This window comes from Variovorax boronicumulans NBRC 103145 (assembly GCF_001591345.1).
Classification (GTDB): domain Bacteria; phylum Pseudomonadota; class Gammaproteobacteria; order Burkholderiales; family Burkholderiaceae_C; genus Variovorax; species Variovorax boronicumulans.
In genome coordinates this window covers 1-90,250 of sequence record NZ_BCUS01000010.1, presented here as the reverse complement: position 1 = coordinate 90,250, position 90,250 = coordinate 1, and the positions used below count along the sequence as shown (strand labels likewise).

At 68.0% G+C, this 90,250-nt stretch carries 80 protein-coding genes and 1 pseudogene; 32 read left to right on the top strand and 49 right to left on the bottom strand.

Annotated elements, in window-relative coordinates:
• The coding region (locus VBO01S_RS05105) for an MFS transporter (protein WP_157627292.1) at positions 1-757 on the top strand (757 nt) is incomplete at its 5' end.
• A gap of 10 nt (positions 758-767) precedes the next feature.
• On the opposite strand, the gene VBO01S_RS05100 is transcribed toward VBO01S_RS05105, so the two are convergent.
• The gene (locus VBO01S_RS05100; protein WP_062471436.1) at positions 768-1,325 is read right to left on the bottom strand and encodes a methylated-DNA--[protein]-cysteine S-methyltransferase; all 558 of its coding nucleotides are present in this window, start codon (positions 1,323-1,325) and stop codon (positions 768-770) included.
• Positions 1,326-1,577: 252 nt separating this feature from the next.
• On the opposite strand from VBO01S_RS05100, the gene VBO01S_RS05095 reads away from it, so the two are divergent.
• The 7 genes from VBO01S_RS05095 to VBO01S_RS33150 all read left to right on the top strand — a co-directional run bounded on the left by VBO01S_RS05095 (position 1,578) and on the right by VBO01S_RS33150 (position 8,769).
• On the top strand, positions 1,578-2,180 hold the full coding sequence (locus tag VBO01S_RS05095) for a GspH/FimT family pseudopilin (protein ID WP_082817992.1): 603 nt from the start codon (positions 1,578-1,580) through the stop codon (positions 2,178-2,180).
• Positions 2,177-2,773, top strand: a complete 597-nt coding sequence (gene pilV, locus VBO01S_RS05090) for a type IV pilus modification protein PilV (protein ID WP_062471413.1) — start codon at positions 2,177-2,179, stop codon at positions 2,771-2,773. The genes VBO01S_RS05095 and pilV overlap by 4 nt, the downstream gene beginning before the upstream one ends.
• Positions 2,770-3,774 (top strand): PilW family protein, encoded by a 1,005-nt coding sequence (locus VBO01S_RS05085; RefSeq protein WP_062471411.1) that lies wholly within the window; start codon positions 2,770-2,772, stop codon positions 3,772-3,774. The genes pilV and VBO01S_RS05085 overlap by 4 nt, the downstream gene beginning before the upstream one ends.
• Positions 3,771-4,379, top strand: a complete 609-nt coding sequence (locus VBO01S_RS05080; protein WP_082817987.1) for a pilus assembly PilX family protein — start codon at positions 3,771-3,773, stop codon at positions 4,377-4,379. Before VBO01S_RS05085 ends, VBO01S_RS05080 begins: the two co-directional genes overlap by 4 nt.
• Before the next feature lie 4 nt (positions 4,380-4,383).
• Positions 4,384-4,887, top strand: coding sequence for a type IV pilin protein (locus tag VBO01S_RS05075; protein WP_082817986.1), 504 nt, complete (start codon positions 4,384-4,386; stop codon positions 4,885-4,887).
• Positions 4,888-4,936: 49 nt separating this feature from the next.
• Positions 4,937-6,415 (top strand): hypothetical protein, encoded by a 1,479-nt coding sequence (locus VBO01S_RS33155; RefSeq protein ID WP_062471407.1) that lies wholly within the window; start codon positions 4,937-4,939, stop codon positions 6,413-6,415.
• A 116-nt stretch (positions 6,416-6,531) separates the two neighbouring features.
• Complete coding sequence (locus tag VBO01S_RS33150; protein WP_062471405.1) at positions 6,532-8,769, top strand: pilus assembly protein; 2,238 nt, start codon at positions 6,532-6,534, stop codon at positions 8,767-8,769.
• Positions 8,770-8,796: 27 nt separating this feature from the next.
• Here the strand turns inward: VBO01S_RS33150 and VBO01S_RS05060 are convergent, their stop codons facing one another.
• Both VBO01S_RS05060 and VBO01S_RS05055 read right to left on the bottom strand, forming a co-directional pair.
• Positions 8,797-11,853, bottom strand: a complete 3,057-nt coding sequence (locus tag VBO01S_RS05060; RefSeq protein ID WP_062471402.1) for an FAD-binding and (Fe-S)-binding domain-containing protein — start codon at positions 11,851-11,853, stop codon at positions 8,797-8,799.
• Positions 11,854-11,861: 8 nt separating this feature from the next.
• A complete protein-coding gene (locus VBO01S_RS05055; RefSeq protein ID WP_062471399.1) occupies positions 11,862-12,575 on the bottom strand; it encodes a GntR family transcriptional regulator in 714 nt (237 codons plus the stop codon).
• Positions 12,576-12,696: 121 nt separating this feature from the next.
• Here VBO01S_RS05055 and VBO01S_RS05050 point away from each other — a divergent pair, with 121 nt between their 5' ends.
• The 3 genes from VBO01S_RS05050 (at position 12,697) to VBO01S_RS05040 (ending at position 16,120) form a co-directional block, all read left to right on the top strand.
• Positions 12,697-13,941, top strand: a complete 1,245-nt coding sequence (locus tag VBO01S_RS05050) for a pyridoxal-phosphate-dependent aminotransferase family protein (protein ID WP_062471396.1) — start codon at positions 12,697-12,699, stop codon at positions 13,939-13,941.
• Between the two features lie 133 nt (positions 13,942-14,074).
• The gene (locus tag VBO01S_RS05045; protein ID WP_062471393.1) at positions 14,075-15,052 is read left to right on the top strand and encodes a tripartite tricarboxylate transporter substrate binding protein; all 978 of its coding nucleotides are present in this window, start codon (positions 14,075-14,077) and stop codon (positions 15,050-15,052) included.
• Between the two features lie 303 nt (positions 15,053-15,355).
• Positions 15,356-16,120, top strand: coding sequence for a fumarylacetoacetate hydrolase family protein (locus VBO01S_RS05040; protein WP_062471390.1), 765 nt, complete (start codon positions 15,356-15,358; stop codon positions 16,118-16,120).
• Here the strand turns inward: VBO01S_RS05040 and VBO01S_RS05035 are convergent.
• Complete coding sequence (locus tag VBO01S_RS05035; protein WP_062471378.1) at positions 16,069-17,031, bottom strand: LysR family transcriptional regulator; 963 nt, start codon at positions 17,029-17,031, stop codon at positions 16,069-16,071. The genes VBO01S_RS05040 and VBO01S_RS05035 overlap by 52 nt on opposite strands.
• A 90-nt stretch (positions 17,032-17,121) precedes the next feature.
• Between VBO01S_RS05035 and VBO01S_RS05030 the strand changes: the two genes are divergently transcribed.
• Complete coding sequence (locus VBO01S_RS05030) at positions 17,122-18,324, top strand: MFS transporter (RefSeq protein WP_062471375.1); 1,203 nt, start codon at positions 17,122-17,124, stop codon at positions 18,322-18,324.
• Here the strand turns inward: VBO01S_RS05030 and VBO01S_RS05025 are convergent.
• Complete coding sequence (locus VBO01S_RS05025) at positions 18,282-19,127, bottom strand: dienelactone hydrolase family protein (protein WP_062471372.1); 846 nt, start codon at positions 19,125-19,127, stop codon at positions 18,282-18,284. The genes VBO01S_RS05030 and VBO01S_RS05025 overlap by 43 nt on opposite strands.
• 156 nt (positions 19,128-19,283) lie before the next feature.
• On the opposite strand from VBO01S_RS05025, the gene VBO01S_RS05020 reads away from it, so the two are divergent.
• Positions 19,284-20,264: a GlxA family transcriptional regulator gene (locus VBO01S_RS05020; protein ID WP_062471369.1), complete on the top strand. Its 981-nt coding sequence runs from the start codon at positions 19,284-19,286 to the stop codon at positions 20,262-20,264.
• 15 nt (positions 20,265-20,279) lie between these two features.
• A pseudogene (locus tag VBO01S_RS33145) lies at positions 20,280-20,750 on the top strand (GNAT family N-acetyltransferase); the annotation flags it as partial.
• A 69-nt stretch (positions 20,751-20,819) separates the two neighbouring features.
• On the opposite strand, the gene VBO01S_RS33140 reads toward VBO01S_RS33145, so the two are convergent.
• Together VBO01S_RS33140 and gcvA are read right to left on the bottom strand one after the other, a co-directional pair.
• Positions 20,820-21,461: an ABC transporter ATP-binding protein gene (locus VBO01S_RS33140; protein ID WP_062471366.1), complete on the bottom strand. Its 642-nt coding sequence runs from the start codon at positions 21,459-21,461 to the stop codon at positions 20,820-20,822.
• A 50-nt stretch (positions 21,462-21,511) separates the two neighbouring features.
• A complete protein-coding gene (gcvA, locus tag VBO01S_RS05010; protein WP_062471424.1) occupies positions 21,512-22,417 on the bottom strand; it encodes a transcriptional regulator GcvA in 906 nt (301 codons plus the stop codon).
• Between the two features lie 134 nt (positions 22,418-22,551).
• Here gcvA and VBO01S_RS05005 point away from each other — a divergent pair, with 134 nt between their 5' ends.
• Entirely contained in the window at positions 22,552-23,238 is a 687-nt protein-coding gene (locus VBO01S_RS05005) for an FMN-dependent NADH-azoreductase (RefSeq protein ID WP_062471363.1), read from the top strand.
• A 33-nt stretch (positions 23,239-23,271) separates the two neighbouring features.
• Here the strand turns inward: VBO01S_RS05005 and VBO01S_RS05000 are convergent, their stop codons facing one another.
• The 23 genes from VBO01S_RS05000 to VBO01S_RS04890 form a co-directional block, all read right to left on the bottom strand.
• Complete coding sequence (locus VBO01S_RS05000; protein ID WP_062471360.1) at positions 23,272-24,177, bottom strand: SDR family oxidoreductase; 906 nt, start codon at positions 24,175-24,177, stop codon at positions 23,272-23,274.
• Positions 24,178-24,296: 119 nt separating this feature from the next.
• Positions 24,297-25,235, bottom strand: a complete 939-nt coding sequence (locus tag VBO01S_RS04995) for a glutathione S-transferase family protein (RefSeq protein ID WP_062471357.1) — start codon at positions 25,233-25,235, stop codon at positions 24,297-24,299.
• Between the two features lie 32 nt (positions 25,236-25,267).
• A complete protein-coding gene (locus VBO01S_RS04990) occupies positions 25,268-26,908 on the bottom strand; it encodes an isovaleryl-CoA dehydrogenase (RefSeq protein WP_062471354.1) in 1,641 nt (546 codons plus the stop codon).
• Positions 26,909-26,939: 31 nt separating this feature from the next.
• Positions 26,940-27,956 carry an NADP-dependent oxidoreductase gene (locus VBO01S_RS04985; protein ID WP_062471352.1) on the bottom strand — a complete coding sequence of 339 codons (1,017 nt, stop codon included), beginning with the start codon at positions 27,954-27,956 and terminating at the stop codon, positions 26,940-26,942.
• A gap of 24 nt (positions 27,957-27,980) precedes the next feature.
• Positions 27,981-28,451, bottom strand: a complete 471-nt coding sequence (locus tag VBO01S_RS04980; protein ID WP_082817985.1) for a PaaI family thioesterase — start codon at positions 28,449-28,451, stop codon at positions 27,981-27,983.
• Between the two features lies 1 nt (position 28,452).
• Positions 28,453-29,253, bottom strand: coding sequence for an SDR family oxidoreductase (locus tag VBO01S_RS04975; protein WP_062471348.1), 801 nt, complete (start codon positions 29,251-29,253; stop codon positions 28,453-28,455).
• A 70-nt stretch (positions 29,254-29,323) separates the two neighbouring features.
• Complete coding sequence (locus tag VBO01S_RS04970; protein ID WP_062471345.1) at positions 29,324-30,721, bottom strand: DUF2252 domain-containing protein; 1,398 nt, start codon at positions 30,719-30,721, stop codon at positions 29,324-29,326.
• Positions 30,711-31,013 (bottom strand): Dabb family protein, encoded by a 303-nt coding sequence (locus VBO01S_RS04965; protein ID WP_062471343.1) that lies wholly within the window; start codon positions 31,011-31,013, stop codon positions 30,711-30,713. Before VBO01S_RS04965 ends, VBO01S_RS04970 begins: the two co-directional genes overlap by 11 nt.
• 20 nt (positions 31,014-31,033) lie before the next feature.
• Positions 31,034-31,273 carry a hypothetical protein gene (locus tag VBO01S_RS04960; RefSeq protein ID WP_062471340.1) on the bottom strand — a complete coding sequence of 80 codons (240 nt, stop codon included), beginning with the start codon at positions 31,271-31,273 and terminating at the stop codon, positions 31,034-31,036.
• 2 nt (positions 31,274-31,275) lie between these two features.
• Positions 31,276-33,129, bottom strand: a complete 1,854-nt coding sequence (locus tag VBO01S_RS04955; RefSeq protein WP_062471338.1) for an acyl-CoA dehydrogenase — start codon at positions 33,127-33,129, stop codon at positions 31,276-31,278.
• A gap of 18 nt (positions 33,130-33,147) precedes the next feature.
• Positions 33,148-33,627 carry a PaaI family thioesterase gene (locus VBO01S_RS04950; protein WP_062471329.1) on the bottom strand — a complete coding sequence of 160 codons (480 nt, stop codon included), beginning with the start codon at positions 33,625-33,627 and terminating at the stop codon, positions 33,148-33,150.
• A 2-nt stretch (positions 33,628-33,629) separates the two neighbouring features.
• The gene (locus tag VBO01S_RS04945) at positions 33,630-34,805 is read right to left on the bottom strand and encodes an acetyl-CoA C-acyltransferase (RefSeq protein WP_062471327.1); all 1,176 of its coding nucleotides are present in this window, start codon (positions 34,803-34,805) and stop codon (positions 33,630-33,632) included.
• A 49-nt stretch (positions 34,806-34,854) separates the two neighbouring features.
• Positions 34,855-36,333 carry a M20 family peptidase gene (locus tag VBO01S_RS04940; protein WP_062471325.1) on the bottom strand — a complete coding sequence of 493 codons (1,479 nt, stop codon included), beginning with the start codon at positions 36,331-36,333 and terminating at the stop codon, positions 34,855-34,857.
• Between the two features lie 25 nt (positions 36,334-36,358).
• Positions 36,359-38,461, bottom strand: coding sequence for a 3-hydroxyacyl-CoA dehydrogenase NAD-binding domain-containing protein (locus VBO01S_RS04935; RefSeq protein WP_062471322.1), 2,103 nt, complete (start codon positions 38,459-38,461; stop codon positions 36,359-36,361).
• Between the two features lie 237 nt (positions 38,462-38,698).
• The gene (locus VBO01S_RS04930; protein WP_062471318.1) at positions 38,699-39,394 is read right to left on the bottom strand and encodes an ABC transporter ATP-binding protein; all 696 of its coding nucleotides are present in this window, start codon (positions 39,392-39,394) and stop codon (positions 38,699-38,701) included.
• Between the two features lies 1 nt (position 39,395).
• The gene (locus VBO01S_RS04925; RefSeq protein WP_062471315.1) at positions 39,396-40,172 is read right to left on the bottom strand and encodes an ABC transporter ATP-binding protein; all 777 of its coding nucleotides are present in this window, start codon (positions 40,170-40,172) and stop codon (positions 39,396-39,398) included.
• A complete protein-coding gene (locus tag VBO01S_RS04920) occupies positions 40,173-41,498 on the bottom strand; it encodes a branched-chain amino acid ABC transporter permease (RefSeq protein WP_062471312.1) in 1,326 nt (441 codons plus the stop codon).
• A 4-nt stretch (positions 41,499-41,502) separates the two neighbouring features.
• Positions 41,503-42,456 carry a branched-chain amino acid ABC transporter permease gene (locus VBO01S_RS04915; RefSeq protein ID WP_062471309.1) on the bottom strand — a complete coding sequence of 318 codons (954 nt, stop codon included), beginning with the start codon at positions 42,454-42,456 and terminating at the stop codon, positions 41,503-41,505.
• A 94-nt stretch (positions 42,457-42,550) separates the two neighbouring features.
• Positions 42,551-43,792 carry a branched-chain amino acid ABC transporter substrate-binding protein gene (locus tag VBO01S_RS04910; RefSeq protein WP_062471306.1) on the bottom strand — a complete coding sequence of 414 codons (1,242 nt, stop codon included), beginning with the start codon at positions 43,790-43,792 and terminating at the stop codon, positions 42,551-42,553.
• A gap of 201 nt (positions 43,793-43,993) precedes the next feature.
• Complete coding sequence (locus tag VBO01S_RS04905) at positions 43,994-45,223, bottom strand: branched-chain amino acid ABC transporter substrate-binding protein (protein ID WP_062471303.1); 1,230 nt, start codon at positions 45,221-45,223, stop codon at positions 43,994-43,996.
• Positions 45,224-45,363: 140 nt separating this feature from the next.
• The gene (locus VBO01S_RS04900) at positions 45,364-47,007 is read right to left on the bottom strand and encodes a 3-(methylthio)propionyl-CoA ligase (protein ID WP_062471300.1); all 1,644 of its coding nucleotides are present in this window, start codon (positions 47,005-47,007) and stop codon (positions 45,364-45,366) included.
• Between the two features lie 114 nt (positions 47,008-47,121).
• Complete coding sequence (locus VBO01S_RS04895; RefSeq protein WP_062471298.1) at positions 47,122-49,008, bottom strand: CocE/NonD family hydrolase; 1,887 nt, start codon at positions 49,006-49,008, stop codon at positions 47,122-47,124.
• Between the two features lie 79 nt (positions 49,009-49,087).
• Positions 49,088-50,920 (bottom strand): carboxylesterase/lipase family protein, encoded by a 1,833-nt coding sequence (locus VBO01S_RS04890; protein ID WP_062471294.1) that lies wholly within the window; start codon positions 50,918-50,920, stop codon positions 49,088-49,090.
• A gap of 149 nt (positions 50,921-51,069) precedes the next feature.
• Here VBO01S_RS04890 and VBO01S_RS04885 point away from each other — a divergent pair, with 149 nt between their 5' ends.
• The 6 genes from VBO01S_RS04885 (at position 51,070) to VBO01S_RS04860 (ending at position 55,849) form a co-directional block, all read left to right on the top strand.
• Positions 51,070-52,161: an AraC family transcriptional regulator gene (locus tag VBO01S_RS04885; RefSeq protein WP_082817990.1), complete on the top strand. Its 1,092-nt coding sequence runs from the start codon at positions 51,070-51,072 to the stop codon at positions 52,159-52,161.
• A gap of 73 nt (positions 52,162-52,234) precedes the next feature.
• Positions 52,235-53,716 carry a protein adenylyltransferase SelO gene (locus VBO01S_RS04880; RefSeq protein WP_062471291.1) on the top strand — a complete coding sequence of 494 codons (1,482 nt, stop codon included), beginning with the start codon at positions 52,235-52,237 and terminating at the stop codon, positions 53,714-53,716.
• A complete protein-coding gene (gene msrB, locus VBO01S_RS04875) occupies positions 53,713-54,123 on the top strand; it encodes a peptide-methionine (R)-S-oxide reductase MsrB (protein ID WP_062471289.1) in 411 nt (136 codons plus the stop codon). The genes VBO01S_RS04880 and msrB overlap by 4 nt, the downstream gene beginning before the upstream one ends.
• Positions 54,120-54,659 (top strand): septation protein A, encoded by a 540-nt coding sequence (locus tag VBO01S_RS04870; RefSeq protein ID WP_062471286.1) that lies wholly within the window; start codon positions 54,120-54,122, stop codon positions 54,657-54,659. Before msrB ends, VBO01S_RS04870 begins: the two co-directional genes overlap by 4 nt.
• The gene (locus VBO01S_RS04865; protein WP_056580792.1) at positions 54,656-54,934 is read left to right on the top strand and encodes a BolA family protein; all 279 of its coding nucleotides are present in this window, start codon (positions 54,656-54,658) and stop codon (positions 54,932-54,934) included. Before VBO01S_RS04870 ends, VBO01S_RS04865 begins: the two co-directional genes overlap by 4 nt.
• 129 nt (positions 54,935-55,063) lie before the next feature.
• The gene (locus VBO01S_RS04860; RefSeq protein WP_062471282.1) at positions 55,064-55,849 is read left to right on the top strand and encodes a peptidylprolyl isomerase; all 786 of its coding nucleotides are present in this window, start codon (positions 55,064-55,066) and stop codon (positions 55,847-55,849) included.
• Positions 55,850-55,898: 49 nt separating this feature from the next.
• On the opposite strand, the gene VBO01S_RS04855 is transcribed toward VBO01S_RS04860, so the two are convergent.
• Genes VBO01S_RS04855 through VBO01S_RS04845 form a run of 3 tightly spaced genes read right to left on the bottom strand, consistent with a single transcriptional unit; the run spans position 55,899 to position 58,984 of the window.
• Positions 55,899-56,885, bottom strand: coding sequence for a Bug family tripartite tricarboxylate transporter substrate binding protein (locus VBO01S_RS04855; protein ID WP_062471279.1), 987 nt, complete (start codon positions 56,883-56,885; stop codon positions 55,899-55,901).
• Positions 56,886-56,922: 37 nt separating this feature from the next.
• Positions 56,923-58,281, bottom strand: a complete 1,359-nt coding sequence (locus tag VBO01S_RS04850; protein WP_062471277.1) for an amidase — start codon at positions 58,279-58,281, stop codon at positions 56,923-56,925.
• 16 nt (positions 58,282-58,297) lie between these two features.
• Complete coding sequence (locus VBO01S_RS04845) at positions 58,298-58,984, bottom strand: DUF2848 domain-containing protein (protein ID WP_062471274.1); 687 nt, start codon at positions 58,982-58,984, stop codon at positions 58,298-58,300.
• Between the two features lie 123 nt (positions 58,985-59,107).
• On the opposite strand from VBO01S_RS04845, the gene VBO01S_RS04840 reads away from it, so the two are divergent.
• A complete protein-coding gene (locus tag VBO01S_RS04840) occupies positions 59,108-59,791 on the top strand; it encodes a GntR family transcriptional regulator (RefSeq protein ID WP_062471272.1) in 684 nt (227 codons plus the stop codon).
• 114 nt (positions 59,792-59,905) lie between these two features.
• Here VBO01S_RS04840 and purL read toward each other — a convergent pair whose 3' ends face one another.
• Entirely contained in the window at positions 59,906-63,874 is a 3,969-nt protein-coding gene (purL, locus tag VBO01S_RS04835) for a phosphoribosylformylglycinamidine synthase (protein ID WP_062471270.1), read from the bottom strand.
• Positions 63,875-64,030: 156 nt separating this feature from the next.
• On the opposite strand from purL, the gene map reads away from it, so the two are divergent.
• Both map and VBO01S_RS04825 read left to right on the top strand, forming a co-directional pair.
• Complete coding sequence (gene map / locus VBO01S_RS04830) at positions 64,031-64,855, top strand: type I methionyl aminopeptidase (RefSeq protein ID WP_062471267.1); 825 nt, start codon at positions 64,031-64,033, stop codon at positions 64,853-64,855.
• Positions 64,856-64,877: 22 nt separating this feature from the next.
• Positions 64,878-67,487, top strand: coding sequence for a [protein-PII] uridylyltransferase (locus tag VBO01S_RS04825; RefSeq protein WP_062471264.1), 2,610 nt, complete (start codon positions 64,878-64,880; stop codon positions 67,485-67,487).
• A 24-nt stretch (positions 67,488-67,511) separates the two neighbouring features.
• On the opposite strand, the gene VBO01S_RS04820 is transcribed toward VBO01S_RS04825, so the two are convergent.
• Positions 67,512-67,856 (bottom strand): hypothetical protein, encoded by a 345-nt coding sequence (locus tag VBO01S_RS04820; RefSeq protein WP_056580768.1) that lies wholly within the window; start codon positions 67,854-67,856, stop codon positions 67,512-67,514.
• A 53-nt stretch (positions 67,857-67,909) separates the two neighbouring features.
• A complete protein-coding gene (locus tag VBO01S_RS04815) occupies positions 67,910-68,542 on the bottom strand; it encodes a LuxR C-terminal-related transcriptional regulator (RefSeq protein ID WP_062471262.1) in 633 nt (210 codons plus the stop codon).
• A gap of 198 nt (positions 68,543-68,740) precedes the next feature.
• Between VBO01S_RS04815 and VBO01S_RS04810 the strand changes: the two genes are divergently transcribed.
• The 3 genes from VBO01S_RS04810 (at position 68,741) to VBO01S_RS04800 (ending at position 71,192) form a co-directional block, all read left to right on the top strand.
• Positions 68,741-68,983, top strand: a complete 243-nt coding sequence (locus VBO01S_RS04810; protein ID WP_062471259.1) for a helix-turn-helix domain-containing protein — start codon at positions 68,741-68,743, stop codon at positions 68,981-68,983.
• Positions 68,984-69,106: 123 nt separating this feature from the next.
• Entirely contained in the window at positions 69,107-70,762 is a 1,656-nt protein-coding gene (gene pgm, locus VBO01S_RS04805) for a phosphoglucomutase (alpha-D-glucose-1,6-bisphosphate-dependent) (RefSeq protein ID WP_062471256.1), read from the top strand.
• Positions 70,763-70,778: 16 nt separating this feature from the next.
• A complete protein-coding gene (locus VBO01S_RS04800; RefSeq protein WP_062471253.1) occupies positions 70,779-71,192 on the top strand; it encodes a PPC domain-containing DNA-binding protein in 414 nt (137 codons plus the stop codon).
• Here VBO01S_RS04800 and VBO01S_RS04795 read toward each other — a convergent pair.
• The 3 genes from VBO01S_RS04795 to VBO01S_RS04785 are packed head-to-tail and all read right to left on the bottom strand — an operon-like array spanning position 71,147 to position 74,243.
• The gene (locus tag VBO01S_RS04795) at positions 71,147-72,205 is read right to left on the bottom strand and encodes an amino acid ABC transporter permease (protein ID WP_062471250.1); all 1,059 of its coding nucleotides are present in this window, start codon (positions 72,203-72,205) and stop codon (positions 71,147-71,149) included. The genes VBO01S_RS04800 and VBO01S_RS04795 overlap by 46 nt on opposite strands.
• Positions 72,202-73,203, bottom strand: a complete 1,002-nt coding sequence (locus VBO01S_RS04790; RefSeq protein WP_062471247.1) for an amino acid ABC transporter permease — start codon at positions 73,201-73,203, stop codon at positions 72,202-72,204. The genes VBO01S_RS04795 and VBO01S_RS04790 overlap by 4 nt, the downstream gene beginning before the upstream one ends.
• Entirely contained in the window at positions 73,200-74,243 is a 1,044-nt protein-coding gene (locus tag VBO01S_RS04785; protein ID WP_062471416.1) for an amino acid ABC transporter substrate-binding protein, read from the bottom strand. Before VBO01S_RS04785 ends, VBO01S_RS04790 begins: the two co-directional genes overlap by 4 nt.
• 179 nt (positions 74,244-74,422) lie before the next feature.
• Here VBO01S_RS04785 and VBO01S_RS04780 point away from each other — a divergent pair, with 179 nt between their 5' ends.
• Complete coding sequence (locus VBO01S_RS04780) at positions 74,423-74,812, top strand: DoxX family protein (protein ID WP_062471245.1); 390 nt, start codon at positions 74,423-74,425, stop codon at positions 74,810-74,812.
• Positions 74,813-74,832: 20 nt separating this feature from the next.
• Here the strand turns inward: VBO01S_RS04780 and def are convergent, their stop codons facing one another.
• The 5 genes from def to smc all read right to left on the bottom strand — a co-directional run bounded on the left by def (position 74,833) and on the right by smc (position 82,726).
• A complete protein-coding gene (gene def, locus VBO01S_RS04775) occupies positions 74,833-75,372 on the bottom strand; it encodes a peptide deformylase (protein WP_062471243.1) in 540 nt (179 codons plus the stop codon).
• 32 nt (positions 75,373-75,404) lie between these two features.
• Entirely contained in the window at positions 75,405-75,848 is a 444-nt protein-coding gene (locus VBO01S_RS04770; protein WP_062471240.1) for a hypothetical protein, read from the bottom strand.
• 119 nt (positions 75,849-75,967) lie between these two features.
• The gene (ligA, locus tag VBO01S_RS04765) at positions 75,968-78,064 is read right to left on the bottom strand and encodes an NAD-dependent DNA ligase LigA (protein WP_062471239.1); all 2,097 of its coding nucleotides are present in this window, start codon (positions 78,062-78,064) and stop codon (positions 75,968-75,970) included.
• Between the two features lie 26 nt (positions 78,065-78,090).
• A complete protein-coding gene (locus tag VBO01S_RS04760) occupies positions 78,091-79,197 on the bottom strand; it encodes a cell division protein ZipA C-terminal FtsZ-binding domain-containing protein (RefSeq protein ID WP_062471237.1) in 1,107 nt (368 codons plus the stop codon).
• 13 nt (positions 79,198-79,210) lie between these two features.
• Positions 79,211-82,726: a chromosome segregation protein SMC gene (gene smc, locus VBO01S_RS04755; RefSeq protein WP_062471234.1), complete on the bottom strand. Its 3,516-nt coding sequence runs from the start codon at positions 82,724-82,726 to the stop codon at positions 79,211-79,213.
• Positions 82,727-82,839: 113 nt separating this feature from the next.
• Between smc and VBO01S_RS04750 the strand changes: the two genes are divergently transcribed.
• The 4 genes from VBO01S_RS04750 to VBO01S_RS04735 all read left to right on the top strand — a co-directional run bounded on the left by VBO01S_RS04750 (position 82,840) and on the right by VBO01S_RS04735 (position 86,053).
• The gene (locus VBO01S_RS04750; protein WP_062471233.1) at positions 82,840-83,610 is read left to right on the top strand and encodes a hypothetical protein; all 771 of its coding nucleotides are present in this window, start codon (positions 82,840-82,842) and stop codon (positions 83,608-83,610) included.
• 55 nt (positions 83,611-83,665) lie between these two features.
• Positions 83,666-83,986, top strand: coding sequence for a helix-turn-helix domain-containing protein (locus VBO01S_RS04745; protein WP_062471231.1), 321 nt, complete (start codon positions 83,666-83,668; stop codon positions 83,984-83,986).
• Positions 83,983-85,281: a type II toxin-antitoxin system HipA family toxin gene (locus VBO01S_RS04740; protein ID WP_062471228.1), complete on the top strand. Its 1,299-nt coding sequence runs from the start codon at positions 83,983-83,985 to the stop codon at positions 85,279-85,281. The genes VBO01S_RS04745 and VBO01S_RS04740 overlap by 4 nt, the downstream gene beginning before the upstream one ends.
• A gap of 79 nt (positions 85,282-85,360) precedes the next feature.
• A complete protein-coding gene (locus tag VBO01S_RS04735; RefSeq protein ID WP_062471226.1) occupies positions 85,361-86,053 on the top strand; it encodes a P-loop NTPase family protein in 693 nt (230 codons plus the stop codon).
• A 256-nt stretch (positions 86,054-86,309) separates the two neighbouring features.
• Here VBO01S_RS04735 and fabG read toward each other — a convergent pair whose 3' ends face one another.
• From fabG to VBO01S_RS04710, 5 genes are all read right to left on the bottom strand, one after another.
• Positions 86,310-87,041: a 3-oxoacyl-ACP reductase FabG gene (gene fabG, locus VBO01S_RS04730; RefSeq protein WP_062471225.1), complete on the bottom strand. Its 732-nt coding sequence runs from the start codon at positions 87,039-87,041 to the stop codon at positions 86,310-86,312.
• Positions 87,038-87,511, bottom strand: coding sequence for a hotdog family protein (locus tag VBO01S_RS04725; RefSeq protein ID WP_062471223.1), 474 nt, complete (start codon positions 87,509-87,511; stop codon positions 87,038-87,040). Before VBO01S_RS04725 ends, fabG begins: the two co-directional genes overlap by 4 nt.
• Positions 87,508-88,278 carry a class I SAM-dependent methyltransferase gene (locus VBO01S_RS04720; protein WP_062471221.1) on the bottom strand — a complete coding sequence of 257 codons (771 nt, stop codon included), beginning with the start codon at positions 88,276-88,278 and terminating at the stop codon, positions 87,508-87,510. The genes VBO01S_RS04725 and VBO01S_RS04720 overlap by 4 nt, the downstream gene beginning before the upstream one ends.
• Positions 88,275-89,117 (bottom strand): polysaccharide deacetylase family protein, encoded by an 843-nt coding sequence (locus tag VBO01S_RS04715; protein ID WP_157627289.1) that lies wholly within the window; start codon positions 89,115-89,117, stop codon positions 88,275-88,277. The genes VBO01S_RS04720 and VBO01S_RS04715 overlap by 4 nt, the downstream gene beginning before the upstream one ends.
• Positions 89,118-89,137: 20 nt before the next feature.
• A partial coding sequence (locus VBO01S_RS04710; RefSeq protein WP_502688666.1) for an MMPL family transporter occupies positions 89,138-90,250 on the bottom strand: 1,113 nt, incomplete at its 5' end.

Below are 90,250 nucleotides of genomic sequence, written 5' to 3'. Positions count from 1 at the left end.
GCTTGCGGGCGCGCTGGTCGCGTGGGCTGGTGCGTCGTCGGCCTTCGTGCTGGCGGCGGTGCTGTCGGTGGCGGCCGTGGGCCTCTTGCTGCGCCTGAACGAAGCACCCCGCCCTGCGGCCCCGTCGCGCCATCCGCTGCGCGACGTGCACGACGGGGCGCGCTTCGTCTGGCAGCACGCGTTCCTGCGGCCCATGCTGATGACCGGCGCGGTCTTCAACATCTCGTGGTTCGTGCTGCAGGCGGGCTATGTGCCTTATGCCGTGCGCGTGCTGGGCCTCGGCGCGCAGGCCGTGGGCTTCACGCTCGCGATGTACGGTGCGGGCATGGTGGTCGGTGCGCTGCTGACCTCGCGCGTGACGGCGCGGCTGCCGTTCGGCCGCGCGATCCAGGTCGGGCCGGCGGTGGCGGTGGCCGCCGCCGCGACGATGGCGGCCACGCTCGTCGTGCCGACCGCCTCGCTGGCCGCGCTCTCGTTCTTCCTGTTCGGCGCGGGACCGATGGTCTGGGTCATCACCTCGACCACGCTGCACCAGAGCGTGACGGCCTCGGCGATGCTGGGCCGCGTGTCGGCGGTGTTCCTCACGGTGAACGCAGGGGCACGCCCCGTGGGCGCGGCGCTCGGCGGCCTGGTGGGCGCCTTGTGGGGCGAGCCGGCCTGCCTGCTGCTGGCGCTCGCGGGCTTCGTGCTGCAGGCCGCGATCATCTTCGGCTCGCGCATCGCAGGACTGCAGCGGCTGCCCGTGCCGGCGGCCTGAACGTTCAAGCTCAGAACAGCGAGCGCGTCCCGCTGGGCGTGGCGCCTTCGATGTCGAGCATGCGCAGCTTGGTCAGTGCACCGCCGCCCGCCGAGAAGCCGCCGGGCTTGTTGCCCGCGGCCAGCACGCGGTGGCACGGCACGACCGGCGCGAAGGGGTTGTGGCCCATGGCCTGGCCGACCGCGCGCGACAGGCCCTTGTCGCCCAGTTCTTCGGCCACCTCGCCGTAGGTGCGCGTCTGCCCCGGCGGAATGCGCCGCGCGATCGCATAGACGCGCTGATAGAACTCGGACACGCCGCGCATGTCGAGTTCGATGTCGCACAGGTCGTCGGTCGCACCTTCGAGCAGCGCCTGCACACCCGCGATGGCGTGCTGCGCGCGCGGCGACGGCGGGGCTTCTTCCAGATCAGGAAAGCGTCGGTGCATGCGTGCACGCGTCGCGGCCTCGCCCCGCTCTTCGGGCAGCTGCACACCGACCAGCCCCTGTGGCCCCCAGGCCAGCGCGCAGACGCCGATGGCGGTCGGGAACAAGGCAAAGCCGGAATCGGAAGGGGATGCGGCAGTCATCGAAGCATTGTGATTCAAGGTTGAAAAACGACGCGCGGACAGGGGCGCGAAGACCTCTTCCGCAGAAGAGAAAAAGTACCAGCCGAAGACCTCGAAATACCAGACCTTCATTCGGCGCTTCGAGGCATTTCCGCTCATCCTTTCGAACGCACCGAACGTCGGCAAGCCGTTGTCGGACATGTGCATCGCCCCCTAGTCTCGCGCCTAGAAGTTGTCGGCTGAAATTCCAAAACAACAGGGAGAGACATGCACATGAGGCCACGCGATTCCTCGCGGCCGGCGCGGCTGCGCGACCAGCGCGGACTGACCGCCATCGAGCTGATGGTCACGCTGGCGATCCTCGCGATCCTGATCGGCATCGCGGCGCCTTCGATGACGCGCTTCATCGTGCAATGGCGGCTGTCCAACGCCGTCAATGCCGTGACCGGTTCGCTGCGCATCGCGCGCACTGAAGCCATCGCCCGCGCAAGAGCCGTCGTCGTCTGCCAGTTGCGCGCTGGCACCGCGGTCGACTGCGAAACCGGCTCGGGCGGCAACGATCTAGCGGCCGGCTGGATCGTCTTCGTCAACAACGACCGCGACGGCGACTTCTCCTATTCCGAGTCGACAGACGAAGTGCTGCTGCGGCAGGACGCACTGCCCGGCATCGCGAAGATCGCCCTCGGCAAAGCAGGCCGCTTCGTCTTCCTGCCCAACGGGCTGGTGAGTTCGGGAAGCAACAGCATCACGGTCGATGCCCCCGGCTTCGAAAAGTCCAGCACCACCCCATGGGCACGCAAGACGCTGTGCATCAGCAAGCCCGGGCGTATCCGCTACGCCGCGGATGGCGAAGACTGTTCGGGCAACGACGAATGAAGCGCCCTACACAACGCGGTGCCACCCTCCTCGAGGTGCTGGTCGCCATCGTCATCCTGGCCATCGGCCTGTTCGGCATGGCGGGGCTCACCTCGGCAGCCCTCAAGTACAACCAGTTCTCGCGCATGCGCGCCACCGGCCTGAGCCTGGTGAACGACTACGCGGAACGTGCCCGCGCGAACCTCGCGGGCTTTGCCGGCTACACCCACGCCAAGGCCTACAACGCCAGCACGCGCGAGGCTGCCTCCACGGACCCCACGCCGCCGCCCGCCGCGTGCGAGGTCGACACCTCCGTTCCCGACAGGCCGGTCAACACCTGCGGCGCGGCCATTGCCGCCTACGACCTCGCGCAATGGCTCACGAATGTCGGGAACCGGCTGCCCGGCGGCACGGCCTACGTCACGACGGAACTGGCCGACGCGGCCTCCGGCGTGAACGGCCTGCCGGCCACGCGCGTGCTGAACATCTGGCTGATCTGGCGTGCCATCGCGGAGGACACGGGCTTCGCGCTGCGCCAGGCCTGCCCCATCGCCGGCGCCAACATCGCGGCCCCGGCAGAGGTGAACTGCATGTACTTCCGGATCACGCTGTGAGCACCGTCTTCACTGCACTCCCACGCACGCGCAACGCGGCCCGCGGCTTCACGCTGATCGAGCTGATGATCTCGCTGACGATCGGGCTGGTGATCCTGGCCGCCGCCCTGTCCACCTTCTCGACCTCCAGCCGCAGCAGCCAGTTGTCGCAGGCCGAGACGCAGTTGAACGAGGACGGCATCCTCGCGCTCAACCTGATCCAGCAGCAGCTCAAGCAGGCCGGCTATTCGCAGCAGCTCATCCCGAGCAACGGCGCCACAGTGATGGGCAACTACGCCGGCCCCGCCGTGCGCGGATGCACCGGTGGATTCACCGACGCCGCAGCCGCCTTCGACAAGCTGTCGTGCACAGGCAAGGGCAGCGACGCCATCGCCATCCGCTACGAAGCCACCACCGACAACACCATGCCCACGGGCACCGACGCCAAGCTGGCGACGAACTGCCTGGGCAACGGCATCAACGCGCTCACGCCTACACAGGTGAACCCGCTGCCCACGCCGGCACCCGGCGCGCCCCCACCCGCCAACTACACACTGGCCGACAACCGCTATCTGGTGACCGACGCGAGCACGGCGCCGATGCTGTCCTGCCGCGGCATGGAAAAGCGCGATGCCGTCAACGCCATCGGCCCCTCGCAGCCGTTGCTGGCCAACGTCGAGAGCATGCGCATTCTCTATGGCGTGGCCAGCCGTCCCAGCATCGAGCTGGCGGCCACCTACGACCCGCTGCGACACCAGATCGTCAAGTACCTGGATGCCGCGGGTGTCGATGCCCTGGCCAGCAGCGGCGTTCTTGCCGATCTCGCCGAAGACCGTTGGAGCCGCGTGCTGAGCGTGCGCGTGTGCCTGCAGATGCGCAGCGACCGGCCGGTGCGCGACGTGCCCGACGGTGGCCTTGCCTACAAGCGATGCGACAACACCGACCGCACCGGCACCGACGGCTACCTGCGCAGGACCTTCACCACCACGGTGCTGCTGCGCAACCGCTTGATCACCCCATGAACACGAAGCCATCCCCTCTTCCGCGCCGCATCGCCGGCCGTGCGTACGAATGCGGCGCCGTGCTGATCGTCACGCTGGTCCTGGTCGTGATCCTGTCGCTGGTCGGCACCTTCGCAATCCGCAATGCCACGCAGAGCGAGCGCAGCGTGAACGGCATCCGATCAGCCGAAGTGGCCCGCGAGGCCGCGGAGACCGCGCTGCGCTTTTGCGAACAGGTGGCCATCTTCGACGGCGACGACAAGGACTACACCGAGTACGCCTCCGTCGGCATGCGCGCCCGGATCATCACGACCCCCATCGGCTCGGAGTTCGACGAAACCGCGGCATGGCGCAAGAAGGCCAGCTGGGTGGGCAACAGCGCGATCGTCGTTCCGAAGGCCTACGTCAACAAGAAGCCCACCGGCACCACGGTCGACGCGACGCCCCTGGAGATCGAACCGCGCTGCCTCATCCAGAAGATCGCCACCACTTCGACGCCCAGTCTGACCGGCTACCTGATCACCGCCCGGGGCTTTGCCAACAACGCCAGGTTCGAGAAGTCGACCGGCATCGCCACCCAAGGCGCCGAAGCGTGGCTGCAGTCCGTGCTGACGCGCGACAAATGACTCCATGACCTTCATCGCCATGACACACCTGCCTTCTGCTTCTTCGCGCTCCCGCCGCGGCTTCACGCTGATCGAAGTCATGGTCGTCGTCGCGATCGTCGCCATCCTGGCCGCCATCGCGCTGCCGAACTACCAGGAGCACGTGCGCCGCTCCAAGCGCGCCGAAGCCCAGGGCATCCTGATGGAGGCCGCGCAGTTCATGCAGCGCTACTACTCGGCGAACGACCGCTACACCGCTGTTGCGGGCGATGCCGGCGAGGAGACCGAGCAGAAGAAAGGCGCGGAGAGCCTGTTGCCCAAGGCTTTGCAGCAGTCGCCGAAATCCGGCACCGCCAACTACACCATCGCCGTCTTCGCCCGCGACACCCCACCCAGCTACATCCTCAAGGCCACCCGCACCGGCAGCATGACCGGCGACCGGTGCGGCACGCTGACCTTGAGCGGCCTGGGTGTGAAGGACATGGATGACGAGGTCACAGGGCTGCTGACGAAGGAGTGCTGGAGATGAATCTCGCACGTCCCATCAGGCCCCCACTTTCAACCGCAGGAACAACCGCATGACCACCGCGCGCTCGCTTTCTTGTTCCGCCCCCACCCATGCCACGCGCGTGCGGCGGGCATTCGCCGCCTTGGCCGCCACGCTGCTGCTGCCCATGGACGGCACACTCGCTGTCACGACACCAAGCCAGGCCCCCCTCTACAACGCCGTGCCGGGCGCCAAGCCCAACCTGATGTTCGTGCTGGACAACTCCGGGTCGATGGACGAGGAATCGCAGGAAGGCTATCCGGTCAGGGACAACTGCAAGGATGGCAGCAGCGAAGGCGGAAGGGACGGCGGCAGGGATGGTGGCCGAGATGGCGGCAACAACTGCGAAGACAAGTTCGGCTGGTATGCCATGCGATCGAGCAACATCAATACGCAGTACTACAACCCGTCCATCACCTATGCAGCCAGGGTGGACTCGAAGGGCACGCCGAAGACGAACCCCACCTTCTTCGTGGACAACCAGTCGTCGAACGACACGAGTCCGAATCACCAATCCGGAACCACGGCGGGTTCCAGGAAGTTCACCTACGTGCAATGCAAGGACGCCAATTGCGCCATGGCCACCAACAGGTCCGTGACCACCATCAGCGCGCCATCCACCACGGACACCGTCGAACTGCCCGGCGGACACAGGCGAACCGACTGCGGGCCGAACGCCACCCGGTGCACCACGGAGCAGGAACGCAAGAACATCGCGAACTGGTATGAGTGGTACCGCTCCCGCACGCTGGCGGTCAGCACGGCCCTGGGCCTGGCGATGCAAAGCTATGACAACAAGTTCCGGGTGGGCTACGTCCAGTACAACAACAACGGAGACGATGCGCTAGGCATCGTGAGTGGCGTCAACTACTTCAGGGACGAAGCGGCCGCGAACGGAAAGAAGTGGAAGACCAGCTTCTACGACTGGATCTACGGCATCAACCCCAAGGGTGGAACACCCAGCCACAACGCCCTGGTGCTCGCAGCCAGCTACTACGCCGGCACCGCAACGAAGTCCATCACCTCCTCCCCCCTGAACAGCCCCTGGAAGAACGACCCCAATGACCCGAAGAGCGGCGAGCTGAGTTGCCGGCGCGCCTACAGCATCGTGCTGTCCGACGGCGCCTGGAACGCGAAGACCGCGCAAGGCATCGACACACGCTACACCGCCAGCAGCGCAAGCATCAACTTCGACGGCAAACCGTCTGCAAGTGCCACTGCATTCAGCTATGACCCAAAGGGTGCGCCCGGCTACGACAGCACGGATGCGATCAAGAAGCTGAACGCCAGAAACACGTACATCCCCTACGGCGACGGCGGCACCAGCAGCAACGGGTTTGCCGACCTCACGGCCCGCTACTTCTGGCATACGGATTTCTCCAAGATGCTCCCCAACGACGTTCCCCCCATGGGCGGCCAGCACAACCCCACGTTCTGGCAGAACATGACCACCTTCACCATCGGCTGGGGCCTTACGCCCTCGGGTGACGCGGGCAGGACGGGGGGCTGACCTGGGCGCAGATCGAGAGCTACAACAACGATTGGCTCGCCGGCAACGCGGCGAAGAAACCCAACTGGCCCACCGGCGACCTGAACGACGGCAACAAGACGAGCGATGCACAACGCGTGGACGATTTCATCCACGCCGGCTTCACCGGCGGCGGCCGTTCCTACAGCGTCTACTCGGGCGACGACGTGCGCCGGGCACTCGACAACGCCCTGAGCAGCATGGTCGGGTCCGGCAACGACGCGGGCGTGGCCGTGTCGGGCAACAGCAACGAGTTCCAGACGCTGCAAGGTCAGTACAAGTACACGACCGAGTACCAGACCGCGGACAACAGCGGCGACATCAAGGCTTTCGAACTGAATGCCGACGGCGACTACAACGCGGTCGACAAGGCCGGCAAGCCGATCCCGGCCTGGTCCGCCAATGTCAGGATGCCCTCCGCGAACAAGCGGTCGATCTTCGCCTTGTCGAACTACGACCCCAACGCCCCCGCATCGGCCCTGCGCACGGTGCTGACCAACGACACGCGACTGGACAAACTGCCGGCCGATTTCCAAGCCCTGCTCAATGCGGACAAGCAACAGGCCGCAGACGAGAGCTTTGTCCGCTACCTGCTGGGCAGCGACCCGCAGAAGGACGCCGACGGCACGGTCTACCGGTTGCGCAAGCAGCCCATCGGCGCCTCGGTCAACTCGCCGCCGGTGTTCGTGGGCGGGCGTTTCGACATGGGCTATGGTCCCTTGAGCGCGGTGGACGGCAGGGGCACCCCCTATGCCGACTACAAGGCGCTCAAGAGCTTAGCCCCTCCCACTATCTTTGCCGCCACCAACAACGGCAAGGTCCACGTGCTGAACGCCGCCAGGAACGACGCAGGGGGCATCGAGCTGGCCGCCTTCATGCCCAAGGGCGCCATGGCGTCGCAGGTCGTCCTGGCCAATCCGAACTTCCGCTTCCGCTACACGCTCGACGGCCCGCTGGTCGAGCAGGACGTGTACGACAAGAACGGCGTGGCGCCGGCAGGTGGAAAGAACACATGGCGCCAGGTGGTGCTGGGCACCGGCGGGCGCGCGGGCCCGTTCATGTACGGCCTGGAATCGCCTTTGGGTGCCACCGGCCGCACGCCGACCCAGAACCACTTTCTCTGGGAGGTGAACAACAAGCACAAGGACTACGCCGACCTGGCCCACGTGACCAACAACCCGGTCGCAGGCCAGCTGGACGACGGCACCTGGGTCATGCTCACAGGCAGCGGTCACTACCCCGAAGCCGGCAAACAGGTCGGGCTGTACATGGTGGAGGCGCTCACCGGCAAGCTCAAGAAATTCATCGGGCTCCCCACGGAATATGGCAACGCCACCACCGGCGGCAACCGCGGCCTGGGCGGCGTGGTCGCCGTGCGGGACACCACCCGCCGCATCGTCGCCGCCTACGCCGGCGACGCGAACGGCAACCTGTGGCGTTTCGACCTGCGCAGCGCAAAGCTCGGGCCTTCCGCCAAGGGCCAGCTGCTGTTCACCACGCCGGGCGGCAAGACGCAGCCGATCTACGCCGCACCGGCGTGGCAGGTCCACCCCGGCGACGGAAGCACCTGCACGTACAGTGCCTCCACGCAGTGCGGCGCCATCGTGGTCGTCGGCACAGGCATCCTGCTTGACGAGGAAGACCTCGCAACGCCCGCCCGGAAACAGGCCATCTACGGCATCTGGGACCCGACGCCCATCGGCGGCGACGCCAAGGCCGACGCACGCAAGGTCGAACTCGCCGACCTCGTGGAGCAAACCATCGACAAGGCCTCGGCAAAGGTCGGCCTGCTCAACGAGCGCGACAAGAGCTTCTACCAGGTCAGCAGCAACGCCGTGGACTGGAAAGCCAAGAAGGGATGGCTGCTGAACCTCGGCGTGATCCCCTACCCCGGCGCCATGGAGAACGGCGAGCGCGTGGTCGGCGACCTGAGCAACCTGGGCAGCAGCGTGATCGTCACGTCCTTCCTGCCCGAGGACAAGAACCTGGGCATCGAGTCCTGCACGGCCACCGGCAGCCTGCCGAACAACACCTACGTGCTGGACGCGCTGACGGGCAAGAACAAATATTCGTTCGACGTCGATGGCAACGGCAGCTTCGATTTCTATTCGATCGTCTCGAACCCTGCCGGCGGCTTCACGCGCGGCAACGTGACCTCGCGCAACATGGTCGGCCAGCCCAACGAAGGCCGCCCCGACGGCAAGCCCGAAGTCAATTGCACCAATGAAACGGGCTTCCTGACCGGAACCGGCGAAACCGAGAAGATCGGCGACGGCTGCGGGGTGTCCCGCACCTGGCGCCGCAGCTGGCGCCAAGTGGTCTCTCCGCCCTTCTGATTTCCGAAAGAGAAAACCGCAGCCGCCTCAGAGCATCATGTGCCGCGCCAACAGCACCGCCACATGCACCGCCTCGCGCTGCGCGCCGTCGCCGATCTGGTGCCTGCAGCTCGTGCCGTCCGCCACCACGACCGCATCGGGCCTGGCGCGAATCGCGGGCAGCAGGCTCGCCTCGGCCATCTGCATCGACACCTCGAAGTGGCTGGCCTCGTAGCCAAAGCTGCCGGCCATGCCGCAGCATGAACTCTCGATGAGTTCGGGCTCGGCGCCGGGAATGAGCTTCAGCACGTCCATGATCGGGCTCACCGCGCCGAAGGCCTTCTGGTGGCAGTGGCCGTGCAGCAGGATCGGCGCGGTGGCCGGCTTCAGTGCGAGTTCGAAGCGGCCGGCCTTGCGTTCGCGGGCGATGAACTCCTCGAACAGCAGCGCCTGCTTCGCGACGGCCTGCGCCTTGTCGCCGAAGCCCATCACCAGCGTCTCGTCGCGCAGCGTGAGCAGGCACGAGGGCTCGAGCCCGACGATGGGAACACCGGCCTGCGCCAGCGGCAGCAGCGCGTCGATCAGTGCCCCCGCGCGCACCTTGGCCTCGTCCACCATGCCGCTGGCCAGGAAGGTCCGGCCGCAGCAGTGGTGCCCGCCGCCCTTCTCCACCGTGTGCAGCGCATAGCCTGCAGCGTGCAGCACGCGCGCGGCCGCAAAGACGTTCTCGCTTTCGAAGGTGCCGTTGAAGGTGTCGACAAACAGCACGGCGACCTTCTCGCCACGCGCTGCCGCAGCCAGCACCGAGGGCTGATCGGAAAACAGGCCTGCCGCCGCCGTGGCCTTGCCGCGCCAGAAGGTGTCGGTGCGCCATTCAGGCAATGAGCGCTTCGCCGAAAAGCCCAGCATCTTCTCGCCCAGCCATGCCGCCCCCGGCACGCGGTTGCGCAGGTTCAGCAGCCAGGGCATGCGGCTGGCGCGGTGCGCGTAGTCGGGCATGTAGGCGACCAGCTTGTCTTTCAGCGTGTGGCCATGGCGCTTCTTGTAGTGATCGAGAAACTCGACCTTCATCTTCGCCATGTCGACGCCGGTCGGGCAGTCGCGCTTGCAGCCCTTGCAGCCCACGCACAGGTCCATGGTCTCGTGCATGGCCTCGCTGGTGAAGGCGTCGGCGCCGAGCTGGCCCGACAGCGCCAGGCGCAGCGTGTTGGCGCGCCCGCGCGTCAGGTGCTGCTCGTCGCGCGTCACGCGGTAGCTGGGGCACATGGTGCCGGCGTCGAACTTGCGGCAGTGGCCGTTGTTGTTGCACATCTCCACGGCCTTGGCGAGGCCGCCGGTGCTGTCGCCGCCCGTGCCGGGCGCGGTGGTCACCTCGGTCACAGGGTCGGCGTTGACGTTCCAACCCGACCAGTCGAGCACGGGCTTCAGTTCGATGCGGCGGTACGGCCTGGGCGCCGTGGGCGGCGCGAAGCGGAACAGCGCGCCGTCGTCCATGCGCGGCGGGTCGATGATCTTGCCGGGGTTGAACAGGCCGATCGGATCGAGCTGCTGCTTGATCGCGCGAAAAGCCTCGTTGATCGCCGGACCGAACTGCCATTCGATCCATTCGCCGCGGCACAGGCCGTCGCCGTGCTCGCCGCTGAAGGCGCCCTTGTACTTGCGCACCAGCGCGCTGGCCTCTTCCGCGATGGCGCGCATCTTGGCCGCACCGTCGGCGCGCATGTCGAGAATGGGCCGCACATGCAGCGTGCCGACCGAGGCATGCGCGTACCAGGTGCCGCGGCTGCCGTATTTGGCGAACACCTCGGTCAGCGCGTCGGTGTATTCGGCCAGGTGCTCAAGCGGCACGGCGCAGTCTTCGATGAAGCTCACGGGCTTGCCGTCGCCCTTGAGGCTCATCATGATGTTGAGGCCGGCCTTGCGCACTTCCCACAGGTTCTTCTGGCGCGCGTCGTCGGCCATCTCGACCACGCTGCCGGGCAGGCCGAGGTCGCCCATCAGCTCGACCAGCCGCTTCAGTTGAGGCAGCAACGCAGCCTTGTCGGCGCCCGAGAACTCGACCAGCAGGATCGCAGCGGGCTTGCCGATCAGCGCTGTTTCCACGGTCGGCTTGAACGCGGGGTTGGCCAGGCTCAGCTCGATCATCGTGCGGTCGACCAACTCCACCGCCGTCGGCCCGAGCTTCACGATGTGCTGCGCCGCGTCCATGGCCGCATGGAAGGTCGGGAAGTTCACGATGCCCAGCACCTTGGCGCGCGGCAGCGGCGCCAGCTTGAGCTTCAGGCTGCGCGTGTAGGCCAGCGTGCCTTCGGCGCCGATCAGCAGGTGCGCGAGGTTCACGCTGCCGTCGGCCGTGTACGGTTTCTCGCTCTGGTTGTCGAAGATGTCGAGGTTGTAGCCCGCCACGCGGCGCATCACCTTGGGCCAGTGCTGCGCCATGGCGTCGCGGTGCTCTTGCGCCAGCCCATGCACGAACTGCGCAATGCCCGCCGCGCGCGCACCTAGCGCGCCCACGGGACCGAACTCGACCAGCTCGCCGCTCGACAGCCACGCGCTCGCGCCCAGCACGTTGTGCACCATGTTCCCGTAGGCGATGGAGCGCGAACCGCAGGAGTTGTTGCCCGCCATGCCGCCCAGCGTGGCCTGCGCGCTGGTCGACACGTCGACCGGGTACCAGAGCCCGTGCGGCTTCAGCTGCGCGTTCAGGTGATCGAGCACCAGGCCGGGCTCGACCGTCGCGGTGCCCTCTTCCACGTTCACATCGAGCACCTTGCGAAAGTGCTTGCTGTTGTCGATGACCAGCGCCGCGCCCGTGGTCTGGCCGCACTGGCTGGTGCCGCCGCCGCGCGCCAACACCGGCACCTTCAGGTCGCGCGCGATGTCGATGGCGGTGGCGATGTCGCGCTCGTTCGTGGGCACGAAGGCGCCGACCGGCGTGATCTGGTAGATCGACGCGTCGGTGGCATAGCGCCCGCGCGAACCGTCGTCGAACAGCACCTCGCCCTGCGTGTCGGTGCGCAGCCGGCGCGCCAGCAGTTCACAGGTGTCGTTGGGCGGAAGAACGGTTCCGGCTGGCTGCATGTGGCTGGCGGGGTCGATGCGCATGTGGGTGCTTAGCTCGCGTTGTTGCTCGTGGTCTTGCTCTTGGCAGTGGGGTAGATCTGCCCGGCGCGCAGCAGCTCCAGCACGGTGTCGCGCTTGCGCAGCACGTGCGCCGTGAGCACCTTGCGCATGGCCTGCGCGTCGCGCGCGGCCAGCGCCTGCACCATCTGCTCGTGCTCCTCGACCGCGTGCTTCCACTTGGTCTCGTCCTGGTTGGTGCGAAAGCGCAGCGACTGCACGCGGGCGTTGATCGAGCGGTAGGTGTTCGACAGCACCGGGTTCGCCGCCGCGTCGTTGATGGCGGTGTGGATGCGCGCGTTCAGGCGGTAGTAGCCCGACAGGTCGCGCCGCGCGAAGCAGGCCATCATTTCGTAGTGCTGCGCGCGCACCTCGGCCAGTTCTTCGTCGGTGATGCGCTTGGCAGCCAGCTCGCCCGACATGCCCTCGAGCATCGCCAGCACCTCGAAGGTGTTGAGCACGTCGGCCTCGGTGAGCTTCACCGCCACCGCGCCGCGGTTGGGCAGCAGATCGACCAGCCCCTCGGCCGCCAGCAACTTGATGGCCTCGCGCAGCGGCGTGCGCGACACGTTCAGCTGCAGGCACAGCTCGCGTTCGTTGAGCTTGGCGCCGGGCGCGATGCGCCCCTCCACCAGCATGGTGCGCAGGCGCGCCACCACCTGGTCATGCAAGGCCAGCCTGGAGATTTCGATGATTTCAGCGGTCATATGGGGTTCCCTTGTCTGAATTTTGAATGCAAAAAATAGCCGATACAACCTAGGTTGATAGGTGTAAACCAGCATACATAAATGCATTTTGAATGCAAAACTGAGCGCACAAGGAGAGCCCATGCTGCAACTCGACATCCACCCCACCGGCCGTCACTTCCTCCAGATTCCCGGCCCCAGCCCGGTCCCCGACCGCATCCTGCGGGCCATGAGCCTGCCCACCATCGACCACCGCGGGCCTGAGTTCGGCACGCTGGGACTGAAGGTGCTCGGCGGCATCAAGGAGATCTTCAAGACGAAGCACCCGGTCGCGATCTACCCCGCCTCCGGCACCGGCGCCTGGGAGGCCGCACTCGCCAACACGCTCAGCCCCGGCGACCACGTGCTCATGTACGAGACCGGCCACTTCGCGTCGCTGTGGCAGAAGATGGCCACGCGCCTGGGCCTGTCGACCGAGTTCCTGGCCTACACCGGCACCGACGCCCACCTGCCGAATGCGCCCAGCTGGCGCCGCGGCGTGCAGGCCGAGCTCATCGAGGCGCGCCTGCGCAAGGACACCGAGAAGAAGATCAAGGCTGTGTGCGTGGTGCACAACGAGACCTCCACCGGCGTCACCTCCGACATCGCCTCGGTGCGCAAGGCCATCGACGCGGCGGGCCACCCCGCCCTGCTCATGGTCGACAGCATCTCGGGTCTGGCCAGCGCCGACTACCGCCATGACGAATGGGGTGTCGACGTCTGCGTGAGCGGCTCGCAGAAGGGCCTGATGCTGCCGCCCGGCATCAGCTTCAACGCGCTGTCGCCCCGTGCACTCGAAGTCTCGAAGCACGCGAAGCTGCCCAAGGCCTTCTGGGCCTGGGACGAGATCGTCGAGATGAACAAGGACGGCTACTGGCCCTACACGCCCAACACCAACCTGCTGTACGGCCTCTCGGAATCGCTCGACATGATCCTCGGCGAAGGCCTGGACAACGTGTTCGCGCGCCACCAGCGCTGGGCCGCCGGCGTGCGCGCCGCGGTCAACACCTGGGGCCTGCCGATCCAGTGCGCCGACCCGTCCGTGTACTCGCCCGTGCTCACCGGCGTGATCACACCCGAGGGCGTCGATGCCGACGCGGTGCGCCGCCTGATCCACCAGCGCTTCGACCTGTCGTTGGGCACCGGCCTGGGCAAGCTCAAGGGCCGCATGTTCCGCATGGGCCACCTGGGCGACAGCAACGACCTGACGCTCGTGGCCATGGTCGCGGGTGTCGAGATGGGCATGAAGCTCAGCGGCATCAAGCTCGCGGGCAGCGGCGTGCAGGCGGCGATGGACTATTTCGCGAGCCACCAGGCTGCACCGGTCGGCCTGCAAAAAGCAGCCTGAACCCGGCGCACGCCAACCCACACCGGCCGCAGCGCATCGCTCGAACGATGCGGCGGCCCACCACCACCCTGCCGGGCCCGCGCAAGCGGCTCCCGGCACGCATCGGATTCCCCAACCGACGGAGACAAAGAAGATGCAAAGACGTTCCCTGATCCAGGCCGCCGCCGGCGCGGCCGCCACGCTGGGCGTGCCCCGGCTGTTCGCGCAGGAGTGGCCCACGGGCCCCGTGCGCATCGTGGTGGGCTTTCCACCCGGCGGCGGCACCGACGCGCTCGCGCGCGTGGTCGCGCAGAAACTCACGACGATGTGGGGCCAGCAGGTCATCGTCGAGAACAAGGCCGGCGTCGCCGGCGTGCTCGCGGCCGACTACGTGGCGCAGCAGCCCAGCGACGGCACCACCCTGCTCATGGCCCACATCAACAGCCACGCGCTCGCGCCCAGCCTGCAGCCCAAGCTGCGCTACCACGTGGAGCGCGACTTCGTGCCGATCGTGCTCGTGGGCGTCACGCCCAACCTGCTCATCGCCAACCCGGGCCAGAAGGCCCTCAGCGTGAAAGACATCGTCGCCGCCTGCAAGGCCGCGCCCGGCACCGTGAGCTTCGGCTCCGCCGGCGCGGGCTCGGCCCAGCACCTGGCGCTGGAGATGTTCAAGCTGCAGGGCGGCGTCGATGCGCTGCACGTGCCCTATAAGGGCAGCGGCCCGCTGCTGGCCGACCTGATGGGCGGGCAGATCCAGTACAGCTTCGAGACCATGACCGCCGCCACCCCGCACGTGAAGAACGGCCGCGTGCTCGCCGTGGCGCAGACGCGCACCAAGCGCGCCAAGGGCCATCCGAACGTGCCGACGATGCAGGAGCAAGGCTTCGCGGGCTTCGAGGCCACCACCTGGTACGGCCTGGCCGGCCCCGGCAAGCTGCCCCCGGCCATCGCGCAGAAAGTGAACCGCGACGTCAACACCGTGCTCGCGATGCCCGATGTGCAGGAGCGGCTCGACACCTACGGCGCGGAAGACGGCGGCGGTTCGCAGGACAAGTTCAAGCAGTTCATTAGCACCGAGATCGCCAAGTGGGCGAAAGTCGTCAAAGACGGCAAGGTGCAGGTCGAGACTTGAGGCTTTTGTTCAGGGCGACGCTCACGCCGACGGGGCACCTTGCTCCGCGAATGTCCCCCGGGGCTGCGCCCCTCCTCCTTGATTTCGCTGCGCAAGGCACCCCATCGGCGTGAGCGAGTTCAGAGCAGTTGTTGATCGGCCGCGCACCAGCAGCGCGTCCATGTGCCCAGGACACTGGGTGCTTCCCGCAGCGAAATCAAGGAGGAGGCCGCAGGCCGGGGGACATTCGCGGAGGGAAGTACCCGGTGGCCTGGGCACGCGCCCTGAACAAACGAACCCCAAAGAAACTGAGAAGATCCAAAAATGACGCCCGACCAAAAAGCCCTCACCGAAGCCCTCATCGCCGCACGCCAAGCCAACCGCACGCTCGACGCCACCCCGTGGACCGACGCCCTGCCAGACGCACCACAAGCGTATGAAGTGCAAGACGCCGTAGCCGCAGCCCTCGGCTGGTTCAACGGTGTTCCGAAGACTTGGAAGTCCGGCGGCGGCTCCCGCAGCGCCACGCTCACGCACGCCCCGCTGCCCCCGCTCGGCGTGCGCCAAAGCCCCGCCAACTTCAGCGACCTCACATTCCACACCCCCGGCATCGAGGCAGAAATTGCATTGAGACTCGGCCAGGACGTCACCCCCGCCCAAGCCGCCGCGCTCGACCACGACAACTCGGCAGCCCTCATCGACGCCATGGCCGTCTCCGTCGAAATCGTCGATGCGCGTTGGCAAGACCTGGCCGCCACACCCGCCCTGCTGCGCCTGGCCGATTCGCAGGTACACGGCGCACTCGTGCTCGGCGACTGGCAACCGTACGCCGCCGTCGACTGGGCCTCGCAGCGCTGCGAAACGAAGATCGGCGACGCCGAAACAGTGGTGCGCGAAGGTACGCATCCGCTGGCCGACCCGGCCTGGCTGCTGCCGATCTGGCTGCGCCACCTCACGCGCCACGGCCAGACCGTGCCCGCCGGCACGGTCGTCACCACCGGCTCGTGGGTCGGCGTGCTGCCCTGCCGCCGCGGCGATCAGGTGACGGCCGAATTCCCCGGCATCGGCGCCGTGCGCTTGAGCGTGTAACGCCCGCCGCCCACGCCCGAGCACGCCACCAGGAAGTCGAGCACCGCCCGCACCCGCGCGGGCAGCGTGCCGGCCTTGCCGATGTACACCGCGTGGATCGGCTCGATCTCGCCCGGGTTGAACTCCTCGAGCAGCGGCACCAGCCGGCCGGCCTCGATGTCGTGCTGGATGTGATACAGCGACAAGCGCGCCACACCCGCCCCCGCGATCGCCAGCTGCCGCAGCGTCTCGCCGTCGCCCGCGCGCACCGGCCCCGCCACTGGCAACATCACCATGCGCCCATCGACACGCAACGGCCAGTCGGGCGTGTTGCGCCGGTAACTCCAGCCCAGCCGGTTGTGCGCCTCCAGCTCCTGCGGCGTGCGCGGCGTGCCGTATTTCGCCAGGTAGTCCGGCGCGGCCACGATGGCCTGGCTCGTTTCGCCCAGGCGCCGCGCCACCAGGTCGGACGACGGCAACTGGCCCCAACGGATCGCGATGTCGGCGCGCTCGTCCATCAGATCGACGATGCGGTCGGTCAGCGCAATGTCGAGCGTGATCTGCGGATGCATCTCGAGCAGGCGCGGCACCAGCGGCACCAGCTTGTGGTGACCGAAGGACACGCTGGCGTTGATGCTCACCCGCCCGCGCGGCGCCGCACCGGCCGCGGCGCAACGCTCGGCCTCGTCCATGTCGGCCAGCACGCGCGTGCTGCGCTCGTAGAAATGCAGCCCCTCGGGCGTGAGCTGCAGCTTGCGCGTGGAGCGGTGCACCAGCTGGATGCCCAGGCGCAGCTCGAGCCGCGCCACCAGCTTACTGACGGCCGAGGGCGTCATGTCCAGCAGCCGCGCCGCCGCCGAGAAACCGCCCGCCTCCACCACCTGCACGAAGGCCTCCATTTCACCGGAGCGGTTGACGTCGATGCGCGGCATGGCCTTCCTTTGCTGTGACTTGAATTCACAAGTGCATGTACTGGCGGCATTCTAGTCATCGGGGCCGATCGTCCGCACAGTACAGGCATCATGCCCATCGCTCTCCTTGCCCTCACCGCCGGTGCCTTCGGAATAGGCACCACCGAATTCGTCATCATGGGCCTGCTCATGCAGGTGTCGACGGACCTTCACGTCTCCATCACGGCCGCCGGCCTGCTGATCTCGGGCTACGCGCTCGGCGTCGCGGTCGGCGCGCCCGTGCTCACCATTGCGACCCGCAAGCTGCCGCGCAAGACCGTGCTGCTCGCGCTGATGGCGATCTTCACGCTCGGCAACCTCGCCTGTGCGCTCGCGCCCAACTACGAGATGCTGATGGCCGCGCGCGTCATCACCTCGCTGGCGCACGGCACCTTCTTCGGCGTCGGCTCGGTGGTGGCCACCGGCCTCGTGGCGCCCGAGCGCCGCGCCTCGGCCATCGCGATCATGTTCACCGGCCTCACCGCCGCCACGCTGCTGGGCGTGCCGGCCGGCGCTTGGCTGGGCCTGCAGCTGGGTTGGCGCTCGACCTTCTGGGCGGTGACCCTGATCGGCGTGCTGGCCTTCGTGGTGCTCGCGGCCTTCGTGCCCCGCATGAAGGGCGAGGCCAAGCCGGCCCCGCTGCGCGAAGAGATCGCCGTGCTCGCCCGCCCGCAGGTGCTGCTGGGCCTGGCGATGACGGTGCTCGGTTTTGCCGGCGTGTTCGTGGTCTACACCTACATCCAGCCACTGCTGACGCAGATCACCGGGCTTTCGGAATCGGCCGTGTCGCCGGTCCTGCTGGTGTTCGGCGGCGGCCTGGCCGTCGGCAACATCCTGGGCGGCAAGCTGGCCGACCGCGCACCGATGGCCGCCGTGCTCGGTACGCTGGTGGCGCTGGCCGTGGTGCTCGGCGCGATGCAGTTCACCATCGGCACGCCATTCACCGCCGTGGTGTTCGTCGGCCTGCTCGGCGTGGCCTCGTTCGCCACCGTGGCGCCGATGCAGCTGCGCGTGTTGGAAAAGGCCTCGGGCGCGGGCCAGAACCTCGCCTCGAGCCTGAACATCGCGGCCTTCAACCTCGGCAACGCGCTGGGTGCCTGGGTCGGTGGCGTGACCATCGACCACGGCCCGGGGCTGCGTGCGCTGGGCTGGGTGGCCGCACTGCTCACGCTCGTGGGCCTGGCGATCGCGCTGTGGAGCCGCGCGCTCGACCGCCGGACACAGAAGACCGGTCAGCTGCCGGCCGACGGCGCCGCTTCTTCCGCACGGGCCTGATCCGCAACCCCGAGGCGGCGCGCGAAGAACGAAAGGATCTCGTCGCGCGCCGCAATGGTCGGCTGGCCGGCCTCGTCGATCAGGTGCGCCGTCACCACGCTGTGCGGGCTGGCCACCACCTGCGAGAAAAACGACGGCAGGTCGCGCGTGTTGGCCGCGCTGTCGGGCAGCACGCGGGCCACGAAGCGGTCGCCCAGTGCCTCTGCATACGCCGCGAAACGCTGGGCCCGGCAGAAGCGGTCGCCCTCGAAGCGGTAGGCCATCACGGTCAGGTCCTCGCGCTCCAGGCGCTGGCGCACCTGGGCGATCTCTTCCTGCGAGATCTCGATGCCGCCGGGGTTGTCCAGCGGCAGCGACGGCTGCGACAGCACGGGCGCCAGCACGGCGGGCTCCAGCATCATGGTGAGCGCGAAGTTGCCGGTGAAGCACATGCCGATGGCGCCCACGCCCGGCCCGCCGCACTCCGCATGCGCCAGCCGCGCCAGCGCGCGCAGCCACTGCGTCACCGGGCTCGAGGCATTGCCCGCGAAGGCACGGAACTCGGCGCTCACGCAGGCGCGCTGGAACACGGCCTTGCCCTCCTCCGCACCCGGCACCGCGCCGTCGCGCCCGAACATCGACGGCATGTAGACCGTGAAGCCGGCGTAGCGCACCCAGCGGGCGAAACGCGCCACGTGCGGGCTGATGCCGGGCATCTCGGTCATCACGATCACGGCCGGGCCGGTGCCGGCCACGTAGACCGCCTTGGTGGCGCCGTCGAGCGCGATCTCGCGGCGGGCGAAGTCGTCGAGCGGGTCGGTCATGGCAAGGCCTCCCGGGCGTGTAGGTGAGCGCCGTGAGGAGCAAGGGCAAGGATGTGGGACACGAAGGCACTTTCGGTGTTGCGACGATGCCCATTGCACCCGAGCACGCACTAGACTGCCAGTGTCCATTCAGACGCCTATCGGGCGTTTTCTGCCATGCACGATTTCACCGTTCTCGTCCTTCCGGGCAGCTTCGCCACCAGCACCGCCGTCACGCTCGACGTGCTGGCGGCCGCCGCCACGCTCGCACCGCGCCACCAGATGCCCCGCCCCACCTGGCGCGTGGTGTCGCCCGATGGCGGCAGCGTGCCGCTGAGCAATGGCCTGCAGATCGACACCCTCGCCATGCCCCGCCGCGCGCGCACCGACGGCTCGACCTGGATCGTGCCCGGCCTCGGCGTCGACAAGCCGGCCGACCTCGCACTGCGCCTGACCGACGACCACGCCCGCGCCGCCATCGATGCGGTGCGACGCCATGCCGCACGCGGCGGCGCGGTCGCGGCCTCGTGCTCGGCCGTGTTCCTGCTGCAGGCAGCCGGCCTGCTGGCGCAGCGCCGCGTCACCACCTCGTGGTGGCTGGCGCCCGAGCTGCGCCGCCTCGAACCGGCCTGCCACGTCGATGCCGACCGCATGGTCTGCGCCGACGGGCCGGTGAGCACCGCGGGCGCGGCCTTTGCGCAGTCGGACCTCATGCTGCACCTGCTGCGCACGCGCTTCGGCCCCGCGCTGGCCGAGGCGGTGAGCAAGGTGCTGCTGATCGACGGCCGCCAGGCGCAGGCCCCCTTCGTCGTGCCCTCGATGCTGTCCAACGGCAACGAGCTGGTCGCGCGCCTCACGCGGCGCATCGAGGCCGCACTGCCCACGCCGCCCAGCGTGGCCGCGTTGGCCGAAGAGTTCGCGATGTCGCAGCGCACGTTGGCCCGGCGCGTGCGCGCCGCCACCGGCCTGGGGGCGCTGGCGCTGGTGCAGAGCGTGCGGCTGAACCGCGCGCGCCTGCTCATCGAGAGCAGCCGCATGACCATCGAGCAGGTCGCGGCACAGGTCGGCTACGAAGACGCCACGGCGCTGCGGCGGCTGATGCGCAAGTCGGCCGGCGCGCCGCCGAGCCGGTTCCGGTCGGCCTTGCAGACGGCGTGACGCGGTTGCCTCAGAATGCGCCGCACCATGAACCGTCCACCCGTCACCCTTCGTCCCGCCACCGCAGCCGACGCGCACACGCTTGCCGCGCTCGCGATCCAGGTCTGGCTCGACACCTACGCCACCGACGGCGTGAACGACGTGCTCGGGCGCTACGTGCTCTCGACCTTCACGCCGGCAGCGTTCGCCGCGTGGTCGGAATCGCCCCAGGTTGCGCTGCGCGTGGCGCAGGTCGGCGACCAGCTCGTGGGCTATGCGCTGCTGCAGTTCGGCGCCGCGCAGCCGCTGGTGTCGGGCTGCGACACCGAGCTGCGCACGCTCTATGTGCAGTCACCCTTCCAGCGCAGCGGTGTCGGGTCGATGCTGCTGCGCGAAGCCCGCGACGCCGCCCACGCACGCACGGGCAGCGACGGCCTGTGGCTCGCGGTGTACGCGAAGAACCCGCGCGCCGTCGCGTTCTACGAAAAGCAAGGCTTGGTCGCGATGGGGCTCACGCAGTTCATGCTCGGCGGGAAGCCGCACGACAACCACGTGATGGCGACACCGCGCCGCTGGTCAACCCAGCGGCAGCTCGATGCAGGCGGCCAGCGGCACCTCCGTGACGCGCTCGCTGCTCGCCACAACCACCGCCCGCCCCGGCTGCGCCATGCGCCGTTCGATGGCCCGCCACAGGCCGTGGATCGAACGCGCATCGAGCGCACCGACCGGGTCGTCCAGCAGCACCACGGGCCGCCCCGACGCGAGCGCGGCGGCCAGCCCGACCTTGCGGCGCGAGCCGGTCGACAGCATGAACATCTGCTTTTCCAGGTGCGGCACCAGAGAGAAGGCCTCGACCAAGCGCTGCCATTCGGCCTTGTCGAACCCCGCATCGCCCTCGCCCAGCAAGGCCGTGCAGGCCTGCACGCTGAGTGGGTCGAAGGCTTCCGACGCCGGTTCGCAGAAGAAGACCTGGCGCCGGTAGGCGGCGGGTTCGGCGTCGAGCGCCACGCCGGCCGCACGCAGTTGCCCGGCCGATGCGGGCTGCTGCCCCGCGAGCACGCGCAGCAAGGTCGACTTGCCGCTGCCGGTGTCGCCGTACAACAGCGTGACGCCCTCGCCGATGCTGGCGGACCAGCGGTCGGCCAGCGCGGGCTGGTCGGGGTAGGCGAAGTGCAGGTTCTGGATCTGCAGGAGGGAAGAAGTCGAGGAAGTTCGCATGAGAAGGGGGAACGAAACGGCGATGAACGCGATTGTGTCGCTGCCGTGATTCAGACCCCGCCGGCGTCCAGCGGCGACAGCCCCTTCACCCACTCGAACACCGCCGCCACGTTCGGATCGTCGCGCCGCGCCTGCGGGCACACGAGGTAGAACGGCGAGCCCTGCAGCACCGGTCCGAAGGGCTGCACGAGGTTGCCCGCGCGCAGTTCGTCGGCGATGAGCGCCAGGCCCATCAGCGCCACGCCCTGCCCCTGCAGCGCGGCTGAGACGGTGTGGGTCTCGTCGGAGAACACGGGGCCGGCCGACACGTCCAGGCCGGGCACCTGCGCCGCGTGCTGCCATGCGGCCCAGGTGCCGGGTTGGGTCTTGCTGTTCGGCACCGCGAAATGCAGCAGCGTGTGCTTCACGAGGTCGGCCGGGCGGCGCAGCTTGAGTGCGGGGCTGCAGGCCGGCGCGAAGACGGTGTCGAACAGCTTCTCAGCCACCAGGCCCGGCCACTGGCCCTTGCCGTAGCGGATGGCGACGTCGGCCGTGAGGCCGTCCAGCGGCACGGCGTCGTGCGAGGCGTGGATGCGCAGGTCGAGCCGGGGATGCGCCGCGCGCAGCGCCCCCACGCGCGGCAACAGCCAGCGCGCGGCCACGGCGGGCGTGGTCGACAGCGTGATGGCGCTGCGCTCGGGCGGCGCACGCAGGCGCGCCACGGCCTGGGCCATGGCAGCGAACGAATCGCTCAGCACCGCCTGCAGCTCGCGGCCCTGCGGCGTCAGCACGAGCTGGCGCGGCTGGCGCACGAACAGCGCCACGCCCAGCGACTCCTCGAGCTGGCGCACCTGGTGGCTGATGGCGGTGGGCGTGACCGACAGCTCGTTCGCCGCGAGCTTGGCGCTGCAATGGCGTGCGGCGGCCTCGAAGGCGCGCAGCGAGGCCAGCGGAGGCAGGGAATGCAGGAGGGGCATGGCGTGCTGATAGATGAATTGAATTTTCTGCAGCAAGAAAAATTCGTCGTTTGTCCGGCCACGGATGCTTCGATAGATTGGGAACCGTGTCAAGCAGACAGCTGAATTCCCTTCATCCAACCGAGGACCACGCCATGACCACCACCACCCTGCTCCACATCGATGCCAGCCCCCGTTCCGGCCGTTCGGGCGCCGTCGTCCACGGCTCGCATTCGCGCCGCCTGAGCCACCACTTCGTCAGCACCTGGCAGGCGGCCCGCCCGCAGGACGAGGTGATCTACCGTGACTTCGGCATCGCGCCGCCGCAGGCGGTCACCGGCGACTGGATCCACAGCGCCTACACGCCCGCCGAAGCGCGCGAACCCTGGATGCACGAGGTGCTTGCCGAGAGCGACACCTTCATTGCCGAGCTGCGCCGCGCCGACGTGATCGTCATGGGCACGCCCATGTACAACTACAGCGCCCCGGCCACCGTGAAGGCGTGGATCGACAACATCGTGCGCGTCGGCGAGACCTTCGACATGGACCCGGGCCTGGACGACCCCTACGTGCCGCTGCTGGCCGAGCGCCCGCGCCGCACGGTGCTGCTCACCGCGCACGGCAGCAGCGGCTTCGGGCCCGGCGGCATGCAGGCGCATCTGAACTTTCTGGTGCCGGGCGTGAAGGCTGCGCTGGGCCTGGTCGGGCTGCGCGAGGTGCACGACATCGCGGTCGAGCATGCGGAAGACCGGGGCGACCTGCTGGAGCGTTCGATGGCCGAGGCGCTGTCGGGCATCGAGCAATTGGTGCGCGACCTGCAGGCGAAGGTGCAGGCCGGCTGAAGGCGGCCCGCGAGGGGCCGCCTCAGGAAGGGATCAGGCGGAACGCAGCTGCTCGCGCAGCTTTTGCCCGATCTCGGGGCGTTCGAGGAATGGGTCGGCCGGGTTGGTGATCGACACGATGTTCTCCATGCGGCTCTTCACGTTGCCCAGCGCCTTGGGGTGGCTGAACACGTAGAACTGGTTGTCGCTGATGGCTTCGAACACCTTGTGCGCCACCTCGGCGGCCGTGATCTTGCCGCTGCTCACCGCCTTGTTGCTCATCGCCTGGCCGATGAGCTGGCTCTTGGTGAGCTCGGTGTCCTTCGGTGCGTTCGGGCGGTTGCGCTCGCTACTCGTGATGCCGGTGGGCACGAAGTACGGGCACAGCAGGCTGGCGCCGATCTGGTCGGTGACCAGGTTCAGGTCCTGGTACATGGTTTCGGTCAGGCTCACGACGGCGGCCTTGGCCGCGTTGTAGATGCCCATGTTGGGCGGCGTGAGCAGGCCGGCCATGCTGGCGGTGTTGGTGATGTGGCCGCGGTAGCTCGGGTCCTTGGCGGCGGCCTCGAGCATCATCGGCGTGAACAGGCGCACGCCGTGGATCACGCCCCACAGGTCGACGCCCAACACCCATTCCCAGTCGGCCACGGTGTTTTCCCACACCAGGCCGCCGGCGCCCACGCCAGCGTTGTTGAACACGAAGTGCGGTGCACCGAAGCGCTCCTTGACGGCGGCGGCCAGCGCTTCCATCTGGGCCGCGTCGGACACGTCGACCTTGCGCGCCAGCACCTGGACGCCCAGGGCTTCCATTTCTGCCTTGGCCTTGTCGAGTGCGTCCTGCTGCACGTCGACCAGCACGAGGTTCATGCCGCGGGCGGCGCCGATGCGCGCGCATTCGAGGCCGAAGCCCGAGCCTGCGCCGGTGAGTACGGCGGTCTTGCCCTTGAAGTCCTGGATCATTTGCCGGTGTCCTTCTTGCTTTGAATGTGTCTGACGATGAAGCGGAAGCCGCTATTGAAATACGGAACGCGCGCCGGCGCAGTCACGAAGGTGCCCGTCGCACGCGGATCTTTCGCTCATCAGGCCTCGGCTTTCTTCAACACATAGCCGATGCGCGGAAAGTGCACATGCACCGTGCCCGTGCGCTCGCTGCTGCGCTCCAGCGTGTAGTGGGTGCGCGTGGCGGCCACCAGCGTGCCCGCCGTCTCCTCGAGGCCGAAGCTCTCGGCGCGGATGGTGACGGCACTGCCCAGTGCAATGCCGTGGTCGTCCTGGAAGGTGCTGTCGGTCAGCAGCGTGTGCGGCGTGGCGGCCTTGGCGACAACGATGGCCTCGTCGCTGGAGAACTTCGACGAGGTGCCGTGGCCGATGGCCGCCATGCGGTCCATCCAGTCGAGCACCGCGGGCGTCAGATCGAGGATGCCCTTCACCGCCTCGATGCGGCGCGTGTACCAGAGCGGGTGGTAGGCCGAGAAGTCGGCAATGCTGGGCACTTCGCCGAGCAGGAAGGGCTTGTCGTCGAGCATGTCAGACAGGCGGCGCAGGTACGACTTGTAGGCACTGGTGGCGTCGGCCGGGCGCAGGCGCGTCATGTTGCCGGCGCTCATCTTGCCGCGGTCTTCGCCGAAGGCCTTGATGGCTTCAGGCGGCGCCTTGGCGAACACTTCGGCTGCGCCCCTGGGCTGCAGGTTCCAGGCCATGGCGGCCCAGAACAGCGAGGTGTCGGCCCATTGCGCGAGGATGCGCGACATGCCCTTCTCGGGCTCGGGGTAGAGCGTGGGCTCGGGCTGCAGGTGCTCCAGCACGTCAGCGATGAGCGCGCTGTCGCAGTACATGTCGGCGCCGATCTGCAGGAACGGCGTCTTGCGGTAGCCGCCGGTGAGCACTTCCACATCGGGCTTGGGCATGATCGGCGGAATGAAGACCGACTTCCACGGCAGCTTCTTGGCGCCGAGGATCAGGCGCACCTTCTCCGAGAACGGCGAGGTGATGTAGTGGTGGAGGATGAGGTCGGCCATGGTGTCTTTCGTGGAGGTGTTCTTGTCGGGGTTCAGCGCGGCTGCGCGCGCTGGATGATCGAATCGAAATCGGTGCCCGCGCCCAGCGTGCCGAAGGCCTGGCCCCAGTCGCCGCCCAGGCGCGAGGCGCAGAAGGCATCGGCCACGGCGGCGGGCGCGGTCTGCACCAGCAAGGCGGCCTGCACGGCCAACGCCACGTCCTGCGCGAGGCGGCGCGCCTCGGTCTCGGAGGCCATGGCCTCGATGCGTGCGGGCAAGGCGTCGGCCAGGCGGTCGAGGGCGGCCTGCTGGCCGCGCGCGGGGGCCAGCTCGTGCGCCAGCGCGGCCACGGCGTCGCCCTTGCGCAGGCCGCGCAGCAGGTCGAGCGCCATGATGTTGCCGGCGCCCTCCCAGATGGAGTTGAGCGGCATCTCGCGGTAGATGCGCGCGAGGATGCCCTCGCCGCCCTCCTCCACGTAGCCGTTGCCGCCCAGGCATTCCATGGCCTCCTGCGCGAAGTGGCTGCCGCGCTTGCAGATCCAGAACTTGGCGACCGGCGTGAGCAGGCGCGCCATCAGGTTCTCGTGCGCGTCGGCCTGGCGGTCGAAGGCCCGCGCGAGGCGGATCGCCAGGGCGGTGGCGGCTTCGCTTTCGAGCGCGAGGTCGGCCAGCACGTTCTTCATGAGCGGCTGTTCGACCAGCGGCTTGCCGAAGGCCTGGCGCTGCGCCGTGTGATTCAGCGCGATGCCCAGCGCCTGGCGCATGAGGCCGCTGGTGCCGAGCGAGCAGTCGAGCCGCGTCATCGTGCCCATCTCGAGGATCTGCGGAATGCCGCGGCCCTCCTCGCCCACCAGCCAGGCGCTGGCACCGTGAAATTCGACCTCGGAGCTGGCGTTGGCCTTGTTGCCGAGCTTGTCCTTCAGGCGCTGGATGTGGATGGCGTTGCGTGAACCATCGGGCAACACGCGCGGCAGGAAGAAGCACGACAGCCCGGCGGGCGCCTGCGCGAGGATGAGGAAGGCATCGCACATGGGCGCCGAGAAGAACCACTTGTGGCCGGTGATCGCGTAGCGCTCGCCCCAGGCGTCGCTGCCGTCGCGCACGGCCTGCGTGGTGTTGGCCCGCACGTCGGAGCCGCCCTGCTTCTCGGTCATGCCCATGCCCATGGTCACGCCGGGCTTGTCGTGCAGCGGCTTGAGCGCGGGGTCGTACCAGAGGCTGGCGAGCTTCGGGCCCCAGTCGGCATGTACGCCCGCGTTGCCGCGCAAGGCGGGCGTGACGGCGTAGGTCATCGAGATCGGGCACAGGACGGACGGCTCCAGCTCGGTGAAGAGCATGAAGCCCGCCGCGCGCAGCACGTGCGGCGAGGCGGATGTGCCGGTCCACGGCGTGCCGTGCAGGCCCGCGCCCACGGCGGCAGTCATCAACGCGTGGTAGCTCGGATGGAACTCCACCTCGTCGATGCGACGGCCGAAGCGGTCGTGCGTGTGGAGTTCGGGCGTGTGGATGTTGGCCAGCCGCGCATGCGTCTGCATGGCGGCCGAACCGAGGGTGGCGCCCAGTTCGTGCAGCTGCGTGGTCTGCAGCGTGGGCGCGTTGAACTTCAGCGCATCGCGCAGGGAGCGGTGGGTGTCGAAGAGGTTGTAGTCGACCAGCGGCGTGGGCTGGTTGAAGACCTCGTGCGTCGTGTCCATGACCGGCCTCCTTGCCGTGCGTTTCAGTGCATCAGATCAGCTTGACCAGTTGCTTGCCGAAATTCTTGCCCTTGAGCAAACCCAGGAAGGCTTCAGGGGCGGATTCGATGCCCTGCGCCACCGACTCGCGCGGCTTGAGCTTGCCCGTGCCCACCAGCGTGCCGAGTTCGGTCAGCGCCTCGGGCCACACTTCCATGTGCTCGCTGACGATGAAGCCCTCGATCTTCAGGCGGTTGATGAGGATCAGCGCCGGGTTCGCGAGCGGCAGCGGCTGGCCGTCGTAGCCCGCGATCATTCCGCACAGCGCCACGCGCGCGAACGCGTTGGTGCGCAGCAGCACGGCGTCGAAGATGTAGCCGCCGACGTTCTCGAAGTAGCCGTCGATGCCGTTCGGGCAGGCTTCCTTGAGCGCGGCGCTCATGGTCTTCACGTCGGGGTGCTGGCGGTAGTCGATGCAGGCGTCGAAGCCGAGCTCGTCGGTCACGTACTTGCACTTGTCGGGGCCGCCCGCGATGCCGACCACGCGGCAGCCGCGCGCCTTGGCCAGCGCACCGAAGGCACTGCCCACGGCGCCGCTGGCGGCGGTGATGACCACGGTTTCACCGGCCTTGGGCGCGATGATCTTCACGAGGCCGTACCAGGCCGTCACGCCGGGCATGCCCACGGCGCCGAGGTAGTGCGACAGCGGCACGTGCGTGGTGTCGACCTTCTTCAGCGCGCCGGGCTGCGAGGCATCGACCACGCTGTATTCCTGCCAGCCGCCGAAGCCGACGACCTTGTCGCCCACGGCGTACTTGGGGTGCTTGCTCTCGACCACTTCGCCGACCGTGCCGCCCTGGAACACCTGGCCCACGGGTTGCGGCTGCGCGTAGCTCTTCGCGTCGTTCATGCGCCCGCGCATGTACGGGTCGAGGCTCATGTAGTGGTGGCGCACCAGCACCTGGTTGTCGGCGAGCGCGGGCGTCTCGACAGTCACCAGCTTGAAGTTGCTGGCCGTGGCTTCGCCCTCGGGGCGGTTGTCGAGGTGGATCTGCTTGTTGGTGGGCATGAAAGTCTCCGGGGGAATGGGATGTCAGTCGGTGGATGGCGGGCGCATCGCGTTGGCGCTCGCGGGGCCGGTCGGCAGCCGGCGCTTCACGTACTTGAAGGTGCCGGTGGCATGGGCGCACACGCGCTCCTGTTCGTCGTAGATCTTGGCTTCGGTGAAAGCCAGCGTCGCGGTGCGGTGCAGCAGCGTGCCGCGCGCGTGCAGCGGGCCGACCGACGGTTGCATGAAGCTGGTCTTCATCTCGATGGTGACCACGCCGGTCTCGGGCGCCACGCTGCGCGCAGCGGCCGCCATGGCGATGTCGAGCAGCGTCATGCAGGCGCCGCCGTGCGTCACGTCGAAGGTGTTCAGGTGCTCGGGCTTGGCGGTGTAGATGATCTCGGACTGGCCGTCCTCGAACTTCGTGAGCTCGAAGCCGAGGTGGCGCGCGAACGGAATCTGGCTCGTGTACGAGCGGATGTTGATGTCGCTGGACTTTTCAGGCGAATCGGACATGTCAGGCCGCACCCAGCACCACGCTCACGCCGCCATCGACCGCGACCCACTGGCCGGTGATGTGCTTGCCGGCATCGCTCGCGTACAGCAGCGTCAGGCCCTTCAGGTCTTCGTCGTCGCCCAGGCGGCCCAGCGGCGCCGAGGCGGCCATGTGCTCTTCGCCCAGGGTCTTGATCAGGCCGGCCGCCATCTTCGTCATGAAGAAGCCCGGGCAGATCGCGTTCACGTTGATGTTGTACTTGCCCCATTCGGCGGCCAGCGTCTTGGTGAAGCCGATCACCGCGGTCTTCGAGGTGTTGTAGGCCAGCGTCTGCATGCCGGGCGGGTTGCCGTTCAGGCCCGCGATCGAGGCGATGTTGATGATGCGCCCGCGCTTCTTCGGGATCATGTAGCCCTTGGCAACCTGCTGCGCCAGGATGAAGTAGCCGCGCACGTTGAGGTTCATCACCTTGTCCCAGGCCTCGACCGGATGGCTCTCTGCCGGCGAACCCCAACTGGCGCCGGCGTTGTTGATGAGGATGTCGACGCCGCCCATGCGCTGCAGGGTTTCGTCGGCCAGGCGGCGGGTGTCTTCTTCCTTGGAGCAGTCGGCGGCGATCCAGCGCGCGTCGATGCCGGCGGCCTGCAGCTCGGCGGCGGCCTGTTCCAGGTCGTCGGCCTTGCGCGAGCTCAGCATGATCTTCGCGCCGGCTTCTCCCAGGGCATGGGCCATCTGCAGGCCCAGGCCGCGCGAGCCGCCGGTGATGAGCGCCGTCTGACCCGTGAGGTCGAACAGCTGTTGGGTGGTGCGGGGCTTCGTCATGTCGGTGTCTCCGGTGTGGATGATGAAAGAAGAGGGTTGCGTTGGCGCTGGAGGCGGTGGCTTCGGGCCGTCAGGACGCGGTGTCGTCCGCCTCGACGGCGGCGGCCTTGCCGGCGGCCACGGCTTTTTTCAGCCGGCGCCAGTCGGCCTGGTTCACGTCGGCATAGCCTTCGGCGAAATCGGCGAGCGCCGCGTTGAAGCTCCTGGAGCGCCCCAGGTAGCCGTCGATGGCCCAGGCGTCGCCGCCCTTGGCATGCGCGCGGGCCAGGCTGTAGCCGCAGGCCTCGGCGAACTCGAGCAGGTCGACCGGCTTGAAGTCCTCGAGCTTGTAGGAGGCCTTCATGTCGCGCAGCTGCCGCACGTAGAAGCCGCGCCCGCCCGGTCCCTGGGCCCAGCCCAGGAAGACGTCGCTGGCGGCCTGGGCCAGCCGCTGGCCCTGCACCACGCGCTGGCCCGGCGACGCTGTGTCCGGTGCCGCGCCCAGCGGGGCTTCGAGCACCGACTCGCCGGCCTCCTTGCACTGCAGGAACAGCGGATGCGCGCGGTCGGCCACGAACAGCAGCAGGAAGCAGCGCCGGCCGACCGAGCCGACGCCGGGCGTGAGCACCGCGACGTCGTGCAGCTCGTAGCGGTCGAACAGCCGCTGGCGCTCGGGCGGCAGGCTGGCGCGGTACTGCGCCAGGAAGGCCGGCAGCCCGGCGCGGAAGCGCTTGATCTCCCGCGCCGTCGCACGGGCGTCGTGGTACACGAACGGCGGCTGGTCGCGGATCATGAGGCGGCCGTCGACCGTCTCGGTTGCGCTGTCGGCGAACACGCGCGAGGTGCTGCGGCGCGCCTTCTTGATGACCGCGAGCTCGGTCGCGTCTTCGGCGCCGAGCTTCAGCAGGGTTTGCGAGGTGAGCCGCGCGTACCAGGCCTCCAGCGTGTCCATGCGCGCGAAGGCCCGCATGCGATCGCGGTAGGCCTCGGCCAGCTGCTGCACGGCCTCGCGCCCGATGCGCGGCTTGAAACCCCGGTCGCGCGCGGCCACCACGAACGAGGTGGCCAGCCGGCGCACGTCCCAGTCGAAGGGCCCTTGCAGGGTTTCGTCGAAATCGTTGATGTCGAAGACCAGCGCGCGCTCGGGGCTGGCAAAGAAGCCGAAGTTCGCGAGGTGCGCATCGCCGCACAGCTGCGTCGCGATGCCACTGTGCGGCAGCCTGGCGAGGTCGTTCGCCATCAGGCTGGCGGCGCCGCGGTAGAACGTGAAGGGGCTGGCCAGCATGCGGCCATGGCGCACCGGCACCAGCTCGGGCACGCGGCCGCGGTTGGACGCCTTCAGCCAGCCGAGCGGATCGCGGTCGGTGGCGTCGGGCCGGGGCACCTGCGCCCACTGGCCGAGCGCACAGCGCTGGCGCTGCGCACGGCCGAACGCCCTCCGCTCGGCCGGTGAGGCCGTGGCGTCGGGCGCGTGGGGTTCAGAGCTCATAGTCCATGCACTGGCGGGCTTCGCGCACGGCGCCGATGAAAGGCTTGAGCGCCACGTGCTGGGGGTGGTCGGCGTAGGCCGCCAGCGCGGCGGCGTCGGTGAATTCCGAATTGAGGATCAGGTCGTAGGTGGCCTCGAGCCCGGGCTGGGCAATGACCACCTCGAAACGGTGCGTGCCGGGCGAGAGCGTCGCGCAGGCATCGAGCAGCGCCTTGGCCTTGAGCAGGTTGGTCGCCTTGTCGGCGCCCTCGGCGTGCTCCTTGAACTTCCACATCACGATGTGCTTGAGCATGGTCGGTCCTTGCCTTGTTCTTACTTGAGCCGCGAACGCACGTAGATGAGCACGACGCCCACCGCGGCGACCACGACGCCGGGCACGGCCATCGACCAGCCCAGCGTGGGCTCGGTGCGGCCCGTGGCGATGCCCAGGATCACGAGGAACAGGCCGCCGTAGATCAGGATCCAGATCCACTTCTCGAGCCGCGCATGCGGCTTGGGTGGTTTCGGCGGTTGGGCGGCGGGCGGGGGTGAGTTCGGGGCGGCGTTGGCCATTGTCAGAAAGCGTCCTCGGGCAAAGCGGTACAGGTCGGGTCACGGGTTTCGACCACCTGGAGCCAGGCACCGATTTTCGGCAGCTCGTAGTGGAAGAAATAGTCCGTGGCGCCGATCTTGCCAGCTGTTACCGCCCTCGCCTTCTGTGCGTCGATTTCCAGGGCCCGCAGCGCCACGTCGAGCCAGAGCCAGGCCAGCACGGTGTGGCCGAAGGCCTGCATGTAGGGCACGGCGTTGGCCAGCGCGTCGGCCGGGTCGCCGGTGGACCAAGCGGCCTCCGTGGCGCTGCCGATGTGCTGCAGCGCGGCACCCAGCGCCTTGGCGTGCGGCGCCAGCGCGGGCACCTTGGCCGCGCGGCCGATGGTCTCGGTGACGCGCCCAGCCAGCAGCTGCAGGCCGCGGCCCTTTTCCATCAGCACCTTGCGGCCCAGCAGGTCGGCCGCCTGGATGCCGTGCGTGCCCTCGTGGATCATGTTCAGGCGGTTGTCGCGCCAGTACTGCTCCACCGGGAAATCGCGCGTGTAGCCGTAGCCGCCATGCACCTGAATGGCCAGCGAATTGGCTTCCAGGCACCACTCGCTGGGCCAGCTCTTGGCGATGGGCGTGAGCACCTCCAGCAGCAGACGGGCGTCGTCGGCCGTCTGCGCATCGCCGGTCTTCTGCGTGTCGACCAGACGGGCGCAGTACAGCTCCAGCGCCAGTGCGCCCTCGCAGTACGCCTTCTGGGCGAGCAGCATGCGGCGCACGTCGGCGTGCTCGATGATGCGCACCTGCGGTGCGGCCGAGTCCTTGGCCACGGCGGCGCCGGCGGCCTCGGGCTTCTTCACCAGCCGGCCCTGCGGGCGGCTCTTGGCGTACTCGAGCGAGGCGTAGTAGCCGGCCATGCCAAGCATGGTGGCGGCGGTGCCGACGCCGATGCGGGCCTCGTTCATCATGTGGAACATGCAGTGCAGGCCCTTGCCGGGCGCGCCGACCAGGTAGCCCACCGCGCCGGCCTTGCCGCCGACCGGGTACTTGCCCTCGCCGAAGTTCAGCAGCGTGTTGGTGGTGCCGCGCCAGCCGAGCTTGTGGTTGAGGCCTGCCAGCGCCACGTCGTTGCGCTCGCCGGTGAGTTCGCCCTGCGTGTCCACCATGCGCTTGGGCACGATGAACAGCGAAATGCCGCGCGTGCCCGGAATGAGCTTGCCGTTCTCGTCGGGGATCTTGGCCAGCACGATGTGCACGATGTTCTCGGTCAGCTCGTGGTCGCCGGCCGAGATCCACATCTTGTTGCCCGTGAGGCGGTAGCGCGGGCCCAGCGGGTCGTCCTGGAAGTCGTCACCGTCGGGAACGGCACGCGTGGCCACGTCGCTCAGCGACGAGCCCGCCTGCGGTTCCGACAGGCACATGGTGCCGGCCCAGCGGCCCGAGAATTCATTCTTGGCAAACACCTCTTTCTGCTTCTCGGTGCCGTGCACCATGAGCAGGTTGGCGTTGCCGCTGGTGAGCATGTTCGAGCCGATGCTCACCGAGGCCATCGCGAAGAAGCTGTTGGCCGCCGCCTGCACCGTGTAGGGCAGCTGCATGCCGCCAATGTCGTAGTCCTGTGCGGCGCTCAGCATGCCGGACTCGACGAAGGCCTTGTGCGCGTCGTGCGTGGCCTGCGGCAGGATGACCTTCTCGCCATCGAAATGCGGCTCCTGCGTGTCGACGGTGCGGTTGAACGGCGCGTACTTTTCGCGCGCAATGCGCTCGCAGGTGTCGAGCACGGCGTCGAAGGTCTCGCGCGAGTGGTCGGCAAAACGCTCGCTCTGGTTGAGCTTCTCGGCGTCGAGCCAGTCGTAGAGCAGAAAGTCGAGGGTGGGACGCAGGCTCATGGTGATGTCTTCTTCAGGCTACGACTTCGCGGGTGTCGAAGTCTTCTTCGGGGAATCGGGCAGCGTGGCGATGGTGCCCTGCGCCAGCGCGCAGAGCTTCTCGGTGCCGTCGTCGGCCACCGCCACCACCTCGCAGGTGCACACGGCCTGCGAGCTGCCGGTGTGCACGGCCCGGGCGCGCGCAATCAGTCGCTGGCCGATGGCGGGCCGCACGTAGTTGATCTTGAATTCGGAGGTCACGACCGGCACGCGCAAGGCGCTGCCGCCGGCAAAGGTCAGCGCGTTGTCGGCCATGTAGCTCACGATGCCTCCATGGGCGAAACCGTACTGCTGCTTCAGCTGCGCGGTGAGCGGCAGCTGGAGCTCGGCATGGCCCGGCGCGAGCGCATGCAGCTCGGCGCCGATCAGCACGCTGAAGGGCTGCGCGGCCAGCACGCTGCGGCCGTAGGCCAGGACGGCTTCGGGCGAGACCTCCTGGTCATTGCCCAAGCCGGACATGGTTACAGGACCTCGAACACGCCCGCAGCGCCCATGCCGCCGCCGATGCACATCGTGACCACGACCTTCTTGGCGCCGCGGCGCTTGCCTTCGATGAGCGCGTGGCCCGTGAGGCGCTGGCCGCTCACGCCGTAGGGGTGGCCCACGGCGATGGCGCCGCCGTTCACGTTCAGGCGGTCGCCCGGAATGCCCAGCTTGTCGCGGCAGTAGATGACCTGCACGGCGAAGGCTTCGTTCAGCTCCCACAGGTCGATGTCGTTGACCGTGAGGCCCAGGCGCTTGAGCACCTTGGGAATGGCGAAGACCGGGCCGATGCCCATTTCGTCGGGCTCGCAGCCGGCCACGGCGAAGCCGAGGAAGCGGCCCAGGGGCTTCAGGCCCTTCTGCTGGGCGTACTTCTCGTCGACCACCACGCAGGCGCCGCCGCCGTCGGAGAACTGGCTGGCGTTGCCGGCCGAGATCAGGCCGCCGGGCATGGCCGAGCGGATGCCGCTGATGCCTTCCTTGGTGGTGCCGGGACGGATGCCTTCGTCGTTCTCGATCGTGACTTCCTTGGTGCGCAGGCCCATCACGGGGTCAGCCACGCCGGCCAGCACGGTGATGGGGGCGATCTCGTCCTTGAACTTGCCGGCTTCGAGCGCGGCGGTGGCGCGCTGCTGGCTCTGTGCGCCGTACTCGTCCATGGCGTCGCGGCCGATGTTGTAGCGCTTGGCGACCTGCTCGGCGGTCTGCAGCATGTTCCAGTAGATCTCGGGCTTGTGCTTCACGAGCCAGGGGTCGGCCAGCATGTGCGTGTTGGCTTCGTTCTGCACGCACGAGATGCTCTCGACGCCACCGGCCACGTACACGTCGCCCTCGCCCGCGATGATGCGCTGGGCGGCGGTGGCGATGGTCTGCAGGCCCGACGAGCAGAAACGGTTGATGGTCATGCCCGAGGTGGTGACCGGCAGGCCAGCGCGCAGGGCGATCTGGCGCGCGATGTTGGAACCGGTGGCGCCTTCCGGCGTGGCGCAACCCATGATGACGTCGTCGACCGAAGCCGGGTCGATGCCGGCGCGCTGCACCGCGTGCTGCACGGCATGGCCGCCCAGCGTGGCGCCGTGGGTCATGTTGAAGGCACCCTTCCAGCTCTTCGCGAGCGGCGTGCGGGCGGTGGAAACGATGACGGCGCTGGTCATGGTGAGGTCCTTTGAAGATGGAAGGGAAAAGAGGGAAAAGACGGGGTCGTCATTGCGCCGGCGCAGCAGCGTTCGTGTTGCGCAGGAGCTGGTGGTAGAAGCCGATCATCTCGCCGTAGTTCGAGATGGCCAGGCGTTCGTTGTTGCCATGGAAGCGCGCCAGGTCCTCGCTCTTCACCCGGAACGGCGAGAAGCGGAAGACGGCATCGCTCACGAGGCTGAAGTGGCGGGAATCGGTGGCGGCGGTCATGAGGCCGGGCGCCACCACGGCGTCGGGAAAGCTCTGGCGCACGGCCTGCTGGATCGCGCGGTAGCCGGTGCTGTCGGTGGGCGACACCGGCGAGGGCTCCGAGTTGCCGGGGTACGGCTTGATCTTGATGTCGTCGTCGCCCAGCGCCTTGCGCAGGTGCGCCTCGACGCTGGCCAGCGTGTCGCCGGGCAGCACGCGGAAGTTGACGGCGGCCTCGGCGCGGCCGGGCAGCACGTTGTCCTTGTTGCCGGCGCGCACGATGGTCAGTGCGGTGGTCGTGCGCAGCATGGCGTTGCTGCTCGGGCTCTTCTCGAGCTGGCCGCGCACCAGCGGCTCGGTGAGCCACAGGTTCGACAGCATGACGCGATTGACGCCGCCCATCTCGGGCGCAAGCGCGCCGAACATCTGCCCCGCCACGCCCTGGATGCCGCCGGGCATCGGCGACGCTTCGAGCCGCGCGAGCGCGGCACTCATGCGGCCGATGGCGCTCTTTTGTGGCGGCATCGACGAGTGGCCGGGCGCGGTATCGAGCGAGAGGAAGAAGGTGCCGTAGCCCTTCTCCGCCAGGCCGATGAGTGCCGCGGGCTTGCTCAGGCCGGGCAGCACGCCGTCGAGCACGAGCAGGCCTTCGTCGAGCACCCAGTCGAGCTTCACGCCGCGCGACTTGAGCAGTTCGGCGATGGGCTGCGCGCCGCGCAGGCCGCTCACCTCTTCGTCGTCGCCCATCACGAGGTAGACCGTCTGCTTGGGCTGGAAGCCGCTGCCGATGAGCAGCTCGATGGCTTCCATCTGTGCAAACAGGTTGCCCTTGTTGTCGAGCGTGCCGCGGCCCCAGACGAAGCCTTCCTTGATCTCGCCCGCGAAGGGGTCGACCGACCAGGCCTTTTCGGTGCCGGGGGCGATGGGCACCATGTCCTGGTGCGCCATGAGCGCGATTGGCTTGGCTTGCGCGTCGGTGCCGGTCCAGGTGTAGAGCAAGGCCTTCTGGCCCACCACTTCCTTCTTGAGGGTGGCGTGAACCTTCGGGTACTGCTGCGCCAGGTAGGCGTGCAGCTTGTCGAACTCGGCCAGGTTGGCGGCCGCGTCCTCCAGGCTCGACACCGTGCGGATCGGGATCGCGCCGGCCAGCCGCTTCGCAGCGGCCTGCAGGTCGATCTCGAGCTTGGGCGCGGGCGCCACCGCGAGCTGCTGCGATGGCGTGGTCCAGGTCTTGACCGCCACGGCCGCCACGAGTGCCAGGAGCACCAGCAGCAGCCCGAGGAAGATGCGTTTCAACATGGGCGGTCTTGATCCCGGTTCAGACTCAGCTGAAGGACTTGCCTTCGGCCACCAGCTTCTGGATCAGCGGTGCGGGCTGCCAGAACTCGGCGTCGTCGCGCGGGTTCTGCGCAAAGCGCTTCATCGTCTCGGCCACGTTGTACAGGCCGACCTGCGAGGCGTAGTGCATCGGGCCACCGCGGTAGATCGGGAAGCCGTAGCCGGTGAGGTACACCATGTCGATGTCGCCCGACTTGGAGGCAATGCCGTCTTCCAGGATGTGCGCGCCTTCGTTGACGAGGGCGAACACCAGGCGCTGCACGATTTCCGTGTCGGAGATCTTGCGCGGCGTGATGCCCAGTTCCTTGCGGTGGTCCTCGATCATCTTGTTGACGAGTTCCGACGGGATGGCGTCGCGCTTGCCGGCCTGGTAGTCGTACCACCCTGCCCCGGTCTTCTGGCCGAAGCGGCCCAGTTCGCACAGCTTGTCGGCCGTGCGGCTGTACTTCATGTCGGCGCGCTCGACGGCGCGGCGCTTGCGGATCGCCCAGCCGATGTCGTTGCCGGCCAGGTCGCCCATGCGGAACGGGCCCATGGCGAAGCCGAACTTCTCGATGGCCTTGTCGACCTGCTGCGGCGTGGCGCCTTCGTCCAGCAGGAAGCCGGCCTGGCGGCTGTACTGCTCGATCATGCGGTTGCCGATGAAGCCGTCGCACACGCCCGACACGACGGACGTCTTCTTGATCTTCTTGCCGATGGCCATCACGGTGGCCAGCACGTCCTTGGACGTGGCCTTGCCGCGCACCACTTCGAGCAGCTTCATCACGTTGGCCGGGCTGAAGAAGTGCATGCCGACCACGTCCTGCGGACGGTCGGTGAACGAAGCGATCTTGTCGACGTCGAGCGTCGAGGTGTTCGAGGCCAGGATGGCGCCCTTCTTGGCGACGCGGTCGAGTTCCTTGAAGACCTTTTCCTTGACGCCGATTTCTTCGAACACGGCTTCGATGATGAGGTCGGCGTCCTTCAGGTCGTCGTAGCTCAGCGTGGTGCTCAGAAGCGCCATGCGCTGCTCGTACTTGTCCTGCTTGAGCTTGCCCTTCTTGACCTGGGCTTCGTAGTTCTTCTTGATGGTGGCAATGCCGCGATCGAGCGCCTCTTGCTTCATCTCGAGGATCTTGACGGGGATGCCCGCGTTCAGGAAGTTCATCGAGATGCCGCCACCCATGGTGCCGGCGCCGATGACGCCCACGGCCTTGATGTCGCGCTTGGGCGTGTCTTCGGGCACGTCGGGAATCTTGCTCGCGGCGCGCTCGGCCATGAACAGGTGGCGCAGGGCCAGCGATTCGGGCGTGAACATCAGCGCGGTGAACAGACGCCGTTCTTCGGCCATGCCGTCGTCGAACTTCATCTTGGTCGCGGCCTGCACGGCGTCGACGCACTTCAGCGGCGCGGGGTAGTTCTTCGACATGCCGCCGACCATGTTCTTGGCGAACTGGAAGTAGGCATCGCCTTGCGGATGCTTGCACGGCAGGTTGCGCACCAGCGGCAGCTCGCCGCCCTTGGCAGCGACCGACTTGGCGAACTCGACGGCTTCGTCGAACACCGACTCGGCCGAGGCGGCCAGCTTGTCGAACAGCTTCTGGCCCGGCAGGCTGGCGAGCAGCTCGCTCTTCACGGGCTCGCCGCTGACGATCATGTTCAGGGCGGTTTCCACGCCGATCACGCGCGGCAGGCGCTGCGTGCCACCGGCGCCCGGCAGCAGGCCGAGCTTGACTTCAGGCAGTGCCACGCTGGTGCCCGGTGCGGCCACGCGGTAGTGGCAGCCGAGCGCCAGCTCCAGGCCGCCGCCCATGCACACGGAGTGGATGGCTGCGACGATGGGCTTGGGCGAGGCTTCGAGCGAGAGGATCACGCTCAGCAGGTTGGGCTCTTGCAGCGCCTTGGGCGTGCCGAATTCCTTGATGTCCGCACCGCCCGAGAACGCCTTGCCGGCGCCGGTGATGACGATGGCCTTGACGGCGCTGTCGGCATTGGCCTTGGACAGGCCGTCGGTGATGCCGATGCGTGTCGAGAAGCCGAGACCGTTGACCGGCGGGTTGGTCAGGGTGATCACGGCGACATCGCCGAGCACTTTGTATTCAGCCGTCATGCTGCGTTCCTTGGTGTGTGAAGAAAAAGAAGAAAAAGCACGAGTGTTCTTTTTCGAAGATTCTAGGCGTTTTGCGTGGCCGAACAATGGCACGCAGTCGCTGTCGGGACAAGGGCCTCAAGAGAGAGCCGGACTTTCCAGGAACACCGCGGAACCGGCTTTGCCGGGCCGCAGGTGTTGCCCCCTGCAAGGGGGAAGGCGCGCGCGACACGAAGTGCGCGAAGCCTGGGGGTTTGCTTAAACCTCCAGCCACTCCCTGCGGGTGGTGCCGTCGGCGCGCAGGCTGTCGGGCGTCCCGTCGAACACGATGCTGCCGTGGCCCATGACGAGCGCACGGTCTGAGATCTGCATCGCGATGGTGAGCTTCTGCTCGATGAGGAGCACCGAGATGCCCTTGTCCTTCAGCGTGCGCAGGTACTGCCCCACCAGCTCGACGATCTTGGGCGCAAGGCCTTCGGTGGGCTCGTCGATGATGATCAGGTCGGGGTCGCCCATGAGCGTGCGGCACAGCGTGAGCATCTGCTGCTCGCCGCCCGAGAGCACGCCGGCCTCGGTGTGCTGGCGCTCCTTCAGGCGCGGGAACATGCCGTACATGTCGTCGAAGGACCAGCGGCTGCCCTTGCCCGAGCCCTTCTGCCCCAGCAGCAGGTTCTGGTGCACCGTGAGCTTGGGAAAGATGTCGCGGTTCTCGGGCACGTAGCCGATGCCCATGTGCGCGATCTCGTAGGCCTTGCGGCGCAGGATGTCGCCGCCCTTCCACTGCAGCGTGCCCTCGGCATGCACCAGGCCCATGATGGCCTTGGCGGTGGTCGAGCGGCCCGAGCCGTTGCGACCCAGCAGGGCCACGATCTCGCCCGGGCGGACGTCGAAGGAAACGCCATGCAGCACATGGCTCTTGCCGTAGTAGGCGTGGATGTCGTGAAGCTTCAGCATGTCAGTGTCCCGCCCCTTGCGCGTCGGCAACCGACGAACCCAGATACGCCTCCTGCACGCGTGCATTGGCGCGCACGGCAGCCGGCGTGTCGAAAGCGATGACTTCGCCGTAGACCACCACGGCGATCTTGTCGGCCAGCCCGAAGACCACGCCCATGTCGTGCTCCACCGTCAACAGTGTCTTGCCGACGGTGACGTGCTTGATGAGCGAGATGAAGTGCGAGGTCTCGGTCTTGCTCATGCCGGCCGTGGGCTCGTCCAGCAGGATCACGCCGGCGCCGCCGGCGATGGTCACGCCGATCTCGAGCGCGCGCTGCTCGGCATAGGTGAGGTTCACCGCATGCACGTCGCGCTTGCGCTCCAGGCCGATCTGCTTGATGAGCTCTTCGGTGCGCGCGTTGGCGTCGTCCAGGTTCGAGAGAAAGCGCAGGAAGGTGTACTTGTAGCCCAGGCTCCACAGCACGCCGCAGCGCAGGTTCTCGAAGACGCTGAGCTTCGGGAAGATGTTGGTGATCTGGAAGCTGCGCGACAGCCCCAGGCGGTTGATTTCATAGGGCTTCTTGCCGTCGATGCGCTGCCCGTTGAGCAGCACCTCGCCGCTGGTGGGCGTGAGCCGCCCGCTGATCAGGTTGAACAGCGTCGACTTGCCCGCGCCGTTCGGCCCGATCACGGCGATGCGTTCGCCGGCCTTCACCGCCAGGTCCACGCCGCGGATGATTTCGGTCTTGCCGAAATTCTTGCGCAGCGCCTTCAGTTCCAATGCGTATTGCGCGCTCATTTACGCCGCCTCCCGACGTTTGATTTCTGCTTCGATCTCTTCCTGCGCCTGGCCCCAGACCCGCACGAAGCGGCGCCGTGCCACCTCGAGCAGGCCCAGGCCGACGGCCAGGATCGCGATGGCGCCCAGCCAGCTGGTCACGCCCGCCGTGTTCAGCATGGTGCCGAAGAACTTCAGGTCCGGGCCCATCGCCGCGTTGAGCTGGATGTGATAGATCATTTCGATCAGCGCGGCAGCACCGACCACCACCGGCACCAGGGCCACGGCGAGCGCGGCGTACAGGCCCCAGAAGCGGTTGAACTTGCCGAACTTGGCCACGCGCAGGTTCATCATGACCAGGCTGGCGATGCCGCCGGGGGCGAACATCACCATGAACACGAACACCAGGCCGAAGTACAGCTGCCAGGCCTTCGACAGTTCGGACAGCAGGATCGAGGCGAACACCAGCAGCACCGCACCGATGATCGGGCCGAAGAAGAACACCGCGCCGCCCAGGAAGGTGAACAGCAGGTAGCCGCCCGAGCGGATGGCGTTCAGGCTGTCGGCCGCGTTCACGATCTCGAAGTTGATCGAGGCCAGGCCGCCGCCGATGCCGGCGAAGAAGCCCGCAATGATGAACGCGAAGTAGCGCACGCGCTGCGTGTTGTAGCCGATGAACTCCACGCGCTCCGGGTTGTCGCGCACCGCGTTCAGCATGCGGCCCAGCGGCGTGCCGGTGAAGGCATACATCAGGGCGGTGCACACGAAGCAGTACGCGGCGATCAGGTAGTACACCTGGATCTGCGGGCCGAAGGTGAAGCCGAAGAAGCTCGGGCCGTACACGCGGTCGGTGGTGATGCCGCCCTCGCCGCCGAAGAAGCTGGGGAACATCAGCGCCATCGAGGCCACGAGCTCACCGATGCCCATGGTGATCATGGCGAAGGTGGTGCCCGACTTCTTGGTGGTCACGAAGCCCAGCAGGATGGCGAAGAACATCCCCGCCAGCCCGCCGACGAGCGGAATGAGCACCAGCGGAATCGTCGGGCCGCCCTTGGTCGCCATGTTCATCGCGTGGATGGCGATGAACGAGCCCAGGCCGGTGTAGACGGCATGGCCGAAGCTCAGCATGCCGCCCTGCCCCAGCAGGATGTTGTAGCTCAGGCAGATGATGATCAGGTAGCCCATCTGCGAGAGCATCGTCAGCGCCAGGCTGCTCTTGAACAGCATCGGCGAGATGATCAGCACCAGGGCGAACAGCGCCCAGACCAGGTAGCGCCCGATGTTCCAGGGCTTGAAGCGGTAGTACCGCGTCGGGGTCGTCGGTGAAGTGGTGGTTGCGGTGGTCATGGTGTCAGTCCTCCCGGGTGCCCAGAAGACCCTTCGGGCGGAAGATGAGGATCAGCACGAGGAACAGGTACGGCAGGATCGGTGCGACCTGCGAGATGGTGAGCTTGAGCAGCTCGTAGCCGAAGGTCTGGTCGGTCACGGCCACGCCCAGGGCCTGCAGCGCGGTGGCCAGCGAGTGGTCCAGCGCCACGGCGAAGGTCTGGATGATGCCGATCAGCAGCGACGCCAGGAAGGCGCCCGCCAACGAGCCCATGCCGCCGACCACCACCACCACGAAGATGATGGTGCCGACCGAACCGGCCATGGCCGGCTCCGTGACATAGGTGTTGCCGCCGATCACGCCCGCCAGGCCGGCCAGCGCGGCACCGCCGCCGAACACCAGCATGAACACGCGCGGCACGTTGTGGCCCAGCGCCTCGACCATGTCGGGGTGCTTCAGCGCCGCCTGGATCACCAGGCCGATGCGGGTGCGCGTGAGCAGCAGCCACACGGACACCAGCATGAGCATCGCCACCAGCATGATGAACGAGCGCGACTTGGGGAACTGCGTGCCGTACAGCGAGAACAGCGGGCCCTGCAGCGCCTCGGGCAGGCCGTAGGGCACCGTGGAGCGGCCCCAGACCAGCTGGACCAGCTCGAGGATGAGGTACGAAAGACCGAAGGTCACCAGCAGCTCGGGCACGTGGCCGAACTTGTGGACCCGGCGCAGGCTGTAGCGCTCGAAGGCCGCGCCCAATGCCCCCACCAGCAGCGGCGAGAGAAAGAGCGCGGGCCAGAAGCCGACGATGCCTGACAGGGTGTAGGCGAAATAGGCGCCCAGCATGTAGAAGCTGGCGTGTGCAAAGTTGAGCACACCCATCATGCTGAAGATCAGCGTAAGGCCAGAGCTCAGCATGAACAACAGCAGGCCGTAGCTGACGCCGTTGAGCAGTGAGATGACGAAGAATTCGACGTTCATCGGTCTTCCGTGTCGGTTGAAAAAGAAAGAGGCCCGAGTGTTGAAGTCGGGCCTCGACCGGTCAGGGGGCGATCAGCAGGCGATCAGGAGGCGATCAGGAGGCGCCGCCGGGTCGCTTCATCTGGCACGAGGTGGGCGTGCTCGAGACGTAGGGCTCGTAGTACTTGACCGGTGCCAGCGTGTAGCCGGTGTTCTCCGGGCTGTACGGGCTCTTCGCGTCGGCCTTCTGCCAGCGCGTGATCCACAGGCCCTGCTGCAGCTGGTGGTCGGACTTGCGCATTTCGACGTCGCCGTTGAAGCTCTTGAACTTCATGCCTTCCATGGCGGCCGCCACCTTCACGGGGTCGGTCGACTTGGTGCGCACGAAGGCTTCGGCGAGCATCGCGTACACGGTGTACGGCGACGTCGTGTACAGGTCTTCATTGAAGCGCTTCTTGAACTCGTTCATCATCGGCGCGATCGGGCCCGGCGCGTTGTAGTGGCTGTAGCCCACCATGTAGACCTTGCCGTCCGAGGCCGCGCCCATGGCGGTCGGCGTGCCGTTGGTCACGGCGTAGTAGGTGTAGAACTTGACGTTCAGGCCTGCGTCGTTGGCCGACTTGATGAGCAGCGCGAGGTCGGAACCCCAGTTGCCGGTGATGACGGTGTCGGCGCCCGAGGCCTTGATCTTGGCGATGTAGGGCGCGAAGTCGCGCACCTGGGCCAGCGGGTGCAGGTCGTCGCCGACGATCTGCACATCGGGGCGCTTGGTCTTGAGGTTGTCCTTGGCGTACTTCGCGACCTGCTGGCCGTGCGAGTAGTTCTGGTTGATCAGGTACACCTTCTTGATGTCGGCCTGGTCCTTCATGAAGGTGGTCAGGGCTTCCATCTTCATGGAGGTGTCGGCGTCCAGGCGGAAGTGCCAGTAGCTGCACTTGCTGTTGGTCAGGTCGGGATCGACTGCCGCGTAGTTGAAGTACACGACTTCCTTGCCCGGGTTGCGGGCGTTGTGCTTTTCGAGCGCGTCCATGATGGCCAGCGCCGGGCCGGAGCCGTTGCCCTGCACCACGTAGCGCGCGCCCTGGTCCATGGCCGAGCGCAGCGCGGCGGTGGTTTCCTGCGGGCTGAGCTTGTTGTCGATGCCGATGACCTCGAACTTCACGCCGGCCACGTTCTTCTTGTTGAATTCTTCGGCCAGGAACTGGAAGGTCTTGAGCTGGTTGGTACCGACGGCCGCCATCAGGCCCGACAGCGGGTCCAGCCACGCGATCTTGACGGTCTCACCCTTCTGGGCAAGGGCACCGGTGGCACTTGCCGCGAGCACGGCGGCGGTAGCGATCTTCAGAGCGAACTTCAATCTATATCTCCTGGTCAAACCGATATCAAAAACGCTGCACAAGCGTACAAGTCTTTGCCACCCCACCCCTCAGGGAATGCCCGTAAGGAAGGGGCTGCAAAGGCACGTATCTATCGCGCAGGCGACAGTGCATTTCCTTCTTTTGCTACCCGGCGGTAGGTATCTTCTACCGATGGGTAGGAAATGCGTTCACAAAGACGCCTAGGGGCGCTTCATCTGGCAGGTCGTGGGCGTGCTCGCCACATACGACTCGTAATACTTCACGGGGACGTTGGTGTAGCCGGTGTTCTCGGCGTCGTAGGGGTACTTGGCGCTGGCCTTCTCCCAGCGCGAGATGTACAGGCCCTGCTGCAACTGGTGGTCGGCCTTGCGCATCTCGACCTCGCCGTTGAAGCTCTTGATCTTCATGCCTTCGAGTGCCGCGGCCACCTTGACGGGGTCGGTCGACTTGGTCTGCACGAACGCGGCATCGAGCAATGCGAAGGTGTGATAGATCGAGGACTGCGTCAGGTCGTCGTTCATCTTCTTCTTGTAGCCGGTCAGCAGCCGCTGGATTTCGCCGCCCATGTTGTAGTGGGCATAGGCCACGGTGTAGACCTTGCCTGCCGAGGTGGCACCCATGGCCGTGGGCGTGCCGGCGCCCGGTGCGTAGTAGGTGAGGAACTTGACGTCCAGCCCCGAGTCGTTCGCCGCCTTGATGAGCAGCGAGAGGTCGGAGCCCCAGTTGCCAGTGATGACCGTGTCGGCGCCCGAGGCCTTGATCTTGGCGATGTAGGGCGAGAAATCGCGCACCTGCGCGAGCGGGTGCAGGTCGTCGCCCACGATCTGGATGTCGGGGCGCTTGGTCTTGAGGTTGTCCTTGGCGAACTTGGACACCTGCTGGCCGTGGGAGTAGTTCTGGCCCAGGATGTAGACCTTCTTGATGTCGGCCTGGTCCTTCATCCAGGTGGTCAGCGCTTCCATCTTCATGGAGGTGTCGGCATCGAGGCGGAAGTGCCAGTAGCTGCACTTGCTGTTGGTGAGGTCGGGATCGACCGCCGCATAGTTCAGGTAGAGCAGTTCCTTGCCGGGATTGCGCGCATTGTTCTTCTCGACGGCGTCGATGATCGCGAGCGCCGGGCCCGAGCCGTTGCCCTGGGTGATGTAGCGCGCGCCCTGGTCCTGCGCCGAGCGCAGCGCCGCGGTGGTCTCCTGCGGGCTCAGCTTGTTGTCGATCGCGATGATCTCGAACTTCACGCCCGACGCATTCTTCTTGTTGAACTCGTCAGCCAGGTACTGGGTCGTCTTGAGCTGGTTGGTGCCCACGGCCGCCATCAGACCCGACAGCGGGTCCAGCCAGGCGATCTTGACGGTTTCGCCCTTCTGGGCGAACGACGCTGAAACACTCACCAACATGGCGCAGGCGGCCACTGACTTGATACCGAAGTGCATGAAGAGTCTCCTGGTTGAAAGGCGGGACGCCAGCGTACAAGCGCCCTTTTCTTCGCCGCACAGGGAATGCCCGGAAGGAAAGCCGCCGGGGCGGCCTTCCTATCGCGTGCGCGACAGTGCGGGTGGGCTTTGGCCGTGCTTCAGAGGCCCGGCAGCTTGTAGTCCTTGAGCAGTTCGCGAAGCTTGGTCTTGAGGATCTTGCCGGTGGCGCCGATCGGAATGGCCTCCACGAACACCACGTCGTCGGGGATCTGCCACTTGGCCGTCTTGCCCTCGTAGAACTTCAGCAGTTCCTCGCGAGTGACTTCGGCGCCGGGCTTCTTCACGACCGCGATGATCGGGCGCTCGTCCCACTTGGGGTGGAACACGCCGATGCAGGCCGCCATGGCGATGGCCGGGTGCGCGACGGCGATGTTCTCGATGTCGATGGAGCTGATCCACTCGCCGCCGGACTTGATCACGTCCTTGCTGCGGTCGGTGATCTGCAGGTAGCCCTCGGCATCGATGGTGGCCACGTCGCCGGTGGGGAACCAGCCCCGGCCCGCGGCGTCGGCGACCAGCGGGTTGCCGCCCTCGCCCTTGTAGTACTCCTTGACGACCCAGGGGCCCTTGACCAACAGGTCGCCGTAGGCCTTGCCGTCCCAGGGCAGCTCGTCGCCGTTGCCGTCGACGATCTTCATGTCGACGCCGAAGATGGCGCGACCCTGCTTCATGCGGATCTGCAGCTGTGCGTCGGCGGGCAGCGACAGGTGCTTGTTCTTCAGCGTGCACAGCGTGCCCAGCGGGCTCATCTCAGTCATGCCCCAGGCATGCAGCACCTCGACGTTGTAGTTCTCCTGGAACGCCGTGATCATGGCCGGCGGGCAGGCCGAGCCGCCGATGACGGTGCGGTTCAGCTTGCTGAACTTCAGGCCGTTGGTCTGCATGTGGCCCAGCATCATCTGCCACACGGTGGGCACGCCGGCCGCGAAGGTCACGCCTTCGGACTCGATGAGTTCGTACACCGACTTGCCGTCCAGCGACGGGCCCGGGAACACGAGCTTGCAGCCCACCAGCGCGGCCGAGTACGGAATGCCCCAGGCGTTGACGTGGAACATCGGCACCACCGGCAGCACCGAGTCTTGCGCCGAGATGCGCATGACGTCGGGCAGCGCGGCAGCGTAGGCATGCAGCATGGTCGAGCGGTGGCTGTACAGCGCGGCCTTCGGGTTGCCCGTGGTGCCGCTCGTGTAGCACATGCTCGAGGCCGAGTTCTCGTCGAAGGTGGGCCAGTCGTACGCGGTGGGCTGCGTGCCCATCCAGGCTTCGTAGCTCACGAGGTTGGGCACGCCGCTGTCGGCCGGCAGCTTGTCGGCGTCACACAGTGCAACCCATTTCCGGATCGTGGGACAACGCGCATGCACCGCCTGCACCAGCGGCAGGAAGCTCAGGTCGAAGCACAGGATCTGGTCTTCGGCATGGTTGGCGATCCACGCGATCTGGTCGGGGTGCAGGCGCGGGTTGATGGTGTGCAGCACGCGGCCACTGCCGCTCACGCCGTAGTACAGCTCCAGGTGGCGGTAGCCGTTCCAGGCCAGGGTGGCGATGCGGTCGCTGAACAGCAGCTGCTCGCCATCCAGCGCATTGGCCACCTGCCTGGCGCGCGATGCGATGTCGCTCCAGGTGCAACGGTGGATATCGCCCTCGACACGGCGCGAGACGATCTCGCCGTCGCCGTTGTGGCGCTCGACGAACTCGATCAGCGACGAGATCAAAAGCGGTTGGTCTTGCATCAAACCCAGCATCTACGGACTCCTATGTGAAATGACTTCAAAAAGCGTTGCGAACGAGAGATTCACGCAAGCTTCGGCCACTTGCACAATGACACAAACCCGCACTGCATGATTGAACGAAGCGGCTCAAGTGGGCGCCTTCGGACCGGTGCCCGCGGGCACCGTCACCACGTTGGTACGGCACGGCTGGCGCAGCGTCTTGCCGCACTCGGGCAACGCGGCCGCATGCGGGTAGGCGACGTAGCCCAGCACGATGCTCGACGCGTTCGCGCCCTGGTGCCACAGCGTGTTGGTCGACGGCCTCGTGTCGTTGCCGAACAGCCAGAAGCCGGTCTGCGACGGCGAGTCCACCGTCACGCGGATGCTGGAGCCGGCGCGAAAGACATGGGCGAACTTCTGGATCTCGATGCGCACCAGGTTGGGCTGGCCGGACTGCAGCGGCGCTTCCTTGGGCTGTGTGAAGTCGCCGAAGGGGCGCAGCTCGGTGGCGCGGCTGGCGTCGAGCGCCCGCTTGGAGGCGCGCAGCCAGCCGCGCTGCACGAACATCTCCTTGCCGTCGGGGCGCACTTCCGACACCGTGACCTGCAGGTCGGTGCTGTCGGCGGTGGCGCTCAGGTACAGGTCGGCCGAGCCTTCCCCGTAGAAGCTCAGGTCCTCGGGCAACGCGGCGGTGGTGAAGGTGAGCTGGCCGTCCTTCTCGGCATCGGCCACGGCCTGCCAGCCTTCGGCGGCCGGGTTGTTCACCACCGGGCTCTTGGCCGGATACCGGTAGTCGGACGAGGCCGCGCCGGCGGTCGGCTTGGCATCGGCGAGCCCGCCGCCCGGCTGCATCCACAGGCGCATCGGCTTGACCTTGACCGGCAGGCGGTCGAACTCGGCCACGGCCGTCTGCTTCAGCTTGGCGGCGCCGTTGATCGCCTTCTGGTCGATCTGCTGCATTTCCTGCAGCAGGCGCACGTGCGGCTCCTTCTCGAAACCGTTGTCCTCGCCCTTCACGAAATGGGCCAGAAAGCGCTTCAGCGTGCCATCTATGTAGTCGGAGGTGACGTTGGTGTGGTGGTCGCCGTTGGAGCTGATGAGCCACATCTTTTCGGGCGCCATGGTGTCTTCGTAGTAGCCCGAGCGCGGACCGATCTGCTCGTCCTGCCACGACTGGGTGCCCAGCGCGGGAATGTCGATCTTGCCGGTCTCGTAGAACGCGCTGCGCTTCACGTAGAGGCCGTCGGCATACGGGTTCTCAAGCCACTTGGTCAGGTCGAGATCGGGGCGCTTGAGCTTCTCGATGTTGTCGGCCACGGTCTTGGCGCACTCCGTGTCGCCGTCGAGCTTGGCGGCCAGCGCGGCCGCGCGGTTCCAGGTGGCCGGGAAGCCGCCCCACCACTGCGCGGGAAAACCGACGTTCTTGATGCCGCCCGGGTAGCCCACGTCGCGGTACGGATCGGTCACGTTCTTGCTGGGCGTGATCGCCAGCAGGCCCTTGGGCCGGTGCGCCGCCACCCACAGCTGGTTGTAGCCCGAGTACGAGTAGCCGATCATGCCGATCTTGCCGTTCGACCACGGCTGCTTGCCGGCCCATTCGAGGGCGAAGGCACCGGCCGCGCCGGTGCTGGCGTCGAAGACCTGGTCGTCGCCCGTCGAGCAGCCGGTGCCCGGCACATTGAGGCCCATCACCGCATAGCCCTCGGCCAGCCAGCGCTGGCCGATGTTCGGGGCCGAGCCCGAGCTGTAGCCGTCGTACTCGACCAGCAGCGGATAGGTGGCGTTGCCTCCGCTGGGCAGCAGCAGCGAATAGCGCATCCTGTTGCCGTCGGGCAGCGTGATGTAGCCCCACTTGCGGACCGGGCCCGCCTCGGGCGTGACCGGCGGCTGCGCGGGTGGCGTTTCGGCGGCGGGCGGAAAGAAGCTGAACCCGCTGCCGCCCGACGAGCCGCCGCCGCAAGCCGCAAGGCCCGCCACGCTGGCAAGCAGCGACGCGGCAAGGTGCCATCGGCGGGGGGGCGTGGAAATTCTCAAGGTGTTGTCTCCGTTATCGTTTTGATGGATGGCATGCGTTGCCCAGGCGCGTCTCGGGGCGGGACGGCGGTCCCCTGTATCAGGGCGCCGCGGTGATCTTCGTGGCGGTGGGCGTGGCGTCGAGCAGCAACTGCGAGGGCCACGTTCCCCAGGTGGCACCGAGTTCGGGCGTGTTCGGATCGCCGTTGCGCATGAAGGCCCCGACGCTGGCCATGACGGCCTTCGACAGCGCCACGCGCCCCTTCTCGTTGGCCTTGCCGCCCATCACGTTGCTCAGCAGCGAACCCTCGAAGTTGCCGAACACGAACGGCAGGTCGAAGGCGTGCGATGCGCCGTACACGTCGTTCCACGGCGCGGCCTCCTGCGACCAGTCGAGACGGTAGTGCCAGATGTTCGACTGGCGCGTCTTCATGGTGTTGAGCAGGTTGTCGCGGTTGGCCTCGAACAGCCCCTTCGTGATGAGCGCGGTGGCCGCGTTGTAGCCGGAGCCGGCCTTGTCTACCGGAAGGTAGAACGGGTCGATGATGTGGTCCACCGTGAGCGTGGGCGCAGCATCGGGGTTGAAGTTGAACATCATCGAGAAGCGCGGGGCATCGGTGACGATCCAGCCTGACGTCGGGAAGCCGATGGTGCCCAGCAGCGACGCGAAGAGCTTGCCCTCGTCGCGCGTGTTGCCCGCGAGCATGGGCACCTTGACGTACTTGTCGGCTGCGATGGCGCCGATCGGGTCCGCCGGCAACACCGTGCCATCGGGAATCGGCGCCACGTTGCCCTGCCCGGCTGCCGTGACCTTGGTCAGCAGCGCCCCACCCTCTTGCGCACGCAGGTACTCGGCGATCTGCGCCGGCGAGCGCGTGCCGATATACACCTTGGCCGCCGCTTCATCGGCCACGGTGCCGTCGGCGACCAGCAGCTTTTCGAGGATCGTCTGGCCCTGCGTCAACGAGGCCGAAGCCGGCTGCAGCGTCGGCAGCGTCCCGGGCGGCAGATTGGTCTTGAGCGAAATGCCGCCGCTCATCTCGAAGGCCTTGTGGAACAGGCCCTTGGCCATCGGTGAGGTCATCACCGCCAGCAGGTTGGTCGCGCCGGCCGACTCGCCCGACAGCGTGACGTTGCCCGGGTCGCCGCCGAAGTTGGCGACATTGCCCTGGATGAAGCGCAGCGCCGCCATGTTGTCCAGCAACGCGAAGTTGCCCGAGTCGTCGCCCGCCGTGCCGCCCGGTCGCAGCTGCGGCATGTTCAAGAAGCCCAGGATGCCCAGACGGTAGCTGGCGGTGATGACCACCGCATTGGTGGCCTTGGCCAGCGCCGCGCCGTCGTACAGCGGATCGGCCGTGTAACCCGAAATATTGCTGCCGCCATGGATGAACAACAGCACCGGCAGGTTCTTCTCGGTGGTGGCCGGACGCCAGATGTTGACGAACAGGCAGTCTTCGCTGCCGACCGGCTTGCCCAGGTTGGTGCCGATGGTGGCGTCGTAGGTGTTGCTGGTGCCGGGGCTGAAGATCCGGCCGATCTGCAGGCAGGCGTTGCCGAAGGCCTTGGCCGGGCGGATGCCGGTCCAGGCTTCGGGCTCGACCGGTGCGCGCCAGCGCAGCGCGCCGACCGGCGGCTGGGCGAACGGAACACCCTTCCAGGACCAGGTGCCGTTCCTGGCGCTCTCGTCCGTGCCCTCGACCTTGCCGGCCGTGGTCTGGCGCACCATCGGGCCGTCGGCGGCGGGTGCCGGAGCGGGCGCGGGCGCCGGAGCCGGTGCAGGCGGCAACACGGGAAAGGCGGTCGCCCCGGACGAGCCGCCACCGCAGGCTGCAAGCGCCGCCGCGGCGGCCAGCGTGGCCATGGTGGCGATGGCGCGCGCCATCGCCGTCTGTCCTGCCGCACCCTGGTTTTGTGCTGTTGTCGTTGTCTTCATGTTTTGTCTCCACACCGGGTTAATCGGAATTCCTGGCTTGGCGCGCGGCACCCATACTCCGGGCCGCCGTGCACTGGAAAAATTCTAGGAACCGGCCCTGTTTTCACCGCTATCGCAAGCGAGCCAATCGAATGACTTCAGAAGCCTCCCTGCCGCGCCATTCGCGCCGGCCGTCGCGCCGCCCCGGCTGTCCGCAGCCCGAGCTGCGCACCAGCTCGGCCGCATGGCTGGAGGGGGTGCTGTCGATGTTCGAGGCCGAGGGGCTGAACGTGCCCACGCTGCTGCGCGATGCCGGCTTCGACCCCGACTCGCTGCACCGCCAGAACGCGCGCATCCCGGTCGACGAGATCTCCGTGCTGTGGCAGGTGGCCGTGGCGCACGCCGGGCGGCCCACGCTGGGCCTGGACCGCGACCTGGCCGCCACGCACAGCAAGCTGGGCACCGTGGGCCACGCCATGGCCTGCAGCCCCACCCTGGGCGCGGCGCTCACGCGGCTCACGCGCTACATGGCCGTGATCTCCGACGCCACCGCGTTCTCGCTGCAGTCCGACGCGCGCGGCTGCTGGATGGTCATGGAGCACACCGGCGGGAGCCTGCCGATCCCGCGCCAGCGCGTCGAGTACGCCCTGCTGACCGTGCTCATGCAGTGCCAGTGGCTCACGCGGCGCGAGCTGCAGCCGCTGGCCATGGAATTCGTCTACCCGCCGCCGGCCAACGACCGGCTGCACCGCGAGGCCTTCGGCTGCGAGATCCGCTTCAACGCGCCCGCCAACCGCGTGCTGCTGTCGTCGGCCGACATGACCATGCCGCTGCCCACCCACCACCCGGCCCTGGGCGAGATGCAGGAGCACCTGCTCGACGACCAGCTCAACCTGCTGGGCCAGACCACCACCGCCAGCCTGGTGTGCGCCGAGATCGCGCGCCGGCTGCAGCACGGCGAGCCGCGCCGCCAGGACGTGGCCTCGGGCCTGGGGCTGGCCGACCGCACGCTGCAGCGCCGCCTGCAGGAGGAGTCCGTGTCGTTCCAGGCACTGCTCGACCGCACCCGCCGCGAACTCGCCAAGCAGTACCTGGCCGAACAGCGCCACACGCTCGCGGACGTGGCCGACCGGCTGGGCTTCGTGGACGTCAGCAACTTCTTTCGCGCCTGCAAGCGCTGGTTCGGCCTGCCGCCGGCCCAGTACCGCGCCAGCCTGGCGCTCGACGGCGCCGGGACGCTGCGCGGCGCGCTGCTGAACTGAGCGGCGCCGCCCGCCCCACGCGCCCGATGGCCTCAACGGCCTGGGGTTTCGCGCGCTGCCGGACAATCCGGGCATGAGCTTGTTAGCCGAAGACACCCCGGTCGCCGACCTGGGCCTGCGCTGGAAGCCCGGCTTCTCGACGCTGGGCCCCGCCTTTTTCACCGAACTGCGCCCCACGCCGCTGCCCGATCCGTACTGGGTCGGCCACAGCGACGCCGTGGCGCGTGAGCTGGGCCTGCCGCCCGGCTGGCGCGACTCGGACACCACGCTGGCCGCGCTCACCGGCAGCCTGCCGGTCGCCGGCACGCGGCCTTTCGCCACGGTCTACAGCGGCCACCAGTTCGGCGTCTGGGCCGGGCAACTGGGCGACGGACGCGCGATCCTGCTCGGCGAGACCGAGGGCGGGCTCGAAGTGCAGCTCAAGGGCTCGGGGCGCACGCCCTACTCGCGCGGCGGCGACGGCCGCGCCGTGCTGCGCTCAAGCATCCGCGAGTTCCTGTGCAGCGAGGCCATGCACGGCCTGGGCATTCCGACCACGCGCGCGCTGTGCGTGACCGGCTCGGACGCCCGCGTGCGCCGCGAAGAGCTGGAAAGCGCTGCAGTGGTCACCCGCGTGGCGCCCAGCTTCATCCGCTTCGGCCACTTCGAGCACTTCGCCGCCAACCAGCGCGAAGACGAGCTGCGTGCGCTGGCCGACTACGTCATCGACCGCTACTACCCCGAATGCCGCGCCACCGCGCGCTTCAACGGCAACGCCTACGCAGCGTTCCTCGAGGCCGTGAGCGAGCGCACCGCCGCCCTGCTCGCCCAGTGGCAGGCCGTGGGCTTCTGCCACGGGGTGATGAACACCGACAACATGAGCATCCTCGGGCTCACCATCGACTACGGGCCGTTCCAGTTCCTCGACGGCTTCGACCCGCGCCACATCTGCAACCACAGCGACACCCAGGGCCGCTACGCCTTCAACCAGCAGCCCAACGTCGCCTACTGGAACCTGTTCTGCCTGGCGCAGGCACTCTTGCCGCTGATCGGCGACCAGGAAATCGCCGTGGCCGCGCTGGAGTCGTACAAGACCGTGTTTCCCAACGCCTTCGAAGACCGCATGCGCGCCAAGCTGGGCCTCACGGCACCCGCCGAGGGCGACCGTGCGCTCATCGAGGGCGTGCTCAAGCTGATGGCGGCCGAGAAGGTCGACCACACCATCTTCTGGCGCCGCCTGTCGAATCACATGGCCGACGGCAACGTCGATCCGGTGCGCGACCTGTTCCTCGACCGGGCCGGCTTCGATGCCTGGATGCTCTCTTTTTCAGAGCGCCATGCACAATCGCAGCGTGCCGAAGCGGCAAAATTGATGCTGCAGTCGAACCCCAAGTTCGTGCTGCGGAACCACCTGGGCCAGCAGGCCATCGAAGCCAGTCAGCAAAAGGACCATGCGGGTGTGGCAACCTTGCTGACGCTGCTCCAAACCCCATGTGAAGAACACCCCGGTGCCGACGACTACGCCGGCTTCCCGCCCGACTGGGCCTCCACGATCGAAATCAGCTGCTCCTCATGACCACGCCCGTACAGAAAACCGACGCCGAATGGAAAGCCCTGCTCGCTGAGAAGGGCGCCGAACCCGCCGCCTTCGAGGTGACGCGCCACGCCGCCACCGAACGTCCCTTCACCGGCAAGTACGAAGCCCACTGGGACGACGGCACCTACCATTGCATCTGCTGCGGCGCCAAGCTGTTCGAAGCGGCCACCAAGTTCGACGCCGGCTGCGGCTGGCCCAGCTTCTCCGAAGAAGCGGTGCCCGGCGCCATCCGCAACATCGTCGACCGCTCGCACGGCATGGTGCGCACCGAGAACGTGTGTGCCAATTGCGGCGCCCACCTGGGCCACGTGTTCCCCGACGGCCCCACCGAAACCGGCCTGCGCTACTGCATGAACTCGGCGTCGCTCGACTTCCAAAAGAAATGAAACTGCTCCTCGACTTCTTTCCGATCCTGCTGTTCTTCGGCGCCTACAAGTTCGCCGACATCTACACCGCCACCGGCGTGCTGATGGCCGCCACCGTGGTGCAGATGGCCGTCATCTACGCCATGGAACGCAAGCTGCAGGCGATGCAGAAGGCCACGCTGGTGCTGATCCTGCTGTTCGGCACGCTCACGCTGGTGCTGCACGACGACCGCTTCATCAAGTGGAAGCCGACGGTGCTGTACGGCGCCATGGCCGTCGCGCTGGCCGTGGCCCTGTGGGCGCTGAAGAAGAACTTCCTCAAGATGCTGCTGGGCGCGCAGCTCGAGTTGCCCGAGCGCATCTGGGGCCGGCTCAACGTGGCGTGGATCGGCTATTGCCTGTTCATGGCGCTCATCAACGGCTACGTGGCGGCGTACTTCACGACCGAGGCCTGGGTCAACTTCAAGCTCTGGGGCTACGTGTTCCCGATCGTCTTCCTGGTGGCGCAGGGCCTGTACATCGCGCCGCACCTCAAGGAAGACAAGCCGACCGCATGACCACCACCACCATCCCCCTGCCCACCGTGGCCGCGCTCGAGGCGGCGCTGCGCGCATCGCTTTCGCCCACGCAACTCGAAGTGATCGACGAAAGCGCCGCCCATGCGGGCCATGCGGGTGCCAACGCCGAGGGCTACGGCACGCATTTCCGGGTGCGCATCGCCTCCCCGCTGTTCGACGGAAAGCCCCGCGTGGCGCGGCATCGGCTTGTGTATGATGCCCTCCAAGTTTTTATCGCACAGGGTCTGCACGCCATCGCCATCGAGGTGCTCTGAGTCGTCCAATCGGTTGCTTGCCGCGTTCGCCGCGGCCGCCCACCCTCTCCTTCTTTTCTCCTGATTCCTGCTTTCTTTCCCGCGCCTTTTCCTACACGCGCATTTCCTCTCCAGCCTGATATTCATTTCATGAAAAAACACATCTTGCAGGCCGTTGCGGCCGCAGCGCTGATCGGTGCACTCCCCCTGTCGGCCCTGGCGCAGAACGCAGCCATCGTCAACGGCAAGCCGGTGCCCAAGGCCCGCATGGACGTCCTGGCCCAGCAGCTGGCTGCCGCCGGCCGCCCGGTGACGCCCGAGATGCAAAGTCAGCTGCGCGAGGAAATCGTGGCGCGCGAAGTGTTCATGCAGGAAGCGCAAAAGCAAGGCCTGGACGCCACCGAGGACTACAAGAACCAGCTCGAACTCGCCCGCCAGGCCATCCTGATCCGCGCGCTGTTCGAGAACTACCGCAAGACCAACGCGGTGTCCGACGCCGACGTGAAGGCCGAGTACGACAAGTTCGTGGCAGCCAACGGCGGCAAGGAATTCAAGGCCCGCCACATCCTGGTCGAGACCGAAGACCAGGCCAAGAAGATCATGGCCGACCTGAAGAAGGGCGCCAAGTTCGAAGACATCGCCAAGAAGCAGAGCAAGGACCCGGGATCGGGCGCCAATGGCGGCGACCTCGACTGGGCCAACCCCGCCAGCTTCGTGCCCGAGTTCTCGGAAGCGATGATCAAGCTCAAGAAGGGCGAAACCACCCCTGCCCCGGTCAAGACCCAGTTCGGCTATCACATCATCCGCGTCGACGACATCCGCCAGGCCCAACTGCCGAAGCTGGAAGAAGTGAAGCCGCAGATCACGCAGCAGCTGCAGCAGCAGCGCCTGCAGAAGTACCAGGAAGACCTGCGCGCGAAGGCCAAGGTCGAGTAAGCCTTCGGCCCATCGCCCCAAAAAAAGCCCCGCAGTCGCGGGGCTTTTTTCATTGCGGCGTGATGTTGAAGTCTTTCACGAAGCGGGCGTAGTCGTTCGACTCCTTGCGCACAAAGCTCGTGAAGTCTGGCGCCGAGCCGCCGATGACCTCGAGGCTGAGGTCGGTGAACTGCTTTTGCGTGTCGGCGTTCTTGAGCAGCGCCTGCACCTGCTCGTTGAGCTTGGCGATGACCGGTGCGGGCGTTCCGGCCGGCGCCACCAGGCCGACCCAGCCCATGAAGCGGTAGCCCGGCACGCCGGACTCGGCCACCGTCGGCACGTCGGGCAAGGTCGAAACGCGCTTGTCGCCCGTGACCGCCAGCGCCTTCAGCTTGCCGCTCTTGGCATAGGGCACGGCGGTCGGCGAGGTTTCGAACATCATGTCGATCTGCCCGCCGACGAGGTCGGACAGCGCGGGCGCCCCGCCCTTGTAGGCCACGTTGAGCAGATCGGTGCCGGTCATCTTCATGAAGCGGCGCGCGGCCACGTCCTGCGGGCCGCCCACGCCCGAGGTGCCGACGCTGAGCTTGCCGGGGTTGGCCTTGGCATAGGCCACCAGCTCGCCGACGTTCTTGAACGTCCACTTGGGATTCATGATGAGCACGTTGGGCTGGTCGGCCACACGGATCACGGGTGCCAGATCCTTGATCGGGTCGTAGGGCAGCTTCGCGAACATGTGCCCATTGGAAGCCAGGCCGGTGTGCAACATCAGCAAGGTGTAGCCGTCCTTGGGGGCCTTGGCGACGTAGTCCATGCCGATGTTGCCGCTGGCGCCGGGACGGTTGTCCACCAGCACGGGCTGGCCCAGCGCCGTCGAGAGCTTCTGGCCGACCAGGCGCGCCGTCATGTCGATGCTGCCGCCCGGTGGGAACGGCACGACCATGCGGATCGGCTTGGACGGATAGGCATCCTGCGCGTGGGCGACGGGGACGATGCACGCCAGGCCGGCGGCAAAGCACGCGAACGAGGCGAGCGGGAAACGGAAGCGCTGGGTCATGAGGTTCTCCGGAGTTTCTTGAGGGTGGGCAGACGGGTCAATCGGCGGTGGCGCGCAGGGTGCGTTCGATGTCGGCGGCCCACGCGAGCAGCGCGGCGTCGCGCATCGGCAGGCCAGCAAGGCTCAGGCCCACGGGCGCTTCGCCGGCCGCGTGGCAGGGCAAGGAGATGGCGCAGCCGTCCATGAAGTTGACGATGGAGGGGTTGCGCAGCATCGCGGCGTTGACGGCGACGTACTGCGCCTCGTCGGCTTCGAGCGCCTCGATGCGCGGCGCCACCAGCGGCACGGTCGGCATGAGCCAGCCATCGAACTCGCCCAGGCGCGCGGCCACGCGAAGTTGCCAGTCGGCCCGCTGCGCCTGCAGTGCGAGGTAGGCGCGCGCCGTGAAGCCCTTGCCGCGCAGGATGCGGCTGAGCACGCGCGGGTCGTAGCCGCTGCCGCTGCGCTCGATCAGTTCGGCGTGCCACGCCCATGACTCGGCGGCGCTGAAGCCGCCTGCGGCATTGATGGCCGCGAGCTCGTCGAACTCGGGCACCGCCAGCTCGACCAGCTGCGCGCCGGCGGCCGAGAGACGCTGCAGCGCGCGTTGGAACGTGGCGGCGACGTGCGCGTCCATGCCGTCCTGCACCAAGGTGGTCGGCACCGCGAAGCGGGCCTGGCGCAGGTGCTGCGCACGGGGCGCCTCGGACACGCCGGACAGCACCGCATCCATCGCCGCGCAGCCGGCCACGTCGAGCGCCATCACACCGACCGCATCGAGGCTGTGCGACAGCGGCACGAGCCCGGTGCCGGGCATGCGGCGCGCCGTCGGCTTGAAACCGGTGATGCCGCACAGCGCCGCCGGAATGCGCGCCGAGCCGCCCGTGTCGCTGCCGACGCTCGCGACGCACATGCCGTCGGCGACCGCAACCGCCGCACCCGAGGACGAGCCGCCGGGAATGCGCCGCTCGCTGCGCTGCCACGGATTGGCCGGTGTCCCGTAGTGCGGGTTGAGGCCGAGGCCGGAGTACGCGAACTCGGTCATGTTGGTCTTGCCGACCAGCACCGCGCCGGCCGCCAGCAGGCGCCGCACGGCCTCGGCGTCGTGCGCGGCGGGCGGTGCATCGCGCAGCACGACGGAGCCGGCGGTCGTCGTTTCGCCGGCCACGTCGAACAGGTCCTTGACCGAGACCGACAGGCCTTCGAGCGGCGAGCGCACGACGCCGGCTTGGCGCAGGCTGTCGGAGGCGCGCGCCAGGTGCTGGGCGCGGTCCGCCAGCATGCGCGTGAAGGTGCGCGTGCCTTCGCCGGCGGGATCGGCGATGCGTTGCAGCGCCGAGGCGGTCAGCGCGGCGGAAGTGGTGCGGCCTGCGGCCAGGTCGGCGCGGGCGGCTTCGAGGGAGATCGCGGCGGGCATGTGCGGTCCTCGTGCGTCAGGCGACGATCGGCAGCGAGACCGCGCGGTACTCGTGCGTAATGCGGCGGCCGGTGTGCTCGTCCACCAGTTCCATGCGAAAGCGCGCGGCCGGGCGGATGCCGCCGATGGCGCCGACCGTGCCGCAGGTCATCGCGAAACCGTCGGCCGGTTCGCCGTCGGCTGCGGCGCAGCGCGCCAGCAGGTCGGCCGGCGGGCGCAGCGCGGCCAGCGTGCCTTCCTGGTAGAGGCGCCATTCACCGCCCTCCTCGATCCACGAGCGCAGCACCAGCGTGTCCCAGCGCTCCTGCACGTCGGCCAGCCGCCAGGCGCTGCGCGCCACGGGTTTCACGCAGATCTGCTTGGACAGCGCCACGCTGTGCGCTTCCAGCGCGCGGTCGGTGTGGTCCGAGCCGATCGAGACGAAGAACTCGCCCCCGTGCAGGAACAGCAGTGGCTCGACCTCGCCCGAGGTGTCGGCCCCCACCACCTGCACGACGTCGGCCTGGCTCAGCTGCTGGGTGGCCACCCGGTAGAACAGCGGCACGGTGCTGGGCGCGGGCACGCCCAGCTCGGCGAGTTCCTCGATGTGGTGCTCGATGGCGGCGGTGTCGCGCCCGGTCCAGCCGGCAATCACGAGGTGCCGGGCTTCGAAGCTCAGCGTTGACGGGGCACTTCCCTCGGGAAGTTCGAAAGACAGTTTCATGGGTGGCAGCTCGATTGAAGTTTCAGTGAAATTTCACAACGATATTACAGTGAGTCCACAGAAACTTCAAAGGGATTTCCCGCAGGTACCATCGGGGAACTCCACCATGACCCTCCCGCCCCGATGAACGCAGCCACGCCCGCCCGCAAAGCCCCCGTCCGGCGGCCCGAAGCAGCCATCTCCCTCAACGAAACCGCCTACCTGCGCCTGAAGGAAGCCCTGGTGACCCTGGCCTACAAGCCCGGGGAGTACCTCAACACCGCCCAGGTGATGGAGCGGCTGGGCGTGGGCCGCACGCCGGTGAACCAGGCGCTGCACCGCCTGTCGGCCGAGGGCCTGGTCCGCATCATTCCGCGCAAGGGCGCTATGGCTTCGCCACTGTCGATCAACGACGCGCTGGAACTCATCGAGGTCCGGCTGGTGAACGAGGTGCTGTGCATGCGCCTAGCCGCGGCGGCCATCACGGAAACCGAACTGGCCGAGCTGCAGGCCATCGCCGAGCAGTTCGAAGCGGCTGCGCAGCGGCGCGATGCGATGTCGGTGATGAACCTGGACCGCCTCTTCCACGAAAAGATCGCGGCGGCGGCGCGCAACGCGATGCTGCAGGACATCCTGAGCGTGCTGCACGCGCGCTCGCAGCGCTTCTGGGCGATCTCACTGGCCGCCGAGGGGCATCTGGCCGAGGTGATCGAAGAGCACCGCACCATCGTCGCCACGCTGCAGCGGCACGACGCCGACGCAGCGGCCGAAGCGGCGAAGACGCATGTGCTGTCGTTCAAGGCGTCGATGCTGAACAGCCAGCGCTGATTGCTGGCGCCTCAGGCGCATCGACCCCCATGAAAAATGCCCTCCAGACCCGAGCCTGGAGGGCATTTTTCGTTGGCCGTCGTCAGGTCGCCTGCGCGGCCCGACGTCGCCCGATCAACCCACCCACTTGCGCGCGTTGCGCCAGATCTGCATCCACGGGCTCAGTTCGCTCTTGTCGCCCGAGGTCCAGCTCATCTGGATGTTGCGGAACACGCGCTCCGGGTGCGGCATCACGGCCGTGAAGCGGCCGTCCGGCGTGGTGACCGAGGTCAGACCGCCGGCGCTGCCGTTCGGGTTGAACGGGTACTGCTCGGTCGGCTGGCCGTGGTTGTCCACGAAGCGCATCGCGCCGATGGCCTTGGCCGCGTCGCCACGGTGCTTGAAGTTGGCGTAGCCCTCGCCGTGCGCCACCGCGATCGGCAGGCGGCTGCCGGCCATGCCCGCGAAGAAGATGCTCGGCGACTCGAGCACCTCGACCATCGACAGGCGCGCCTCGAAACGCTCGCTCTGGTTGGTGGTGAAGCGCGGCCAGGCCTCGGCGCCCGGGATGATGTCGGCCAGCTCGGCAAACATCTGGCAGCCGTTGCACACGCCCAGGCCGAAGGTGTCGGCGCGGCCGAAGAAGGTCTTGAACTGCTCGGCCAGCTTCGGGTTGAAGGTGATGCTGCGCGCCCAGCCGATGCCGGCACCCAGCGTGTCGCCGTAGCTGAAGCCGCCGCAGGCGACCACGCCCTTGAACGCGGCCAGGTCCGCCCTGCCCGTCTGCAGGTCGGTCATGTGGACGTCGAAGGCCTCGAAGCCGGCCTCGGTGAAGGCATAGGCCATCTCGACGTGCGAGTTGACGCCCTGCTCGCGCAGGATCGCGACCTTGGGGCGCGACTGCAGGATGGCCGGTGCCACCGGCGCGTTCGGAAGGAACACATGCATGCCCGGGTCGTTCGGCACGCCGGCGGCGGCGTGCTCGGCATCGGCGCAGGCCGGGTTGTCGCGCTCGCGGGCGATCTTCCAGCTGACCGAATCCCAGACCTGGTGCAGGTCGTGCAGCGAGGCGCTGAACACCGACTTGGCATCGCGCCAGACTTCGAGCTTGCCCTTGCCCGCATCCATGGTGGAGCTGGCGGGACGCGTCTTGCCGACGAAGTGGCTGTGCGTGCTCAGGCCATGGGCGCGCAGCACCTGCATGACGTCGTTGCGCTCGGCCGTGCGCACCTGCAGCACCATGCCCAGCTCTTCGTTGAACAGCGCCTTGAGCGTGAGCTCTTCGCGGCGCGCGCTGACCTGCTGCGCCCAGTTCTTGGCGTCGCCGGTTTCCATGCGGCTGTCCGAAATGCCGTCGCCTTCGGTGACCAGCATGTCGACGTTCAGCGCCACGCCGACATGGCCGGCAAAGGCCATTTCGCAGGCGGTGGCGAACAGGCCGCCGTCGCTGCGGTCGTGCATCGCGAGGATCTTGCCGTCGGCGCGCAGCGCGTTCACGGCGTTGACCAGCGCGACGAGTTGCGCCGGGTCGTCGAGGTCGGGCACGGTATCGCCGCTCTGATTCAGCGTCTGCGACAGGATGCTGCCGGCCATGCGGTGCTGGCCACGGCCGAGGTCGATAAGCACCAGCGTGGTGTCGTCTTCGGTGGCGTCGAGCTGCGGCGTGAGCGTCCCGCGCACGTCGGCCAGCGAGGCGAAGGCGGTGACGATCAGGCTGACCGGCGACGTGACCTTCTTGGCTTCGCCGTTGTCCTTCCACTGCGTGCGCATCGACAGCGAATCCTTGCCGACCGGAATCGACACGCCCAGCGCCGGGCACAGCTCCAGGCCCACGGCCTTGACGGTTTCGTACAGCGCGGCGTCTTCGCCGGGCTCGCCGCAGGCTGCCATCCAGTTGGCGGACAGCTTGACGCGCGAGAGTTCGATCGGCGCGGCCAGCAGGTTGGTGATGGCCTCGGCCACGGCCATGCGGCCCGAGGCCGGCGCGTCGAGCGCGGCCAGCGGCGTGCGCTCGCCCATGCTCATCGCTTCGCCAGCAAAGCCCTTGTAGTCGGCCAGCGTCACGGCGCAATCGGCCACGGGCACCTGCCACGGGCCGACCATCTGGTCGCGATGCGTCAGGCCGCCCACGCTGCGGTCGCCAATGGTGATGAGGAAGCGCTTGGAGGCCACGGTCGGGTGTGCGAGCACGTCGATGGCGGCCTTCTGCAGGTCGACGCCCGTGAGGTCGAGGGGCTTGAAGCTGCGGGCGACGGTCTTCACGTCGCGGTGCATCTTGGGCGGCTTGCCCAGCAGCACGTCCATCGGCATGTCGACAGGTTGCACGGCCGCGCCTTCGTCGGCCACCAGCAGCTGGCGTTCTTCGGTCGCCACGCCGACCACCGAGAACGGGCAGCGCTCGCGCTCGCAGAAGGCCTTGAACTGTTCGAGCGATTCGGGCGCGATGGCCAGCACGTAGCGCTCCTGGCTTTCGTTGCACCAGATTTCCTTGGGCGCCATGCCCGACTCTTCGAGCGGCACCGCTCGCAGGTCGAAGCGCGCGCCACGGCCGGCGTCGTTGGTCAGTTCGGGGAAGGCATTGCTCAGGCCGCCGGCGCCCACGTCGTGGATCGCCAGGATCGGGTTGGCCGCGCCCTGCTGCCAGCAGTGGTTGATGACCTCCTGCGCGCGGCGTTCGATTTCGGGGTTGCCGCGCTGCACCGAGTCGAAGTCGAGCTCGGCCGCATTGGCGCCGGTCGCCATCGAGCTGGCGGCGCTGCCGCCCATGCCGATGCGCATGCCGGGGCCGCCGAGCTGGATCAGCAGCGAACCGGCCGGGAACAGGATCTTCTTGGTCTGCGTGGCGTCGATGCTGCCCAGGCCGCCCGCGATCATGATGGGCTTGTGGTAGCCGCGCTGCACGGTGTCGAGGTCGCTCGTCACGGCCTGTTCGTATTCGCGGAAGTAGCCCAACAGGTTGGGACGGCCGAATTCGTTGTTGAACGCGGCGCCGCCCAGCGGGCCTTCGGTCATGATCTGCAGCGGGCTGGCGATGTGCTCGGGCTTGCCGTAATGGCCCTCTTCCGGCCAGAGCTTGGAGACGGTGAAGCCGGTCAGGCCCGCCTTGGGCTTGGAGCCGCGGCCCGTGGCGCCTTCGTCGCGGATCTCGCCGCCCGCGCCGGTCGAGGCGCCGGGGAACGGGGAAATGGCGGTCGGGTGGTTGTGCGTCTCGACTTTCATCAGCACATGGCTCAGGGCGCTATCTTTTTGATAGCTCTGCGAGCCGTTCGCCGGAATGAAACGCTCGATGGTCGCGCCTTCCATCACCGAGGCGTTGTCCGCATAGGCGATCACCGTGTGCTGCGGGTTCTGCTTCTCGGTGTGGCGGATCATCGAGAACAGGCTCTGCGGCTGGGCCACGCCGTCGATGGTGAAATTGGCGTTGAAGATCTTGTGGCGGCAGTGCTCGCTGTTGGCCTGCGCGAACATCATCAGTTCGACGTCGCTGGGGTTGCGGCCCAGGCGGGTGAAAGCTTCGACGAGGTAGTCGATTTCGTCCTCGGCCAGCGCCAAGCCGAAGCCGGTGTTGGCGGCCACCAGGGCCGCACGGCCACCGGTTTGCACATCGACCTGCGCCATCGGCTGGGCCGGCAATTCGCTGAATAGGCTGGCCGCCTGCTCGACCGCGGCGAGCACCGATTCGGTCATGCGGTCGTGCAGCGGGCCGGCCACGGCGGCCAGGGCGTCGCCTTCGAGCACGGGGGCCTTGCCGATCAGCGGCGCCTTGAGTTTCAGGTGGTACTGGGTGACGCGCTCGACGCGGCGCAGCGCCAGGCCGCAGTTGTGGGCGATGTCGGTGGCCTTGGAGGCCCAGGGCGACACGGTGCCCAGGCGGGGCGTGACGACCACCGAGGCGCTCGCCTTGGCGGCCGGGGCCTCGAAGGGCTCGCCGTAGGTCAGGAGCGCGGCAAAGCGCTCGCGGTCGGCGTCGCCCAGCGACGCATCGGTGACCACCAGGTGCACGAAACGGGCCGAAATGCCCTCGATGCGCGGCTCGATGGCCTGCAGCTTCGGCAGCAACTGCCGTGCACGGAAGTCGCTGAGTGCGCTGCCGCCCTCGAACATGGTTACGACAGGAAGGGCTTGGGGTGCGGGCTGCGTCACGGTCGATGGGGCCTCGGGGGGCGCGTTGGAAATCAAGGAATCGAGGCGGATGGCCGCTGACTGGGGTCATCCGCGTTAACCCGGAATTTTAGCTTGCCGAATGGGATAATTCGGGGCATGAGCATTACCTACAAAGACGCCGCAGGCATCGAAGCCATGCGGGTCGCCTGCCGCCTCGGGTCCGAGGTGCTGGACTACCTCACGCCCTTCATCAAGCCCGGCATCACGACCAACGACGTGGACCGGCTGGCCGCCGAGTACATGGTCAAGCAGGGCACCACCTCGGCCACGGTGGGCTACATGGGCGCCAGCAGCGTGCCGTTCCCGAAGTCGCTGTGCACCTCGGTGAACCACGTGGTGTGCCACGGCATCCCCAATGACAAGCCCCTGAAGAAGGGCGACATCATGAACGTCGACGTCACCGTCATCAAGGACGGCTGGTTCGGCGACAACAGCCGCATGTTCGTGATCGGCGACGCCTCCATCGCCGCCAAGCGCCTGTGCAACGTCACCTTCGAAGCCATGTGGCACGGCATCCTGCAGGTGCGCCCCGGCGCACACCTGGGCGATGTGGGCCATGCGATCCAGAAGTTCGCCGAGGGCCAGGGCTTCTCGATCGTGCGCGAGTTCTGCGGCCACGGCGTGGGCCAGCGCTTCCACGAAGAGCCCCAGGTGCTGCACTACGGCCGCCCGGGCACCATGGAAGAGCTCAAGCCCGGCATGATCTTCACCATCGAGCCGATGATCAACGCCGGCAAGCGCGACGTGAAGGAAGACTTCAAGGGCGGCCAGTACGACGGCTGGACCATCGTCACGCGCGACCACTCGCTGTCGGCCCAGTGGGAGCACACGGTGCTCGTCACCGAGACCGGCTACGAGGTGCTGACGCTCTCCGAAGGCAGCCCGCCGCTGCCGGCCTTCGTCACCTCCACCAAAACCTGACGCGCCCCAGCGCGCCCCCGCCGTGATCGAAGCAGCCAAGATCGACGTGGCGACGCTGCGCGAAGCCTATCGCGCGAAAAAGCTCGCCCTTTTCGACACCCTGCGCTTCGCACGCGCGCCCACCCGCAGCGTCCACACGGTGCTGCGCCAGCTCTCGGCGCTGGCCGACCAGACGCTCACTGCGCTGTGGAACGAAGCCGGCTTCGGCGACGCCTTCGCGCTGGCCGCGGTGGGCGGCTACGGGCGCGGCGAGCTGTTCCCGTACTCCGACGTCGACGTGCTGCTGCTGCTGCCGCCCGAGGGCCAGGACAGCGGCGTCGAGCCGGCCCGCATCGAGGCCTTCATCGGCCAGTGCTGGGACGCCGGCCTCGAGATCGGCTCCAGCGTGCGCACGCTCGAGGAGTGCCTGGACGAGGCCGCCAAGGACATCACGGTCCAGACCTCGCTGCTCGAATCGCGCCTGATCACGGGCGACAAGAAGCTCTTCGCGGCCTTTCGCCGCCGCTTCACCCAGGCCATCGACCCGCAGGCCTTCTTCGTGGCCAAGTCGCAGGAAATGCGGCACCGCCACCAGAAGTTCGACAACACGCCCTACGCGCTCGAACCCAACTGCAAGGAATCGCCGGGCGGCCTGCGCGACCTGCAGACCATCCTCTGGATGAGCAAGGCCGCCGGCTTCGGCAGCCGCTGGGACGACCTGGCCAAGAACGGCCTGGCCACGCCCTTCGAGGCGCAGCAGATCAAGCGCAACGAGGCCCTGCTCTCGCTCATCCGCGCCCGCCTGCACGTGATCGCCAACCGGCGCGAAGACCGGCTGGTGTTCGACCTGCAGACCGCCGTGGCCGCGAGCTTCGGCTACGAGAGCGAGTCGCAGCGCAAGTCGAGCGAGGCGCTGATGCGCCGCTACTACTGGGCGGCCAAGGCGGTGTCGCAGCTCAACCAGATCCTGCTGCTCAATATTTCCGAGCGGCTGCAGCCCATCGACGAGCAGCCCACGACGATCAACGAGCGCTTCTACGAGCGCGCCGGCCTGATCGAGATCGCCAGCGACGACCTGTACGAGCGCGAGCCGCATGCGGTGCTCGAGACCTTCCTGCTGTACCAGAAGACCATCGGCGTGAAGGGCCTGTCGGCGCGCACGCTGCGTGCGCTGTACAACGCGCGCCATGTCATGGACAGCAAGTTCCGCAACGACCCGGTCAACCACGTGACCTTCATGCGGATCCTGCAGCAGCCCTACGGCATCACGCATGCCTTCCGGCTCATGAACCAGACCTCGGTGCTGGGACGCTACCTGCGCGTGTTCCGCAGCATCGTGGGGCAAATGCAGCACGACCTGTTCCACGTGTACACGGTCGACCAGCACATCCTGATGGTGCTGCGCAACGTGCGCCGCTTCTTCATCGCCGAGCATGCGCACGAGTACCCGGGCTGCTCGCAGCTCGCGGCCGGCTGGGACAAGCCCTGGATTCTTTACGTCGCCGCCCTCTTCCACGACATCGCCAAGGGCCGCGGCGGCGACCACTCCACGCTCGGCGCGCGCGACGTGCAGCGCTTCTGCAAGCAGCACGGCATCGCGCGTGAAGACGCCAAGCTCATCGAATTCCTCGTGGCCGAGCACCTGGTGATGAGCCAGGTCGCACAAAAGCAGGACCTGGGCGACCCCGAGGTCATCGGCGCTTTTGCCAAGCGCGTGGGCAACGAGCGCTACCTCACGGCGCTGTACCTGCTGACGGTGGCCGACATCCGCGGCACCTCGCCGCGCGTGTGGAATGCCTGGAAGGGCAAGCTGCTCGAGGACCTGTATCGCTTCACCCTGCGCGCCCTGGGCGGTCGCATGCCTGACCCGGACGCCGAGGTCGAGGCCCGCAAGCGCGAAGCGCTGGTGCAGCTGGCCCTGCACGCCCAGCGCTTCGAGGCGCACAAGGCGCTGTGGGACACGCTCGACGTGGGCTACTTCATGCGCCACGACGCCACCGAGATCGCCTGGCACGCCAAGCAGCTGTCGCGCTTCGTGCCACCGAAGAACGTGCCCATCGATCCGAAGGCCCTGCCCATCGTGCGCGCGCACCTGTCGCCGGTGGGCGAAGGGCTGCAGGTGGTGGTCTACACGCCCGACCAGTCCGATCTGTTCGCGCGCATCTGCGGCTATTTCGACCAGGCCTCGTTCAGCATCCTGGACGCCAAGGTCCACACCACGAGCAACGGCTATGCGCTCGACACCTTCCAGGTGGTGACGACTTTCCAGCCCGACCACTACCGCGACCTGATCAGCATGGTCGAAACGGGCCTCGCGCAAACGCTCACCGAGGCCGGTGCGCTGCCCGCGCCGAGCATGGGGCGCGTGTCACGCCGGGTGCGCAGCTTTCCGATCAAGCCACGCATCAGCCTCGTGCCCGACGACAAGGCGCAGCGCTGGCTGCTCAGCATCTCGGCCAGCGACCGTGCAGGCCTGTTGTATTCGGTGGCGCGCGTGCTCGCGCGGCATCACCTCAACCTGCAACTGGCGAAGGTGACGACCTTGGGCGAACGGGTAGAAGACACGTTCCTGATCAGCGGGCCGGAACTGCAAGGCCAGAAGACGCAGCTGGCCATCGAGACCGACCTGATGGAGGCACTGGCCTCCCAGTGAGGCCGCTGAATGGGCGTGTGCAGCTCAGCCGCAGTACGCGCCGAGGATGCGACCCGTGGGATCGACCTGCGCGTTGAGCCGCGTCGCATCCTGCGCCGGGTCGGCCGGTGCCGTGGCCGGCACGGTGCGGGCGGTTTTCGCGCCGGCGCGCTGGCGCATTTCTTCGAGCAACGGACGCGTCGCCTGCATGCCGAGCGCAAAGCGCACTTCCGGCGCCTGGCAACTTTCGGGCGGGGGCGCGAAGCTCGGCGGCGCCGGCACTTCGGAGGTGAGCGGCCGGTCCTTGGGCGGGGCCTCGCAGCCCGCGAGCACCGCAGCCAGGGCCGCAGCCGTCAGAAGAAACCCGTGCCGGCCAAACGTCATGCGCATCTTGTCTTGCTCCTTGAAACCAGCCTGAAGCTTAGCCGCCCGCGGAGGCCCGCTCATGACCCCTTGCGCTGCAGCGGCGACAACAGCCCCAGGCGGATGCCCGTGATCACGGCCTCGGTGCGATTGTGCACACCCAGTGCCTGGAACAAGGTGCCGATGTACTCCTTCACCGTGTGCTCGGACAGGCCGAGCTCACGCGCGATCGACTTGGTCGGCAGCCCGCGCGCCAGGCCGTGCAGCGTGTCGGTCTGGCGCGGGCTGAGTGTCGGCCTGGCGGTGCTCTTCGACCCCAGGTGCAGGATTTCCTGCGGCAGGTAGACCTCCCCCGCCAGCACGGTCTCGAAGGCCCGTTTCAGGAAGTCGGCCGGCATGCTCTTGGGCACGAAGCTCATGGCGCCCGCCTCCAGGCAACCGCGGATGATGTCGACATCGGTCGAGGCCGACACCACCACGGCCGCGATGTCGGGCGCGGCCGCCTTCAGGCGCACCAGCGCATCCAGACCGTACTCGCCGCGCAGTTCGAGATCGAGCAGGCAGATCGCCAGGTCGGGATGGCGCAGCGCCAGGGCGCAGGCCTCGTCGACCGTGGCGGCTTCGAAGATTTCGGCGCTGCGCTCCATGCTCTCCAGCAGCATGCGCAGGCCCGCGCGAAACAACGCGTGGTCGTCCAGCGTCATCACTTTCATGGCACACCCCCTTCGGCCTTTCTGGCCGATATGCACCCTCATTCTGACGCTGGCACCCACGGGTAGAGCCGCCGCGCGTCGGAACTAGATCACCCTCCATGCAAAAAACTACCAGTCCCTGCGAAGGAGGGGTTGGGTGCCTGGCGCGTTTCGAGGAAATTCAGAGCCGACCGCTGTTGTCGCCAAAGGGGGCCGACCATGAACGCCAGCTTTCAAGACCGCCTGATCTCGCTCGTCGCCGGATCGCAGCCTCAATGGAAATCCGAGCTCGCCCGACAGTGCGGCGTCAGCGCCCCCACCGTGATCCGCTGGCTCACCGACCGGCACAGCTGCGCAGGCACCCTGCACCTGCATGCGATCGCCGCGTACTTCGAGGTGCCCGCCCGGTGGCTGGCCACGGGCGACGGCCCGGAGCGGGTCCGCACGCGGCGCTCACATTGAAAGGGTTGTAAGCGGACTTCTGTGAACGGGCGCGCAGGCGGCAAGCCGCCCCCGCCCATGGCGTATGCTGAAAGGCCGCGCACGGCACCGCCGGCGCGCTCCCTTTCATCACCCGCTTTCGACATGAGCACCTCTTCCCATCCCCTCGCGGGCCAGCCGGCCCCGTCTGATCTGCTGGTGGACGTGCCGCGCCTCGTCTCGGCCTACTACACCGGTCGCCCCGACCCGGCGGTGCCCAGCCAGCGCGTGGCCTTCGGTACCTCGGGACATCGCGGCTCCTCGTTCGACGACGCGTTCAACGAATGGCATGTGCTGGCCATCAGCCAGGCCATCTGCGATTACCGCAAGCAGCAAGGCATCGACGGCCCGCTGTTCCTGGGCATCGACACGCACGCGCTGTCCACGCCCGCCTTCGCGAGCGCGGTCGAGGTGCTGGCGGCCAACGGCGTCGAGCTGATGCTGTCGAAGGGCGACGAGTACACGCCCACGCCGGCCGTGTCCCACGCCATCCTGGTCTACAACCGCGGACGCACCAGCGGACTGGCCGACGGCATCGTGATCACGCCCTCGCACAACCCGCCCGAAAGCGGCGGCTTCAAATACAACCCGCCCAACGGCGGCCCCGCAGGCACCGACATCACCTCCGCCGTCGAAGCCGCCGCCAACAAGATGCTGGCGAACAAGCTCGATGGCGTGAAGCGCATGCCGCTGGCGCAGGCGCTGAAGGCGTCCACCACGCACCGCCACGACTACCTGAACACCTACGTCGAAGACCTGGCCCAGGTGCTCGACATGGACGCGATCCGCGGCGGCACCATCGACCTGGGCGTCGATCCGTTGGGCGGTGCCGGCGTGCACTACTGGCCCGCCATTGCTGCGCGCTACAAGCTCCAGCGCCTGAACGTGCTGAGCCAGGCGGTCGACCCGACCTTCCGCTTCATGTCGCTCGACTGGGACGGCCGCATCCGCATGGACCCGTCGTCGCCCGACGCGATGCACGGGCTGGTCGCGCTGAAAGACCGCTTCGGCATCGCCTTCGCCTGCGACACCGACCACGACCGCCACGGCGTGGTCACGCGCAGCGCGGGCCTGATGCAGCCGAACAACTACCTCGCGGTGATGGTCGACTACCTCTTCACGCACCGCCCTCACTGGCCGGCGCAGGCGGCCGTCGGCAAGACGGTGGTCAGCAGCCGCATGATCGACCGCGTGGCGGCGCGGCTGGGCCGCCCGCTGTACGAAGTGCCGGTGGGCTTCAAGTGGTTCGTCGACGGCCTGGTCGACGGCTCGCTGGGCTTCGGCGGCGAGGAAAGCGCGGGCGCCACCTTCCTGCGCCACGACGGCAGCGCCTGGACCACCGACAAGGACGGCATCGTGCCCGCCCTGCTCTCGGCCGAGATCGCCGCACGCACGGGCCGCGACCCCGGCGAGCGCTTCACCGAGCTGACGCAGGCGCTGGGGCGCCCCGTGTCCGACCGCGTGGACGCACCCGCCACGCCCGAGCAGAAAAAGCGTCTGTCCGCGCTGTCGCCGCAGCAGATCACTTCGACCACACTGGCCGGCGAGAAGATCGAGAACGTGCTGAGCCACGCCCCGGGCAACGGCGCGGCCATCGGCGGCGTGAAGGTCGTCACCGAGAACGGCTGGTTCGCCGCGCGGCCATCGGGCACAGAGAACATCTACAAGATCTACGGCGAGAGCTTCCTCGGCGACGAGCACCTCGCGCGCATCCTCGGCGAGGCGCAGCAGGTGGTCGACAAGGCGCTGTCGGCGAGCTAACGCGAGGCGCACGCGCATGGACACGCTGGTGCTGCGGCTGCAACCCGGCGACGACCTGCGCGCGGCGCTCGACGCCGTGCTGAAGCAAGCCGGCATCGGCGACGCGGCCTTCGTGGTCTCGGGCATCGGCAGCCTGAGCGGCGCGAGCATCCGTTTCGCGGGCGCAGAGACGGCGACGCGGATCGAAGACGACCTTGAAATCCTCACGCTCGCCGGCACGCTGTCGCCCGACGGCTCGCACCTGCATCTCAGCGTGTCGGATGCCGCCGGCCGCGTGTCGGGCGGCCATGCCGCGCCGGGCTGCGTGGTGCGCACCACGGCCGAGGTCCTCGTCGCGGTGCTGCCTGAATGGCGCTTCTCGCGCGAACCCGACGCGCAGACCGGCTACGCCGAGCTGGTGCCCAGGCGCCGCTCCAGCCAGACGCTGTAGCGCGACAGCCCGAAGCACAGCAGCCAGTAGACGGCTGCCACGAAGAGGTAGCCCTCAAGGTAGAACGGCCGCCAGACCGGGTCGCCGCCCAGCGCCAGCCCGAGTGCGCCGGTCAGTTCGAACAGGCCGACCACGGTGACCAGTGAAGTGTCCTTCAGCGTGCCGACCACGCTGTTGGTCAGCGCCGGCACCACGAGGCGCAGCGCCTGCGGCAGCACGATGTCGCGCTGCACCGGCCAACGACCGAAGCCCAGCGCCATCGCCACCTCGGTCTGCCCGCGCGGCACGGCCTGCAGGCCGCCGCGGATGATCTCCGCCAGGTAGGCCGCGACGAACAGCGTGAGGCCCATGAGCACGCGCACCAGAACGTCGGGCTGCCAGCCCGCGGGCCACAGCAGCGGCAGCAGGAACGAGGCCATGAACAGCACCGAGATCAGCGGCACGCCGCGCACCAGCTCGATGTAGCTCGCGCTCAGCGTGCGCACCACCGGCCATTCGGAGCGCCGCCCCATCGCGAGCAGCAGCGCCAGCGGAAAGGCCAGCGCCAGCCCGACCACCGCCAGCCCGATGGTGAGCGGCAGGCCGCCCCAGCGGCTGGTCGGCACCACGCTCAGCCCGGCCACGCCGCCGTGCATCAGCCCGACGAACAGCAGCAGTGCCACGCCCCACAACGGCGCCAGCCACCAGCGCCAACTGCGCGGCCACGCGCTGAGCACGGTCACCGCGGACAGCACGACCACCGCAATGGCCGGACGCCATTGCTCTTCATACGGAAAGCGACCGAACAGCATCGGTCGCCACTTCTCGGCCACCACGCCCCAGCAGGCGCCGTGTTGCACCGCGCGACAGGCCTCGGCGTCGGGCCGGAACACGGCGTGCACCACGCCCCATTCGAACGCGTGGAAGCCGGCCCAGGCCAGCAAGCCCAGCAGCAGCACCGTGGCCAGCGCACGCAGGGGCGAACCCCACAGCTCGCTGCGCCATGCGATGGGGCCTTGCGCGACGTTTCTCATCGCCAGCCTCGCAGCGCGACGCGCGCGTTGTAGCGGTTCATGCCGAAGGAGATCACGAGCGAGAGCAGCAGGTACGCCGCCATGATGATCGCGATGCACTCGAAGGCGCGCCCGTTCGAGCCGATGGTGGTGTTGGCCACCGACACCAGCTCCGGATAGCCCACGGCCACGGCCAGCGACGAATTCTTGGTGAGGCTCAGCAGCTGGTTGGTGAGCGAGGGCACGATCACGCGCAGCGCCTGCGGCAGGATCACGATGCGCAACCGCTGCACCGACGACAGGCCCAGCGCCTGCCCTGCCAGCACCTGCCCCTGCGACACCGAGAGGATGCCCGCGCGCACGATCTCGGCGACGAAGGCCGCCGAGTACAGCGACAGCCCAGCGACGATGGTCACGTACTCCGGGCTCAGCGCGGCGCCGCCGCTCACGCCGAAGTCGCCGCGCTCAGGCCATTCGAAATGCGTGGGCCACCCGCCACCCTCGCCCGCCACCGGCCAAGGCACGCTGAGCCCGCCCTTGCTGAGCCACACGCCCGGCAGCAGGCGCACGGGCTCGGTCGGGTCGGGCAGCAGGTTGGCCATCGCGAAGGCCAGCATCAGCAGCTGCACCAGCAGCGGCACGTTGCGCAGCAGTTCCACGTACGCGGTGCAGATGCCGCGCAGCAGCACATGCGGCGCGAGCCGGCCGATGCCGATCAGCGTGCCGAGCACCACCGCGAAGATGGCCGCCGGCACGGCCGCGCGCACGGTGTTGATCAGGCCCGCGAGGAACGCGCGCCATGAGGCCTGGCTGGCGTCGAAGTCGAGCCAGCCTTCGCTGATCGAGAAGCCCGCGGGCTCGGTGAGGAAGTCGAAGCCCGAACGCACGCCGCGTGCGCGCAGCACCTCGAGCGCATGGCTCACCACCCAGGCGGCACCGGCCACGACGGCCAGCACCAGGAGGGCCTGAACGAGCCAGGCCAGCCAAGCGCCGCGGCGCGAGGCGCCCTCCTGCCTCATCGCACCGGTGGTGCGTAGATCAGGCCGCCCTTGCTCCAGAGGTTGTTGGAGCCGCGCGGCAGCTTGAGCACCGACTTCGGACCGACGTTGCGCTCGAACATCTCGCCGTAGTTGCCCACGGCCTTGATGGCGCGGTACGACCAGTCCTTGTCGAGGCCCAGCAGTTTGCCGAGGTCTTCGCCGGCGCCGAGCAGGCGCTGCTGGGCCGGGTCCTTGCTGCCGGCCTTGAGCTGGTCGGCATTGGCCTGCGTGACACCGAACTCTTCCGCCTCGATGAGCGCGTTGGGCACCCACTTGGCGATGGCGAACCACTCGTCGTCGCCGCGACGCACCAGCGGCGCGAGCGGCTCCTTGGAGATCAGCTCGGGCAGGATGAGGTAGTCGTCGGGGTTGGTCGCTTCCTTGTTGCGCAGGCCGGCCAGCGCCGAGGCGTCGGTGGTGAAGGCCTGGCAACGGCCCGAGAAGAAGGCCTTGAACGAGGCTTCGAAGCTCTCGAACACCACGGTCTTCACCGGGATGTTCTGCGCGCGGAAGTAGTCCGACACGTTCTTCTCGTTGGTGGTGCCCGACTGCGTGCAGATGGTGGCGTTCTTGAGCTGCTTGGCGCTCGTCACCTTGAGCTTCTTGGGCACCAGGAAGCCCTGGCCGTCGTAGTAGGTGATGGTGGTGAAGTTGAAGCCCAGCGAGGCGTCGCGCGTGAGCGTCCAGGTGGTGTTGCGCGCGAGGATGTCGATCTCGCCGGCCTGCAGCGCCGAGAAGCGCTGCTGCGAGTTCAGCGGCACGAAGTCGACCTTCTTGGGATCGCCCAGCACGGCCGCGGCGATCGCGCGGCAGGTGTCGACGTCCAGGCCCGACCAGTTGCCCTGCGTGTCGGGGGCCGAGAAACCGGCCACGCCGTTGGTCACGCCGCACTTGACGGTGCCGCGCTGCTTGACCGCATCGAGCGTCTTGCCGGCGAAGGCCGGGGCCGCGGCGGCCAGCGCGAGAACGCAAGCGGTGGCGAGCAGTGCCGGGCGGAATCGGGTGCTTGTCTTCTTCATCATCATTGGTGTGTGCTCCTCAACAGTAGGCAAAAGGCAGTGTACGGGGCGATGCAGGCCGACGACAAAGAACCCTGCGTTGGATACATATGTCGATCCGCTCGCGGGCGATCGGTTGGCGGCGCGGCGAGTTTCACTACCATACGGCCCTTTCATCACTCCCGAACAGGAATCACACTATGGTCAAGTCCGACGACACCGGCAAGCTCATCCTGCGCGTTGCGCTGGGCATCCTCATCCTGCTGCATGGCATTGCCAAAGTCGGCAAGGGCGTCGACGGCATCGGCGGCATGCTCGCGTCGCACGGCGTGCCCGCGGTGCTGGCCTACCTGGTCTACGTGGGCGAGATCCTGGCGCCGGTGCTGCTGATCGTCGGCCTGTTCACGCGGCCCGCCGCGCTGGTCGTGGCCATCAACATGGTGGTGGCGATCTGGCTGGCCCACCGCAAGGACCTCGGCGCGCTGAACGGGCAAGGCGGCTGGGCGCTGGAACTGCAGGGCATGTTCCTGTTCGCGGCGATCTCGCTCGCGCTCACGGGCGGCGGGCGCTTCGGGCTCAACAACAAGTAAGCAAAGAGGCGACTGGCGAATCAGTCGTCGTCGGCCGCATCGAGGCCCGGGAACAGGACCTCGGTGTAGCCGAAGCGCGAGAAATCGCGCACCCGCATCGGGTACAGCTTGCCGAACAGGTGATCGACCTCGTGCTGCACCACGCGCGCATGGAAGCCGTCGGCGGTGCGGTCAATCGGGTCGCCATACAGGTCGAAGCCCGTGTAGCGGATGTGGGCGAAGCGCGGCACCACGCCGCGCAGGCCGGGCACCGACAGGCAGCCTTCCCAGCCCTCTTCCTCTTCATCGCCCAGCGGCGTGATGACGGGGTTGAGCAGCACGGTGCGCGGCACCGGCGGCGCGTCGGGGTAGCGTGGATTGACGGTGTCGGTGCCGAAGATCACCAGTTGCAGGTCGACGCCGATCTGCGGCGCCGCAAGGCCTGCGCCGTTGACCGCCCGCATGGTCTCGAACATGTCGCGCACCAGCAGGTGCAGTTCGTCGGTGTCGAAAGCGGCGACCGGCTGCGCGGTGCGCAGCAGCCGGGGGTCGCCCATCTTGAGGATTTCGCGGAAGGCCATCGCGCAATTATCGCGAGAGCCTCATGCCACGATCACGGAATACCGCCGGGATTGTTCTTCGAGTCCGGCGAGGTCCACAGCCGCGCAGGGCCGCGGGGCATCTGCTGCGGCTGCGAGGGCGTGATGCCGGGCACTCCCCCCCCGCCGGGCCGCACCGGCGGCACCACGGCAACCGGCGGACGGCCACCGCCCCAACCCGGGCGCGTCGTCGGGTACGAGGGTCGCACGCCGGGGTACGGGTAAGCCGGCCGACGGCCGTCGTAATAAGGGCGGCGGTCGTAGTACGGACGCCGCTCGTAGTAGCCGCCACCCTGGATGTACACCGGCGCCGGCACCACCACGGGACCCGGGTCGGAGTAGTACGGTTCGGAATAGCCGCCGGAGTAGTACGGATCGCCAGGAACGGCCACGCAGCCGCTCAGCAGCGCGATGCCGCCGAGTGCGAGGCTGGTAGCGAGAACACGAATTTTTTGCATGAGGGACTCCTTGTCGGCCTTCTGTGATCGTTCAACGCCCGCTTGTAGACCCTGTTGACTGCGCTGGTGTGAAGTCGCGTAACGGCCGGTAAAGGCCTGGATCCCGGGCGCCGGGCGACTCAGGCGTTGGGTGCCGGCGGAACACCGCTGGCGAGGATCTCCAGCATACGCGCCTCGTCAATCACCGTGACGCCGAGGTCGCGCGCCTTGTCCAGCTTGCTGCCAGCCTCTTCCCCGGCCACGAGGTAGTGGGTCTTCTTGCTGACGGAGCCGGCCACCTTGGCGCCGGCTGCCTCCAATTTATCCTTCGCTTCGTCGCGGCCCAGCGTAGGAAGGGTGCCGGTGATCACGAAGGTCAGTCCCGCCAAAGGCTTGGGCGCGCGGGCCTCGGGCTCGAACTCTTCCCACGTCAGGCCGCAGGCGCGCAGCTGCTCGACCACCTCGCGGTTGTGCGGCTGGTCGAAGAAGGTGCGCAGGCTCTGGGCCACCACCGGGCCGACGTCGTTGACCTCGAGCAGCTGCTCCTCGGTCGCGTCCATGATGGCGTCGAGCTTGCCGAAATGCTTGGCGAGGTCCTTCGCCGTGCTCTCGCCGACGTGGCGGATGCCCAGGCCGAACAAAAAGCGCGGCAGCGTGGTCTTCTTCGACGCCTCGAGCGCATCGACGAGGTTCTGGGCCGACTTCTCGGCCATGCGGTCCAGGCCCGCCAGCGTGACGAAGCCGAGCTTGTAGAGATCGGGCAAGGTGCGAATCAGGTTGGCATCGACCAGCTGTTCGACCAGCTTGTCGCCCAGCCCGTCGACATCGACCGCGCGCCGCGCCGCGAAATGCAGGATGGCCTCCTTGCGCTGCGCTGCGCAGAACAGGCCGCCGGTACAGCGGTAGTCGACCTCGCCCTCCTCCCGCACCGCCTCGGAATCGCACACCGGGCACTTGTGCGGCATGGTGAAGACCGCGCCGCGCTGGTCGTCGGGCTTGGCCAGGCTGTCGGGCGCCACGCCCACCACTTCGGGAATCACGTCGCCGGCGCGCCGCACGATCACCGTATCGCCCACGCGCACGTCCTTGCGGCGGGCTTCGTCCTCGTTGTGCAGCGTGGCGTTGGTCACCGTCACGCCGCCCACGAACACCGGCGCCAGCTTGGCCACCGGCGTGAGCTTGCCGGTGCGGCCCACCTGGATCTCGATGCCGACCACCTCGGTCAGCTGCTCCTGCGCCGGGTACTTGTGGGCCACGGCCCAGCGCGGTTCGCGCGAGACAAAGCCCAGCTGCCGCTGCAGCTCCAGGCTGTCGACCTTGTAGACCACGCCGTCGATGTCGTACGGCAGCGCATCGCGCTGGCGGCCGATGGTTTCGTGGAACGCTATCAGTTCAATAGCACCGGTCGCCCGCGCGGTCTGCGTGGCCACCGGAAAGCCCCAAGCGTGGAACTGCTGCAGCCAGTCGAACTGGGTCGCGATGTCGGGGCCGCCTTCGGTCGCGGGCGAAACCTCGCCCAGGCCGTAGGCAAAGAAGCTCAGCGGGCGCTCTGCCGCGATCGCCGGGTCGTGCTGGCGCACCGCGCCGGCCGCTGCGTTGCGCGGGTTGACAAACACCTTCTCGTTCTTCTGCCCGGCGGCGATCTTCTGGCGCTGGCGCTCGTTGAGAGCGTCGAAATCGGCACGCTTCATGTAGACCTCGCCGCGCACCTCGACCACGGGTGGCGCCGCGCCCTTGAGCTTGAGTGGAATCTCGCGCACGGTGCGGATGTTCTGCGTGACGTCCTCGCCCACCTCGCCGTCACCGCGCGTGGCAGCCTGGACCAGCACGCCGTGTTCGTAGCGCAGGCTCATGGCCAGCCCGTCGAACTTGAGCTCGCAAACATAGGCAATCTGCGGCGCATCTTCGGCCAGGCCCAGTTCACGGCGCACGCGTGCATCGAAGGCGCTGGCGCCGGTCGGTGTGATGTCGGTCTCGGTGCGGATCGACAGCATCGGCACCCGGTGGCGCACCTTGGCCAGGCTGTCGAGCACCGTGCCGCCCACGCGCTGCGTCGGCGAATCGGGCGTGCGCAGTTCGGGAAACTCGGTCTCCAGCACCTGCAGGCGCTGGAACATCTTGTCGTACTCGGCGTCGGGCAGTTCGGGGGCGTCGAGCACGTAGTACAGATGGGCGTGGCGATGCAGCTGCTCGCTCAGTGCGGCGGCTTCGCGTGCCGCTTCGTCGCGCGTTGTCATGGGGTGTCCCTCGGGAAAAAGACAGGTCAGCTGAAGAGGCGTCGCGCCAGCGGCGAACCCGCGGCGAGGTCGCGTGCGTCGAGCGTGTCGTACAGCTGCTCGAGGTCGGTGCCGATCACGTCCATGGTTTCGTCGCGCAGCAACTGGCCGTCGCTGTCGGTCACCACGCCGTCCATCTCGCGGGCGAGCGTGGCGGCGGCCTCGCGCATGCGACGGAACGGCTCTTCGCCGCGATCGACCTGCGGAACGTCCAGGCTCAGGCTGAGCTCGCGGATCGCCGATTGCGCCGGATCGTCGGCCAGCGCGGCCTGGGTGTCGAACGAGAGCCCGAGGATCGGCGGCAGGCCGGCCTCGCTGGTCGGCAGCACCATGCGGCCCGGAATGATCCCGGCCACGAAGCCCAGCCGCGCGGCGTTCTGCTGCACATAGCCCGGGCTCCAGGCCGCATGCAGCGCGCGCAGCACGAAGCCCAGTTGTGCGTCGTGCGCGCTGGCGAACTGGTCGAGCTCGCGGGCGCGTGCCACTTCGTCGAGCATCTCGGGAAACTCGGGCGCGCCGTTCACGGCATCGGCAAAGGCCTGCGCCTTGACCACGAACTCGGAGTACTCGATCTCGTTGAGCGCCCCAGTGCGGTTGGCCAGCTGCACGCCGACCTGGAAGGCGCGGTAGCGCTGTCCGGGCGCCGGCGGCTCCCACTGGCTGGTGAGGTCGTTCAGGCCTTCGATGGCCACCGGCTTGCTGCCGGCGCGGCGCGTCGACGGCATCGACGCGAGCGCGGCATCGCCCGAGGCCAGGCCTTCGAGCGAGATGGGCGCGATGACGTCGATCAGCGGATCGAGCCCGCCGCGGCGCTCGCCGGTGGGCACGGGCACGCCGCTGGGCGCCGGCAGGTCGGGGTCGAACAGCGGCTCGTGGCGGTCGCTGCCGGCCACCTGGCTCGGGTCGGCATGGAGCATCGGCTCCACGCCGCCGTCGCTGCCGCCGGCCAGCGCGCGCTCGGCTTCGGCCAGGGCGACATCGACCGCATCGGGCTGGCGCGGCGCATTGCGGCGCGACATCAGGGTGTTGTAGGCCACGACGGCCGCGAGAACGAGGCCGCCGAGGATCGCCAGGGCGAGGGTGAGATTGCTCATGCGCGCGCCTGCCTTATGCCGCTTCGACCATCGAGACCGCCGACTCCATGTCGACCGCAACGATGCGCGACACGCCCTGCTCCTGCATGGTCACGCCGATCAGCTGTTCGGCCATTTCCATGGCGATCTTGTTGTGGCTGATGAAAAGGAACTGGGTTTCACGGCTCATGGCGGAGACGAGTTTGGCATAGCGTTCGGTGTTGGCGTCGTCCAGCGGCGCGTCCACTTCGTCCAGCAGACAGAAAGGCGCCGGGTTCAGCTGGAAGATGGCGAACACGAGCGCAATGGCCGTGAGCGCCTTCTCGCCGCCCGAGAGCAGGTGGATGGTCTGGTTCTTCTTGCCGGGCGGCTGGGCCATGACCTGCACGCCGGAATCGAGGATTTCGTCGCCCGTCATCATCAGCTTGGCGTTGCCGCCGCCGAACAGCTCCGGGAACATGCGGCTGAAGTGCTCATTGACGATCTTGAAGGTACCGCCGAGCAGGTCGCGCGTTTCGGCGTCGATCTTGCGGATGGCGTCTTCGAGCGTGCCGATGGCTTCGTTCAGGTCGGCCGACTGCGCATCGAGGAAGATCTTGCGCTCGCTCGCAATGGCGAGTTCGTCGAGCGCGGCCAGGTTGACGGCGCCGAGCGCGACCACCTCGCGGTTCAGGCGGTCGATTTCGCTTTGCAGGCCGGTCAGGCGCACCTTCTCGGTCTCGATCGACTGCGCGACCGCCTCGAGGTCGGCACCGGCGTCATCCAGCAGCTGCTGGTACTGCTCGACGCCCAGGCGCGCGGCCTGCTCCTTGAGCTGGAACTCGGTGATGCGCTGGCGCAGCGGATCGAGTTCGCGCTCCAGCTGCAGCCGGCGCTCGTCGCTGGCACGCAGCTTGAGCGTGAGGTCGTCGTACTGGCTGCGGGCCGCGCCCAAGGCGGTCTCGCGCTCCAGCTTGAGCGACAGCGCGTCCTGCAGGCCGGCCTGCGCGGCGGCATCCGACAGGCGGCTCAGCTCGGCGCGGGCGCGCTCGTCTTCGTCGGTCAGCGCGACGGTCTGCTGCGAGGCGGTTTCGATGCTGCGGTTCAGCTCGCCGCGACGCGCTTCGAGCGTGCGCTGCGAGAAGGTGGCTTCCTGCGCCTGCCGTTCGAGGCTGCGGTGCTGCTCGCGGCTGGCCGTGAGCGCGCGGCCGGCTTCGATCACGCGCTCGTCGAGCTGCGCATGGCGCTCCTGGCTGTCGGCCAGCTGCATGTCGAGCTCTTCGAAGCGGCCTTCGGCGGCGATGCGCTTTTCCTGCAGCTCCTCGAGCTGGGCATCGACCTCGCCGAGGTCGGCGGCCAGCTGCTGGCTGCGTGCGCGGGTCTGTTCGGCGAGCTGCGTCATGCGCAGCGTCTCGACCTGCAGCTCATGGGCGCGCGACTGCGTTTCGGCGGCTTCGCGGCGGGCCGTGACGAGGCGCTGTGCGGCATCGCCGTAGGCCGCTTCGGCGCGGACCAGCGCGGTGCGCGCCTCTTCGTTGATGAGCGTCTGGGCCTTGAGCTGGCGCTCGAGGTTTTCCATTTCCTGCTGGCGGGCCAGGAGGCCGGCCTGCTCGGAATCGGGCGCGTAGAAGTTCACGCTGTGCGACGACACGGCATGGCCGCTGCGCACGTAGATCACCTCGCCGGGCTGCAGCGTGGCGCGCTGGGCCAGCGCCTCTTCGAAAGTCTCGGCCGTGAAGCAGCCGTGCAGCCAGTCGTTCAGCAGCGCCTGCTGGCCGGCGTCGTTCAGGCGCAGCAGGCTCGACAGCTTGGGCAGCGCGCCCGCGCCCTGCGGCACGCCGGCGGCGGGCGGGCTGTAGAAGGCCAGCTTGGCGGGCGGTGCGTCGTTGCCGAAGGCACGCACCATGTCAAGCCGGCTGACTTCGAGCGCGCCCAGGCGCTCGCGCAATGCGGATTCGAGCGCGTTCTCCCAACCCTGTTCGATGTGGATGCGGCTCCACAGGCCCTGCAGGCCGTCCAGGCCATGCTTGGCGAGCCAGGGGGCGAGCTTGCCGTCGGTCTTGACCTTCTCCTGCAGCGCACGCAGCGCTTCGAGGCGGGCCGAGAACTCGGCGTGGCGGGCGCCCTCGGTGTTGACGGCCTGCTGCTTGGCGCGGCGGTCTTCGTCGAGCTGCGGCACGGCCTCCTGCAGTTCCTGCAGGCGGGCGTCCGATTCGCTGGCGGTTTCCTGTGCCGCGGCCAGCTGCTCCTGCATGTCGGTCAGCCGGTCTTCGTCGGGCGCGGCGAGTGCGTTCTGGTCGGCGCGCAGGCGTTCGCTGCGCAGCGTGAGCTGGCGACTCTGGTCTTCGATGTTGCGCTGATCGGCGGCCAGCACCTGGATCTGCTGCTGCACCTGCGACACCGTCGCGCGCTGGGTGTTGGCTTCGTTCTGCGCGCGCTGCACGGCCTCTTCGAGATCGGGCAGGCGCGCGTCGTGCTCTTCGAGCTGGGCGGCCAGCAGGATGGCCTGCTCTTCGGCATCGACGCCGGCACCGGCCAGCGTCTCGATCTCGGCCTCGGCTTCTTCGCGGCGACGGCCCCACTGGCCCATCTGTTCACGCAACTGCACCAGGCGCTGCTCGACGCGCTGGCGGCCTTCGACCACGAAGCGGATCTCGCCTTCGAGCCGACCAACCTCGGCGCTGGCTTCGTACAGCTTGCCTTGCGCCTGGTTCACCAGGTCGCCGGCGCCGTAGTGGGCCTGGCGCACGGTTTCGAGTTCGGACTCGATGCGGCGCAGGTCGGCGGTGCGCGATTCGAGGTCGTTGATGGCCTTTTCCGAATCGGCCTTGATCTTGGCCTGGTCGGCATCGCTTTCGCCGCGCTTGAGGAACCACAGCTGGTGCTGCTTCTTCGTGGCGTCGCCCTGCAGCGCGTTGTAGCGCGCCGCCACCTCGGCCTGCTTCTCGAGCTTTTCGAGGTTGGCGTTGAGTTCGCGCAGGATGTCTTCGACGCGCGTGAGGTTCTCGCGCGTGTCGCCCAGGCGGTTCTCGGTTTCGCGGCGGCGCTCCTTGTACTTGGAGACACCCGCGGCCTCTTCGAGGAACAGGCGCAGTTCTTCGGGCTTGGATTCGATGATCCGGCTGATCGTGCCCTGGCCGATGATGGCGTAGGCGCGAGGCCCGAGGCCGGTGCCGAGGAACACGTCCTGCACGTCACGGCGGCGCACCGGCTGGTTGTTGATGTAGTAGCTGCTGGTGCCGTCGCGCGTGAGCACGCGACGCACGGCGATTTCGGTGAACTGGTTCCACTGGCCGCCGGCGCGGTGGTCGGCGTTGTCGAACACCAGCTCGACGCTCGAACGGCTGGCCTGCTTGCGGGTGGTCGTGCCGTTGAAGATCACGTCCTGCATCGACTCGCCGCGCAGTTCCGACGCACGCGACTCGCCGAGCACCCAGCGCACGGCATCCATGATGTTCGACTTGCCGCAGCCGTTCGGCCCCACCACCCCGACCAGTTGGCCCGGCAGCAGGAAGTTGGTGGGTTCGGCGAACGACTTGAAGCCCGAGAGCTTGATGGAGTTAAGACGCACGACTTGTCGCCCTGCCTTGGCGTAGCGCCAAGGTATTGATTTGTAAGGAAAATTGCACGGGCCCGCAGCTTGAAGCGGGCCGCCGCCCCAGCCGTGGATGATAACGTCAGGGCATGAGCGATTCCCTGGCTTCTCCCCTCGCGGCGCGACGCACCTGCCTGCTGGCAGGCACCGCGGCCGCCCTGCTCGCGCCGCTGGCGCTGACGGGCTGTTCCTCCTTCCGTTCCACCGAGCGCGCCGAGCCCTACGGCAACCAGGAATGGCTGCAATCGGGCACCAACCGCATCGCCAACCTGTCGCTGCGCGACAACCTGCAGTCGGTGCGCCGCGTGCAGACCACCTTGTACCGGCGCAACCCGCGCGAATGGCGCAAGTCGGCATCCAGCATGGAAGAAGCCACGCAGCGCACCTGGGACGCGGTCCTGCAGGGCACGCAGTTGCCCGAGTTGCGCGGCGCCACCGGCATCGACGCCATCCGCCTGGCCTTCGAGACCGGCCCGCAGGCCTACCAGGGCGACCGCGTGGCGGCGCTGGTCGTCGGGTGGGCCTCGATGCTCAAGCAGGCCAACGGCAACACCTGGGACCAGACCATGATCGACGGGGTCGACGCCGAGAACAGCTACCGCACGGCGCGCAACTTCGAGATTTCGCTCTGGCTCATTTCTTCCAAGACCGGCCCCGACGGCCAGCCACTGCTGCTGGCCACCGAGATCAGCGAGCGCGGGCGCAACCTCGTGGCCGACCGCGAGCTGTCGAAGGTGGTGGCACGGCTCGACCTGCTGGCCGCGCAGGCCGACGAGAAGTACCGCCGGGCGGCCCTCGACTTCGGCCAGAACTGGGTGATGGGCGTGGTCATGCCGCTCTTCACGCTGATCCCCAAGTAGGCTCTTCGCATCGGAAATATGTTTCCCAAATAGGCATTTGCGGTAATATCTTTCCGTGGACAAGCAGGAACTCATCACCGCCCTCACGGCGCGTCGCGGGGCCGCCGGCCTCACGAACGCCGAGATCGCCTTACGTTCGGGGCTCACCGAGCGCTCGGTGCGCAATGCCCTGAGCCTGAAGGGCAACCCGCAGCTGTCGTCGCTGCTCGCGCTGGTCGATGCGCTGGGGCTCGAACTGCAGCTCGCGCCCAAGGGCTTCGGTGAAGGCACGGCCGTCGATCCCGGCTACCGGCCGGTCGCCACGCGCGTCGGTCGGGCGCTGGCCGAAGCGCCCGCCGCGCCGCCCTACGTGCGGGGCCGCCGCTCTCAGCCATGAACGTCAAGATCCTCGAGATTTCGCTCGGCGTGCACCGCCTCGGCAAGCTGTTCCAGTACGCCGACCTGTGCCGTTTCGTGGCGGAGCCCGAGCTGATCGCCACCCCACCGCCCGGCGTGCTTTCGCTGTCGATGGTCGCAAGCGACCCGGCAGCCCAGGCCGCGCTATGGAGCGACGTGAAGAACCCGCTGTTCAACGCCCAGGGCGGCCAGTTGCCCGGCTTCTTCCAGAACCTGCTGCCCGAGGGCGTGCTGCGCAGCCACATCGCGCAGCTGCGCGGTTGCCGCGAGAACGACCACTTCGAATTGCTGGCGGCCTGCGGCGGCGACCTGCCCGGCGCCGTGGCCGCACGCCCGGTGTCGGTGGACCGCGGCACGCTGCAGCGGCTCATCACGCAGGACCAGGACGCGCTCGAGATGTCGGTGGTCGAGTTGCCGATGCCGCAGGGCATCTCGGTCTCGGGCGTGCAGCCCAAGCTCGGCCTGCGCCGCCAGGGCGGACGCTACGTGGCGCGCGTGCGCGCCGGCGCCAGCACGCGCGTGATCGCCAAGCTGCCGGTGGCCGGCCGGCCGCACATGCCGCAACTCGAGATGCTCTCGCTGCGGATGGCAGGGGTGGCGGGCGTCGAGGTGTGTCACGCCGAACTCGCGCCGCTGTCGGCCATCGCGGCGGAGCACAGCTATGCGCTGCCGGACGAGCCCGAGTTCCTGGCCGTCACGCGCTTCGATCGCGATGGCGCGCGCCGCATCCACTTCGAAGACTTCGCGCAGGTGCTCGCGGTCGACCCGATGCACAAGTACAGCGGCAGCTACCTCGACATGGCACTCGCGATGCGCGCCTTTCCGTCGCTGGGCGAAGACGCCGTGCTCGAACTGGTGCGCCGGCTCGTGGTCAACGACCTGCTGGGCAACCCGGATGCCCACCTGAAGAACTTCGGCGTGCTGTACCCCGACGGCATCGCACCACGGTTGGCGCCGGCCTATGACATCGTGGCCTACGCGGCGCTGCAGGGCGTCGAGGGCCATGCGTTGCCGCTGTTGCCGGCTCCGGTTAGCGCCACCGCTGCGCGTCGCACCGCGATGTTCACGCCCGCCAACGTGCGCGCCTTCTGCTTCTCGGCCGGCGTGCACGAGCCGCGCATGCGACGCGTGGTGGCCGACACGGCCCGCCTCGCGCGTGACCAGTGGCCCGCGATGATCGACGCCTCGGCACTGCCGGCTCCGTGGAAGAAACGGCTGCAGCAGCGCCTGCAGGCACATCCCTTGCTGCAGGGCATGAGCAAGCGGGGTCGCTAGCCACGATAGCGCGACAGGCGACCCCTAGAATGAATCCGCCCTCCTCCACCCCTCAACCCATTCGAGGCAGCAACCACTCATGAGCTCCATCAACTTCATTGGCGGCGAGAAAGGCGGTGTCGGCAAATCGGTCACCGCACGCGTGCTGGCCCAGTACTTCATCGATCGCAGCCGGCCCTTCACCGGCTTCGACACCGACCGTTCGCACAGCTCCTTCACGCGCTTCTACGAGGGCTTTGCCTCGCCCGTGGTGGTCGACAGCTTCGAAGGCCTGGACACGGTGGTGAACGGCTTCGAGACCAACCCGAAGCAGAGCGTGATCGTCGACCTCGCGGCGCAGACGCTGGCGCCGCTGTCGCGCTGGATCAAGGAATCGGACCTGTTCGACGTGTTCGAGGAGATCGACGTCACGGTCAACTTCTGGCACGTGCTGGACGACGGCAAGGACTCCACCGACCTGCTCGGCACGCTGATCGACACCTTCGGCAACCGGCCCAACTACATCGTGGTGCAGAACTACGGGCGCGGCAGCGACTTCGGGATGCTGCTGGCGTCGCAGTCGCTGTCGAAGGCCAATGCGAATGGCGCACGCGTGATTGCCTTGCCGCGTTTGCATGAGGCCAGCATGCGCAAGATCGATGCGCAGAACACGAGCTTCTGGAAGGCGGTGAACGACCGCGAAGGGCCGCATGCGCTTGGATTGCTGGAACGACAGCGCGTGAAGTCTTGGCTGGCTACGGCCTACGCTGCGTTTGATACGCTGCCTCTTTAGGCCGTTTGGGAGCGCCCGACAGGCGGCACGGCGTGGTCGGCCCCACTGTGCCGGCCGCTTCGCGGCTGCCCTGCGGTGCTCGCGTTTCGCGGGGTCTCGCAGAACTCGCCTTCGGCTCAAACAGCTGCGAGCCCTGATCCGCGAAACGCCGCGCTCCTCGGCGGCACAGAGGGGCCGCCCACACCGCACCGCCTGCCGGGCTCAGGGGTGAAGTGGATGCCCTGCTCCTCGCAATGAAGAACGAAGCAGCCGGGCCTCAGATCATCCCGCCGTTGATCGAGATCACCTGCCCCGTGATGTACGCGGCTTCATCGCCTGCCAGGAACGCCGCCAGCGCCGCCACTTCCTGCGGCGTTCCGGCGCGCTTCACGGGCACCATCTGGTTGATGAGCGCGGGGTCGAACACCGCATCGGCCATCGGCGACGCGATGATCCCCGGCGCGATCGCGTTCACGGTCACGCCGCGCGACGCCACTTCGAGCGACAGCGCCTTGGTCGCACTGTTCAGCGCGCCCTTGGCCGCGGCGTAGTTCACCTGCCCCTTGTTCCCCGCGATGGCAGCGACGGACGAGATGTTCAGCACGCGCCCCCAGCGGGTGCGCATCATCGGCAGCAGCAGCGGTTGGGTCACGCGGAAGAAGCCGTTCAGCGACACGTCGATCACCTTGTGCCATTGCTCGGCGCGCATGCCGGGCAGTACGGCATCGTCGTGCACGCCTGCGTTGTTGACGAGGATCTGCACCGCGCCGCCTTCGAGGATGCGTGCGCAGCCGGCCGCACAGGCTTCGTCGCTGCGCAGGTCGAACACATGGCATTCCGCCTTGCCACCGGCGGCGGTGATCGACGCGGCCAGCTGCTCGATGGCCTCGGGCCGCGAGTTCGCATGCAGCAGCACGGTGGCGCCATCGCGTGCAAAGCGCTCCGCCATGGCCGCGCCGAGCGCGCCGCTGGCGCCGGTGATCAGTGTGCGTTTTCCTTCGAAACTCATGACGGTGTGCTTTCGGTGTCCGCCAGCGGCGTGTTCAAGACCACCACGGCCCGGCCTTCGGCCAGCAGGCGGCCGTCGTCGGCCGCCACCGTGAATTCATACAAGACCTGCCGGTCGTCGCCGGACAGGCGCTTCGCGCGCACCTGCAACGCCCCGGCGATGTCGTCCAGCCGCGCCACCGCCAGCTTCACGTTGCGCGCACTGGCCAGGAAGCCGGCCGACGGCGTGCTGCCCTCGGCGGCCAGCAGGCCGCCGTGCAGCGCCATGGCCTGCGCCGCGTACTCGATGGCGTTGGGCGCGAGCAGGCCGCTCTCGGTGCGCAGCGGGTTGTCCGCCTGGCTGTGCGTCGTGGTGCTGCAGTGGATCGATTCGGCGTCCCAGCCCTCGAGGCGCTCCAGCAGGCACATGCTGCCGCTGTGCGGAATGCGCGCAGCGATGCCCGCGCGGTCGAGCGTCTGCGGTGCCGTCAAGCGGCAGCCTCCAGGTCGGCCACCAGCAGCACGTTGGCGAAGGGCGTGCCTTCGCTCATCGGGATGCTCTGCACGCGGAACCCCAGGCGCTGCAGCAGCGCAGTCCATTCAGTCAGTGGCCGGCCCCAGGTCGGCGAGACCTTGTGGCCGCGAATACGCGTCACGGTGCGATCGACCCACTGGCTGATCGCGAAACCGCGCGTGCTCGACGCATCGCCCACGCGCAACAGCAGGCGCGCCTTCGGGTTGCCGCCACGGCGCAGCGCGTCGCGCACGCGCGTCAACACCCCCTCCTGCGCGGTGAGGTCCACGTAGTGCAGCACGTCGAGGATCACGACCAGGTCGCAATCGGGCAAGGTGGCCGAGCACATGTCGGCGCACACGAGTCGCGGCGTGGGCTTCAGGTGACCGACCGACGCCTCGGCGCGCGCCACGTCCTTCGGCATCAGCTCGATGCCCGTGTAGTCCGCCGCGGCCGGCGTGGCGGCCCATGAGGCCGGCCAGCGGCCCTGTTGCTGCATCGCGCTCATCGACGCCAGCAGGCTCACGAAGAGGCCCTGCCCGCAGCCGATGTCGACCACGCGCCGATGCTGCGCGTCGATCAGCCCACGTTCGAGCAGACCGCGAAACACCGGGTCGCGTCCGAGCTTGCCGCGCGCGAACTGCCAGGCGAAGGTGCCGCCCTTCTTGTAGGGGACGGTCGCGGCTTCGTGCAGCTCGCGCCAGGCTTGGTCGGTGGTCATCGTCGATGGCATCACGGCGCTCATGCGGTCTTCAATCCTTCAGGCAGGGTCACGGCGCGCAATCCATCGGTGCGCAGGCGTTGGAGCAACAAGGGCAGGACTTCCAGCAAGACGGGTTGCCCCGCCGCGGTGCGCGCGGCATTGCCGTCGTGCAGCAGCAGGATGTCGCGTGCCTGCAGGTGGCGGGCGAGGCGCGCCATCACCTTGGCGGCGTCGCCTTCGCGGGTGTCGAAACCGCGCCGCGTCCAGCTCACGAGCGAAAGGCCGAGGCGGTGCAGCACGGGTTCGAGGAAAGGGTTGCGCAGGCCGGCGGGCGCGCGGAAACAGGTCGGGCGCTGGCCAGTCACGTCGGTCAGGATGTCCTGCGCGCGCGCGATCTCCGCCGCGAAGCCGCGCGGGCCGAGGAAAGAGAAGTTGTGGCGATGCCGCGCCGTGTGGTTCTGGATGCTGTGGCCGCGCGCGACGATCTCGCGCGCCAGTGCGGGATGCGCCAGCACGCGCTCGGCGATGCAGAAGAAGGTGGCGCGCTGGCCGTGGGCGTCCAGCAGGTCGAGCACGCGAGGCGTGACCTCGGGCTCGGGCCCGTCGTCGATGGTGATCGCCACCTCGCGACGCGCAGCGGCGGCCTCGGGCAGGCGCGTGACGTTCGGGCCGAGCAGGTTGCTGCGCGGCGTGAGGCCCGCACCGGTGATCAGCGCATGGTTCAGCACCACCGCGCCGAGCGCCCAGGGCCAGGCGCCGGGCACCAGCACGCCAGCGCCCAACGCAGCCACATGCACGGCCGCGCTGGCGCGCATGGCCGGCGGCCAGGGCCAGGATTCGGAGGCGGCAGAACGAGTGGAAGGGGCGGAAGGCGACGACATGGTGGGTCCGGATTTTCCCATCAGCGCGGACGCTGCGGGCTCGGGCCCTTCCCGGGCGCCACGTTGCGCGCGAACGCGGCCGACAGCAGCAGCGCCAGCAAGGCGCCCGGCGCGACCACGCGGCCGATGGACGACAGCGCCGGAATGTCCGAGATCGCGATCAGCCCGAACGACACCACCGTCGTGAGGTTGGCCAGCATCAGCGAGGCCAGCGTGTCTTCGTCGGCGCGCCCGGTCGTGCGCAGCTGGTCAAAGAAGAGCGCGTAGTTCGATCCCACGGCGACGATCAGCAGCAGCCCCACGAGGTGCAGGATGCCGAGCGCCGCCTGCGCCAGCGCCATGCCACCCAGCGTGAGCACCACCGCGAACAGCAGCGGCTGGCACACGGCCAGCAGCCGGCGCCACGAGCGCAGGTACACGCCCAACAGCACCACCACCGCCAGCGCGCCGAGCAGCACCTGCACGAAGGCCTCGTGCAGGTAGCGCTGGTAGAGGCCGCCGAGCTCGCGGCCGACGTCCACCACCTGCACTTCGGGCAGACCGGCCAGCGCCTCCTCGAGGCGCGCCTGTTCGAAGCCCGGGCCGGGATGCAGCACGACCAGCGTGGACCAGCCACCGCCCGGGCGCTCGTACATCAGCGTGTTGACCACGGAGCCCAGCGGGCCGCCCATGAGGTCGGTGCGCTGCACGGGCGCTTGCTTGCGCGCGGCCTCCACATCGGCCACGAAGGGACCGAGGCGCGATGCCGGCAGCGGCAGGCCCTTGGTCGCCTCGGCCAGGTTGGCACGCAGCGTGTCGGCGTCGGGCAGGCTGGCCTGGCGCGCCGTTTGCGCGGCCACGCTGGGCAGCACGCGGGTCACGGCTTCGTAGCCGCTGAGCTCGCCCTTGTCGACCAGCGCATCGAGACGCGCGGCCGCGGCCTCGGTGTGGCGCAGTGCGGCCTGTTCGTCGTCGCCGAAGGCCACCACGAGCACGCCGCCGTCGCTGGCGCCGATGTCCTTGCGCAGCATCTCGTCGAGCTGCTGGGCCGAGCGCGGAACGGGGCTCATCGCGCTCAGGTCGGCGCGCCACAGGTGGCCGCCCTGCCACAGCACCAGCGCGAGCGCCGCCACGCCGAGCGCCGCCAGCGCAGC

Bases quoted from the DNA above. Each gene is read 5' to 3' on its own strand.
- VBO01S_RS05100 (WP_062471436.1), bottom strand. From the start codon at position 1,325: ATGACTGCCGCATCCCCTTCCGATTCCGGCTTTGCCTTGTTCCCGACC.
- VBO01S_RS05095 (WP_082817992.1), top strand. From the start codon at position 1,578: ATGAGGCCACGCGATTCCTCGCGGCCGGCGCGGCTGCGCGACCAGCGC.
- pilV (WP_062471413.1), top strand. From the start codon at position 2,177: ATGAAGCGCCCTACACAACGCGGTGCCACCCTCCTCGAGGTGCTGGTC.
- VBO01S_RS05080 (WP_082817987.1), top strand. From the start codon at position 3,771: ATGAACACGAAGCCATCCCCTCTTCCGCGCCGCATCGCCGGCCGTGCG.
- VBO01S_RS05075 (WP_082817986.1), top strand. From the start codon at position 4,384: ATGACCTTCATCGCCATGACACACCTGCCTTCTGCTTCTTCGCGCTCC.
- VBO01S_RS33155 (WP_062471407.1), top strand. From the start codon at position 4,937: ATGACCACCGCGCGCTCGCTTTCTTGTTCCGCCCCCACCCATGCCACG.
- VBO01S_RS05060 (WP_062471402.1), bottom strand. From the start codon at position 11,853: ATGCGCATCGACCCCGCCAGCCACATGCAGCCAGCCGGAACCGTTCTT.
- VBO01S_RS05055 (WP_062471399.1), bottom strand. From the start codon at position 12,575: ATGACCGCTGAAATCATCGAAATCTCCAGGCTGGCCTTGCATGACCAG.
- VBO01S_RS05050 (WP_062471396.1), top strand. From the start codon at position 12,697: ATGCTGCAACTCGACATCCACCCCACCGGCCGTCACTTCCTCCAGATT.
- VBO01S_RS05045 (WP_062471393.1), top strand. From the start codon at position 14,075: ATGCAAAGACGTTCCCTGATCCAGGCCGCCGCCGGCGCGGCCGCCACG.
- VBO01S_RS05040 (WP_062471390.1), top strand. From the start codon at position 15,356: ATGACGCCCGACCAAAAAGCCCTCACCGAAGCCCTCATCGCCGCACGC.
- VBO01S_RS05035 (WP_062471378.1), bottom strand. From the start codon at position 17,031: ATGCCGCGCATCGACGTCAACCGCTCCGGTGAAATGGAGGCCTTCGTG.
- VBO01S_RS05030 (WP_062471375.1), top strand. From the start codon at position 17,122: ATGCCCATCGCTCTCCTTGCCCTCACCGCCGGTGCCTTCGGAATAGGC.
- VBO01S_RS05025 (WP_062471372.1), bottom strand. From the start codon at position 19,127: ATGACCGACCCGCTCGACGACTTCGCCCGCCGCGAGATCGCGCTCGAC.
- VBO01S_RS05020 (WP_062471369.1), top strand. From the start codon at position 19,284: ATGCACGATTTCACCGTTCTCGTCCTTCCGGGCAGCTTCGCCACCAGC.
- VBO01S_RS33140 (WP_062471366.1), bottom strand. From the start codon at position 21,461: ATGCGAACTTCCTCGACTTCTTCCCTCCTGCAGATCCAGAACCTGCAC.
- gcvA (WP_062471424.1), bottom strand. From the start codon at position 22,417: ATGCCCCTCCTGCATTCCCTGCCTCCGCTGGCCTCGCTGCGCGCCTTC.
- VBO01S_RS05005 (WP_062471363.1), top strand. From the start codon at position 22,552: ATGACCACCACCACCCTGCTCCACATCGATGCCAGCCCCCGTTCCGGC.
- VBO01S_RS05000 (WP_062471360.1), bottom strand. From the start codon at position 24,177: ATGATCCAGGACTTCAAGGGCAAGACCGCCGTACTCACCGGCGCAGGC.
- VBO01S_RS04995 (WP_062471357.1), bottom strand. From the start codon at position 25,235: ATGGCCGACCTCATCCTCCACCACTACATCACCTCGCCGTTCTCGGAG.
- VBO01S_RS04990 (WP_062471354.1), bottom strand. From the start codon at position 26,908: ATGGACACGACGCACGAGGTCTTCAACCAGCCCACGCCGCTGGTCGAC.
- VBO01S_RS04985 (WP_062471352.1), bottom strand. From the start codon at position 27,956: ATGCCCACCAACAAGCAGATCCACCTCGACAACCGCCCCGAGGGCGAA.
- VBO01S_RS04980 (WP_082817985.1), bottom strand. From the start codon at position 28,451: ATGTCCGATTCGCCTGAAAAGTCCAGCGACATCAACATCCGCTCGTAC.
- VBO01S_RS04975 (WP_062471348.1), bottom strand. From the start codon at position 29,253: ATGACGAAGCCCCGCACCACCCAACAGCTGTTCGACCTCACGGGTCAG.
- VBO01S_RS04970 (WP_062471345.1), bottom strand. From the start codon at position 30,721: ATGAGCTCTGAACCCCACGCGCCCGACGCCACGGCCTCACCGGCCGAG.
- VBO01S_RS04965 (WP_062471343.1), bottom strand. From the start codon at position 31,013: ATGCTCAAGCACATCGTGATGTGGAAGTTCAAGGAGCACGCCGAGGGC.
- VBO01S_RS04960 (WP_062471340.1), bottom strand. From the start codon at position 31,273: ATGGCCAACGCCGCCCCGAACTCACCCCCGCCCGCCGCCCAACCGCCG.
- VBO01S_RS04955 (WP_062471338.1), bottom strand. From the start codon at position 33,129: ATGAGCCTGCGTCCCACCCTCGACTTTCTGCTCTACGACTGGCTCGAC.
- VBO01S_RS04950 (WP_062471329.1), bottom strand. From the start codon at position 33,627: ATGTCCGGCTTGGGCAATGACCAGGAGGTCTCGCCCGAAGCCGTCCTG.
- VBO01S_RS04945 (WP_062471327.1), bottom strand. From the start codon at position 34,805: ATGACCAGCGCCGTCATCGTTTCCACCGCCCGCACGCCGCTCGCGAAG.
- VBO01S_RS04940 (WP_062471325.1), bottom strand. From the start codon at position 36,333: ATGTTGAAACGCATCTTCCTCGGGCTGCTGCTGGTGCTCCTGGCACTC.
- VBO01S_RS04935 (WP_062471322.1), bottom strand. From the start codon at position 38,461: ATGACGGCTGAATACAAAGTGCTCGGCGATGTCGCCGTGATCACCCTG.
- VBO01S_RS04930 (WP_062471318.1), bottom strand. From the start codon at position 39,394: ATGCTGAAGCTTCACGACATCCACGCCTACTACGGCAAGAGCCATGTG.
- VBO01S_RS04925 (WP_062471315.1), bottom strand. From the start codon at position 40,172: ATGAGCGCGCAATACGCATTGGAACTGAAGGCGCTGCGCAAGAATTTC.
- VBO01S_RS04920 (WP_062471312.1), bottom strand. From the start codon at position 41,498: ATGACCACCGCAACCACCACTTCACCGACGACCCCGACGCGGTACTAC.
- VBO01S_RS04915 (WP_062471309.1), bottom strand. From the start codon at position 42,456: ATGAACGTCGAATTCTTCGTCATCTCACTGCTCAACGGCGTCAGCTAC.
- VBO01S_RS04905 (WP_062471303.1), bottom strand. From the start codon at position 45,223: ATGCACTTCGGTATCAAGTCAGTGGCCGCCTGCGCCATGTTGGTGAGT.
- VBO01S_RS04900 (WP_062471300.1), bottom strand. From the start codon at position 47,007: ATGCTGGGTTTGATGCAAGACCAACCGCTTTTGATCTCGTCGCTGATC.
- VBO01S_RS04890 (WP_062471294.1), bottom strand. From the start codon at position 50,920: ATGAAGACAACGACAACAGCACAAAACCAGGGTGCGGCAGGACAGACG.
- VBO01S_RS04880 (WP_062471291.1), top strand. From the start codon at position 52,235: ATGAGCTTGTTAGCCGAAGACACCCCGGTCGCCGACCTGGGCCTGCGC.
- msrB (WP_062471289.1), top strand. From the start codon at position 53,713: ATGACCACGCCCGTACAGAAAACCGACGCCGAATGGAAAGCCCTGCTC.
- VBO01S_RS04870 (WP_062471286.1), top strand. From the start codon at position 54,120: ATGAAACTGCTCCTCGACTTCTTTCCGATCCTGCTGTTCTTCGGCGCC.
- VBO01S_RS04865 (WP_056580792.1), top strand. From the start codon at position 54,656: ATGACCACCACCACCATCCCCCTGCCCACCGTGGCCGCGCTCGAGGCG.
- VBO01S_RS04860 (WP_062471282.1), top strand. From the start codon at position 55,064: ATGAAAAAACACATCTTGCAGGCCGTTGCGGCCGCAGCGCTGATCGGT.
- VBO01S_RS04855 (WP_062471279.1), bottom strand. From the start codon at position 56,885: ATGACCCAGCGCTTCCGTTTCCCGCTCGCCTCGTTCGCGTGCTTTGCC.
- VBO01S_RS04850 (WP_062471277.1), bottom strand. From the start codon at position 58,281: ATGCCCGCCGCGATCTCCCTCGAAGCCGCCCGCGCCGACCTGGCCGCA.
- VBO01S_RS04845 (WP_062471274.1), bottom strand. From the start codon at position 58,984: ATGAAACTGTCTTTCGAACTTCCCGAGGGAAGTGCCCCGTCAACGCTG.
- VBO01S_RS04840 (WP_062471272.1), top strand. From the start codon at position 59,108: ATGAACGCAGCCACGCCCGCCCGCAAAGCCCCCGTCCGGCGGCCCGAA.
- purL (WP_062471270.1), bottom strand. From the start codon at position 63,874: ATGTTCGAGGGCGGCAGCGCACTCAGCGACTTCCGTGCACGGCAGTTG.
- map (WP_062471267.1), top strand. From the start codon at position 64,031: ATGAGCATTACCTACAAAGACGCCGCAGGCATCGAAGCCATGCGGGTC.
- VBO01S_RS04820 (WP_056580768.1), bottom strand. From the start codon at position 67,856: ATGCGCATGACGTTTGGCCGGCACGGGTTTCTTCTGACGGCTGCGGCC.
- VBO01S_RS04815 (WP_062471262.1), bottom strand. From the start codon at position 68,542: ATGAAAGTGATGACGCTGGACGACCACGCGTTGTTTCGCGCGGGCCTG.
- VBO01S_RS04810 (WP_062471259.1), top strand. From the start codon at position 68,741: ATGAACGCCAGCTTTCAAGACCGCCTGATCTCGCTCGTCGCCGGATCG.
- pgm (WP_062471256.1), top strand. From the start codon at position 69,107: ATGAGCACCTCTTCCCATCCCCTCGCGGGCCAGCCGGCCCCGTCTGAT.
- VBO01S_RS04800 (WP_062471253.1), top strand. From the start codon at position 70,779: ATGGACACGCTGGTGCTGCGGCTGCAACCCGGCGACGACCTGCGCGCG.
- VBO01S_RS04795 (WP_062471250.1), bottom strand. From the start codon at position 72,205: ATGAGAAACGTCGCGCAAGGCCCCATCGCATGGCGCAGCGAGCTGTGG.
- VBO01S_RS04790 (WP_062471247.1), bottom strand. From the start codon at position 73,203: ATGAGGCAGGAGGGCGCCTCGCGCCGCGGCGCTTGGCTGGCCTGGCTC.
- VBO01S_RS04785 (WP_062471416.1), bottom strand. From the start codon at position 74,243: ATGAAGAAGACAAGCACCCGATTCCGCCCGGCACTGCTCGCCACCGCT.
- VBO01S_RS04780 (WP_062471245.1), top strand. From the start codon at position 74,423: ATGGTCAAGTCCGACGACACCGGCAAGCTCATCCTGCGCGTTGCGCTG.
- def (WP_062471243.1), bottom strand. From the start codon at position 75,372: ATGGCCTTCCGCGAAATCCTCAAGATGGGCGACCCCCGGCTGCTGCGC.
- VBO01S_RS04770 (WP_062471240.1), bottom strand. From the start codon at position 75,848: ATGCAAAAAATTCGTGTTCTCGCTACCAGCCTCGCACTCGGCGGCATC.
- ligA (WP_062471239.1), bottom strand. From the start codon at position 78,064: ATGACAACGCGCGACGAAGCGGCACGCGAAGCCGCCGCACTGAGCGAG.
- VBO01S_RS04760 (WP_062471237.1), bottom strand. From the start codon at position 79,197: ATGAGCAATCTCACCCTCGCCCTGGCGATCCTCGGCGGCCTCGTTCTC.
- VBO01S_RS04750 (WP_062471233.1), top strand. From the start codon at position 82,840: ATGAGCGATTCCCTGGCTTCTCCCCTCGCGGCGCGACGCACCTGCCTG.
- VBO01S_RS04740 (WP_062471228.1), top strand. From the start codon at position 83,983: ATGAACGTCAAGATCCTCGAGATTTCGCTCGGCGTGCACCGCCTCGGC.
- VBO01S_RS04735 (WP_062471226.1), top strand. From the start codon at position 85,361: ATGAGCTCCATCAACTTCATTGGCGGCGAGAAAGGCGGTGTCGGCAAA.
- fabG (WP_062471225.1), bottom strand. From the start codon at position 87,041: ATGAGTTTCGAAGGAAAACGCACACTGATCACCGGCGCCAGCGGCGCG.
- VBO01S_RS04720 (WP_062471221.1), bottom strand. From the start codon at position 88,278: ATGAGCGCCGTGATGCCATCGACGATGACCACCGACCAAGCCTGGCGC.
- VBO01S_RS04715 (WP_157627289.1), bottom strand. From the start codon at position 89,117: ATGTCGTCGCCTTCCGCCCCTTCCACTCGTTCTGCCGCCTCCGAATCC.